Annotated in this window: 102 protein-coding genes and 2 riboswitches (1 of these 104 only partly in view); of the genes, 35 read left to right on the top strand and 67 right to left on the bottom strand. The window is 71.6% G+C overall.

Annotation, left to right across the window (positions count from 1 at the left end):
- From ACZ6CV_RS03315 to ACZ6CV_RS03300, 4 genes are all read right to left on the bottom strand, one after another.
- Positions 1-217 carry the 5' end (the start) of a DUF2567 domain-containing protein gene (locus ACZ6CV_RS03315; protein ID WP_469249220.1) on the bottom strand. The gene continues 467 nt to the left of window position 1, outside the view, so only the first 217 of its 684 coding nucleotides appear in the window; the start codon lies at positions 215-217; its stop codon lies beyond the left edge, outside the window.
- A 97-nt stretch (positions 218-314) separates the two neighbouring features.
- The gene (locus tag ACZ6CV_RS03310) at positions 315-1,136 is read right to left on the bottom strand and encodes an ABC transporter permease (protein WP_469249218.1); all 822 of its coding nucleotides are present in this window, start codon (positions 1,134-1,136) and stop codon (positions 315-317) included.
- 52 nt (positions 1,137-1,188) lie between these two features.
- A complete protein-coding gene (locus ACZ6CV_RS03305) occupies positions 1,189-2,223 on the bottom strand; it encodes an ABC transporter ATP-binding protein (RefSeq protein ID WP_388666247.1) in 1,035 nt (344 codons plus the stop codon).
- Between the two features lie 63 nt (positions 2,224-2,286).
- A complete protein-coding gene (locus ACZ6CV_RS03300) occupies positions 2,287-3,540 on the bottom strand; it encodes an NYN domain-containing protein (protein ID WP_469249216.1) in 1,254 nt (417 codons plus the stop codon).
- A 310-nt stretch (positions 3,541-3,850) separates the two neighbouring features.
- Here ACZ6CV_RS03300 and ACZ6CV_RS03295 point away from each other — a divergent pair, with 310 nt between their 5' ends.
- Positions 3,851-4,030: a hypothetical protein gene (locus ACZ6CV_RS03295; protein ID WP_355813503.1), complete on the top strand. Its 180-nt coding sequence runs from the start codon at positions 3,851-3,853 to the stop codon at positions 4,028-4,030.
- Positions 4,031-4,137: 107 nt separating this feature from the next.
- Here ACZ6CV_RS03295 and ACZ6CV_RS03290 read toward each other — a convergent pair whose 3' ends face one another.
- Both ACZ6CV_RS03290 and dnaE read right to left on the bottom strand, forming a co-directional pair.
- Positions 4,138-4,383, bottom strand: coding sequence for a hypothetical protein (locus ACZ6CV_RS03290; RefSeq protein ID WP_362377042.1), 246 nt, complete (start codon positions 4,381-4,383; stop codon positions 4,138-4,140).
- Positions 4,384-4,502: 119 nt separating this feature from the next.
- Positions 4,503-8,045: a DNA polymerase III subunit alpha gene (dnaE, locus tag ACZ6CV_RS03285; protein WP_469249214.1), complete on the bottom strand. Its 3,543-nt coding sequence runs from the start codon at positions 8,043-8,045 to the stop codon at positions 4,503-4,505.
- 226 nt (positions 8,046-8,271) lie between these two features.
- Between dnaE and ACZ6CV_RS03280 the strand changes: the two genes are divergently transcribed.
- From ACZ6CV_RS03280 to ACZ6CV_RS03265, 4 genes are all read left to right on the top strand, one after another.
- Positions 8,272-9,600 carry a DUF2252 domain-containing protein gene (locus tag ACZ6CV_RS03280; protein WP_362377039.1) on the top strand — a complete coding sequence of 443 codons (1,329 nt, stop codon included), beginning with the start codon at positions 8,272-8,274 and terminating at the stop codon, positions 9,598-9,600.
- 56 nt (positions 9,601-9,656) lie between these two features.
- The gene (locus tag ACZ6CV_RS03275) at positions 9,657-10,340 is read left to right on the top strand and encodes a hypothetical protein (protein ID WP_358705703.1); all 684 of its coding nucleotides are present in this window, start codon (positions 9,657-9,659) and stop codon (positions 10,338-10,340) included.
- A gap of 44 nt (positions 10,341-10,384) precedes the next feature.
- Complete coding sequence (locus ACZ6CV_RS03270; RefSeq protein ID WP_469249213.1) at positions 10,385-11,185, top strand: DsbA family protein; 801 nt, start codon at positions 10,385-10,387, stop codon at positions 11,183-11,185.
- Between the two features lie 83 nt (positions 11,186-11,268).
- Positions 11,269-12,927 (top strand): alkaline phosphatase D family protein, encoded by a 1,659-nt coding sequence (locus ACZ6CV_RS03265; protein WP_469249212.1) that lies wholly within the window; start codon positions 11,269-11,271, stop codon positions 12,925-12,927.
- Between the two features lie 66 nt (positions 12,928-12,993).
- Here the strand turns inward: ACZ6CV_RS03265 and ACZ6CV_RS03260 are convergent, their stop codons facing one another.
- Positions 12,994-13,563 carry a dienelactone hydrolase family protein gene (locus tag ACZ6CV_RS03260; RefSeq protein ID WP_469249211.1) on the bottom strand — a complete coding sequence of 190 codons (570 nt, stop codon included), beginning with the start codon at positions 13,561-13,563 and terminating at the stop codon, positions 12,994-12,996.
- Between the two features lie 43 nt (positions 13,564-13,606).
- Between ACZ6CV_RS03260 and ACZ6CV_RS03255 the strand changes: the two genes are divergently transcribed.
- Positions 13,607-14,707: a mechanosensitive ion channel family protein gene (locus tag ACZ6CV_RS03255; RefSeq protein ID WP_469249210.1), complete on the top strand. Its 1,101-nt coding sequence runs from the start codon at positions 13,607-13,609 to the stop codon at positions 14,705-14,707.
- A gap of 27 nt (positions 14,708-14,734) precedes the next feature.
- Here the strand turns inward: ACZ6CV_RS03255 and ACZ6CV_RS03250 are convergent, their stop codons facing one another.
- From ACZ6CV_RS03250 to ACZ6CV_RS03230, 5 genes are all read right to left on the bottom strand, one after another.
- Positions 14,735-16,321 (bottom strand): Na+/H+ antiporter, encoded by a 1,587-nt coding sequence (locus tag ACZ6CV_RS03250; protein WP_355813523.1) that lies wholly within the window; start codon positions 16,319-16,321, stop codon positions 14,735-14,737.
- Between the two features lie 109 nt (positions 16,322-16,430).
- Complete coding sequence (locus tag ACZ6CV_RS03245; RefSeq protein ID WP_358704482.1) at positions 16,431-16,901, bottom strand: GNAT family N-acetyltransferase; 471 nt, start codon at positions 16,899-16,901, stop codon at positions 16,431-16,433.
- Positions 16,898-17,839 carry an RluA family pseudouridine synthase gene (locus tag ACZ6CV_RS03240; RefSeq protein ID WP_362377031.1) on the bottom strand — a complete coding sequence of 314 codons (942 nt, stop codon included), beginning with the start codon at positions 17,837-17,839 and terminating at the stop codon, positions 16,898-16,900. The genes ACZ6CV_RS03245 and ACZ6CV_RS03240 overlap by 4 nt, the downstream gene beginning before the upstream one ends.
- A 70-nt stretch (positions 17,840-17,909) precedes the next feature.
- A complete protein-coding gene (lspA, locus tag ACZ6CV_RS03235) occupies positions 17,910-18,551 on the bottom strand; it encodes a signal peptidase II (RefSeq protein ID WP_469249209.1) in 642 nt (213 codons plus the stop codon).
- 78 nt (positions 18,552-18,629) lie between these two features.
- On the bottom strand, positions 18,630-19,715 hold the full coding sequence (locus ACZ6CV_RS03230; RefSeq protein WP_469249208.1) for a TraR/DksA family transcriptional regulator: 1,086 nt from the start codon (positions 19,713-19,715) through the stop codon (positions 18,630-18,632).
- Between the two features lie 596 nt (positions 19,716-20,311).
- On the opposite strand from ACZ6CV_RS03230, the gene ileS reads away from it, so the two are divergent.
- Positions 20,312-23,455: an isoleucine--tRNA ligase gene (gene ileS / locus ACZ6CV_RS03225; RefSeq protein WP_469249207.1), complete on the top strand. Its 3,144-nt coding sequence runs from the start codon at positions 20,312-20,314 to the stop codon at positions 23,453-23,455.
- A gap of 145 nt (positions 23,456-23,600) precedes the next feature.
- Here the strand turns inward: ileS and ACZ6CV_RS03220 are convergent, their stop codons facing one another.
- From ACZ6CV_RS03220 to rsmH, 16 genes are all read right to left on the bottom strand, one after another.
- Entirely contained in the window at positions 23,601-24,707 is a 1,107-nt protein-coding gene (locus ACZ6CV_RS03220; protein ID WP_469249205.1) for a DivIVA domain-containing protein, read from the bottom strand.
- A gap of 46 nt (positions 24,708-24,753) precedes the next feature.
- The gene (locus ACZ6CV_RS03215) at positions 24,754-25,038 is read right to left on the bottom strand and encodes a YggT family protein (protein WP_355813542.1); all 285 of its coding nucleotides are present in this window, start codon (positions 25,036-25,038) and stop codon (positions 24,754-24,756) included.
- Between the two features lie 71 nt (positions 25,039-25,109).
- Positions 25,110-25,745, bottom strand: coding sequence for a cell division protein SepF (locus ACZ6CV_RS03210; RefSeq protein WP_361729959.1), 636 nt, complete (start codon positions 25,743-25,745; stop codon positions 25,110-25,112).
- Between the two features lie 125 nt (positions 25,746-25,870).
- Positions 25,871-26,590, bottom strand: a complete 720-nt coding sequence (locus ACZ6CV_RS03205) for a YggS family pyridoxal phosphate-dependent enzyme (protein ID WP_469249203.1) — start codon at positions 26,588-26,590, stop codon at positions 25,871-25,873.
- Between the two features lie 6 nt (positions 26,591-26,596).
- Positions 26,597-27,328 (bottom strand): peptidoglycan editing factor PgeF, encoded by a 732-nt coding sequence (gene pgeF / locus ACZ6CV_RS03200; RefSeq protein ID WP_469249201.1) that lies wholly within the window; start codon positions 27,326-27,328, stop codon positions 26,597-26,599.
- Positions 27,325-28,566, bottom strand: coding sequence for a cell division protein FtsZ (gene ftsZ / locus ACZ6CV_RS03195; RefSeq protein WP_469249200.1), 1,242 nt, complete (start codon positions 28,564-28,566; stop codon positions 27,325-27,327). The genes pgeF and ftsZ overlap by 4 nt, the downstream gene beginning before the upstream one ends.
- 275 nt (positions 28,567-28,841) lie before the next feature.
- Positions 28,842-29,642 carry a cell division protein FtsQ/DivIB gene (locus tag ACZ6CV_RS03190; protein ID WP_469249198.1) on the bottom strand — a complete coding sequence of 267 codons (801 nt, stop codon included), beginning with the start codon at positions 29,640-29,642 and terminating at the stop codon, positions 28,842-28,844.
- 14 nt (positions 29,643-29,656) lie between these two features.
- Complete coding sequence (murG, locus tag ACZ6CV_RS03185) at positions 29,657-30,751, bottom strand: undecaprenyldiphospho-muramoylpentapeptide beta-N-acetylglucosaminyltransferase (protein ID WP_355813558.1); 1,095 nt, start codon at positions 30,749-30,751, stop codon at positions 29,657-29,659.
- A gap of 6 nt (positions 30,752-30,757) precedes the next feature.
- Positions 30,758-32,068, bottom strand: coding sequence for a putative lipid II flippase FtsW (ftsW, locus tag ACZ6CV_RS03180; protein ID WP_469249196.1), 1,311 nt, complete (start codon positions 32,066-32,068; stop codon positions 30,758-30,760).
- A 49-nt stretch (positions 32,069-32,117) separates the two neighbouring features.
- Positions 32,118-33,542: a UDP-N-acetylmuramoyl-L-alanine--D-glutamate ligase gene (gene murD / locus ACZ6CV_RS03175; protein ID WP_469249194.1), complete on the bottom strand. Its 1,425-nt coding sequence runs from the start codon at positions 33,540-33,542 to the stop codon at positions 32,118-32,120.
- Positions 33,539-34,609: a phospho-N-acetylmuramoyl-pentapeptide-transferase gene (gene mraY, locus ACZ6CV_RS03170; protein WP_355813563.1), complete on the bottom strand. Its 1,071-nt coding sequence runs from the start codon at positions 34,607-34,609 to the stop codon at positions 33,539-33,541. The genes murD and mraY overlap by 4 nt, the downstream gene beginning before the upstream one ends.
- The gene (locus ACZ6CV_RS03165; protein ID WP_469249191.1) at positions 34,606-36,021 is read right to left on the bottom strand and encodes a UDP-N-acetylmuramoyl-tripeptide--D-alanyl-D-alanine ligase; all 1,416 of its coding nucleotides are present in this window, start codon (positions 36,019-36,021) and stop codon (positions 34,606-34,608) included. Before ACZ6CV_RS03165 ends, mraY begins: the two co-directional genes overlap by 4 nt.
- Before the next feature lie 4 nt (positions 36,022-36,025).
- Complete coding sequence (locus ACZ6CV_RS03160) at positions 36,026-37,705, bottom strand: UDP-N-acetylmuramoyl-L-alanyl-D-glutamate--2,6-diaminopimelate ligase (RefSeq protein ID WP_469249189.1); 1,680 nt, start codon at positions 37,703-37,705, stop codon at positions 36,026-36,028.
- A 27-nt stretch (positions 37,706-37,732) separates the two neighbouring features.
- Positions 37,733-39,691 (bottom strand): peptidoglycan D,D-transpeptidase FtsI family protein, encoded by a 1,959-nt coding sequence (locus ACZ6CV_RS03155; RefSeq protein WP_469249187.1) that lies wholly within the window; start codon positions 39,689-39,691, stop codon positions 37,733-37,735.
- Positions 39,692-39,696: 5 nt separating this feature from the next.
- Positions 39,697-40,302 (bottom strand): cell division protein FtsL, encoded by a 606-nt coding sequence (gene ftsL / locus ACZ6CV_RS03150; RefSeq protein ID WP_469249185.1) that lies wholly within the window; start codon positions 40,300-40,302, stop codon positions 39,697-39,699.
- A gap of 99 nt (positions 40,303-40,401) precedes the next feature.
- On the bottom strand, positions 40,402-41,361 hold the full coding sequence (gene rsmH, locus ACZ6CV_RS03145; protein ID WP_355813578.1) for a 16S rRNA (cytosine(1402)-N(4))-methyltransferase RsmH: 960 nt from the start codon (positions 41,359-41,361) through the stop codon (positions 40,402-40,404).
- 414 nt (positions 41,362-41,775) lie between these two features.
- Between rsmH and ACZ6CV_RS03140 the strand changes: the two genes are divergently transcribed.
- The 4 genes from ACZ6CV_RS03140 (at position 41,776) to ACZ6CV_RS03125 (ending at position 47,376) form a co-directional block, all read left to right on the top strand.
- On the top strand, positions 41,776-42,339 hold the full coding sequence (locus ACZ6CV_RS03140) for a beta-class carbonic anhydrase (protein ID WP_388666252.1): 564 nt from the start codon (positions 41,776-41,778) through the stop codon (positions 42,337-42,339).
- Between the two features lie 221 nt (positions 42,340-42,560).
- Positions 42,561-43,583: an AAA family ATPase gene (locus ACZ6CV_RS03135; RefSeq protein WP_469249182.1), complete on the top strand. Its 1,023-nt coding sequence runs from the start codon at positions 42,561-42,563 to the stop codon at positions 43,581-43,583.
- Positions 43,583-44,950: a DUF58 domain-containing protein gene (locus ACZ6CV_RS03130; protein WP_469249180.1), complete on the top strand. Its 1,368-nt coding sequence runs from the start codon at positions 43,583-43,585 to the stop codon at positions 44,948-44,950. The genes ACZ6CV_RS03135 and ACZ6CV_RS03130 overlap by 1 nt, the downstream gene beginning before the upstream one ends.
- Positions 44,947-47,376 carry a transglutaminase TgpA family protein gene (locus tag ACZ6CV_RS03125; protein ID WP_469249178.1) on the top strand — a complete coding sequence of 810 codons (2,430 nt, stop codon included), beginning with the start codon at positions 44,947-44,949 and terminating at the stop codon, positions 47,374-47,376. Before ACZ6CV_RS03130 ends, ACZ6CV_RS03125 begins: the two co-directional genes overlap by 4 nt.
- Before the next feature lie 334 nt (positions 47,377-47,710).
- On the opposite strand, the gene ACZ6CV_RS03120 is transcribed toward ACZ6CV_RS03125, so the two are convergent.
- From ACZ6CV_RS03120 to ACZ6CV_RS03110, 3 genes are all read right to left on the bottom strand, one after another.
- Entirely contained in the window at positions 47,711-48,124 is a 414-nt protein-coding gene (locus tag ACZ6CV_RS03120) for a DUF3040 domain-containing protein (protein WP_469249176.1), read from the bottom strand.
- 275 nt (positions 48,125-48,399) lie between these two features.
- The gene (locus ACZ6CV_RS03115; protein ID WP_469249174.1) at positions 48,400-49,236 is read right to left on the bottom strand and encodes a class I SAM-dependent methyltransferase; all 837 of its coding nucleotides are present in this window, start codon (positions 49,234-49,236) and stop codon (positions 48,400-48,402) included.
- 97 nt (positions 49,237-49,333) lie between these two features.
- On the bottom strand, positions 49,334-49,882 hold the full coding sequence (locus ACZ6CV_RS03110) for an SAV_6107 family HEPN domain-containing protein (protein ID WP_469249173.1): 549 nt from the start codon (positions 49,880-49,882) through the stop codon (positions 49,334-49,336).
- Positions 49,883-50,069: 187 nt separating this feature from the next.
- Between ACZ6CV_RS03110 and ACZ6CV_RS03105 the strand changes: the two genes are divergently transcribed.
- The 5 genes from ACZ6CV_RS03105 to ACZ6CV_RS03085 all read left to right on the top strand — a co-directional run bounded on the left by ACZ6CV_RS03105 (position 50,070) and on the right by ACZ6CV_RS03085 (position 56,129).
- A complete protein-coding gene (locus tag ACZ6CV_RS03105; protein ID WP_469249608.1) occupies positions 50,070-50,828 on the top strand; it encodes an ATP-binding cassette domain-containing protein in 759 nt (252 codons plus the stop codon).
- Positions 50,800-52,884 (top strand): YhgE/Pip family protein, encoded by a 2,085-nt coding sequence (locus ACZ6CV_RS03100; protein WP_469249170.1) that lies wholly within the window; start codon positions 50,800-50,802, stop codon positions 52,882-52,884. The genes ACZ6CV_RS03105 and ACZ6CV_RS03100 overlap by 29 nt, the downstream gene beginning before the upstream one ends.
- Before the next feature lie 47 nt (positions 52,885-52,931).
- Positions 52,932-53,552, top strand: a complete 621-nt coding sequence (locus ACZ6CV_RS03095; RefSeq protein ID WP_362377000.1) for a TetR/AcrR family transcriptional regulator — start codon at positions 52,932-52,934, stop codon at positions 53,550-53,552.
- A gap of 385 nt (positions 53,553-53,937) precedes the next feature.
- On the top strand, positions 53,938-54,552 hold the full coding sequence (locus ACZ6CV_RS03090; protein WP_362368235.1) for a DUF4126 domain-containing protein: 615 nt from the start codon (positions 53,938-53,940) through the stop codon (positions 54,550-54,552).
- Positions 54,553-54,629: 77 nt separating this feature from the next.
- Complete coding sequence (locus ACZ6CV_RS03085) at positions 54,630-56,129, top strand: phytoene desaturase family protein (protein ID WP_469249167.1); 1,500 nt, start codon at positions 54,630-54,632, stop codon at positions 56,127-56,129.
- Between the two features lie 30 nt (positions 56,130-56,159).
- Here ACZ6CV_RS03085 and ACZ6CV_RS03080 read toward each other — a convergent pair whose 3' ends face one another.
- From ACZ6CV_RS03080 to ACZ6CV_RS03060, 5 genes are all read right to left on the bottom strand, one after another.
- On the bottom strand, positions 56,160-57,065 hold the full coding sequence (locus ACZ6CV_RS03080) for a hypothetical protein (protein ID WP_469249165.1): 906 nt from the start codon (positions 57,063-57,065) through the stop codon (positions 56,160-56,162).
- A gap of 46 nt (positions 57,066-57,111) precedes the next feature.
- A complete protein-coding gene (gene metF / locus ACZ6CV_RS03075) occupies positions 57,112-58,029 on the bottom strand; it encodes a methylenetetrahydrofolate reductase [NAD(P)H] (RefSeq protein WP_469249163.1) in 918 nt (305 codons plus the stop codon).
- A 102-nt stretch (positions 58,030-58,131) separates the two neighbouring features.
- The gene (gene thiE, locus ACZ6CV_RS03070) at positions 58,132-58,791 is read right to left on the bottom strand and encodes a thiamine phosphate synthase (protein ID WP_362368225.1); all 660 of its coding nucleotides are present in this window, start codon (positions 58,789-58,791) and stop codon (positions 58,132-58,134) included.
- An 84-nt stretch (positions 58,792-58,875) separates the two neighbouring features.
- Complete coding sequence (locus tag ACZ6CV_RS03065; protein ID WP_355813619.1) at positions 58,876-59,241, bottom strand: Rv2175c family DNA-binding protein; 366 nt, start codon at positions 59,239-59,241, stop codon at positions 58,876-58,878.
- A gap of 75 nt (positions 59,242-59,316) precedes the next feature.
- Positions 59,317-60,480: an NAD(P)/FAD-dependent oxidoreductase gene (locus ACZ6CV_RS03060; RefSeq protein WP_362368324.1), complete on the bottom strand. Its 1,164-nt coding sequence runs from the start codon at positions 60,478-60,480 to the stop codon at positions 59,317-59,319.
- A 202-nt stretch (positions 60,481-60,682) separates the two neighbouring features.
- Positions 60,683-60,796: riboswitch (TPP riboswitch) on the top strand.
- On the opposite strand from ACZ6CV_RS03060, the gene thiO reads away from it, so the two are divergent.
- From thiO to ACZ6CV_RS03035, 5 genes are all read left to right on the top strand, one after another.
- Complete coding sequence (thiO, locus tag ACZ6CV_RS03055) at positions 60,794-62,032, top strand: glycine oxidase ThiO (RefSeq protein WP_469249160.1); 1,239 nt, start codon at positions 60,794-60,796, stop codon at positions 62,030-62,032. It overlaps the preceding riboswitch by 3 nt.
- On the top strand, positions 62,029-62,241 hold the full coding sequence (thiS, locus tag ACZ6CV_RS03050) for a sulfur carrier protein ThiS (RefSeq protein ID WP_469249158.1): 213 nt from the start codon (positions 62,029-62,031) through the stop codon (positions 62,239-62,241). The genes thiO and thiS overlap by 4 nt, the downstream gene beginning before the upstream one ends.
- 3 nt (positions 62,242-62,244) lie before the next feature.
- The gene (locus ACZ6CV_RS03045) at positions 62,245-63,039 is read left to right on the top strand and encodes a thiazole synthase (RefSeq protein ID WP_355813626.1); all 795 of its coding nucleotides are present in this window, start codon (positions 62,245-62,247) and stop codon (positions 63,037-63,039) included.
- A gap of 143 nt (positions 63,040-63,182) precedes the next feature.
- Positions 63,183-65,189 carry a Stk1 family PASTA domain-containing Ser/Thr kinase gene (pknB, locus tag ACZ6CV_RS03040; RefSeq protein WP_469249156.1) on the top strand — a complete coding sequence of 669 codons (2,007 nt, stop codon included), beginning with the start codon at positions 63,183-63,185 and terminating at the stop codon, positions 65,187-65,189.
- Between the two features lie 152 nt (positions 65,190-65,341).
- Entirely contained in the window at positions 65,342-66,235 is an 894-nt protein-coding gene (locus tag ACZ6CV_RS03035; protein ID WP_469249154.1) for a deoxyribonuclease IV, read from the top strand.
- Between the two features lie 30 nt (positions 66,236-66,265).
- On the opposite strand, the gene ACZ6CV_RS03030 is transcribed toward ACZ6CV_RS03035, so the two are convergent.
- Complete coding sequence (locus ACZ6CV_RS03030) at positions 66,266-66,898, bottom strand: sulfite oxidase-like oxidoreductase (protein ID WP_469249152.1); 633 nt, start codon at positions 66,896-66,898, stop codon at positions 66,266-66,268.
- Positions 66,899-67,063: 165 nt separating this feature from the next.
- Here ACZ6CV_RS03030 and bfr point away from each other — a divergent pair, with 165 nt between their 5' ends.
- Positions 67,064-67,543, top strand: coding sequence for a bacterioferritin (gene bfr, locus ACZ6CV_RS03025; protein ID WP_355813637.1), 480 nt, complete (start codon positions 67,064-67,066; stop codon positions 67,541-67,543).
- On the opposite strand, the gene ACZ6CV_RS03020 is transcribed toward bfr, so the two are convergent.
- Both ACZ6CV_RS03020 and ACZ6CV_RS03015 read right to left on the bottom strand, forming a co-directional pair.
- Positions 67,540-67,806, bottom strand: a complete 267-nt coding sequence (locus tag ACZ6CV_RS03020; RefSeq protein WP_469249149.1) for a (2Fe-2S)-binding protein — start codon at positions 67,804-67,806, stop codon at positions 67,540-67,542. The two genes, bfr and ACZ6CV_RS03020, sit on opposite strands and share 4 nt — an antisense overlap.
- Before the next feature lie 133 nt (positions 67,807-67,939).
- On the bottom strand, positions 67,940-69,292 hold the full coding sequence (locus ACZ6CV_RS03015; protein WP_355813642.1) for a class II 3-deoxy-7-phosphoheptulonate synthase: 1,353 nt from the start codon (positions 69,290-69,292) through the stop codon (positions 67,940-67,942).
- Between the two features lie 273 nt (positions 69,293-69,565).
- Here ACZ6CV_RS03015 and ACZ6CV_RS03010 point away from each other — a divergent pair, with 273 nt between their 5' ends.
- Positions 69,566-71,455, top strand: a complete 1,890-nt coding sequence (locus ACZ6CV_RS03010; protein ID WP_469249147.1) for an anthranilate synthase family protein — start codon at positions 69,566-69,568, stop codon at positions 71,453-71,455.
- Here ACZ6CV_RS03010 and ACZ6CV_RS03005 read toward each other — a convergent pair.
- The 5 genes from ACZ6CV_RS03005 to ACZ6CV_RS02985 form a co-directional block, all read right to left on the bottom strand.
- Positions 71,398-72,402, bottom strand: a complete 1,005-nt coding sequence (locus ACZ6CV_RS03005) for a 2-hydroxyacid dehydrogenase (protein WP_469249145.1) — start codon at positions 72,400-72,402, stop codon at positions 71,398-71,400. The genes ACZ6CV_RS03010 and ACZ6CV_RS03005 overlap by 58 nt on opposite strands.
- A gap of 91 nt (positions 72,403-72,493) precedes the next feature.
- Positions 72,494-73,531: a 6-phosphofructokinase gene (locus ACZ6CV_RS03000; RefSeq protein WP_469249143.1), complete on the bottom strand. Its 1,038-nt coding sequence runs from the start codon at positions 73,529-73,531 to the stop codon at positions 72,494-72,496.
- A gap of 156 nt (positions 73,532-73,687) precedes the next feature.
- Positions 73,688-74,332 (bottom strand): response regulator, encoded by a 645-nt coding sequence (locus ACZ6CV_RS02995; RefSeq protein WP_469249607.1) that lies wholly within the window; start codon positions 74,330-74,332, stop codon positions 73,688-73,690.
- Between the two features lie 158 nt (positions 74,333-74,490).
- Entirely contained in the window at positions 74,491-75,732 is a 1,242-nt protein-coding gene (macS, locus tag ACZ6CV_RS02990; protein WP_469249141.1) for a MacS family sensor histidine kinase, read from the bottom strand.
- 50 nt (positions 75,733-75,782) lie between these two features.
- Positions 75,783-76,535 (bottom strand): lysophospholipid acyltransferase family protein, encoded by a 753-nt coding sequence (locus tag ACZ6CV_RS02985; protein WP_469249138.1) that lies wholly within the window; start codon positions 76,533-76,535, stop codon positions 75,783-75,785.
- A 144-nt stretch (positions 76,536-76,679) separates the two neighbouring features.
- Here ACZ6CV_RS02985 and ACZ6CV_RS02980 point away from each other — a divergent pair, with 144 nt between their 5' ends.
- The 4 genes from ACZ6CV_RS02980 (at position 76,680) to ACZ6CV_RS02965 (ending at position 79,869) form a co-directional block, all read left to right on the top strand.
- Positions 76,680-77,459, top strand: coding sequence for an alpha/beta hydrolase (locus ACZ6CV_RS02980; protein WP_469249136.1), 780 nt, complete (start codon positions 76,680-76,682; stop codon positions 77,457-77,459).
- Positions 77,452-78,072, top strand: a complete 621-nt coding sequence (locus ACZ6CV_RS02975) for a hypothetical protein (RefSeq protein ID WP_469249134.1) — start codon at positions 77,452-77,454, stop codon at positions 78,070-78,072. Before ACZ6CV_RS02980 ends, ACZ6CV_RS02975 begins: the two co-directional genes overlap by 8 nt.
- A gap of 158 nt (positions 78,073-78,230) precedes the next feature.
- A complete protein-coding gene (locus ACZ6CV_RS02970; protein WP_469249132.1) occupies positions 78,231-78,914 on the top strand; it encodes an RNA polymerase sigma factor in 684 nt (227 codons plus the stop codon).
- The gene (locus ACZ6CV_RS02965) at positions 78,907-79,869 is read left to right on the top strand and encodes a CU044_5270 family protein (protein ID WP_469249130.1); all 963 of its coding nucleotides are present in this window, start codon (positions 78,907-78,909) and stop codon (positions 79,867-79,869) included. Before ACZ6CV_RS02970 ends, ACZ6CV_RS02965 begins: the two co-directional genes overlap by 8 nt.
- A 3-nt stretch (positions 79,870-79,872) precedes the next feature.
- On the opposite strand, the gene ACZ6CV_RS02960 is transcribed toward ACZ6CV_RS02965, so the two are convergent.
- From ACZ6CV_RS02960 to ACZ6CV_RS02935, 6 genes are all read right to left on the bottom strand, one after another.
- A complete protein-coding gene (locus ACZ6CV_RS02960) occupies positions 79,873-80,646 on the bottom strand; it encodes an endonuclease/exonuclease/phosphatase family protein (protein ID WP_469249128.1) in 774 nt (257 codons plus the stop codon).
- A 75-nt stretch (positions 80,647-80,721) separates the two neighbouring features.
- Positions 80,722-81,675 (bottom strand): ROK family glucokinase, encoded by a 954-nt coding sequence (locus ACZ6CV_RS02955; protein WP_355813669.1) that lies wholly within the window; start codon positions 81,673-81,675, stop codon positions 80,722-80,724.
- Between the two features lie 52 nt (positions 81,676-81,727).
- A complete protein-coding gene (locus ACZ6CV_RS02950; protein ID WP_469249125.1) occupies positions 81,728-82,252 on the bottom strand; it encodes a DUF5304 domain-containing protein in 525 nt (174 codons plus the stop codon).
- 109 nt (positions 82,253-82,361) lie between these two features.
- Positions 82,362-83,603 carry an ArsA family ATPase gene (locus ACZ6CV_RS02945; RefSeq protein WP_469249123.1) on the bottom strand — a complete coding sequence of 414 codons (1,242 nt, stop codon included), beginning with the start codon at positions 83,601-83,603 and terminating at the stop codon, positions 82,362-82,364.
- Positions 83,604-83,771: 168 nt separating this feature from the next.
- Positions 83,772-84,212 carry an SRPBCC family protein gene (locus ACZ6CV_RS02940; RefSeq protein ID WP_469249122.1) on the bottom strand — a complete coding sequence of 147 codons (441 nt, stop codon included), beginning with the start codon at positions 84,210-84,212 and terminating at the stop codon, positions 83,772-83,774.
- Between the two features lie 82 nt (positions 84,213-84,294).
- Positions 84,295-85,044 (bottom strand): metallophosphoesterase family protein, encoded by a 750-nt coding sequence (locus ACZ6CV_RS02935; protein ID WP_469249606.1) that lies wholly within the window; start codon positions 85,042-85,044, stop codon positions 84,295-84,297.
- Between the two features lie 333 nt (positions 85,045-85,377).
- Here ACZ6CV_RS02935 and ACZ6CV_RS02930 point away from each other — a divergent pair, with 333 nt between their 5' ends.
- Entirely contained in the window at positions 85,378-87,174 is a 1,797-nt protein-coding gene (locus tag ACZ6CV_RS02930; RefSeq protein WP_362368170.1) for an AMP-dependent synthetase/ligase, read from the top strand.
- 299 nt (positions 87,175-87,473) lie between these two features.
- Here ACZ6CV_RS02930 and ACZ6CV_RS02925 read toward each other — a convergent pair whose 3' ends face one another.
- Positions 87,474-88,616, bottom strand: coding sequence for a glycosyltransferase family 4 protein (locus ACZ6CV_RS02925; RefSeq protein ID WP_469249120.1), 1,143 nt, complete (start codon positions 88,614-88,616; stop codon positions 87,474-87,476).
- A gap of 165 nt (positions 88,617-88,781) precedes the next feature.
- On the opposite strand from ACZ6CV_RS02925, the gene ACZ6CV_RS02920 reads away from it, so the two are divergent.
- Positions 88,782-90,020, top strand: a complete 1,239-nt coding sequence (locus ACZ6CV_RS02920) for a glycosyltransferase 87 family protein (RefSeq protein ID WP_469249118.1) — start codon at positions 88,782-88,784, stop codon at positions 90,018-90,020.
- Here the strand turns inward: ACZ6CV_RS02920 and ACZ6CV_RS02915 are convergent.
- The 5 genes from ACZ6CV_RS02915 to ACZ6CV_RS02895 form a co-directional block, all read right to left on the bottom strand.
- The gene (locus ACZ6CV_RS02915) at positions 89,977-91,179 is read right to left on the bottom strand and encodes a hypothetical protein (RefSeq protein ID WP_469249116.1); all 1,203 of its coding nucleotides are present in this window, start codon (positions 91,177-91,179) and stop codon (positions 89,977-89,979) included. The two genes, ACZ6CV_RS02920 and ACZ6CV_RS02915, sit on opposite strands and share 44 nt — an antisense overlap.
- Positions 91,180-91,217: 38 nt before the next feature.
- Positions 91,218-92,246 (bottom strand): C40 family peptidase, encoded by a 1,029-nt coding sequence (locus ACZ6CV_RS02910; RefSeq protein ID WP_469249114.1) that lies wholly within the window; start codon positions 92,244-92,246, stop codon positions 91,218-91,220.
- 256 nt (positions 92,247-92,502) lie between these two features.
- Positions 92,503-93,534: a C40 family peptidase gene (locus tag ACZ6CV_RS02905; RefSeq protein ID WP_362368155.1), complete on the bottom strand. Its 1,032-nt coding sequence runs from the start codon at positions 93,532-93,534 to the stop codon at positions 92,503-92,505.
- Positions 93,535-93,802: 268 nt separating this feature from the next.
- Positions 93,803-95,152: an NYN domain-containing protein gene (locus tag ACZ6CV_RS02900; RefSeq protein ID WP_469249111.1), complete on the bottom strand. Its 1,350-nt coding sequence runs from the start codon at positions 95,150-95,152 to the stop codon at positions 93,803-93,805.
- Between the two features lie 34 nt (positions 95,153-95,186).
- A complete protein-coding gene (locus tag ACZ6CV_RS02895; RefSeq protein WP_355813701.1) occupies positions 95,187-95,426 on the bottom strand; it encodes a hypothetical protein in 240 nt (79 codons plus the stop codon).
- 180 nt (positions 95,427-95,606) lie between these two features.
- Between ACZ6CV_RS02895 and ACZ6CV_RS02890 the strand changes: the two genes are divergently transcribed.
- Positions 95,607-96,338 (top strand): rhomboid family intramembrane serine protease, encoded by a 732-nt coding sequence (locus ACZ6CV_RS02890; protein ID WP_362368149.1) that lies wholly within the window; start codon positions 95,607-95,609, stop codon positions 96,336-96,338.
- Entirely contained in the window at positions 96,335-96,616 is a 282-nt protein-coding gene (locus ACZ6CV_RS02885) for an Lrp/AsnC family transcriptional regulator (protein ID WP_055566223.1), read from the top strand. Before ACZ6CV_RS02890 ends, ACZ6CV_RS02885 begins: the two co-directional genes overlap by 4 nt.
- A gap of 21 nt (positions 96,617-96,637) precedes the next feature.
- Here the strand turns inward: ACZ6CV_RS02885 and ACZ6CV_RS02880 are convergent, their stop codons facing one another.
- The 6 genes from ACZ6CV_RS02880 to ctaE form a co-directional block, all read right to left on the bottom strand.
- Complete coding sequence (locus ACZ6CV_RS02880) at positions 96,638-98,059, bottom strand: aminotransferase class V-fold PLP-dependent enzyme (protein ID WP_469249109.1); 1,422 nt, start codon at positions 98,057-98,059, stop codon at positions 96,638-96,640.
- A 164-nt stretch (positions 98,060-98,223) separates the two neighbouring features.
- A riboswitch (SAM riboswitch) is annotated at positions 98,224-98,341 on the bottom strand.
- Between the two features lie 84 nt (positions 98,342-98,425).
- Complete coding sequence (trpD, locus tag ACZ6CV_RS02875) at positions 98,426-99,490, bottom strand: anthranilate phosphoribosyltransferase (protein WP_469249105.1); 1,065 nt, start codon at positions 99,488-99,490, stop codon at positions 98,426-98,428.
- Between the two features lie 159 nt (positions 99,491-99,649).
- On the bottom strand, positions 99,650-101,287 hold the full coding sequence (qcrB, locus tag ACZ6CV_RS02870) for a cytochrome bc1 complex cytochrome b subunit (protein WP_358704571.1): 1,638 nt from the start codon (positions 101,285-101,287) through the stop codon (positions 99,650-99,652).
- Complete coding sequence (gene qcrA, locus ACZ6CV_RS02865; RefSeq protein WP_355813715.1) at positions 101,284-102,339, bottom strand: cytochrome bc1 complex Rieske iron-sulfur subunit; 1,056 nt, start codon at positions 102,337-102,339, stop codon at positions 101,284-101,286. The genes qcrB and qcrA overlap by 4 nt, the downstream gene beginning before the upstream one ends.
- Positions 102,336-103,145, bottom strand: coding sequence for a cytochrome bc1 complex diheme cytochrome c subunit (gene qcrC / locus ACZ6CV_RS02860; protein WP_469249103.1), 810 nt, complete (start codon positions 103,143-103,145; stop codon positions 102,336-102,338). The genes qcrA and qcrC overlap by 4 nt, the downstream gene beginning before the upstream one ends.
- 78 nt (positions 103,146-103,223) lie before the next feature.
- Entirely contained in the window at positions 103,224-103,844 is a 621-nt protein-coding gene (ctaE, locus tag ACZ6CV_RS02855) for an aa3-type cytochrome oxidase subunit III (RefSeq protein WP_355813721.1), read from the bottom strand.
- Between the two features lie 212 nt (positions 103,845-104,056).
- On the opposite strand from ctaE, the gene ACZ6CV_RS02850 reads away from it, so the two are divergent.
- Positions 104,057-104,455, top strand: a complete 399-nt coding sequence (locus tag ACZ6CV_RS02850; RefSeq protein WP_355813724.1) for a hypothetical protein — start codon at positions 104,057-104,059, stop codon at positions 104,453-104,455.
- Positions 104,456-104,555: 100 nt separating this feature from the next.
- On the opposite strand, the gene ACZ6CV_RS02845 is transcribed toward ACZ6CV_RS02850, so the two are convergent.
- From ACZ6CV_RS02845 to ctaC, 4 genes are all read right to left on the bottom strand, one after another.
- Complete coding sequence (locus ACZ6CV_RS02845; RefSeq protein WP_362368138.1) at positions 104,556-105,803, bottom strand: L,D-transpeptidase; 1,248 nt, start codon at positions 105,801-105,803, stop codon at positions 104,556-104,558.
- A gap of 131 nt (positions 105,804-105,934) precedes the next feature.
- Complete coding sequence (locus ACZ6CV_RS02840) at positions 105,935-106,333, bottom strand: cytochrome c oxidase subunit 4 (protein ID WP_355813730.1); 399 nt, start codon at positions 106,331-106,333, stop codon at positions 105,935-105,937.
- Positions 106,330-108,069, bottom strand: coding sequence for an aa3-type cytochrome oxidase subunit I (ctaD, locus tag ACZ6CV_RS02835; RefSeq protein WP_355813733.1), 1,740 nt, complete (start codon positions 108,067-108,069; stop codon positions 106,330-106,332). Before ctaD ends, ACZ6CV_RS02840 begins: the two co-directional genes overlap by 4 nt.
- Positions 108,066-109,028 carry an aa3-type cytochrome oxidase subunit II gene (gene ctaC / locus ACZ6CV_RS02830; RefSeq protein WP_359329272.1) on the bottom strand — a complete coding sequence of 321 codons (963 nt, stop codon included), beginning with the start codon at positions 109,026-109,028 and terminating at the stop codon, positions 108,066-108,068. The genes ctaD and ctaC overlap by 4 nt, the downstream gene beginning before the upstream one ends.
- Positions 109,029-109,401: 373 nt before the next feature.
- Between ctaC and ACZ6CV_RS02825 the strand changes: the two genes are divergently transcribed.
- Positions 109,402-110,778 carry an aminotransferase class V-fold PLP-dependent enzyme gene (locus ACZ6CV_RS02825; RefSeq protein WP_469249100.1) on the top strand — a complete coding sequence of 459 codons (1,377 nt, stop codon included), beginning with the start codon at positions 109,402-109,404 and terminating at the stop codon, positions 110,776-110,778.
- A 61-nt stretch (positions 110,779-110,839) separates the two neighbouring features.
- Here the strand turns inward: ACZ6CV_RS02825 and ACZ6CV_RS02820 are convergent, their stop codons facing one another.
- Positions 110,840-111,814, bottom strand: a complete 975-nt coding sequence (locus ACZ6CV_RS02820; protein WP_362368130.1) for a carbohydrate kinase family protein — start codon at positions 111,812-111,814, stop codon at positions 110,840-110,842.
- Positions 111,815-111,947: 133 nt separating this feature from the next.
- On the opposite strand from ACZ6CV_RS02820, the gene ACZ6CV_RS02815 reads away from it, so the two are divergent.
- Together ACZ6CV_RS02815 and ACZ6CV_RS02810 are read left to right on the top strand one after the other, a co-directional pair.
- Positions 111,948-112,175, top strand: coding sequence for a hypothetical protein (locus tag ACZ6CV_RS02815; RefSeq protein ID WP_362368327.1), 228 nt, complete (start codon positions 111,948-111,950; stop codon positions 112,173-112,175).
- A gap of 114 nt (positions 112,176-112,289) precedes the next feature.
- Complete coding sequence (locus ACZ6CV_RS02810; protein WP_469249098.1) at positions 112,290-113,789, top strand: hypothetical protein; 1,500 nt, start codon at positions 112,290-112,292, stop codon at positions 113,787-113,789.
- Positions 113,790-113,942: the final 153 nt, after the last annotated feature.

Below are 113,942 nucleotides of genomic sequence, written 5' to 3'. Positions count from 1 at the left end.
GCGGCGCGAGCCAGACCCACAGGGCCGCGAGCAGCAGGCCGCTGACGGCCAGCACGACCATGATCACCGCGGCCCGCAGTACTTCGGTCTTCATGCCGGGACCGTCCTCCAGGTGTCCGTGCGGAGACGTCGCTCCCGACGGCTGCGCGGCTGCCTGCCACGGGTCGTACGGGGGTTGGTGGTGCGGCGGTTGGGAGGGTGTCAGCGGTGCGGTCACCCCCACATCGTGCCAGGCGTACCTGTGTTCCGGCGGGTGGGCCCGGCGGAAGGGCCGCGCGCCGCCCTGCCCGGCGGTGCGGCGCGTCCCCGCCGCCTCAGCGGACGGCCGCGCGGCGGAACGCCCAGGTGGCGACGGCCAGCGAGACCACGCCGACGCCCGCGCAGACCGCCAGGTCGAGCGCGACCACCGCCCAGTCCGGATCCGGCCCGAACGTACGGGCGAAGGCCTCCACGCCGTACGTCGAGGGCAGCAGGTCACGCGCGTACTGCAGCGGCGCGGGCATCCGGTCGGCCGGCAGCACGCCGAGCAGCAGCGCCGCCGACATGCCCATCTGGCCGAGGAGCGTGGCCAGCTCCGGTCGCGGCGCGAGCAGGCCGAGGGCCGCGCCGAGTCCCGCGAGCGCGGCGCCGGCCAGCGGGATCACCGCGACGAGCACCCACAGATGGGTGAGCGGGAGGCCGAAGAGCGCGCACCCGACGATCGCCGTGACGAAGGTGCCGGGCACGGTGAAGGAGGCGTACGCGGCCGCGGCGCCGAGGACCACCGCGGCGGGCGGCACGGGCAGGGTGGCGTAGTGGTCGAGCCCGCCGTCGGAGCGGAGCTGCCCGAAGTACTGCGCGAGCAGGTTGAGCGCGACGAAGGCGACGACGAGCACGGAGGAGCCGGCCACCACGGCCCGCGCCTCGCCGCCCCCGTCGACGACGCCCCGCATCAGGATCATGATCCCGACGGACTGGAAGGTCGCCACGAACAGCAGCGGTATCCGGGCGACCCGGGCCCGGGACAGCTGGGCCCGGTACACGGCCGAGAGCGCCGGGAACAGCCGGGCCGAAGGCCCGAGGGGCGCGGGGCCCCCGTCCGTCGCCTCGTCACGCCCGTCGACCCGCAGCACGGCTTCGAGGGGAACGGCACTCACCGGGCAACCCTTCCGTCGTCGTCCAAGGTCCCGCCTTCACCTTCGTCCACACTCACGCCTTCACCAGCCCCCGTCCGCTGCCGCCCAGCGCGAGATAGACGTCCTCCAGGCTGGGCGTCGCCAGCGTGAAGTCGTCCAGCGCGGCGAACGCGGCCCCGCCGGTGACCGCCGCCACCGCGGCCCGCGCCTCGTCGGGGGCGAGCCGCAGGGACCACCGCCGCCCCGACTCCACGGCGCTGGAGCGCAGCGCGGCGACCTCGGGCACGTCCAGCGGCGCCCGCTCGCGCCACACCAGCTCCACCCGCACCTCGTCCGCGACCTGCTCCTTGAGTCCGGCGGGCGTGTCGCAGGCGATGACCTTGCCCTGGTCGAGGACCGCGACCCGGTCGAGGACCGTCTCGGCCTCGATGACGTTGTGGGTGACGAGCACGACCGTCGCCCCCTGGTCGGCCCTGCGCCGGTCGATCGCCGCCCAGACGGCCCGCCGCGCGACCGGGTCCATGCCGGTGGTCGGCTCGTCGAGGACGAGCAGCCGCCGCTCCCCCACCAGCGCGGTGGCGAAGCAGGCGAGCCGCCGCTGGCCGCCCGACAGCTTCTTCAGGGGCCGGGAGGCCAGCGCCGTGAGCCCCAGCTCCTCCAGGACCGCGTCGCGCTCGGCGCGGGCCCGCGGGACCTCAAGACCGCGCAGGCGTCCGGTCGTCTCGACGGCGAGCGACACGGTCAGCTCGTCCAGGGCGGTGGACTCCTGCCCGAGGTACGCGAGGATCCGGGCGGCACGCTCGGGGTGGCGCACGATGTCGTGGCCGAGGATCTCGACGCTCCCGCTGTCGGGCCGCATCAGGCCGGTCAGCTGGCGTACGAGGGTGGACTTGCCGGCGCCGTTGGGGCCGAGGAGGCCGAAGATCTCGCCGCGCTCGACCGTCAGGCAGATGCCGTCGGTGGCGCGGATCTCGGGGGTCGCGGGCCTGCCGCGGCGGGCACGGGCGGCGGGGTACGTCCGGACCAGGTCGCGCACCGCGCAGACGGTGTCGGTGCCGTGTTCCTGACGGTGTCCCTGTCGGACTGCCGGTGCCGGGCGCGTACTCACGAAGGACGAGCCTACGGGGTCGGCGGGGGCGAGCGACGCCCGGGGCGCCCCGTACGTCCCGTGTCAGTCTCCGGCTCGGTCCCCCGCGGGCGCGTGCTCGGCAGCGGTGCGCACGTCGACCTCGCGCCAGAAACCGGCCCGGATCGCATAGCGGTCGTGCTCGTCGATCTGGTCGTCCTTGTGGGCGAGCAGGCCGAAACGGGCCGCATAGCGGAGGAGTTCCCCGTCGATGCGGTGCGGGATCCGGGGGTACATCGTCGACAGCTTCTGCAGGTTGTGCTGTTCCGGGAGGCGCGCCATCCAGCGTCGCGCGAACACCTGTCCGACCTCGTAGGGGTCGCCGCCGACGGTGGTGATGTCCTCCTCGCGGTCGGCCCAGCGCTGCTCGGCCGTGGTCAGCTGGGCGAGGGTGGGCAGCGCGGCGACCTCGGGGCCCTCGGCCGCGCCGCCGGGGCGCTCGACCCAGCCCTTGTCGGAGGACCAGCGCAGGGTGGCGTTGGCGGGGTGCTGGGCGGCGGCCTGAGTGCCGGGGCCGCGCAGGGCGGCCAGGTCCTTGGGGGTGGGCACGCCCTTGGCCGCGGCGATGCGGTGCTCGGCGGCGTGCTCGGTGTCCCGGCGGCCGTTGGCGGCGGGGGCGGCGTGCCGGTCGGGTGCCTCCGTCTCGGCGTGCTGCGCGGCGGCGGCGAGCGCGGACTCCGGCAGCGGCGCGGAGAGGATCGCGGCGATCTCCGGGCGGGGCGCGGGGGGCGGCGCGCAGATGCCGGTGAGCTCCTTGGGGCGTACGGCCTTGGTGATCCAGGCCCGGTCGAGCACGCGCCGCTCGTCGGCCTCGGCGACCAGGTCCTCGGACTGGTTGTAGTCGCCGTCGGCGGCCTGCACGGCCCAGAGGTGGACGGCGACGCCGTGCTCCTTGGCGGCCATCATGCCGGGCAGCAGATCGCCGTCGCCGGTGACGAGCACGACGTCGGAGCAGGCGCGGTTGCGGGCCAGTTCGGTCAGTTCGGCGTGCATCGCGGCGTCCACGCCCTTCTGCGCCCACCGGCCGTCGCTGCGGGTCAGGGCGCCGAGCCGGACCGTCACGCGCGGCATGACGCGCAGCCGCCGGTGCTCGGGCTGCGGCACCCGGTCCGGGGCCCCGTCGAACCAGTAGATGCGCAGCAGGGGGCGCTCGGTGTCCGCTTCCGCGCGTTCGCGCAGGCCCTGGATCAGGGCGCTGTGATCGACGGTGATCCGGGACCTGGACGGTTCACCCGCGAGGAGACTCGCGGCGGCGCCCAGCAGATACCCGGCGTCCACCAGGACGATGCAGCGATCCACGCGGTCCACCCTCTTTCCCAGGAGGTTCCAGAACAGTGCCCGGAGGTCTCTGGACGTTCCCTCGAAGGCCCACGAAGACACCCTGTCAGGACAACGAATCAGGGGTGCGGGTCCGCGTCGGGTTTCCTTCGAGTCTGCCCGACCCGGCGAAGGTTAACGGCCGGAACTCGATCTTCGGCGTGGCGCATCGGCGGATCGTCCGCCGACAGGCCTTATTACGCACGGTAATTCTCTGAAATGCACACTTGTGCCCCATATGTGAGTCTGGCCGTGTCATGGCCCCCAGATCCCCTTCAGGAGGAAGATCACCATGGCCAAGAACAAGAATCGCAAGCAGGGCGGCCAGCAGGACCGCGCCTCGCAGGCCGAGCAGGCGCAGGAGCAGGCCAAGTCGACCGCGACGGAGGCCCAGTCCCCCCTGCAGTCGCAGGCCCAGGGCAGCCCCGCGGATGTTGCTCGTAAGCACCAGCGTCGCTTCGGCCACAACTGACGCGTCCTACTCAACTGACGCATGACCAGGCACACATGAGGGGCGCACCCGATGCGGGTGCGCCCCTTGCCGTGCGGTGACGTCAGTCGGTGAAGCAGTGCCGCCCGTCAGTCGGTGAAGCCGTGCCGCTCGTGGGCGACCATGAACGTGCTCGGCCTCTGCAGCTCGGACAGGCCCGGCCGCGCGACCGAGCGGCCGCCCTGGAGGAGCGCGTACGCGGCCCGCACGTGCCGCACCCGGTCGGTGAACTCCATCCGCGGGAAGTAGGACCGCAGCGCCAGGCGCGTGGCCTCCGGGGACTGGTGCGTCTCCCGCATCAGAAATACGGCCTTGTCGACAGCGGCAGCGTTCACGGCTCTCAACCTCACACGCGAGAAGAAGTAGATGCAGTATGCATCTTACTCCTCCCGGTGTCCGTTTTGGATAAGTAAGAGACGGGTCAAGCTAAGAGACGGGTCAAGTAAGGGCCGGGTCAGCCCGCCAGGCAGGACGGGCCGAGCAGCACCTTGAGGTCGCCGAAGAGCGCGGGGTCCGGCTTCACACGGTGCCGGTCGAGCCGCAGCACCGTGGTCTTCTGGGCCCCCTGGAGCTTGATCCGCACCTCACTGTTGCCCCGGTGGTGGCTGAGGACCTCGCCGAGGCGGGTGACCATCGGCGGGCTCACCTTGACCGTGGGGATGGTGATCACCACGGGCGCGTTGGTGCCCGCGTTCGACAGGTCGGGGACCTGCATCTCCATGGCGACGAGGCGGGGTACGTCCTCGCGCTTGTCGAGGCGTCCCTTGACGAACACCACGGCGTCCTCGACGAGTTGGGTGGAGACGAGCTGGTAGGTCGCCGGGAAGAACATGCACTCGATCGAGCCCGCGAGGTCCTCGACCGTGGCGATGGCCCAGGCGTTGCCCTGCTTGGTCATCTTGCGCTGGAGCCCGGAGATGATGCCGCCGATGGTGACGATCGAGCCGTCCGAGTAGTCACCGCCGGTGAGCTGCCCGATGCCCGCGTCCGCCTTGTCGGACAGGACGTGCTCCAGACCGAACAGCGGGTGGTCGGAGACGTACAGACCGAGCATCTCCCGCTCCTGCGCGAGCAGATAGGTCTTCTCCCACTCGTCGGTGGAGAACTCCACGTCGAGCCCGAAGCCGGGCTCGTCGCCGCCCGACTCGTCGCCCATCCCGCCGAAGAGGTCGAACTGGCCCTCGGCCTCCTTGCGCTTGACCGCCACGACGTTGTCGATCATCGGCTCGTACTGCGCGGTGAGGCCCTTGCGGGTGTGCCCCATCGTGTCGAAGGCGCCCGCCTTGATCAGCGACTCCGTGGTGCGCTTGTTGCAGGCGGTCGCCTCGACCTTGTCGAGGTAGTCGGGGAAGGAGGTGAACTTCCCCTTCGCCTTGCGCGAGCGGATGATCGACTCCACCACGTTGGTGCCGACGTTGCGCACCGCCTCCAGGCCGAAGAGGATCACGTCGTCGCCCTGGGCGGCGAAGTTGTGCACCGACTCGTTCACGTTCGGCGGCAGCACCTTGATGCCCATGCGCCGGCACTCGTTGAGGTAGACGGCCGACTTGTCCTTGTCGTCCTTCACCGAGGTGAGCAGCGCGGCCATGTACTCGGCCGGGTAGTTCGCCTTGAGGTACGCGGTCCAGTAGGTGACCAGGCCGTACGCGGAGGAGTGCGCCTTGTTGAACGCGTACCCGGCGAAGGGGACCAGGACGTCCCACAGGGCCTGGATCGCGGCGTCCGAGTAGCCGTTCTTGCGGGCGCCCGCCTGGAAGAGGACGAAGTTCTTCTCCAGCTCCTCGGGCTTCTTCTTGCCCATCACGCGGCGCAGGATGTCGGCTTCGCCGAGCGAGTAGCCGGCGACGATCTGCGCGGCCTTCTGCACCTGCTCCTGGTACACGATGAGGCCGTAGGTGAGGCCCAGCGTCTCCTTCAGGGGCTCTTCGAGCTCCGGGTGGATCGGCGTGATCTCCTGGCGGCCGTTCTTGCGCTCCGCGTAGTTCGTGTGCGAGTTCATGCCCATCGGGCCCGGCCGGTACAGGGCCGAGACGGCGGAAATGTCCTCGAAGTTGTCGGGCTGCATCTGGCGGAGCAGCGAGCGCATCGGGCCGCCGTCGAACTGGAAGACGCCGAGTGTGTCACCGCGGCAGAGCAGTTCGAAGGTCTTCGGGTCGTCGAGCGGGAGGGAGAGCATCTCCAGGTCGATGCCCTTGCCGGCCCGCACCATCTTGACGGCGTCGTCCATGATGGTGAGGTTGCGCAGGCCCAGGAAGTCCATCTTGAGCAGGCCGAGCGACTCGCACTGGGGGTAGTCCCACTGCGTGATGGTCACGCCGTCGGTGTGCCGCACCCAGATCGGCGCGTGGTCCACGATCGGCTCGCTGGACATGATCACGCCGGCCGCGTGCACACCCATCTGCCGGACCAGGCCCTCGACGCCCTTGGCGGTGTCGATGACCTTCTTCACGTCCGGTTCGTTCTCGTACATCCCCCGGATCTCGCCCGCCTCGCTGTAGCGCGGGTGCTTGGGGTCGGTGATGCCGGAGAGGTCGATGCCCTTGCCGAGGACGTCGGCGGGCATGGCCTTGGTGAGGCGGTCGCCCATCGCGTACGGATAGCCGAGCACGCGCGCGGAGTCCTTGATGGCGTTCTTCGCCTTGATCTTGCCGTACGTGCCGATCATGGCGACCTTGTCGGCGCCGTACTTCTCCGTCACGTACCTGATCACCTCGACGCGCCTGCGCTCGTCGAAGTCGATGTCGACATCGGGCATGGAGACGCGCTCGGGGTTGAGGAACCGCTCGAAGATCAGGCCGTGCGTGATCGGGTCGAGGTCGGTGATGCCCATGGCGTACGCGACGATCGAGCCGGCCGCGGAGCCTCGGCCCGGGCCCACCGCGATGCCGTTGTTCTTGGCCCACATGATGAAGTCGGCGACCACCAGGAAGTACCCCGGGAACCCCATCTGGATGATGATGTCCATCTCGTACTCGGCCTGCTTCTGCCGGTCCTCGGGGACACCGCCCGGGTAGCGGCGCTCCATGCCGCGCCGGACCTCCTCCTGGAACCAGGTGACCTCGGTGAAGCCCTCCGGGATGTCGAACTTCGGCATCAGGTCGCGCTTCTCGAACATGCCGGTCGTGTCGATCTGCTCCGCGACCAGCAGCGTGTTGCGGCAGCCCTCCTGCCACGCGTCCGAGGAGTCGATCGCGTACATCTCGTCCGTCGACTTCAGGTAGTAGCCCGTGCCGTCGAAGCGGAAGCGGTCCGGGTCCGAGAGGTTCTTGCCGGTCTGGATGCAGAGCAGGGCGTCGTGCGCGACGGACTCGTGCGCGTACGTGTAGTGCGAGTCGTTCGTCACCAGGGGCGGGATGCCGAGCTTCTTGCCGACCCGGAGCAGGTCGTCGCGGACCCGGCGCTCGATGTCGATGCCGTGGTCCATCAGCTCCAGGAAGTACCGGTCCTTGCCGAAGATGTCCTGGTACTCGGCGGCGGCCTTCACGGCCTCGTCGAACTGGCCGAGGCGCAGCCGGGTCTGGAGCTCTCCGGAGGGGCAGCCGGTGGAGGCGATCAGCCCCTCCGACCACTGGGAGATGGTCTCCTTGTCCATACGCGGCCACTTCTGCAGCCAGCCCTCCGCATACGCGTCCGAGGAGAGCCGGAACAGATTGTGCAGACCCGTCTTGTTCGCCGCCCAGATCGTCTTGTGCGTGTAACCACCCGAACCCGACACGTCGTCGCGCTTCTGGTGCGGCTGGCCCCACTGGATCTTCCGCTTGTTCCGCCGCGACTCCGGCGCCACGTACGCCTCGATGCCGATGATCGGCGTCACGCCCGCCTTCTGCGCCGAGTGGAAGAAGTCGTACGCACCGTGCAGGTTGCCGTGGTCGGACATGGCGATGTGCGTCATGCCCATCTCATTGGCCGCGTTGAACATGTCCTTGAGCCGCGCGGCACCGTCAAGCAGCGAGTACTGGGTGTGCACGTGCAGGTGCGTGAAGGGCGGCTTGGTCACGGTGGAAGGCCTCCGGGAAACGCTGGGCTACAGGCTGCGGGCAGTCTGGGGGGACAGCGTGGAAGTCTAATCCGCGGCAGTGACACCCGGCGGGCACTCGGGGGTACGGTCGAGCGTTGGAAGGGGCGGAACACCTGTCCCGAAGGGGCGGAAGATCCCCTGTCCCCGGGAGCGGAGCGTCCGCCCCCGTGTCACGCACCACCCCCGTACCAGGAGGCACCCAGCGATGTCGGTCCCGCAGCCCAGCGCTGAGCAGCGCGGCGAGCAGATCCTCGCCGTCTTCGACACCGCGTTCGGCGAGCTCCTCGCCGCCGACCCCGCCGCGTTCCGGGTGAAGTTCCGGAAGATGGCGGCCTCCGCCTTCGCGTTCTACCGCGGCACGGCCTGCCTCTTCTACGCCGACCAGGAGCGCGAGCAGCACGGCGGCCCGTACCTGGACGAGCGCACCGGCCGGGTGTGGATCCACGGCGACCTGCACGCGGAGAACTTCGGCACGTACATGGACGCCCAGGGCCGTCTCATCTTCAACGTGAACGACTTCGACGAGGCGTACGTCGGCCCCTTCACCTGGGACCTGAAGCGCTTCGCCGCCTCCGTGGCCCTCATCGGCTACAGCAAGGCGCTGAGCGACGAGCAGATCACCGGCCTGGTGCGGGCGTACGCCACGGCGTACCGCGCGCGGATCCACGACCTGGCGACGGGCGCCAAGAGCGACGAGGTGCCGCCCTTCACGCTGGACACCGCCCAGGGCCCCCTCCTGGACGCGCTGCGCGACGCACGCTCGCTGACCCGGTTCAGCCTGCTGGACTCGATGACGGAGATCCGCGACTTCGAGCGCCGCTTCGCGCCGGGCGGCGGCTCCATCGAACTCGACGCCGCCACCCGCTACAAGGTGCTCGCCGCCTTCGACGGCTATCTGGAGACGCTGCCGGACTCCTCGCTCACCCGCCCCGACTCCTACCGCGTGAAGGACGTCGTCGGGCGCCGCGGCATCGGCATCGGCTCCGCGGGCCTGCCGTCGTACAACATCCTCCTGGAGGGCAACAGCGACGCCCTGGAGAACGACGTCGTGATCTACCTCAAGCAGGCCCAGACCCCCGCGGTCTCGCGCCACATCACCGACCCCGCGGTCCGCGGCTACTTCCAGCACGAGGGCCACCGCACGGTCATCTCGCAGCGCGCCCTGCAGGCGCACGCCGACCCGTGGCTGGGCTGGACCGAGCTGGACGGCGCGGGACAGCTGGTCGCCGAGGTGTCGCCGTACGCCGTGGACCTGGACTGGTCGGACATCGACGACCTGGACGAGATCACCGCGGTCGTCGCCGACCTGGGCCGCGCCACGGCCGCCATGCACGCCGCGGCGGACGACGAGAGCGGCCACTCGGAGCTGGTGCCGTTCTCCACCGAGCGCGCCATCGACGCCGCCATCGCCGCCGACGAGGAGGGCTTCGCGGAGCTGCTCGTGGACTTCGCCCACAGCTACGGGGCACGCGCGCGCGGCGACCACCAGATCTTCGTCGACCTGTTCCGCAACGGCCGGATCCCCGGCCTGTAGTCCTGCGGGGCCCCATCGCGGGGCTCCCACAGGAACACATGGCACACTCCTCGGCGATGGACATATCCGGGACGCAGCTCAGGGCCGTGCGCGCGGCGCTCTTCACGGCACTCGTCGTGACGCTCTCCGCCGCGTCGCACGTGCTGCTGTCCCGCGCTCCCCTGCCGCCGGCCACGGTCGCGGCGATCGCCGCCGCCGTCTTCGCCATCGCCTACGCGACGGCGGGGCACGAGCGGGGCTACGGCCACATCGCCGCCCTCCTGATCCCCCTGGAGCTGGCCGCCGACACGGTGTTCACCGCGGGCCAGCACGTCTGTTACGGCGAGGCCGGCGGCCCCGTCGCGGGCCCGCTGCGCGCCGTCGGCTTCGACGTGCTGTGCGGCGGCGCCCCCGTCGGCACCCCGCTGGCCCGGATGACCGCCGAGGGGCACGGCACCGCCTCGCTCCTCGCCGACATGGACCCGGGCGCCGCCTGGCTGCTGCTCGGCGCGCACATCGGTGTGGGCCTCCTCGCGGCGGCCTGGCTGCGGCGCGGCGAGCGGGCACTGGCCCAGCTGCTGCGCGCGGTCGGCGCGGCGACGTTCCGGCCGCTGCTGCTCGTGGTCGCGTCGGTGACCGCGCCGCGCCCGCCCGTACAGCGCCTGCCGCGCCCCGAGCGCCGGGCGCGGGTCACGCGTACGCGCCTGCTCGTGCACTTCGTGGGGCGGCGTGGACCGCCGTGCTCGGCCGCCTTCGCCTGAGCACCGCAGCCCCCTACGCAGTCACGTACCCGGAGAAGAAGATCATGAGCAAGCGCAACAGCCAGGCCGCCAAGTCCGCCGCCCGCGAGCGGATCCGCGCCCAGCAGGAAGCCGAGCGCAAGCGGGAGAAGCGCAAGCGGACCGTCATCGTCGGCGTCTCCATCGTCGCCGTCCTGGCCATCGCCGGCGGCGTCGGCTATGCCGTCATGCAGTCCAACGCGCCCTCGAAGTGGGAGGAGGCCGCCGACGCGAAGGTGGTCACCCCGGCGAACACCTCCGGCAAGAACGGCACCACGGTCACGATCGGCAAGTCCGCCACGAAGAACACGGTCCACCTGTACGAGGACCCGCGCTGCCCCGGTTGCGCGGCCATGGAGCAGTCCATCGGCTCCGCGATCGACAAGGGCATGAAGGACGGCGACTACAAGCTGACCTTCACCCTCGGAACCTTCCTCGACAACAACCTCTCGGGTGAGGGGTCGAAGAACGCCCTCAGCGCGCTCGGCGCCGCCCTCGACGTCAGCCCCGACGCGTTCCTGGAGTACAAGACCGCGCTGTACTCGACGAAGTACCACCCCGAGGAGACGGCCGACGACTTCGCCGAGGACGACTACCTCATCAAGGTCGCGAACACCGTGGACGCCCTCAAGGGCAACAAGAAGTTCAAGAGCGCCGTCGAGAAGGGGACCTTCGACCCCTGGGCGCTCAAGATGGGCGACTCCTTCCAGTCGGCCAAGGGCGTGGAGTCCACCCCGACCATCAAGATCAACGACAAGGTGGTCGAGACGCCGAAGACCCCCGACGCCTGGAAGGCGGCCCTGAAGAAGGCGGGCGTCACGAAGTAGCGAGCTCATCATCCCGTGCGAGGGGGGCGGACTTACCGGGTTCGCCCCCCTCGTGCGTGGACCGCTCAGTATCGTGATCGCCCGTGACCAGTCGAAACGATCTGCAGTCGTCGCTCAACTCCCCTGCTCCCAGCCGCCGTACGGTGGTCAAGGCCGCGGCCGCCACCGCCGCCCTCGGCGCCCCGCTCGCCGCGATACCCGCGCACGCCGCCGAGGGGCCGGCGTTCCACCACGGCGTGGCCTCCGGGGACCCGCTGCCCGACGGTGTCCTGCTGTGGACCCGGGTGACGCCCGTGCCGGACGCCGTGCCGGGCTCCGGCAAGGGGCCGGACACCGCGGTGAGTTGGGAGGTCGCCGAGGACAAGGGCTTCACCCGGGTCGTCGGCCGGGGCAGCACCACCGCGCGGGCGTCCGCCGACCACACCGTGAAGGCCGACGTAAGGGGCCTGCGCCAGGCGAGCACCTATTACTTCCGGTTCTCCGCGGGCGACGTCCACTCCCCCGTGGGCCGCACCCGCACCACCCCCGCGCCCGACGCCTCCGCGCACAACATCCGCTTCGGCGTGGTGTCCTGCGCCAACTGGGAGGCGGGGTACTTCTCCCCGTACCGCCACCTCGCGGCCCGCACCGAGCTCGACGCGGTGCTGCACGTCGGCGACTACATCTACGAGTACAAGAGCGGCGAGTACCCGGCTGCCGAGTACGTGGTGCGCCCGCACGAGCCCAGACACGAGATCACCACGCTCGCCGACTACCGCGTCCGGCACGGAGCCCACAAGACCGACCCCGACGCGCAGGCGATGCACGCCACGCACCCCGTCATCGCCATCTGGGACGACCACGAGTTCGCCGACAACGCCTGGTCGGGCGGTGCGGTCAACCACACCGACGGGACCGAGGGGAGCTGGGCCGCGCGCATGGCCGCCGCCAAGCAGGCCTACTTCGAGTGGATGCCGGTGCGCCCCTCCACCGAGGGCACCGTCTACCGCCGCGTCCGCTACGGCAAGCTCGCCGATCTGCACCTGCTCGACCTGCGGTCCTTCCGCTCCGAGCAGGCGGGAGTCGGCAGCGGCTCGGTCGACGACCCGGACCGTACGATCACCGGCCGCGCCCAGCTCGACTGGCTGAAGGCGGGCCTCGCCGCGTCGGACGCCGCCTGGAAGCTGGTCGGCACCTCGGTGATGATCTCGCCGGTCGCCTTCGGCTCCCTGCCGGCCCACCTGCTGAAGCCCCTCGCGAAGCTGCTCGGCCTGCCGGAGGAGGGCGTGGCCGTCAACACCGACCAGTGGGACGGCTACACCGACGACCGCAAGGAGCTCATCGCCCACCTGCGCGAGAGGAAGATCCAGAACACCGTCTTCCTGACCGGTGACATCCACATGGCCTGGGCGAACGACGTGCCGGCCACGGCGGCCACGTACCCGCTCTCCGCCTCCGCCGCCACGGAGTTCGTGGTCACGTCGGTGAGCTCCGACAACGTCGACGACCTGCTGCACGTCGCCCCGCACACGCTCTCGCTCGTGGCCGTCGGCGCCATCAAGGCCGCCAACCGCCATGTGAAGTGGCTGGACATGGACTCGCACGGCTACGGGGTCCTCGACGTCACCGCCGAGCGCTCGCAGATGGACTACTACGTGATCTCCGACCGGGCCGACCCCGGGGCGACCTCGTCCTGGGTCCGTTCGTACCGCACGCTCAGCGGCACGCAGAAGGTCGAGCGGGTGGACGCGCCGGTGCGCTGACGCGCGGGGGCGGCCAGCGGGACGACGGCCCGGGGGACGGCCAGAGGGGACGGCTGGGGGGGACGGCTAGAGCGTCTCCAGGAAGCCGAGTGCCGTGCGCCACGTCGCCTCGGCGGCCTGCGCGTCGTAGTCGTCCAGGTCCGGGTCGGTGTAGAGGTGTCCGGCGCCCGCGTAGCGGTAGACCTCCACATCGGCCCCCGTCCGCCCCATCCGCAGGTACCAGGCGCTCAGCCAGTCGTCGGACTCGAACGGGTCGGGCTCGGCGACGTGCAGCTGCACCGGCAGCTCGTCCACGGACGCGTTCTCCGCGATGTCGGAGGTGCCGTGCAGGAGCAGCAGGCCGCGGGCCCGCTCGTCGCCGAGGGCGAGGGTCTGCGCGGTCGCGGCGCCGAGCGCGAAGCCCGCGTAGACCAGGCCGCGCTCCGAGTAGGGCGCGGCGGCGAGGATCGCCCGCTTCAGGAGCTCGTCCTTGCCGAGCTCGTCCTGGAAGGCCCTTCCCTCCTCGACGTCGTCGAAGACGCGGCCCTCGAAGAGGTCCGGGGTCCACACCTCGTGCCCCGCGGCGCGCAGGCGGCCGGCCGCCGCGTGCACCGCGGGCCGCAACCCGTACGTCGAGTGGAAAAGCATGATGTTCATGGGGCCATCGTGCCATTTGGCCCCGCCCACTACGCTCGGCGGCATGGAGAACGTACTGCGTCCGTTGATCGTGATCGGCGGCTCGGTCGTGCTCACGGTGATCGTCGGCTGGCTGGTCGACGTGCTGTTGCGCCGGGCCGACGAGCGGCACCACGAGACCCCGCTGTGGGGTCTGCTCCGCCGTGGCCGCGTCCCCCTGCAGGTCGTCCTGTGCACCGCCCTGCTGAGAGGCTCCTACGACCAGGCCAAGCTCACCAAGGACCACTCGGCGGTGACCGGCCAGATCCTCAACCTGGTCCTCATCGGCTCCACCGCCTGGCTGGTCGTGCGGATCGCGGCGGCGATCGTCGAGTCGTCGTACGCCCGGTACGCGGCCATGCACCGGGACCCGGCCCGGGTCCGCCGGGTCCGCACCCAGGTGACCCTCATCCAGCGGGTGGTCACCGCGATCGTCGGTGTGGTGGCCGTCGCCGCGATGCTGCTCACGTTCCCCGCCATGCAGGCGGCGGGTGCCTCGCTGCTCGCCTCCGCCGGCATCCTGGGCATCGTCGCCGGTGTCGCCGCCCAGTCCACCCTCGGCAACCTCTTCGCCGGACTGCAGATCGCCTTCGGCGACATGGTGCGGCTCGGGGACACGGTGGTGGTGGACGGCGAGTGGGGCACGGTCGACGAGATCACGCTGACCTTCCTGACCGTCCGGACCTGGGACGAGCGCCGGATCACCATGCCCGTGTCGTACTTCACGGCGAAGCCCTTCGAGAACTGGTCGCGGGGCGGCGCGGAGATGACCGGCACCGTCTTCTTCCAGCTGGACCACTCGGCGCCGATCGCGCTGATGCGCGAGCGGCTCCACGACATCCTGCGCGACTGCGCGGCGTGGGACGGCAGGGACTGGGGCCTCGCGGTCACGGACACCACGACGAGCACCATCCAGGTCCGCGCCCTGGTCACCGCGAAGGACGCGGACGACATATGGACGGTGCGGGTCACGGTGCGCGAGCAGATGATCCGCTGGCTCACCGAGCACCACCCCTACGCGCTGCCGCGGGTCACCACCGTCTCGGCCGTCGAGCCGCTGACCAACGGCCACCGGTCGCGGTACGAGCCGCTCTCGCCGCAGGTGCCGCGCACGGGCCGCGGCTGAGGCGCCGACGGCCGGCCCGCCCGGTGCTCAGCGCAGGCTGCGTACGTCGAGGTGGCGCAGGACCCGGTCGACGACCTCCGGGTCGGCGCCGGGTTCGCTGCGCGCCGCGAGCACCTCGTGGCGGGCGGCCGACATCATGTCGCGCTGGATGCGCTGGACGGCCTTGAGGCGGTCGACGCGCTTGGCGTACCGGGCGCGCCGCTCGTCGTCGAGCAGGTCGGGGCTGATCCTGGCGCCGATGTCGAGGGCGCCGCGGTGCAGCCGCTCGGAGAGGTCGTCGGGGAGTTCCTCGACGTCCTCGATCTCCTTGAGGCGCCGCTTGGCTGCCTTGGCCGCGCGGAGCGCGAGCGTCCGCTCCAGCTCGCGCTCCGCGTCGGCGTCCGCGCGTACGTTGAGCTTGCGGACCAGCCAGGGCAGGGTGAGCCCCTGGACGACGAGGGTCGCCATGATCACGCAGAACGCGATGAAGATGATCTCGTCACGGCCGGGGAACGGGCTCCCGTCGTCCGTCTTGAGCGGAATGGCGAGGGCCAGCGCCACAGAGGCCACGCCCCGCATCCCCGACCACCACATGACGACGGTCTCGCGCCAGGTGGTCGGGATCTCCTCGTCGACGTCCCGCCGCTTGTGCAGCCGCTTGGCCAGCCAGGTCGCGGGCAGCAGCCAGAGCAGCCGTACGCCGACCACGACGGCGACGATCGCCGCGCCCCAGCCGTACATCTGCCACTGGTGGCCCTTCGCGATGCCGAAGACGTTGTGCAGTTCGAGGCCGATGAGGCCGAACGCGATGCCGGTGACCAGGGTGTCGACGATCTGCCAGAAGGTCTGCCCGGTGATCCGGCCGAGCACGTCGTCGGCGTCGACGGCGTTCTCCGCGAGGTAGAGCGCCGTGGTGAGGACGGCGAGGACGCCGGAGCCGAGCAGCTCCTCGGCGAGCACATAGCTGACGAACGGCACGAGGAGGGTGAGGCCGGTCTGCAGGGTGGCGTCGCCGAGCAGCCCCATCAGCTTGTTGGTGAGCCAGCCGAGCACCAGGCCGACGAGGACGGCGACCACGCCGGACAGCACGAGCAGGCCCACGGCGGACGGCAGCGAGAAGGTGCCGCTCACCGCGGCCGCGATGGCCACGTGGTAGAGCACGATCGCCGTGACGTCGTTGAAGAGCCCCTCGCCCTCCAGGATCGACACCAGCCTGCGCGGCAGCCCGAGGGACCCGGCGACGGCGGTCGCGGCGACCGGGTCGGGCGGCGCCACCAGCGCACCGAGCGCCACGGCCGCGGCGAGCGGCAGCCCCGGCACTATGGCGTTGGCCATCGCCGCGACCGCCGCCGTCGTCACGAACACCAGCGCCACGGCGAGCAGGAAGATGGGCCGGATGTTGGCCGTGAACTGCCGCCACGAGGTGCGCTGCACGGAGGCGTAGAGCAGCGGCGGCAGGACCAGCGGAAGGATGTAGTCGGGCGGGATCTCGACGTTGGGCACGAACGGCAGCAGCGCCATGCCGATCCCCGCGAGCGTCATCAGGACCGGTGCGGGCAGCCCGAGCCGGTCGCCCAGCGGAACCGTGATCACGGCACCGAGCAGCAAGATGAGCACCAGCGCCAGTTGGTCCACGGTGTGCACTCCGGGTCGAGATTCGAACGATCAAGACCTCAACCCTGCCACGCAATCACCGCGAACCCGGACCAATGCCCTTCGACGCCTTCGCGCGGCGGGGTCGCCGTCAGCGGTCCAGCGGCTTGCGCATCGCCCGGTGCGGGATCCCCGCGTCGGGGAACTCCGGTCCGTACACCTCGTACCCCAGGCGTTCGTAGAAACCCAGGGCATGTGTCTGTGCGTGCAGGTCGACGGCGGTCAGGCCGCGCGCGCGGGCCGCGTCCTCGATGGCGCGGACCAGGGCGGCCCCCACGCCCAGCCCGCGCGCGGCCCGGGTCACCGCGAGCCGGCCGAGGGCGCCCACTGCGGCGTCCCCGCCGTTCTTCGCGGCGGCGGCCGCGCCGGTCAGGAGCCGTCCGGTGCCCAGCGGGACACCGTCCTCGCGCACGGCCAGGACGTGCACCGCCCCGGCGTCGTACGCGTCGTACTCCAGCTCTTCGGGCACCTGCTGCTCGGCCACGAAGACGTCCTTGCGGACCGCGAAGCAGGCCTCCAGGTCGTCGGTGCCCGCCGCGACCCGGACGGTCACCGCGGTCACGAGCTCTCCGCGCGCACCCGGTCCAGCGCCAGCTGCAGGTCGTCGGGGTACTGGCTCTCGAACTCCGCCCACTGGCCGTCGCCCGGGTGCTCGAAGCCGAGCCGGACGGCGTGCAGCCACTGGCGGGTGAGGCCGAGGCGCTTGGCGAGGGTCGGGTCCGCGCCGTACGTCAGGTCGCCGACGCAGGGGTGGCGGTGCGCCGCCATGTGCACGCGGATCTGGTGGGTGCGGCCCGTCTCCAGCTTGATGTCGAGCAGCGAGGCAGCGCGGAACGCCTCGATGAGGTCGTAGTGCGTCACGGAGGGCTTGCCCTCGGCGGTGACCGCCCACTTGTAGTCGTGGTTCGGGTGGCGGCCGATGGGGGCGTCGATGGTGCCGCTCATCGGGTCGGGGTGGCCCTGGACCAGCGCGTTGTAGCGCTTGTCGACCGTGCGCTCCTTGAACTGGCGCTTCAGCGAGGTGTACGCGCGCTCGGACTTGGCGACCACCATCAGACCGGAGGTGCCGACGTCCAGGCGGTGCACGATGCCCTGGCGCTCGGCGGCGCCGGAGGTGGAGATCCGGTAGCCCGCGGCGGCGAGGCCGCCGATCACGGTCGTGCCGGTCCAGCCGGGGCTCGGGTGCGCGGCCACGCCGACCGGCTTGACGATCACGACGATGTCGTCGTCGTCGTGCACGATCTCCATGCCCTCGACGGGCTCGGCGACGATCTGCACGGCAGCGGGCGCCTGTGGCATCTCCACTTCCAGCCAGGCGCCGCCGTGCACCCGCTCGGACTTGCCGACCACCGAGCCGTCGACCGCGACCTTCCCCGCCGCGGCGAGCTCGGCGGCCTTCGTACGGGAGAACCCGAACATGCGCGAGATGGCGGCGTCGACGCGCTCGCCCTCCAGGCCGTCCGGCACGGGCAGGGTTCGGATCTCGGGAATCGTGCTCACCCATTGAGTATGCAGGAGCCCACCGACACTCCCGCACCACAGCCCTTCGTACCGCCCGGGCCCCGGGGTCTCAGTCCTTGTGGACCGTGCCGTCCGGGTCCAGGCCGCGGAAGGAGAGCAGCACGATCAGGATGCCGCCGCAGACGATCGCCGAGTCCGCGAGGTTGAAGACCGCGAAGCCCTTCGGGGCGATGAAGTCGACCACGGCGCCCTCGAAGACGCCGGGCGCGCGGAAGAGGCGGTCGGTGAGGTTGCCCAGGGCGCCGCCGAGCAGCAGGCCGAGCGCGATGGCCCACGGCAGGCTGTACAGCTTGCGGGCGAGCCGCGCGATCACCACGATGACCGCCGCGGCGATGCAGGTGAAGATGATGGTGAAGGCCTCACCGAAGCCGAAGGCCGCGCCCGCGTTGCGGATGGCGGTGAGCCGCAGCCAGTCCCCGACGAGCTCGATCGAGTCGTGGTGCTCCAGCTTCGCGACCACGATCATCTTGCTGACCAGGTCCAGGGCGTACGCGACGACGGCCACCGCGAACAGCACGGCGATCCGGCGCCTGCCCTTGCCCGGGGCCGTGCCCTTGTCCGCCGATCCGGTGTCCGCCGAGCCCTTGTCCGCCGAGCCGTCCTGATCCGCGGCGGCACCGGACTGCTCCGGCTCCGCCCCGGCCTCCTCGGGGATGTCCGGCGTACCGATGATGCGCTCCGCCTCTGCCACGTGAGTCCCTCGACCTAGGTACCTGACTGGGGACGAGGGTACGGCACACGCGTACGGTCCCCGGCGCCCAGGCCGGGCTCAGTAGCGGCGTTCCTGCTTCTGCTTGCACTCCACGCACAGCGTCGCGCGCGGGAAGGCCTGCATCCGCGCCTTGCCGATCGGGTTGCCGCAGTTCTCGCAGAGCCCGTACGTCCCGGCGTCGAGCCGCTCCAGGGCCCGCTCGGTCTGTTCGAGCATCTCGCGCGCGTTGGCCGCGAGCGACATCTCGTGTTCCCGCGTGATGTTCTTCGTGCCGGTGTCCGCCTCGTCGTCGCCCGCCCCGTCGCCGGAGTCCCGCATCAGACCCGCGAGGGCCTCCTCGGAGGCGGCGATCTCGCTGCTGAGCCGCAGCGCCTCGCTCTGCAGGTCCGTGCGCGCCTCCGCGACCTCTTCCGGGGTCCACGGGTCCTCGCCGGGCCGGACCGCGAGCTCGCCGGGCTCCGCCGCGGTCCCGCGCGCCTTGGGCACCGCCGTCGCCGTCTTCGCCGCTGTCGCCGTGCCCGGAGTCTTCTTCGCAACCACCGTCGTGGCTCCCGTCGTCTCCGCGGCCTCAGCCGCGTCCTCGGCCGCGGACGCGGCCGTCTCCTTGACCGTGCTGGTGCTCTTCTTGGCAGCGCTCTTCTTGGTCGCGCTCTGGTGGGCCGCGCTCTTCTTGGTCGCGCTTTTCTTCGCGGCGGTCTTCTTGGTTGGGGCTTCTGCCGGAGGCTCGGCTTCCGCCGGGGCCTTCTTGGCAGCTGGCTTCTTCGCAGCCGCCTTCTTGGCCGCCGTTTTCTTCGGGGTGGCCTTCTTGGCGGCGGTCTTCGACGGCGGAGCCTCGGAGGCGGCCGTCTCCGTGGCCGCGGTCTTCTTGCTCTCGCCGACCTTGGTCACCGCCTTCTTGACCGCGGTCTTCTTGGCCACCGCCTTCTTCGCCTTGGCGACCGCCTTCTTCGCCGCGGCCTTCGGCCCGGCCGGCCCCGCCTCCTGCGACGGGTCCTCACCGCCTGCCCGCGCGGTGTCGGACACCTGCGCCGCCTTGGCCCCGTGCGTGCTCTTCTTGCCGCTCACATCCTTGGACGTCACCGCGGCCGCCCCGGTGGATCTGCCGGACGCCGACTGCTGTACGGCGGTCTTCTTCGCCACCATGGCCGCGGCCCCTTCACATATTGTGATCTTGCTCGCGAATCGTGCTGGGACGATAAATCGACTCCAGGCCCGCGGCAACGGGGCACGCCGCCCGATCCGCCCGCCCCGCGGGTACCGCGCGGCGAGTCTGCATGCGTTGTGCCCAACTCCCTGCCGGGTAATCCGCCGCCCGGCACCCGCCCGGAACCGCCCGACCCGCATGTCGCCATTCGGGTCAGTACGCCCCTGGTTCCCCACCCGCCCCACGGCTCCCAAAAAGCGGTCGGCCGCCCCCGCACCGGCGCCGTACACTGGGCGGCAGCGAGAAGCGTGGATGGGGACGAGTAGCGGCGTACGCAGCCATGAGCGACCCGGGGACGGTGTGAGCCCGGGGGCCAGCGCGACGTGAAGATCACCCCGGAGCCGCCGGAAGAAAGCCGCAGCCCTCGGGCCCGGCCGGTAGACCCGGTTTCGCGACCCCAATGAGGGGGCTCACCGGCACGAAACCCCGTTCCGGAGGGCCAAGGAGGGTGGTACCGCGGGAGCGCGCCGCACCAGGCGCACACAGCTCTCGTCCCTCCGACGGAAGGCAGCACATCCGTTGGAGGAGTTCGTCGATGACGCCGCCGCAGTACCGCCAGGTGCCCGCCCAGGTCGACCTGCCCGCCCTCGAGCACGCCGTGCTCGACTTCTGGCAAGAGCAGAAGATCTTCGCAAAGAGCCTCGCGCAGTCCGAGGGCCGCCCCGAGTGGGTGTTCTACGAGGGCCCGCCGACCGCCAACGGCATGCCGGGCGCCCACCACATCGAGGCCCGCGTCTTCAAGGACGTCTTCCCGCGCTTTCGCACCATGCGCGGCTACCACGTGGCCCGCAAGGCCGGCTGGGACTGCCATGGCCTGCCCGTGGAGCTCGCCGTCGAGAAGGAGCTCGGGTTCAACGGCAAGAAGGACATCGAGGCGTACGGCATCGCCGAGTTCAACGCCAAGTGCCGTGAGTCCGTGACCCGGCACACCGACGCCTTCGCCGACCTCACGACCCGCATGGGGTACTGGGTCGACCTCGACGACGCGTACCGCACGATGAACCCCGAGTACGTGGACTCGGTCTGGTGGTCCCTCAAGGAGATCTTCAACAAGGACCTCCTGGTCCAGGACCACCGCGTCGCCCCCTGGTGCCCCCGCTGCGGCACGGGCCTGAGCGACCACGAACTGGCGCAGGGCTACGAGACGGTCGTCGACCCCTCCGTCTACGTCCGTTTCCCCCTCACCTCCGGTCCCCTCGCGGGCGAGGCCGCCCTCCTGGTCTGGACGACGACCCCGTGGACCCTGGTGTCCAACACCGCCGTCGCCGCGCACCCCGACGTCACGTACGTCGTCGCGACCAACGGCGAGGAGAAGCTCGTCGTCGCCCGGCCGCTCGTCGAGAAGGCCCTCGGCGAAGGGTGGGAGACGACCGGCGAGACCTTCACCGGCGCCGAGATGGAGCGCTGGACCTACCAACGTCCCTTCGAGCTCGTGGAGTTCCCGGCTCCGGCGCACTACGTCGTCAACGCCGACTACGTCACGACCGAGGACGGCACCGGTCTGGTCCACCAGTCCCCCGCCTTCGGTGAGGACGACCTCAAGGTCTGCCGCGCGTACGGCCTTCCGGTCGTGAACCCGGTCCGTCCCGACGGCACCTTCGAGGAGGACGTGGCGCTCGTCGGCGGTGTCTTCTTCAAGAAGGCCGACGAGACCCTCACCAAGGACCTGGAAGAGCGCGGGCTGCTCTTCAAGCACATCGCGTACGAGCACAGTTACCCGCACTGCTGGCGCTGCCACACGGCGCTGCTCTACTACGCGCAGCCGTCCTGGTACATCCGCACCACGGCCATCAAGGACCGGCTCCTCCAGGAGAACGAGAAGACCAACTGGTTCCCGGACTCGGTCAAGCACGGCCGCTTCGGCGACTGGCTGACCAACAACGTCGACTGGGCGCTCTCCCGCAACCGCTACTGGGGCACCCCGCTGCCCATCTGGCGCTGCGAGGAGGAACACCTCACCTGCGTCGGCTCGCGCGCGGAGCTCTCCGACCTGACCGGCGCGGACCAGTCGGAGCTCGACCCGCACCGCCCGTTCATCGACGCGATCACCTTCGCGTGCCCGCAGGAGGGCTGCGGCAGCACCGCCACGCGCGTGCCCGAGGTCATCGACGCCTGGTACGACTCGGGTTCGATGCCGTTCGCGCAGTGGGGCTACCCGTACAAGAACAAGGAGCTCTTCGAGAGCCGCTACCCAGCGCAGTTCATCTCGGAGGCCATCGACCAGACGCGCGGCTGGTTCTACACGCTGATGGCAGTCGGCACCCTCGTCTTCGACAAGTCGAGTTACGAGAACGTGGTCTGCCTCGGTCACATCCTCGCCGAGGACGGCCGCAAGATGTCCAAGCACCTGGGCAACATCCTGCAGCCCATCCCGCTCATGGACCAGCACGGCGCCGACGCGGTGCGCTGGTTCATGGCGGCCGGCGGCTCCCCCTGGGCGGCCCGCCGGGTGGGCCACGGAACCATCCAGGAGGTCGTCCGCAAGACGCTCCTCACGTACTGGAACACGGTCGCCTTCCAGGCGCTGTACGCGCGTACGTCGGCGTGGGCACCCAGCGAGGCCGACCCGGCGCCCGCCGACCGGCCGATCCTGGACCGCTGGCTGCTCAGCGAGCTGCACGCGCTGACCGACCAGGTCACCCAGGCCCTGGAGAGCTACGACACCCAGCGCGCGGGCAAGCTCCTGTCCGTCTTCGTCGACAACCTCTCCAACTGGTACGTGCGCCGCTCCCGCCGCCGCTTCTGGCAGGGCGACAAGGCGGCCCTGCGCACCCTGCACGAGGTCGTCGAGACCGTCACGCGCCTGATGGCCCCGCTGACGCCGTTCATCACCGAGCGTGTCTGGCAGGACCTGGTCGTGCCCGTCACCCCGGACGCCCCGGAGTCGGTGCACCTCTCCTCCTGGCCGGAGGCGGACCTCTCCGCCATCGACCCGGAGCTGTCCCGGCAGATGCTCCTCGTCCGCCGCCTGGTGGAGCTGGGCCGCGCCACGCGCGCGGAGTCGGGCGTCAAGACCCGTCAGCCGCTCTCCCGCGCGCTGATCGCGGCCGCGGGCTTCGAGAAGCTGGGTCCGGAGTTGCGCGCCCAGATCACCGAGGAGCTGAACGTCTCCTCGCTTGCGACCCTCTCCGAGGTGGGCGGCTCCCTGGTGGACACGACCGCCAAGGCGAACTTCCGGGCCCTCGGCAAGCGCTTCGGCAAGGGCGTCCAGGCGGTCGCCAAGGCCGTCGCCGAGGCCGACGCGGCCGCGCTCTCCCTCGCCCTGCGCGAGGGCACGGCCTCGGTCGAGGTCGACGGCGAGACGGTGACGCTGGCCCCGGACGAGGTCATCATCACGGAGACCCCGCGCGAGGGCTGGTCGGTGGCCTCGGAGTCGGGCGCCACGGTCGCCCTCGACCTGGAGATCACCGAGGAGCTGCGCCGGGCCGGCCTGGCCCGTGACGCGATCCGGATGATCCAGGAGGCCCGCAAGAACAGCGGCCTGGACGTCGCGGACCGCATCGCCCTGCGCTGGACCTCCCCGGACGCGGTGGTCGTCACCGCCCTGTCCGACCACGCCGAGCTGATCGCGGACGAGGTCCTCGCCACGGACTTCGCCGAGGGCGAGGCCGACGACACCTTCGGGGAGCCGTTCACGGACGACGCCCTGAAGCTGACGTTCCGCCTCCGCAAGGCGTAAGCGCTCACGCAAAGGCCCGGTCCCGTTGAGGACCGGGCCTTTCGCGTACCCCGCGGCTCCTGAGCACACAAAAGGGCCGGGCCCCCAGATGTCTGGGGGCCCGGCCCTGAACGCTGCCGACGCCGCTACGGCGTGGGATCGCCCGTCAGTTGTCGTCCTCGTCGATGAGGAAGCCACGCATCGGCGACGGGGCCTGCTGCATCGGCTGCTGGCCCTGCGGCCGCACCGGCGCCATCGGCTGGGTCATCGCCGGCGACATCTGCTGCTGGCCGCCGTACGACGGGCCACCGGCGGACTGGTTGCCGCCGCCCATCGACTGGTTGCCGCCGTAGGACGGGGCACCGGCACCGGCCGGAGCCATCGACGGCGCCGGGGACGGCGGCAGCGAGGCGGTGGCCGGAGTACGCGGCGGGGCCAGCGAGTCGTCGGCCTGGGTCTCCAGCTGGCGCAGCTGCGACTCCAGGTAGGACTTCAGACGCGTGCGGTACTCGCGCTCGAAGCCGCGCAGGTCCTCGACCTTGCGCTCCAGCGTGGCGCGGGCGGACTCCAGGGAGCCCATCGCGACACGGTGCTTCTCCTGCGCGTCCCGCTCCAGGGCGTCGGCCTTGGCACGGGCGTCACGCTCGAGGCCCTCGGCACGCGAGCGCGCCTCGCCGACGATCTTGTTGGCCTCGGAACGGGCCTCCGCGATCGCCTGGTCGGCGGTCTGCTGCGCCAGGGAGAGCACACGGGCGGCGCTGTCGCCACCGGGACCCTGACCGGGCTGCGGCATCTGCGGACCGTGGCCGCCCATGGGACCGCCCATCGGGCCACCCATCGGACCCTGGCCCATGGGGCCGCCGGGACCCTGCGGACCGCCCTGCGGGCCGTGCCCACTGGGGCCTGCGGGCAGCTGCGGCGCACCGCCGGGCAGCTGCGGCGGGCCGCCCATGGGGCCGCCCATCTGCTGCTGCTGCGGCGGGACCGGCTGCGGACCCGATATTGCGGCGGGTACGGGGGCGCCGGGACCGCGCTGGTCCTGCGGCCCGTCGGGGCCGGGGCCCTTGCGCATGCCGCCCTGCTGCTGGTTCTGCGCGGCGGCACGGGTGGCCGCCGCGAGCTTGGCGCGCAGGTCCTCGTTCTCACGGAGGAGGCGGGTCAGTTCGGCTTCGACCTCATCGAGGAAGGCATCGACCTCGTCCTCGTCATAGCCTTCTCGGAGGCGGACGGTCGTGAACTGCTTGTTACGCACGTCCTCGGGGGTCAACGGCATCTCTTCACCTCAACGTAGTCGTCGGCATTCGGCAAGACCGTATCGTTCACAGCCAGCTCACTACGGTGATCAGGATGTAGACGATGATCATCAGTACGAAGAAGGACAGGTCGAGCGCCACGCCCCCGAGACGCAGCGGCGGAATGAACCGCCGCAGAAGCTTGAGCGGTGGATCAGTGACAGTGTAGGTGGCCTCCAGAACGACCACCATCGCCTTGCCGGGTTGCCATGAGCGGGCGAACTGGAAGACGTAGTCCATGACCAACCGGAAGATCAGCACGATGAGGAAGCACATCAGCGCGATGTAAAGCACCTGCCCGACCACGCTCATGTCCGCGGTTCCCTCTCCCCTGTTTCCCGTGCTCGTCGTTCCGGTACTGCGTCTACGGCAACTACTGCGTCTCAGCTCTGGTTGAAGAACCCGCCCTCTGCGATGCGAGCCTTGTCCTCCGCCGTTACATCGACGTTAGCAGGCGACAACAGGAACACCTTCTGCGTCACTCGTTCAATGCTGCCATGCAGACCGAAGACCAGACCGGCGGCAAAGTCGACAAGTCGCTTCGCATCCGTGTCGTCCATCTCGGTCAGATTCATGATCACCGGAGTGCCCTCGCGGAAGTGTTCCCCGATGGTACGGGCCTCGTTGTAGGTCCGGGGGTGCAATGTGGTGATGCGGTAGGGCTCCCGCTCGGACACGACCTTGGGCATGATCACCGGTGCGTTCTTCTCCAGGCTCTGGCGTTCAGGTGTGATGGATGCCACGGGGGCGATTCGTGCCGGACGTCCGGATTCCGCGGCCAGCGAAGCGGAATGCGGCGCCGGTTCACGCTGGGCGGGCGGCTGCACCACTCGTACCGATTCGTCCCGTTGTGACTGATGGGACTGGTGCGACTGATGGGACGGTTCGTGCCTTCTGCGGTCGCGCTCGGGCTCCGGCTCGGGTTCGAACTCGTCATCGGGGTCGAACCCCGGACCGTCGTACCCATCGTCCTCCACGAGGCCGAGGTAGACCGCCATCTTGCGCATCGCGCCGGCCATGCTCTGAGTCCTCCGCTCTGTGGTGGATCGGCTGTCGTCACCAACTGCCCGCGATCCACGAGGTATCCCCGCCGGATCAGCGGGAATGACCATATTTTCTGCTGTGGTCCGACTTCTTGGCGACGTTACCCGAGCCCGGGTCGGACTCCGAGTACCGCCGTACCGACGCGCACATGTGTCGCCCCGGCCGAAACGGCCTGCTCGAGGTCCGCACTCATCCCTGCTGACACCATGTTCGCAGCCGGATGGGTCGCGCGCATGAGGGTTGAGAATTCCATCAACCGCTCGAACGCCGCCTGTTGCCGCCCCGCGTACGGCCCGGTGAGCGGGGCGACGGTCATCAGACCGTCGATCCGCAGCCCCGGCGCCGCAGCCACGAGGTCGGCCAACTCCTCGATTCCGCCGGGTCCGACCCCACCCCGCTCGCCCCGCCCGTTCTCCTCGGCGTCGAGCGCGACCTGGATGAGGCACCCGACCTCGCGCTCCGCGCGCACCGCGGCCGCCGACAGAGTTGTGACGAGCTTGGGACGATCGACCGACTGCACCAGATCGGCATAACCGACCACGGAACGGACCTTGTTGGTCTGCAACTGGCCCACGAAGTGCCAGGTGAGGGGGAGATCCGCGCACTCGGCCGCCTTCGGCGCCGCGTCCTGGTCGCGGTTCTCCGCGACGTGCCGCACGCCGAGTTCCGAGAGGAGCCGCACATCGCTCGCCGGGTAGGTCTTCGTGACCACGATGAGGGTCACGTCCTCCCGCTTGCGTCCGGCCGCGGCGCACGCCGCGGCGATGCGCTCCTCGACCGCCGCCAGATTTGCCGCGAGTTGGGACTTGCGTTCCGTCATGCCCTATCAGTCCAGCCAGACATAGCCCGCGAGACGACCGGTGGTCCGGTCGCGGCGGTACGAGAAGTGGTCACCGGATTCCAGGGTGCACACCGGCGACTGCTCCCGGTCCACCACCCCGAGCCGCTCCAGCTGGGCGTGCACCCCGGCGGTCACGTCGACCGCGGGCGTGCCCCAACTGGTTTCGGCGTACGCCGTCGGCTCAACGGCGGCGACATCGGCGCGCATCGCCTCCGGCACTTCGTAGCACCGGCCGCAGACCGCGGGTCCGGTGCGGGCGACGATGCGCCCGGGGTCCGCGCCGAGCTCCACCATGGCCTCGACGGCGGCGGGCACGACGCCCGCCAGCATGCCCGGGCGGCCCGCGTGCGCCGCGGCCGCGACCCGGGCGACCGGGTCGGCGAGCAGTACGGGCGTGCAGTCGGCGGTGAGGACGGCGAGGGCGAGGCCGGCGCGGGCGGTCACCACGGCGTCGACGGCGGGGATTTCGGCGTCGGGGCCCCAGGGACCGTCGACCACCGCGACCTCGCGGCCGTGCACCTGGTGCATCCAGACGACCCGGTCCGGTGTGACGCCGAGGGACTTGGCGGCCAAGGCGCGGTTGGCGCGCACCGCTTCGGCGTCGTCGCCGACCGCGCCGCCGAGGTTGAGCTCTTCGTACGGAACGGCGCTCACCCCGCCCCACCTGTCGGTGAAGGCGAAGTGCGCGCCGCTCACGGTGCTGTGCTTGCTTATCACTTCAAGAAGTCCGGCACGTCCAGCTCTTCGGCCTGGCTGTCCTGGTAGGGACGGGCCGGCGGGACCTGCGGCGGGGTCGACGGCGCGGACGGGGCCTCGTTCGTCGGGGCCGGCTCGGCCGGCTCCGGGGTCGAGGGCTCGTCGCGCGGCGTGACGCTGCCGAGGCCGCCGAAGGCCGGGCGGGACGATTCGGCGGGGCGGGACGGCGTCGAGGCGGCGGACGGGGCCGGCTCCTCGCGCTTGGCCGAGCCGGACGCCGAGCCGAGGACGGTGTCCCGCTTGGACGGCGGCTGCCCGCCGTCGAAGCCCGCCGCGATGACGGTGACCCGGACCTCGTCGCCGAGCGCGTCGTCGATGACCGCGCCGAAGATGATGTTGGCCTCGGGGTGCGCGGCCTCGCTGACCAGCTGGGCCGCTTCGTTGATCTCGAAGAGGCCGAGGTCGGAGCCGCCGGAGATGGAGAGCAGGACTCCCCGCGCTCCGTCGATGGACGCCTCCAGGAGCGGCGAGGAGATCGCCATCTCCGCGGCGGCCACCGCGCGGTCGTCGCCGCGGGCCGAGCCGATGCCCATGAGCGCCGAACCGGCCTCGGACATGACCGACTTGACGTCGGCGAAGTCGAGGTTGATCAGGCCGGGCGTGGTGATGAGGTCGGTGATGCCCTGGACACCGGAGAGCAGGACCTGGTCCGCCGACTTGAACGCGTCGAGGACGGAGACCTGGCGGTCCGAGATGGACAGGAGCCGGTCGTTGGGGATGACGATGAGGGTGTCGACCTCTTCGCGCAGCTCCGCGATGCCGTCCTCGGCCTGGTTGGCGCGGCGCCGGCCCTCGAAGGTGAACGGCCGGGTGACCACGCCGATGGTGAGGGCGCCGAGCGAGCGCGCGATGTTGGCGACGACAGGTGCGCCGCCGGTGCCGGTGCCACCGCCTTCGCCGGCGGTGACGAAGACCATGTCGGCCCCCTTGAGGACCTCCTCGATCTCCTCGCGGTGGTCCTCCGCGGCCTTGCGGCCGACGGCCGGGTTTGCCCCGGCGCCGAGGCCGCGGGTGAGTTCACGGCCGACGTCGAGCTTGACGTCGGCGTCGCTCATCAACAGGGCTTGCGCGTCGGTGTTGATGGCGATGAACTCGACGCCCTTGAGACCGACCTCGATCATCCGGTTGATGGCATTGACACCACCGCCGCCGACACCGATGACTTTGATGACTGCGAGGTAGTTCTGCGGTGCTGCCACGTCGAAGGCCTCTCGCCTCGAGTTACGTGTCGCCGTTTCGCATCGATGCGAGGCGGCGACTGATGCCGAATGGGACGGTCCGAACGCCGACCCGAACCCTAACGCTGAAGTTTAGGGTTACCAGTGTGTCTGTTCCTTGGACTCTTCCGAACAGGACACTAAGTCGACAAGTGGCGCACGTTCAACGAACACGCCGAACCTCCCGTTTTTCTTTTCACCCTATGTGATCAGCCGTAGCGCTGCCGAACCAGGGTGCTGGCCTGCGACGATATGCGTCAACTCCCCGACGACGCAGGGGCGGTGGGGACGCTCACATCGAAGTGGCTTGCCTTCGGAGCTGCTTTCATGAGTGCGATGAGGGTGCCGGCTTTCGTCCGGCCCTTCTCGCCGCTGCCCCATGCGACGGTGCGCCCACCGCTCAACTCCAGCGAGATGGCGTCGAACGAGCGGACCCTGACGGTCCGTGTGGCCCCCGCGACCGTCGGGGGCAGATCGCCCGCGACCCGCACCGCCTCGCGCAGCAGCCGGCCGGTGCCGAACCGGCGCAGGCTCGCCGCCCCGCTCTCCCGGTCTGGCGCCAATTCGAGCCGGGGCACCGCCTTCGGCGCCTGGTCGACCGTGGCGAATCGCACTCCCTTGGCGTCCACTTCGACGAACTTTCCGCCCTTTTCGATGAGAAGAACGGGCTTGCGTTCCGTCACTTTGAGTCCGATTCCGTGCGGCCAGGACCGGACGACGTCAACTGAGTCGATGCGGGGCAATTTTGACCGCAACCGGTCTTCGATGGCGTCGGTGTCGACCGAAATCAGTGGTGCCCCGACGGGGGCGTCGGCCGCCTCGCGCACCTCCTGGGGCGTCAGCACCTCGGTGCCCGACGCCTTCACCTGCTCCAGGCGGAGCAACTGCGAGCCGTAGAGCGCCCAGACGCCGCCGGCGCCGAGCAGTACGACGAGCACCAGAATGACAATCAGGGTGCGCGAGCGCGACAGCCGCGGCAGCGCCGGGCGGCGGACGCGCGGCGGGCGGGGCGGGCCGGACTTCTTCTTCTGCCGTTCGGCGGTGGTCGGTCCGGCCACGGTCCCCTGCCTTCTCACGCGTTGCGGCGTGACGCAATCGCCTCGTACACCATGCCGACGAGGAGGTCGTCGGCGTCCCTGCGGCCGAACTCCGAGGCGGCGCGGGACATCTCGTACAGCCGGTGCGGATCCGCCAGGACGGGCAGGACGTTGCCCTGGACCCACTCCGGGGTCAGTTCCGCGTCGTCGACGAGGAGTCCGCCGCCCGCCTTGACCACCGGCTGGGCGTTGAGCCGCTGTTCGCCGTTGCCGATCGGCAGCGGGACGTACGCGGCGGGCAGCCCGACGGCGGAGAGTTCGGCCACGGTCATCGCGCCCGCGCGGCAGAGCATCATGTCGGCCGCGGCGTACGCGAGGTCCATCCGGTCCACGTACGGTACCGGGATGTACGGGGGCATCCCCGGCATCTGCTGCACCTGCGGCAATTCGTTCTTCGGGCCGACCGCGTGCAGGATCTGGATGCCCGCGCGCTGCAGCACCGGAGCGGCCTGCTGGACGACCTCGTTGAGCCGCCGTGCGCCCTGTGAGCCGCCGGAGACGAGCAGCGTCGGCAGGTTGGGGTCGAGGCCGAAGGCGGCGCGCGCCTCCGGGCGGACCCGGGCCCGGTCCAGCGTCGCGATGGTGTGCCGCAACGGGATGCCGATGTAGCGGGAGTTGCGCAGCTTGCTGTCGGGGGTGGCGACGGCCACCCCGTGCGCGTACCGCGAGCCGATCTTGTTGGCGAGGCCGGGGCGCGCGTTGGCCTCGTGCACCACGATCGGCGTCCCGGTCCGCTTGGCCGCGAGGTAGCCGGGCAGGGCCACGTAGCCGCCGAAGCCGACGACGCAGTCCGCCTTGGTGCGCTCCAGGATCTGCTCGGCCGCCTTGATGGTGCCGCGCAGCCGTCCCGGGACGGTGATCAGCTCAGGGGTGGGCTTGCGCGGCAGGGGTACGGCCGGGATCAGCGCCAGTTCGTAGCCCCGCTCGGGTACGAGTCGGGTTTCGAGTCCACGCTCCGTGCCCAGGGCCGTGATGCCCACGGTCGGGTCCTGCCTCCGCAGGGCGTCCGCGAGGGCGAGCGCGGGCTCGATGTGGCCGGCGGTCCCCCCACCGGCGAGTACGACATGCACCGAAATTCACCGCTCTCCGGACGAACGCGCCGTGACGCGCCGTCTCATCGTGTTCCATCTCACCCGAGGTTGCCGCATGGCCAGGGCCGCCTTCGCCGCCGGGTCCGATCGCGCGAAGGCGATGAGGAGTCCGATGGCGAACATGGTCGGCAGCAGGGCCGAACCCCCGTAGGAGAACAGCGGGAGCGGGACACCGGCGATCGGCAGCAGACCGAGCACCGCACCTACGTTGATCACGGCCTGCGCCGTGATCCAGGTGGTCACGCCTCCCGCGGCATACCTCACGAAGGGGTCCTCCGTGCGTCCGGCCACGCGGATACCCGCATAGCCTAGAGCCGCGAACAGGGCGAGCACCGACAGTGTCCCTGCCAGGCCGAGTTCCTCCCCCGTGATGGCGAAGATGAAGTCGGTGTGTGGTTCGGGCAGTTGACCCCATTTTTCCACACTCGCGCCGAGTCCGGAACCGAAGAATCCGCCGGAGGCGAGGGCGTAGATCCCGTGCACGGCCTGCCAGCACTGGTCGCCGGGGCCCGGATCGGTGGCGCCGATGCAGGCGAGCCTGGCCATCCGGTTGGGGCTGGTCTTGATGAGAATCACACCGAGCAGGGCCGCGATGCTGAGCACACCGGCGAAGAGCCGGGTGGGTGCGCCCGCGAGCCAGAGCAGTCCGAAGAGGATCGCGGTGAGAATGATCGCGGTGCCCATGTCGCCGCCGAGCATGATGAGTCCGAGCAGCATGAAGGCGACCGGGACGAGCGGCACCAGCATGTGTTTCCACTGGGTCAGCAGCCGCTTGTCGTGTTTACGGGCGAGCAGATCGGCGCCCCACAGCACGAGGGCGAGCTTGCCGAACTCACTGGGCTGCAGCTGGAACGGGCCGCCCAGATAGATCCAGTTCTGGTTGCCGTTGACGCTGCGCCCTATCCCCGGGATCTGTACGAGGACCATCAGGAAGACGGTCACCGCGAGGATCGGGTAGGCGAGCGCGCGGTGCAGCTTGATGGGCATCCGCATGGCGACGAGCAGCAGACCCGTGCCGAGCACGGCCGCCACGAACTGCTTGCGGAAGAAGTACGAGGCGGGCAGGTTCAGCTGCAGCGCCTGGATCATCGACGCCGAGTAGACCATCACCAGGCCCAGCACGGTGATGAGCAGGCTACTGCCGAAAATCAGGTAGTACGCGGTGAGCGGCCGGTCCCAGGCCCGCCTGAGCCGGGTGTAGAGCCGCCGGGGCCCGCTCTCGCCCGGCGGGTGGGAGGCTCCTCTGGCGCGCGTCGGAGCCGGTCGTTTGGCGACCCGCACGGAAGACCTGGCCACGTTCCCCTCCCAAGGGTGTGCCCGGCGCCCCGCCGGGCGGTCGGCCCGGTCAGGCGCGCGTGGCGCCGAGTTCGCGGACGGCGTCCGCGAACGCTTCACCACGCTTGTTGTAGTTGGTGAACATGTCCATCGACGCACAGGCCGGGGCCATCAGGACGGTGTCCCCCGGCCGGGCCAGCTCCGCCGCCCGCCGTACCGCCTCGGACATCGCCCCAGTGTCGGTCCGGTCGAGGTCGACGACCGGGACCTCGGGGGCGTGTCGCGCGAGGGCTTCACGGATCAGCGCGCGGTCGGCGCCGATGAGCACGACGCCGCGCAGCCGCTTCGCCGCGGCGCCGACGAGCTCGTCGAAGGTGGCTCCCTTGGCGAGGCCGCCGGCGATCCAGACGATCGGCTCGTACGCCGCCAACGACGCCTGTGCGGCGTGGGTGTTGGTGGCCTTGGAGTCGTCGATGTAGGCGACGCCCGCGACGTCGGCGACGTGCTCGATGCGGTGGGCGTCGGGGCGGAAGGCGCGCAGCCCGTCGCGGACCGCGGTGGCCTCGACGCCGAAGGCGCGGGCGAGGCCCGCAGCGGCCAGCGCGTTGGCGATGTTGTGCGGCGCGGGCGGCTGGACGTCAGAGACCTCGGCGAGCTCCTGGGCCTGCTTCTGGCGGTCCGGCACGAAGGCACGGTCGACCAGGATGCCGTCCACGACACCGAGTTGCGAGGGCGCGGGCGCGTTCAGCGTGAAACCGATGGCGCGGCAGCCCTCTTCGACGTCGGCCTCGCGGACCAGGTCCTCGGTGGCCTTGTCGGCGACGTTGTAGACGCACGCGACCTGGTTGCCCTCGTAGATGCGGCCCTTGTCGGCGGCGTACGCCTCCATGGAGCCGTGCCAGTCGAGGTGGTCGGGCGCGAGGTTGAGGACGGTCGCGGAGTGGGCGCGCAACGAGGGCGCCCAGTGCAGCTGGTACGAGGAGAGCTCGACGGCGAGCACGTCGTACGCGTCATCGCCCTCCAGGATCACGTCCACGATCGGGGTGCCGATGTTGCCGACCGCGGCCGTGCGCAGGCCGCCGGCGTGCAGGATCGAGGCGAGCATCTGCGTGGTCGTGGTCTTGCCGTTGGTGCCCGTGACGGCGAGCCAGGGCGCCGCGCCGGGGCCGCGCAGCCGCCAGGCGAGCTCGACGTCGCCGATGACGTCCACGCCTGCCGTGGCGGCCGCCGCGAAGAGCGGCGAGGACGGCTTCCAGCCCGGCGAGGTGACCACCAGGGCGGTGCCCTCGGGCAGTGTCTCGGCGTCGCCCAGCCGTACGGTGACGCCGTCGGCCCGCAGCGCCGCGGCGCGCTCCTCGTGGGCCGCTCCCGCGCCGCCGTCGACGACGGTGACCGACGCGCCGAGGCCGGCCAGGGCGCGGGCGGCGCTGATGCCGCTCACGCCGAGGCCGGCGACGGTGATGTGCTTGCCCTGCCAGTCGGACCCAGTGGTCACTTTTCCGCTGCCCATCCCGCGTAGAAGAGGCCGAGGCCGACGATCACGCACATGCCCTGGATGATCCAGAAGCGGACCACGACAAGGACCTCGGACCACCCCTTGAGTTCGAAGTGGTGCTGCAGCGGCGCCATCCGGAAGACGCGCTTCCCGGTCAGCTTGAACGAGCCGACCTGGATGACGACCGACATGGTGATCATCACGAAGAGGCCGCCGAGCAGCGCGAGGAGCAGCTCGGTGCGCGAGCAGATCGCGAGGCCGGCGAGCGCGCCGCCGAGGGCCAGCGAGCCGGTGTCACCCATGAAGATCTTGGCGGGCGAGGTGTTCCACCACAGGAAGCCGAAACAGGCGCCCATCAGCGCGGAGGCCACGACGGCGAGGTCGAGCGGGTCCCTGACCTCGAAGCAGGCCTGCGGGTTGGTCAGCGTGACCGCGTTGGCGCACGACTCCTGGTACTGCCACACGCCGATGAAGGTGTAGGCGCCGAAGACCATCACCGAGGCGCCGGTGGCGAGGCCGTCCAGGCCGTCGGTGAGGTTCACGCCGTTCGACATCGCGAGGATCATGAACAGCGCCCAGACCACGAACAGGACCGGGCCGATCGACCAGCCGAAGTCCGTGACGAACGACAGCTTGGTGGAGGCCGGGGTCTGGTTGCGGTTGTCCGGCCAGTTCAGCGCGAGCACGGCGAAGCCGATGCCGACGATCAGCTGGCCCGCCATCTTGGCCTTGGCGCGCAGACCGAGCGAGCGCTGCTTGACGATCTTGATGTAGTCGTCGAGGAAGCCGACGAGGCCCATGCCCGCCATCAGGAAGAGCACCAGGAGGCCGGAGAGCGTGGTCTCCGTGCCGGTGATGATCTTCGTGAGGAAGTACGCGATGAGCGTGGCCAGGATGAAGGCGATGCCACCCATGGTCGGCGTACCGCGCTTGCTGTGGTGCTCGCGCGGGCCGTCGTCCCGGATGAACTGGCCATAGCCCTTGCGGGCCAGGAGCTTGATCAGCAGCGGGGTGCCGACCAGGGTCAGGAAGAGCCCGATCACGCCCGCGAAGAGGATCTGCCTCATCGGCCGGAGACCTGCCCCTCGGAAGACCCTGCGCCGTCGTCGAGCAGCGCCGTGGCGACCTTCTCTAGACCGACCGACCTGGACGCCTTCACCAGCACGACGTCTCCCGGGCGCAGCTCGCTGCGCAACAGGTCGATCGCCGCCTGTGCGTCGGACACGTGCACCGACTCCTCACCCCACGAACCCTCGTTGTATGCGCCCAGTTGGAGCCAGGACGCTTCCCTGCCCCCGACTGCCACGAGCTTGCTCACGTTGAGCCGGACGGCCAGGCGTCCGACCGCGTCGTGTTCGGCGAGACCCTCGTCCCCGAGCTCGGCCATCTGACCGAGCACCGCCCACGTACGGCGCCCCTTGCCCATGGCCGCGAGCGCGCGCAGGGCGGCTCGCATGGACTCGGGGTTCGCGTTGTAGGCGTCGTTGACGACCGTCACGCCGTCCGGGCGCTCGGTGACCTCCATCCGCCAGCGGGACAGCGTGCCCGCCTCGGAGAGCGCGAGGGCGATCTCGTCCACGGACATGCCCAGCTCATGGGCGACGGCGGCCGCGGCAAGCGCGTTCGACACGTGGTGCTCACCGTACAGCCGCAAGGTCACGTCGCTGCACCCGGAGGGTGTGTGCAGCGTAAAAGCGGGCTGTCCGTTCTCTGTGAGCCGGACATTCTCCGCGCGTACGTCGGCGTCGTCGGCCTCTCCGAAGAGGAGCACGCGGGCCTTCGTGCGCGACGCCATCGCGCGGACGAGGGGGTCGTCGGCGTTGAGCACGGCGGCGCCGTCCGCGGGCAGCGACTCGACGAGCTCGCCCTTCGCGATCGCGATCTGCTCGCGACCGCCGAACTCGCCGATGTGGGCGGTGCCGACGTTCAGGACGAGGCCGATCTTCGGCGGTGTCAGCTCGGTGAGGTACCGGATGTGGCCGATTCCGCGCGCTCCCATCTCCAGGACGAGGAACCGCGTCTCGTCCGTGGCGCTGAGCGCGGTCAGCGGCAGGCCGATCTCGTTGTTCAGCGAGCCCGGCGTGAAGACCGTGGGCGCCTTGCGCCGCAGCACCTGCGCGAGCAGGTCCTTGGAGCTGGTCTTGCCGACCGAGCCGGTCAGCGCGACGAGGGTGGCGCCGAGCCGCCGCACGACGTGGCGCGCGAGGGCGCCGATCGCCGCCTGGACGTCGTCGACGACGATCGCGGGCACGCCGACGGGCCGTGCGGCGAGCACGGCGACGGCGCCCGCGGCGACCACGTCGGCCGCGTAGTCGTGGCCGTCGACGCGCTCGCCGACGAAGGCGACGAAGAGGCTTCCGGGCTCCACCTCACGGGAGTCCCGGACGACGGGTCCGGTGACCTGGACGGCCGGATCCGGTATGTCGTACGTCTGCCCGCCGACGACGGTGGCGATCTCGGCGAGGGAGAGGGCGATCACAACTTCATCCCTGGGTTTGCTGGATAGCTTCGCGAAGCACCTGGCGGTCGTCGAAGGGACGCACCACCCCGGCGATGTCCTGTCCCTGCTCGTGGCCCTTGCCGGCGACGAGGACGGTGTCACCCGGCTCCGCGCGGCGGACGGCCGCGCGGATGGCGGCCGCCCGGTCCTCGAACACGGCGACGTCGCCGCGCTCGTGGGCCGGCACCTCGGCGGCGCCGGCGAGCATCGTGGCGAGGATCGCGAGGGGGTCCTCGCCACGGGGGTTGTCGGAGGTCAGTACGGCGGTGTCGGCGAGGCGGGCCGCGGCCGCGCCCATCGGCATCCGCTTGGTCTTGTCGCGGTCGCCGCCGCAGCCGAGCACGATGTGCAGCTTGCCCTCGGTGACCTTGCGCAGCGCGCGCAGCACCGATTCGACGGCGTCCGTCTTGTGCGCGTAGTCGACGACGGCGAGGTAGGGCTGGCCGGCGTCGATGCGCTCCAGGCGGCCGGGGACGCCGGGCACCGCGGCGACACCGTCGGCGGCCTGCTGCGGGTCGATCCCGGCGACGGCCAGCGCGACGATCGCGGCGAGCGTGTTGGCGACGTTGAAGGGGCCCGCGAGCGGCGACTTTGCGGTGATCCGCTCGCCCTTGGGGCCGACCGCGACGAACGTGGAGTCGAACAGCCGGACGTCGACGTCCTCCGCGCGCCAGTCGGCGTCCGGGTGCCCCTCGGCGGAGAAGGTGGTGACGGGCACCTCCGACTCGGTGATGAGCCGACGCCCGTACTCGTCGTCGAAGTTGACCACCCCGAGCCGCGAGCGGCGCCGGGTGAACAGCTGCGCCTTGGCCTGGAAGTAGTCCTCCATGCCGGAGTGGAACTCCATGTGCTCCGGGCTGAGGTTGTTGAAGACGGCGACGTCGAAGACGCAGCCGTCCACCCGCCCGAGCACCAGCGCGTGGCTGGAGACCTCCATGGCGACCGCCTCGACGCCGCGCTCGCGCATCACCGCGAACAGCGCCTGGAGATCGGTGGCTTCGGGGGTCGTGCGCTCCGACTTGATGCGCTCGTCGCCGATGCGCATCTCGACCGTGCCGATCAGCCCGGTCGAACGGACGCCCTTGAGGCCGCCCTCGATCAGATACGCGGTGGTCGTCTTGCCGGAGGTGCCGGTGATGCCGATCTGCAGCAGGTCGCGGCCCGGGTGGCCGTAGACCGTCGCGGCCAGTTCGCCCATGTGGGCGCGCGGGCTGTCGACGACCAGGACCGGCAGGCCGGTCACGGCCGCGCGGTCGGCGCCGGTCGGGTCGGTGAGGATGGCCGCGGCACCGAGGTCGGCGGCCTGCGCGACGAAGTCGGCGCCGTGCATCCGGGCGCCGGGCAGCGCCGCGTAGATGTCGCCGGGGCGCACCGCGCGGGAGTCGTGCGTGATGCCGGTGATCTCCGTGCTGCCGGCGGTGGCCGGGGCTCCCGGGGTTCCCGGTTCGGCGACGCCCAGCTGTGCTGCGAGCTCCGTCAGTGCGGCCGGTGAGACCTGGACGGGCCGCGGCGGTCCCGGATATGTCACGGGAGCGCCCTTCTGGGTGGTTTGGGACTGATCAGCGTGTGGCACGGCGGTGAGCGTACCGGGCGCACCCCCCGTGGGGCGAAGTGAGGGGCGTGGCGCGGGGTGGTTCCCCGGGTCCGGGGTGATCGTTGTCACGGGCGGTTCCTGGTGGGTCCGTCGGTCTCAGGGCTTGAAGGTCACCGGGAGGCGGGCCGGGGCTCCTCCGGTGGGCGGGACTTGGAGCGTCTTGAGGGCGAACTCCATGACTTCCTTGTAGATGGGGCCGCAGATCTGGCCGCCGAAGTAGCTGCCCCTGGTGGCGTTCTGGATCGCGCAGTAGACCGTGACGCGCGGCTTGTCGGCGGGGGCGAAACCGGCGAAGGACGAGGTGTAGCCCTTGTAGCGGCCGGTCGCCGGATCGACCCGGTTGGCCGTACCGGTCTTGCCCGCGACGCGGTAGCCGGGGATGCGGGCCTTGGTGCCGGTGCCCTCTTCGTCGTCGACGACGGACTCCAGCATCTGCGACACGCTCTTCGCGGTCTTCTCGCTGACCACCCGGGTCTTCCTCGGCCGGGGCGCGGGCGTGAAGCGGCCGTCGGGGCCCTTCGTGCCGCGCACCAGGGTGGGTTCGACGCGTACGCCGCCGTTGGCGATGGTCGAGTAGACCGAGGCCGCCTGCATGGCGTTGATCGAGAAGCCCTGGCCGAACGGGATGGTGAACTGCTGCGAGGTGGACCACTTCTTGGCGGGCGCGAAGATGCCGGAGGTCTCGCCGGGGAAGCCGAGCCCGGTCTCCTTGCCGATGCCGAACTTGCGCAGATACGAGTAGAGGACCTGGTTGGCCTCCTTCTGCGTCTTGCCCAGCTCGCCGGTGGCGAGGATCGTGCCGATGTTCGAGGACTTGGCGAGCACGCCGTTGAGCGTCAGCTGCCAGGTCGGGTGGTCGATGTCGTCCTGGAAGAGGCGGTCGCCCCGGTGCAGGCGGTTGGGCACCGTCACATGGGTGCCGGGGGTGGCGGCGTCCTCCTCCAGGACGGCGGCCATCGACATGACCTTCGCGGTGGAGCCGGGCTCGAACGCGTCCTGGAGGGAGGCGTTGCCGAGCGCCGCGCTGTTCGCCTCCGAGAGGTCGTTCGGGTCGAAGCCCGGGGCGTTGGCCATCGCCAGGACCTCACCGGTCCGTGTGTCCTGCACTATCACGTACCCGCGGTCGGCATTGGACTTCCCGACCTGCTCGGTGATGGCGTTCTGCGCGGCCCACTGGATGTCGCGGTCGATGGTGAGCTCGACGTCCGAGCCGGGCACGGCCGGCGTCTCCGTGGAGCCCGCGGTCGGCACCTGGCGGCCGCCGGACTGGGCGTACTTGATCTTGCCGTCCTCGCCCGCGAGCTGCTTGTCGAGCTGCTGCTCCAGGCCGCCCGCGCCCTTGCCGTCGGCGTTGACCCAGCCCAGTATCCCGGCGGCCAGCTCGTCGTTGGGGTAGACCCGCTTGCTGCTGGGATCGGCGAGGACGCCGGCCAGCACGTTCGGGGAGTCCGGGTCGGTGCCCGCCCGTTCGGCGAGCGCGCCGCGCAGGTCCTTGATCTGCTTCCACACCTGGGGGGTCTGGCGGCGGGCCAGCAGGACGTAACGGGTGTCCGGGGTCTTGAGCTTCTTCGTGAGCTCGTCGACGGACTTGCCCAGGATCGGGGCGAGCAGCGCGGCCGCCTGCTCGGGCGCGTCCTCGGTCTTCATCTCCTTGGGCGTGAACAGCGTGGGGTCGGCGGTGATGTCGTACGCGTCCACGCTGGCGGCCAGTTCGACGCCGCCGCGGTCGGTGATGCGGCCGCGCTCGGCGGCCAGGGTGTGCGTGAAGTAGCGGTTCTTCTCGGCCTTGGCCGCGTACGCGCTGGCGTCGACGGCCTGCACCTGGAGCAGTCGTACGACGAACGCCAGCATCACCAGCGTCAGACCGAGGCTGACCATGCGCAGCCGTGGCCGGGGGCTGCCGAGGCGGATGGTGCGCGCCTTGCCTTTGCCCGCGGGCCGGCGCTGCGCGGGACGGCCGCCCGGCGTCGGGCGGCGCGGGGCGCCGGACCGGGCGGAGGGGGCGGGCTTCGCGGGCCTGGGCACCCGGCGTCGCGGGGGTTCCCTGTCGGACACGTGCGTCACCTGCCGGAGGTCGTCGTGGGGGCGGGCGGGGGCGCGGGGGCGGCGGGCGCCTGGCCGGCGGGGCCGGGCGCCGACGCGGTGGGCGGGGCGGGCGGCTGGGCGCCGGACGCCGGGGCGGGCGGGTCGGGGACGGGGCCCTGCGGCGCGCCGGGGGGTGCGGCCGGGACCGAGACGGTGGCCGCCGGGGAGGCCACCTCCTGCGGGCGCGGCGCGGGGTAGCCGAACGAGGAGGGCTCGGCCGTGGCGGCGCCGGGCACGCCCCGGACGGTGCCGTCGGGGTCGAGGAAGGCCGGGTCGCCGCCGGGGACCATGCCGAGCTCGCGGGCGCGGCGCTGCAGGGCCTCGGGAGCGGCGTAGCCGTCCACGTCGCGCTGGAGCTCCTGCTCCTCCTCGGTGAGGTCCTTGGTCTGCTTCTTCAACTCGCTGAGCTGGAACGAGCCCTCGTTGAGCGCGGAGTTCAGGATGAGCAGCGTGATGAGGCCGCTGCCCAGGAGCAGCACGACGAGGAGGACGAAGGGGGTGCGCGCGGCCTGGTTCGGCCCCTGCGGCAGCAGCCGGGCGAGGCGTGCGGCCCTCCCCCGCAACTCGGGCTTCTTGCTCATGGAGCCTCCTCGCGGACTCTGATCAGCGGGTTCTGCTCGGCGGGCGGTGCCCGGGGGCCGGTGGGGGCCACGGCCTGCCCGCCGGACAGGCGCTGGAGGTCACCCGACGTCCTCACGGATGCGCTCCGCGCCGCGCAGCCGCGCCGGGGCCGCCCGGCGGTTCTCGGCGATCTCCTCCTCGGTGGGGAGTTCCGCGCCGCGCGTCAGGAGCTTCAGGCGCGGCTGGTAGCGCTCGGGGACGACCGGAAGGCCGGGCGGCGCGGTCGTCGCGGCGCCCGCCGCCAGCACCTGCTTGACCAGCCGGTCCTCGAGCGACTGGTACGACAGGACGGCGATCCGTCCGCCGACGGCGAGCGCCTGTACGGCCGCGGGGACGGCCCGCTCCAGGACGCTCAGCTCGCCGTTGACCTCGATGCGCAGGGCCTGGAAGGTGCGCTTGGCGGGGTTGCCGCCGGTGCGCTTGGCGGCCTGCGGCAGCGCGTCGCGGATGAGGTCGACGAGCCGCGCGCTGTTGCTGAACGGCTCCTTCTCGCGCTCGCGCACGACGGCGCCGACGATGCGCTTGGCCTGCTTCTCCTCGCCGTACGCCCGCAGGATGCGGACCAGTTCGCCGGGCGCGTAGGTGTTGAGGACCTCGGCCGCGCTGATGCCGGTCGTCTGGTCCATGCGCATGTCCAGGGGCGCGTCCTGGGCGTACGCGAATCCCCGGTCCGCCTCGTCCAGTTGCATGGAGGAGACGCCGAGGTCGAAGAGGACGCCCTGCACGCGCGGGATGTCCAGGCGGTCCAGCACATCGGGGAGTTCGTCGTAGACCGCGTGCACCAGGGTGGCGCGGTCGCCGTAGGGGGCGAGGCGCTCACCGGACAGGCGCAGCGCCTCCTTGTCGCGGTCCAGGGCGACGAGGCGGGCGGCGGGGAAGGTGGCGAGGAGGGCCTCGCTGTGCCCGCCGAGGCCCAGGGTGCAGTCGACGACGACGGCGCCCGGCTCGGCGAGCGCGGGGGCCAACATGTCCAGGCACCGCTGGAGCATCACCGGGACATGTCGGCTGTTGTCGCTCAAGGGGCCCTCTCAGGTCCGGCGCGGGTGCGCACGCACCGCCGGGTCCCCACCCGCTCCGTGAAGGGGAATGGACTGCTGGCGCCGGGGAAGTGGCGTCAGCCGACCGGGAGCGGGAGGAGGCCGAGCCGTACGTACGCGCCGCGCACGTGGGGGGATTCAGGGAATCCCCGGGATGTGCGGTCCAGCGGGGAGCAGGTCACGTCTCCCGCTTCGCGTCACTTTAGTCCACGGTGTCGCCCGGTCAATCAACCGGCCTGCGCGTCGCGGGCCGGTCGTCGACGGGGGTGCGCATCCGGTGGAATCACCCGTTCGGCCGCAGGTCGGCGGCCTCTGTGGGTTAGCTCACAACAAGAGTTTTTGGCGTTCTTTGTCCCTTCTCACAGCGGGCCCGGGAGATCAGCGGCCATTAACGTCATGACTATGTCGACTTCCGCAGCCTCCTCGGATCCCACGCCCGCTGAGCCCACCGGCGGCATAACCGTCGGTACGGTGACCGACCGCCTCGTCGAGGCGAACGAAAAGTACGCCGCGCAGTTCACCGACCCCGGGATGGGCGCCGCCCCCGTCCTCCAGGTCGCCGTCGTCGCCTGCATGGACGCCCGCATCGACCTGCACCGCGCGCTCGGTCTGGAGCTGGGCGACTGCCACACCATCCGCAACGCCGGCGGTGTGGTCACCGATGACGTGATCCGCTCCCTGACCATTAGCCAGCGGGCGCTCGGCACCCGCAGCGTCGTCCTGATCCACCACACCAACTGCGGTCTGGAGTCCCTCACCGAGGACTTCCGGCAGGAGCTGGAGCGTGAGATCGGCCAGCGTCCGTCCTGGGCGGTGGAGTCGTTCTCCGACGTCGAGCAGGACGTGCGGCAGTCGATGGCGCGCGTGCGGACCTCGCCGTTCCTGCCGCACACCGACGACGTCCGCGGATTCGTGTTCGACGTGACCTCGGGTCTGCTGCGGGAGATCGACCCTGCGTGACTGACAAAAAGGCGTAAGACCCGACAAATCGGCGCCAGTTATCCACAGGCAAGTGACACGACCCGGTATGCCCAACAACAATGCGGGGGTGACATCCCGCAGAAGCTTTCACGCGTGATGTCCGTGAATTCGGGGTGTACCGGGTCGCGCGCTGTCGTGGCGGCCCGGAAATGGGGATTCCCTGCTCCTCAAGAGCGTGGGGAAGGGCCGAGGAGGGCCGGGTGACGACCTATGAAGATCGAGCGAGCCTCACAGATCTGACCGCCACTGCGGAGCGTGTGCGCAGGTCGGTGGAGGGTGTGATCGAGGGCAAGCCAGAGGTCGTACGGCTTTCGCTGACCGTGCTCCTGGCGGAGGGGCACCTGCTCATCGAGGATGTGCCGGGCGTGGGCAAGACCATGCTCGCCAAGGCGCTCGCGCGGTCCATCGACTGCTCCGTGCGACGGATCCAGTTCACACCGGATCTGCTGCCCTCGGACATCACCGGGGTGTCCATCTTCGACCAGCAGCGCAGGGACTTCGAGTTCAAGCCGGGGGCGATCTTCGCGCAGATCGTGATCGGCGACGAGATCAACCGCGCCTCGCCGAAGACGCAGTCCGCGCTCCTGGAGTCCATGGAGGAGCGCCAGGTGACCATCGACGGGCAGACCTACGAACTGCCCAGTCCCTTCATGGTGGTGGCCACCCAGAACCCGGTCGAGATGGAGGGGACCTATCCCCTGCCCGAGGCGCAGCGCGACCGCTTCATGGCGCGCGTCTCGATCGGCTATCCGGGCCCGGAGGCCGAGCTGCAGATGCTCGACATCCACGGCGGCGTCTCCCCCCTGGACGACCTCCAGCCGGTGGCGCACGCGCACGAGATCGTGAAGCTCATCGACGCCGTGCGCACGGTCCACGTGGCCGACCCCGTCCGCAGGTACGCGGTGGATCTGGTCGCCGCGACCCGCAGCCACCCCGACCTCAGACTCGGCGCGTCCCCGCGCGCGACCCTGCACCTGCTGCGCGCCGCCAAGGCCTCCGCGGCGCTCAGCGGCCGGGAGTACGCCCTGCCGGACGACGTGCAGGCCCTGGCCGTCGCGGTCCTCGCGCACCGCCTGCTGCCCACCGCGCAGGCCCAGTTGAACCGTCGTACGGCCGAGTCCGTCGTCCTGGAGATCCTGCAGCGCACCCCGGTGCCCGCCGCCCACCAGCCGGGCGCCGGCGCCTACTTCAACCAGCAGCCGCCCGGCGCCCGGAGGCTTTGATGGCGGCCGGGGGGCCGCCGACGAGCCCCGCCGAGGACAACAAGGGCGGGCTGCGCACGGCTCTCGCGGGGCTGACCACCCGCGGGCGCTCCTTCCTCGCGGCCGGTGTCGCCGCGGCCATCTGCGCCTATGTCCTGGGCCAGGGCGACCTGCTGCGCGTCGGCCTGCTGCTCGCCGTGCTGCCGCTGGTGTGCGCCACCGTGCTGTTCCGCACCCGCTACCGGGTCGCGGGCAGCCGCAGGCTCTCCCCCGCGCGCGTGCCCGCCGCTTCGGAGGCCCGCGTCCATCTGCGGATGGACAACATCTCGCGGCTGCCCACCGGGCTGCTCATGCTCCAGGACCGGGTGCCCTACGTCCTCGGGCCGCGCCCCCGCTTCGTGCTCGACCGGGTCGAGGCGGGCGGCCGCCGCGAGGTGTCCTACCGCGTCCGCTCCGACCTGCGGGGGCGCTATCCGCTGGGGCCCCTGCAGCTGCGCCTGACGGACCCGTTCGGCATGTGCGAACTGACGCGCTCCTTCTCGACGTACGACACCCTGACCGTCATCCCGCGCGTGGAGGCGCTGCCCCCGGTGCGGCTCACCGGTGAGGCGAAGGGGTACGGCGACGGGCGCAACCGCTCGCTGGCGCTGGCCGGCGAGGACGACGTGATCCCGCGCGGGTACCGGCACGGCGACGATCTGCGCCGGGTGCACTGGCGCTCCACCGCGCGGTACGGCGAGCTGATGGTGCGCCGCGAGGAGCAGCCGCAGCGGGCCCGCTGCACTGTGCTCCTGGACACCCGGGGCGTGGGCTTCCACGGCGCGGGGCCGGACTCGGCCTTCGAGTGGGCGGTCTCGGGCACCGCGTCCGCCTTGGTCCACATGCTCGAACGCGGCTTCTCGGTCCGTCTGTTGACCGACACCGGCACCTCCGTGCCGGGCGAGGGTTCGGACGGCTTCGCGGGCGCGAGCCAGGAGTCGGCGGACGCCGCCGGACTGATGATGGACACCCTCGCGGTGATCGACCACTCGGACGGCGCCGGTCTCTCCCGTGCCTACGACGTGCTGCGCGGCGGAAACGAAGGCCTCCTCGTCGCCTTCCTCGGCGATCTGGCGGAGGACCAGGCGGCGGTGGTCGCCAAGATGCGCCAGCGCAGCGGCGCCGCGGTCGCCTTCGTGCTGGACGGCGCGGCCTGGGCGCAGGGGCCGGGCACCGGTCCCTCCGACGCCGGGCAGGCGCGGGTGCGGATGCTCCGCGAGGCGGGCTGGACGGCGCTCGCGGTGGCCCCGGGGGCGCGCCTGGAGGAGCTGTGGCAGCAGGCGGACCACGCCCGTACGAGCGCGGGCCCGGCGCCCGCCGCGGGCACGACGACCGGGGGTTGGGCATGAGCGGACGCGCACGGCTCGCGGTGTGTGCCACCGCGGCCACCCTGATGGCGTCGAGCGCGCTGATGCCGCTCGTCGAGCCGGCGACGTGGTTCGTGCAGGCCGCGATCCTGCTGATGCTGCAGAGCGGGGTGGGCGCGCTGGCCCGGCGGGTGCCGCTGGCCCGGCCGCTCACCGTGGCGGTGCAGGCCCTGGTGACGCTGCTCCTGCTGACCCTGGTGTTCGCCCGTGAGCAGGCCTTCGGCGGGATCGTGCCGGGGCCCGAGGCCTTCCAGCGGTTCGGCGTGCTCCTGGAGGCGGGCGGCGAGGACGTCAGCCGCTACATGATCCCGGCGCCGCTGAGCGACGGCATCCGGCTGATGCTGGTCGGCGGCGTCCTGCTGGTCGGCCTCGCCGTGGACGCGCTCGCGGTGACGTTCCGTACGGCGGCCCCGGCCGGACTTCCGCTGCTCGCCCTGTACTCGGTCGCGGCGGGGCTCTCCGGGAGCGGCGCCGCCGACTGGCTGTGGTTCCTGCTGGCCGCGGCCGGCTATCTGCTGCTGCTCCTGGCGGAGGGCCGGGACCGGCTCTCCCAGTGGGGCCGGGTGTTCGGCGGCGCGGCGCGCGCGCCGGGGAGGGTCTCCGCGGGCCTGGAGAGCAACGGCGGGGCGCTCGCCCCGGTCCGTACGGGACGGCGCATCGGAGCGCTCGCGCTGGGCATCGCCCTGGTGGTGCCGCTGGCGCTGCCCGCCCTGGACGGCGGCCTCCTGGACGGCAACGGCGGTCCCGGCGGCGACGGCTCGGGGGGCGGCGGCACGATCTCCGCGGTGAACCCGCTGGTCGCGCTGCAGGACAGCCTGAACCAGCCGGAGGACCGCGAGGTCCTCTCGTACCGTACGAACGCCGAGACGACCGACGACCTGTACTTGCGGATCGTCTCGCTCGACCAGTTCGACGGCACGACGTGGAAGACCACCGTCCGGCGCATCGAGGACGTGCGGACGCCGCTGCCGGACCCGCGGGGCCTGAGTCCCGATGTCCGCAGGACCGAGATCCAGACCAACCTCACGGCCGCGGACAACTATGTGCAGAACTGGCTGCCCATGCCGTTCCCGGCCAGCCAGGTGAAGATCGACGGACGGTGGCGGTACGAGCCGGTGGGCCGCTCCCTGGTCGGCGACCGGGGCCAGACCACGCGGGGCGCGCGCTACCAGGTGAAGAGTTTGGTCGTGGCGCCCACGGCCCAGCAGCTCGCCGCCGCCCCCGCCCCGCCGGACGGCCTGCGGCGCGAGTTCACCAAGGTGCCGGACTCGCTCCCCCGGATGGTCGAGGACACCGCCCGCCAGGTCACCAAGGGCGCCGCGAACCCGTACGAGCAGGCGGTCAAGCTCCAGGACTACTTCGCCTCGGACGGCGGGTTCTCGTACAACACGCAGGTCCGCGCGGGCAGCGGTCCCTCCGCGATCGAGCGGTTCCTCAAGCAGAAGGAGGGCTTCTGCGTCCACTTCTCCTTCGCGATGGCCTCCATGGCCCGGACGCTGGGGATACCGGCCCGGGTCGCGGTGGGCTTCACGCCGGGGACCGCGCAGAGCGACGGCTCGATGTCGGTCGGGCTGCGCGACGCGCACGCCTGGCCCGAGCTCTACTTCGAGGGCGTGGGCTGGACCCGCTTCGAGCCGACGCCGCGCCGCGGCACGGTCCCCGAGTACGCGCGCCCGGACACGCCGTCCGGGGGCACGAGCGACCCGGACACCCCGGAGCCGGCCACCTCCTCCGAGCCGTCCGCGGCGCCCTCCGCGTCGGACACCTGCCCGCGGGACATGCGGAGGCAGGGTGGCTGTGAGAGCGCCGCCCCGCAGATCGCGGCCGGTTCGGGCGGTGACGGCCCGCCCGTCGGGACGATCGTGGGCATCACCCTGACGGCGCTGCTCCTGATCGTGCTGCCGCTGCTGCCGCTGCTGTGGCGGACCCGGGCACGGGCGGTCCGGCTCGGCGCCCGCGGCCGCACCGGGGCGGACGCGGCGGCGCGAACCCTGGCCGCGTGGCTGGAGGTGACGGACACGGCCTGGGACCACGGCATTGCGCCGGACGAGTCACAGACCCCGCGCAAGGCGGCGGAGCGGATCGTCCGCGTCGGGCAGCTGGCCGCCGGGCCCGCGGCGGCCGTCCACCGGCTGGCGGCCGCGGTCGAGCAGGTGCTCTACGCTCCGCGGCCGCAGTTGGCGACCGGTCTCGCCGAGGACGTGCAGCGGGTCAGGGAGGGCCTGAACGCCTCGGTGGGCCGGGGCACGCGGCTACGGGTGCTGCTCGCGCCGCGTTCGGCCGCGCGGGTGGTGTGGGCGGTCTCGGACCGCTGGGCGGCGCTCGGCACACGCCGACGCGAGCGAACCGCCCGCCAGTGGGCAGCCCTCACCCGCAGGCTGCCGAGAAGGGCCGGTCAGGGCGGCTGAGCCCCCGCCGAACGGAGGCCGGCTCGGGTCGGTCGGCGGGGGCCTGGACGGCTCCGGCGAACCCTGGCGGGGGCCTAGGACGGCTCTCCGGGGGCCCGGCCGGGGAGCCTAGTACGGCTCCGGCCAACGGCGAGCTGCCGCACCACCAGGCGCCGCCCGGGCAAGCTGCTGCACCACAGGCCGCCGCCCCCGGCGAACGCGCCGCCGGTCCACCGGCGCTCCACCACCCCGCGACCCGCCTTCCGGCCCCACGCACGCGTGAGGGGTGGCCGCCCGGTGGCGGTCACCCCTCATGGATGCGTATGTCTGTTCGGTCAGTCGAGAGCCGCTGGGCTCACTGACCGCCCTGTTGCTCGTCGCGGCGGCGCTGCCACCGCTCCTCGATGCGGTTCATGACGGACCGGCGCTGCCTCGCCTGCCGGCGGGTCGGCGCCCCGCCTGGCCCGGTGGCCGCGCCCGAAGGCTGTTCGCCCGGCTTCGGCGCCTTGCGCCAACCGGTGACGGCGAGCACCGCGCAGCCCAGCATGACGAGGAACCCCACCACGCTGATCCAGATCTGCTGGGCGACCATTCCGGCCATGAGAAGGGCGATACCCACCAGGAAGCCCGCGACCGCTTGGTAGACCCGCTTCCGGGTGTACGTACGCAGCCCGCTTCCCTCAAGCGCTGTCGCGAACTTGGGATCTTCGGCGTACAGCGCTCGCTCCATCTGCTCGAGCATGCGCTGCTCGTGCTCCGAGAGCGGCACGGAGTCCTCCTCATCGTGCAGTCGCCGGGGCGACCGGGGGTCCCCTTCAGGATAGGCAGGGAATCGCCCCCGTGAAACCCGCCCCTCTACGCCAACTTCGCCAAACCGGACCTTCACGCCGCCCCGGCTCGCTGAAGCGTGCATTCCCCAGCGGCCGAACCGTCATGCAGAACGGTGTCCCTCGATCATACGGCGCCCGTAGCCCGTTCGGGGGGCCTGTGGCGTACTCCATGTGCGGCTGCGCCCCTGATCAGCCGGGCGGCCGCGGGAGCACCTCAAGCCTCTGCGGCACCCCGCGCCTCGCCCAGCACATGCAGCTGGGTGGCCACGGAGTGGAACGCGGGCAGTTCCGCGGCGGCCGCCTCCAGCTTGAGGAGGGCCTCCAGGGCGCCCGGTTCGGTGTCCACCAGGACGCCGGGGACCAGGTCTGCGAAGACCCGGACGCCGTGCACCGCGTCGACGCGGGCGCCCGCGGCCTCGACGAGCCCGGTGAGCTGCTCGGCGGTGAAGCGCCGGGGCACCGGGTCGCCCTCGCCCCAGCGGCCCGCCGGGTCGGTGAGCGCCGTCTGCGCCTCGGAGAAGTGCCCGGCGAGCGCCCGCGCGAGCACCGCGCCGCCGAGGCCGGCGCCGAGCAGGCTGAGGATGCCGGAGGGGCGCAGCGCGTCGACGGCGAGGCGCACGCCCTCGGCGGGGTCGTCCACGTACTCCAGGACGCCGTGGCACAGGACGGCGTCGAAGCCGCCGCGCTCGACCACGTCGAAGAGGCCGAGCACGTCGCCCTGGACGCCGCGCACCCGCTCGGCGACCCCGGCCTCCGCGGCCCGGCGCTCCAGCGCGAAGAGGGCGTTCGGGCTGGGGTCGACGACGGTGACGCGGTGGCCGAGGCGGGCGACGGGCACCGCGAAGTTGCCGCTGCCGCCTCCGGTGTCGAGGACGTCGAGTCCGGCGTCGGACTCCCTGCCGGTGGCCTTGACCCGGCGGTCGAGGGCGTCCTTCAGGACGTCCCAGACCACGGCGGTACGGAGGGAGGCGCGCGGACGAGGGGGGTCGGAGCGCAACGACGCCGCGGGGGACGGGTGAGGGGAGGCGGGCGGGCGCATCGGGTCCGACACGGCAGTTGTCTCCTCGGCGCGTGGGGTGCTGTTTCCTCCACCCTATTGCCTGCCGCACCGTGCCCCGGCCACCCGCCTCGGGGTGCGGACACGCCGGTCAGCCCGCGTCCGGGGGCTGTCGGCCGGCGTCCTGCGACTCCTGCCGGGGCTGGGGCAGCACGGGCTGCAGGACGAGCATCCGCTCGACGATGCGCAGGAACATGGCGACGTCGCGGAGGAGGTCGTCGGCGTCACGGGTGGTGGCGGCGTCCCTGATGCCCGCCTCGGCGCGGGCCCGGCGGGCGGCACCGGAGGCGAACAGGGCGCTCCACTCGGTCAGTTCGGGGGCGATCTCGGGGAGGACTTCCCAGGCGCTGCGGATGCGCTGCCTGCGGCGCGGGGTCGTCTCGGGGCGGCCGCGCGCGGCGAGGACGGCGGCGGCGGTGCGCAGGGCGGCGAGGTGGGCGGTGGCATACCGCTCGTTCGGCGCGTCCAGGTGGGCGGCCTCGTCGACTCCGGCGCGGGCCTGGGCGAGCAGTTCGAGGGCGGCCGGCGGGGCCGAGGCGCGGCGCAGGACGGGGTGGACATCGCTCGCCGGGCCGCTCGGTGCGGAGGCAGGGCCGGCGGCGCGGTGCCGTCGGGCGGCTGCTGCTGACGTGCTGGCCATGACGAACCTCCTGTCGTCGTGTGACGGCGCAGTGGCCGTATGTGCCCATCGTGGAGTACGCCACTGACAATCGGCTCTGACCTGGGCCTTTGCCACGATGCATGGTTCCGGCCTATTTTTGTACTGACCAGTCAGTTCAAAAGGAGGGGCAGGGGGGACTGTGAACGGTCCGACCGACGGCGTGCCCATGGCCGCCGTCACCGCCGAGGAGTTCGGGCTCAAGGGGCCGCGGGGCTGGGCGTTCCGCGGCGTCACGTTCGCCGCGGAGCCCGGGTCCCTGACCGCGATCGAGGGCCCGTCGGGGACGGGCCGCACCTGTCTACTGCTCGCGCTGACGGGACGTATGCGCGCCACCGAGGGCGAAGCCTCCGTGGGCCGCTTCAGGCTGCCCGAGCAGCTGGCGGCGGTGCGCCGGATCAGCGGGCTCGGTCCTGTGCCGGGCGTGACCGACCTCGACCCCGCCCTGACCGTGGCCGAGCATCTGCGGGAACGGGCGCTCCTGGAGCGGCGGTTCGGCGGACCGCTGCGCGGACTCCTCAGGCCGCGCGCCGAGCGGCGGCAGGAGCTGCGGCTGCGCGTGGACGCCGCGCTGGCGGCCGCCGGACTCGACCTGGAGACGCTGCCCAAGGGCCGGCGGACCTCCGTGCGCGACCTGGAGCGGCTCGAAGTCCTGCGGCTCTCGGTGGCCCTGGCCCTGATCGGCCGCCCGCGCGTGCTGGGCGTCGACGACGCCGACCTGAAGCTCTCGGACGCCGAACGGACCGAGGCCTGGGCCATGTTGACGTCCCTCACCCGGTCGGGGACGACCGTGCTCGCGGTGTGCAGCGAGGCACCCGAGGGCGCCGTCGTGGTCCGCACCGGCCCCGCCAAGACCTCGGACGCCGCCTCGGCCTCCCACGACGACAAGGAGACGGCGGATGCGCTCGCCGAAGCTCGCCGCGCTTGAGCTCAGGCGCTTCGGCAGGGGGAAGCTGCCGCGTGCCGCGCTCGTCGCGCTCCTGCTGCTGCCCCTGCTGTACGGCGCCCTGTACCTGTGGTCCTTCTGGGACCCGTACGGCCATCTGAACCGGATACCCGTGGCGCTGGTCAACGACGACAAGGGGGCCACCGCGCAGGGCAAGAAGCTCGCGGCGGGCGACGACATCGTCGAGGGGCTGCGCGACAGCAAGTCCTTCGAGTGGCACGAGGTGAGCTCCGCCGAGGCGCGCAAGGGCGTCGAGGACGGCACGTACTACCTGTCGCTGACGATGCCCGAGGACTTCAGCAAGCGCATCGCGTCGAGTTCCGGCTCCTCTCCGGAGACGGGCGCCCTCCGGGTGAAGACGAACGACGCCAACAACTACATCGTCGGGCAGATCTCGCGCACGGTCTTCTCCGAGGTGCGCTCGGCCGCGTCCACGAAGGCGTCGCGCTCCTTCCTCGACAAGATCTTCATCTCGTTCTCCGACATCCACGGCGAGACCAAGAAGGCCGCCGACGGCGCCGACAAGCTGGACGACGGCATCGGCAAGGCGAAGAAGGGCTCCAAGGACCTCGCGGACGGCCTGACGAAGGCCAAGAAGGGCAGCGGCGACCTCGCCGGGGGCATCAAGAAGCTGCACACCGGCGCGGGCGACCTGGAGGACGGCTCCAAGCGGGTCGCGGACGGCACCCAGAAGCTGGCCGACAAGGTCGACGGCGCGGCCGGCCAGGTACGGCCGTTCCTCAAGGACAACGGCAAGACCATCGGGGACACCGCTCAGCTCGTCGCCGACTCCGCCAAGGCCCTGCACCGCAACCTGGACGACTGGGTGAGGCTCGCGCCCGGCGCGGCCAAGGGCGCGAAGGACGGCTCCCGGGCGATCGGCAGGTTCTACACGGACCGCTGCGTGAAGGCCCCGGTGCCCGACCCGTTCTGCCCGCGGATCAAGGACGCCAAGGAGGCCGCGGAGAACGTGTCGACCATCGCGGACGACATGAACACCGTGATCAAGGACCACGACAGCGACGTCAAGCAGCTCGACAAGAACCTGACCGCGCTGCAGAAGAAGTCGCAGGCCCTCGCCGACCGCGCCCCGCACCTCGACGAGGACCTGGAGAAGGCCGTCTCCCAGATCGACCGGCTCAACAAGGGCGCCGGCAAGGTGGCCGACGGCGCCAAGAAGCTGCACACGGGCCTCGGCACGGCCAAGACCGGCGCCGTCGACCTCGACACGGGCCTCGGCAAGCTGGAGACGGGCGCCGGCGACCTCAAGGGCGGCCTGTTCAAGCTGGCCGACGGGTCGGCGAAGCTGTCCGGCGGGCTGCACGACGGCGTCAAGAAGATCCCGGACTACGACAAGAAGGACCGCGACGAGCGCACCGATGTCATGTCCGACCCCGTGCAGCTCGCCTCCCAGTCGCTGCACAAGGCGCCCAACTACGGCACCGGCTTCGCCCCGTACTTCATCCCGCTCTCTTTGTGGGTCGGCGCGATGGTGGCGTACATGCTGATCCAGCCGCTCAACCGGCGCGCGCTCGCCGCGGGCGCCTCCGCGTGGCGGATCGCGTTCGCGGGCTGGCTCCCGGTGGCCGCCCTGGGGGTGCTCCAGACGGCGGCGCTGCTTTCGGTCCTGCACTGGGGGCTCGGCCTGGAGATGGCCAGGGCGGCCGGGACGGTGGGCTTCCTGTGCCTGGTGACGGCGTGCTTCGCGGCGATCGTGCAGTGGCTCAACGCCCGCTTCGGGGCGGCCGGGCGGATCCTCGTCCTGGCCGCGCTGATGCTGCAGCTGACGTCGGCGGGCGGCACGTACCCCGTCCAGACCAGTCCCGGCTTCTTCAGCGCGATCCACCCGTTCCTGCCGATGAGTTACGTCGTCGAGGCGCTTCGCAGACTCATCACGGGCGGCGGCCTCGGCCCCGTCTGGCAGGGCTGCGCGGTCCTGACGGCCTTCACCGTGGGCGCCCTCGCGCTCACCGCGCTCTCCGCCCGCCGCAAGCAGGTGTGGACGCTGGACCGGCTGCACCCGGAGCTGACCCTGTGAGGCCGGCGGCGCCCGGCCGGCCCGCTGGACCTGTGAGAATCGGGGCCATGGACAGCAGTGCAGGCAGCACCCGTCGCGAGGCCACCCGGCAGAAGCTCTACGAGGCCGCGGTCACGCTCATCGCCGAGCAGGGCTTCTCGGCCACGACGGTCGACGAGATCGCCGAGCGGGCCGGGGTCGCGAAGGGCACCGTCTACTACAACTTCGCCAGCAAGTCGGTCCTCTTCGAAGAGCTGCTGCGGCACGGTGTGGGCCTGCTCGCCGCCTCCCTGAGGGAGGCCGCCGAGGAGGCGGACCGCGGCGGCGGCAGCAAGGTCGACGCCCTGGACGCGATGATCAGGGCCGGACTGGTCTTCATCAACCGCTATCCGGCCTTCACCCAGCTGTACGTGGCCGAGCTGTGGCGGACCAACCGGGCCTGGCAGTCCACCCTGCTCGTGGTCAGGCAGCAGGCCGTCGCGGTGGTCGAGGACGTGCTGCGGGCGGGCGTGGAGGGCGGCGAGCTCAGCGAGGAGATCGACATCCCGCTGACGGCCGCCGCGCTCGTCGGCATGGTCCTGGTGGCCGCGCTGGACTGGCAGGCCTTCCAGCCGGAGCGCTCGCTGGACGACGTGCACGCGGCGCTCTCGCGGCTGCTGCAGGGCCGGGTGAGCGGCACGCGCGCGTAGCCGACGTCTTCCGGAGCGGCCGACGGCCGTGACTCGCGTGAGAAAAGGCGCCGGGCCGGTGCCGCCCGTTCCCTGGCGGCACCGGCCCGGCGCTTCTCCCGTCCCCCGCGACCCCCCGTTCGCCCCCGTGCGGTCGCCCCCGAGTCACCCCCGTGTCTCGCTCCCGCCGACGTGCGACGGGAGGAGCGGTCAAGGGCGCGGCACGGTTCCGCCGCCCCGTGTCGGCGGTACCGGTGCCGCGCCCTTCTCCGTGCCCCACACTCTTCCGTCTGCGCAGGTGAAACCCCATCCGCGCGCGTACTCATCTCACCCCCTAGGTACGGATACTCAGACGTGGGCGCTCAACCCCGGCCCGGGCCGTCCTGGACTGGTTACGATCACGTCCGTGTCCGTACTCCCCCTGGTCTTCACCAGCGGCTGGGCGAGCGGGATCAACGCGTACGCCGTTGTCCTGCTGCTCGGCGTCTTCGGAGCGACCGGTGTCAGCGACGAGGTCCCCGAGGCGCTCCAGCGGCCCGACGTCCTCATCGCCGCCGGCGTGCTCTTCCTGTGCGAGGCGGTGGCCGACAAGATCCCGTACGTCGACTCGGTCTGGGACGCGGTGCACACCGTGATCCGTCCGGTCTCCGGCGCCGTGGTGGGGGCGCTCCTCGCGGGGCAGAGCGGATCCCTCCCGGATCTGGCCGCGGGCGCGGTCGGCGGCTCGACCGCGCTGGCCAGCCATGCGGTGAAGGCCGGCACGCGGATGGCGGTCAACAGCTCGCCCGAGCCGTTCAGCAACATCGTGCTGAGCACCGCCGAGGACCTCGGGGTCGGCGGCATCATCAGCTTCGCGATGTTCTATCCGGAGGCCGCCGCGATCATCGCGGCCGTCCTCCTGCTCCTCGGCCTGTTCCTGCTGTTCTTCCTCGTCTCACGGATCCGGCGCTTCCTGCGGCGCCGGGCGCAGCGGCGCGAGGAGAGGCGGCTCGCGGGCCGCACCGGACCACCGCCGTTCTGAGGCCCAGCCCTTACGAAGACCCCGCCCGGGTGGGGCTCCGGGAGGGACTGTCGGTGGCGGCCGATAAAGTCCCTGGCATGGCACGGATTGTGGTGATCGGCGCCGGGATGGGCGCGATGACGGCGGCCGCCCGGCTGGCCGTCGCGGGCCACCGGGTGGTGGTGTACGAACGGGGCGGGACGTACGGCGGCGCGCTCGGCCGCGTCGAGCGCGACGGCTTCGCCTTCGACACCGGACCCGCGCTGCTCCAGCTCCCCGCGGTCTACCGCGACCTGTTCGTCAAGACGGGCAAGGAGCCGCTGGAGAAGTGCGTCGAGCTCTCCCAGGTGGAGCCCGCCGTGCGGCACGTCTTCGCGGACGGCACGACGGCGGACCTGCCGAACGCCTCACGCGCGGGCGTGGGCGAGGCGCTTGACGCGGCCCTCGGGGACGGCGCGGGCGCCCGCTGGGCGGCGTTCATGGACCGCGCGCGAGAGGCCTGGGACCGCACCCGCCGCCCCCTCCTGGAGGAGCCCCTCTGGCCGAACTGGGAGGTGCTCGCCGAGCGCGAGCCGTACCCGTCGGTGCCGCACAAGCGGCTGCTGCGCCGGGAGCGCCGCGCGAGCACCCTGGCCGAGGTCGGCGAGCTCGAACTGGGCGGCGATCCGCGTCTGGTGGCGCTCCTGGAGCAGTTCGCGCTCGCCCAGGGCCTCGATCCCCGTACGACACCGGCGAGCGCCGCCGTCCTGCCGTATCTGGAGCAGACGTTCGGCGTCTGGTCGGTGCGCGGCGGGATGCGTGGGCTGGCCAGCGCGGTGTACGAGCGGTGTCTGGCCCGGCGGGTCGAGTTCGTGTTCGAGGCGGCGGTGACGCGGATCGTCGAGAAGGACGGCCGCGCGGCGGGCGTCGAGCTCGCCGACGGCACCACCGCGGAGGCGGACTTCGTCGTCGCCGGTGTCGCGCCGGCCGCCCTGGAGTCCCTGCTGTCCGGCGCCGAGGTGCGGGCGCCGGGCGGGGTTCCCGCGCGGACCGGCCTGCCGAGCCGGCTGACGGTGCTGCTCGCCCTCTCCGGCGGCCGCCCCGAAGGCACCCCGTACCGCACGGTGTTGCACTCCACCGACCGTCAGGACGAGCTCGACCGCCTCTTCGGCGAGCGCCCCGGGCTGCCCGACTCCCCCACCCTCGCGGTGCTCCGCCCCGGCGACCCCGATATGACGCCGGACGCGGCCCACGAGGCCGTGACGCTCACGGCGACGGTGCCCGCGCATCTGGAGGTCACCGAGGACGACGTGCGGCGCGTGATCGCCCGCGCGGAGGCCGTGCTCCCTCAGCTGCGCGACCGCCTCCTGTGGCACGAGGTCCGCACCCCGGCCGACGTCGCGGAGTCCACCGGCGCCGCCGGCGGCGCGGTCCCGCCCCCGGCGCTCGCCGCGGCCGGCGGCAGGCTGCTGCACCCGTCCAACACCACCGGCCTCGCGGGCCTGTTCACGGTCGGCGGCTGGTCCCACCCGGGCGGCGGCCTCCCCCACGCGGGCATGTCCGGCACGCTGGTCGCGGGGCTGATCGTGGAGGGACCGGAGTTCCGCGGCTCACAGTGAGCTGAGCGACGGGGGCGCGAAGACAGGCGCTCAGTACCGGTACTGCTGCTCGTTGTGGCCCGAGCCGTCGTATCCCCCGGCGTTGCCTTCCTGGTAGGGATACGGCTGCTCCGGCGGGAGTTCGCCGCCGTGGGACGCGTCGGTGCTGCGCTGCTGCGGCACCCAGACGCCGCCGGGCGGGGTGTCGTCGTACGTCTCGCCGAGCCCGCCGTAGGTGTCGCCGCCGTACGGGGCGTACTGCTGCTGGTCGCCGTAGCCCTCGTAACCCTGCGCGCCGTAGGTCTGGGTGCCGATGTAGGGGTCGGAGTAGGCGGCGTACTGCTGTCCGCCCTGCTCCTCGTAGCCGTAGCCCTGCTGTTGCTGGTCGTAGCCCGCGAAGGCCGCGGGGTCGTAGCCGAAGGCGTCGCTCTGGTGGGTGCCTGCGGCGTCCTGCGGGGCGTACGGCGCGTCGCTGTACACGCCGTACTGCCCGGTGTCGTCCGGCATCGGCTCGGGGGCGTAGACACCCTCCCCGGGGACGTCGGGACCGTGGACGGGCACGTCAGGGCCGTGTGGAGGGACGTCCGGGCCGTGCGCGGGCGGCGGTGGGACCTCGTACTCCAGGTCGGAGACCTGCAGCGTCGGCTCCGGGGCTGGGCCGCCCCGCTTCGCCGGCGCCTTGCGCCGCCTGCTCAGGCCCGGCTGCCCGCCGAGGGCCCAGCCGGTGGAGAAGCCCCGGCGGAACGACAGCGTCACGTACGTCTGCCCGGTGGCGAAGGCGATGGCGCCGAGGCCGATGATCCACACCGAGGGGATCACCACCCCGATGACGACCCCGAGGAAGCCCCCGAAGGCCAGCAGGCGCCAGCGCAGCCTGGCCTTGTACTGCAGCAGCACCTCGCCCAGCAGCCACAGCGCGACGAATCCGAACGCGATGTAGAGGACCGTCCAGCCCATGTACGCCCCTCTCCCCTACGGCCGCGGCCCCAGGGGTACGACCGTTTCAGGCCTGCCGGTGCAGGCCCAGATTCTCGTAGATCTCCAGCGTCGCCGTGGAGTTGTTCAGCGTGATGAAGTGCAGTCCCGGCACACCTTCGGCCAGCAACCGCGCGCAGAACTCCGTCGCGAACTCGATGCCAATGGAGCGTACAGCGGCGGGATCGTCTTTGGCCGCGAGCATCCGCTCTTTCAGCCCGGCCGGGAACACGGCGTTGCTGAGCTGGGGCAGTCGGTCGAGCTGGCGGACGTTGGTGACCGGCATCATCTCGGGGATGATCGGGGTGTCGCAGCCGGCCGCCTCGACGCGGTCGCGCAGCCGCAGGTACTCCTCGGGGTCGAAGAACATCTGCGTGATCGCGTAGTCCGCGCCGGCCCGGCACTTGTCGATGAAGTACCGGGTGTCGGACTCCCAGTCGGCCGAGCGCGGGTGCATCGCGGGGAAGGCCGCGACCCCCACGCAGAAGTCCCCGGACTCCTTGATGAGCTCGACCAGTTCGGCGGCGTAGGTGAGGCCCTCGGGGTGCGCGATCCAGTCGCCCAGCGGGTCGCCGGGCGGGTCGCCGCGGACCGCGAGCATGTTCCTGATGCCCGCGTCCGCGTACTGCCCGATGATGTTGCGCAGTTCGGCCACCGAGTGGTCGACCGCGGTCAGGTGGGCGACGGGCGTGAGCGTGGTGTCGGCGACGATCTGCTGGGTCTCGCGGACCGTGCCGGTGCGGGTCGAGCCGCCCGCGCCGTAGGTCACGGAGATGAAGTCCGGGGCAACCGCCTCGACCCGCCGCAGCGCGTTCCAGAGGTTCCGCTCGCCCTTCGGGGTTTTCGGGGCGGAGAACTCGAACGAGAACGTCGTTTTCCCGGTCGCGAGCATGTCGCGAACCGTGCGCGCACGGTCAGTCCTGGTCGAAGCTGTGCCTGAGGCCATATGGGCAGGTTAGCCAGGCTGCGGCGGTCCCCCAACCGGGCCGGGGGAATTTGGCCGGTTTGCCGGTTTGTTGTCCACGGATCGGACACCCCGGGAGGCCGCTCAGTCGGACGTACGCAGCCGCTTGGCGAAGTCGGCGGCCGCGGCGCCCGGGTCGTCGGCCTCGGTGATCGCCCGGACGACGACGACGCGGCGGGCACCGGCGTCCAGCACCTCGTCCAGGTTGCCCGCGTCGATGCCGCCGATGGCGAACCAGGGGCGGTCCGTGCCGAGCGAGGCGGTGTACCGGACCAGGTCGAGGCCGGGGGCGTGGCGGCCCGGCTTGGTGGGGGTGGGCCAGCAGGGGCCGGTGCAGAAGTAGTCCACGCCGGCCTGGACGGCGGCCGCGGCGGCCTCCTCGTCGGCGTGCGTGGAGCGGCCGATGAGGACGTCGTCGCCGAGGACCGCGCGGGCCGCGGGGACGGGCAGGTCGCCCTGGCCGAGGTGCAGCACGTCGGCGCCGATCGCGTGGGCGACGTCCGCGCGGTCGTTCACCGCGAGGAGCTTGCCGTGCCGCCGGGCGGCGTCGGCGAAGACCTGGAGGTGCTCCAGCTCCTCGGCGGCCTCCATGCCCTTGTCGCGCAGCTGCACGATGTCGACGCCGCCCGCGAGGACGGCGTCGAGGAACTCCGGGAGGTCACCCTGGCGCTTGCGGGCGTCCGTGCACAGGTACAGCCGGGCGTCGGCGAGCTGAGCGCGGTGATCGGCGGCAGCGGCAGCCATGGAAAGTCCCCCCGTTGTCGGTGGCGTCCGTGGGTGCGGGGCGCGTGAGGTCACGCGCCCCGCACTCCGGACGGTGTGTTCAGGTCAGACGGCGAGCGCCTGGGCGCGGCGCTTCACCTCCGTGCCGCGATTCTCGCTCAGCGCCTGCGCGGGGGTGCCGGGCAGGGTCGGGTCGGGGGTGAAGAGCCACTCGATCATCTCTTCGTCGGAGAAACCGTCGTCCCTCAGGAGCGTCAGGGTCCCGGCGAGGCCCTTGACGACCTTGTCGCCGTCGATGAAGGCCGCCGGCACCTGCAGCGCGCGGTTCTCACCACGGCGTACGGCGATCAGCGTGCCCTCCTTGACCAGCTGGCGCACACGGGTCACCTCGACATCGAGCATTTCCGCGATGTCGGGGAGGTACAGCCAGGCGGGGACGAGCGCGTCGGTCTTCGTGTCAATCTCGGTCACAGGCCCAGGGTATCTCCGGCCGGGGTCCTCGGGCGGATGGCGGGGGCCGGGGACCGCCTTCTTCAGGCGTCCACCTCAGAGCGCCGCCTTCTTCAGCGGCACCGACGCGTCCACCACCAGGGCCGGGTCCAGCGGGGTCGACGACTCGATGAGCCGGCGGCCCTGGGCCAGGTCCCTCGGGCGGCCCACCGCGAGGACCGCGACCAGGGCGCCGTCCCGCAGCCAGCACACCGACCAGGCCATGCTCGCCGGGTCGCCCCGCCACACCAGCTCGTCGGCGCCCTCGTGGTGGCCCGCGTACTGCACGAAACGGCCGAACTGCTCCGACCAGAAGTACGGCACCGGGTCGTACGGGGCAGGCGTCTCGCCGATGATGTTCGCCGCCACCGTGCGCGGGCCCTGCAGGGCGTTGTCCCAGTGGTGCACGAGGAGGCGTTCGCCGTACCGCGCGGAGGGGAAGGACGCGCAGTCGCCGACCGCGTACACGTCGGGCGCCGACGTGCGGAGGCGGTCGTCGGTCACGACCTCACGGTGTGCCCCGAGCTCGATCCCCGAGCCGGTCAGCCAGCCGGTGGCGGGGCGGGCGCCGATGCCGACGACCACGGCGCCCGCGGGCAGCCGGGTGCCGTCGGCCAGGACGACAGCGCCCGGCTCGACGCGGGCCACGCGCGCGCGGGTGCGCAGCACCGCTCCGGAGTCCGCGTACCAGCCCGCCATGGGGGCCGCGACCGCCTCGGGCAGCGCCCCGGCGAGGGGCCGTGCCGCGGCCTCGACGACGGTGACCGCGCAGCCCGCCTCACGCGCGGCCGTCGCGAACTCGGCGCCGATCCAGCCCGCCCCGACCACCACGACGTCGTGCTGCTCGGCGAGGACCGGGCGCAGCCGCGCGGCGTCGTCCAGGGTGCGCAGCAGATGGACGCCGGGCACGCCCTCGGTGCCGGGCAGCGTGATGGGCTCGGCGCCGGTCGCGAGGACCAGGACGTCGTAGCCGAGGGGGCCGTCCGCGGTGTCCAGGGCGTGGTCGGCGGGGCGGACCCCGGTGACCGTGCGGCCCAGGCTCAGCTCGATGCCGAGCGCCTCGAAGTCGATGTCGAAGGCGGAGCCCTCCGCCTTGCCGAGCAGCACCGCCTTGGACAGCGGCGGCCGGTCGTACGGCTGGTGCGGCTCGGCCCCGACGACGGTGACCGCGCCGGTGAACCCCTGCTCGCGCAGTGCCACCGCGGTCTGTACGCCGGCCATCCCCGCGCCGACGATGACGACGCGCCGCTCGCTCTGCCCCTGATTCGCGCTCTGCCTCTGCTGGTCGCTCACCCGATCACTGTAGGGCGGCGGGCAAGAGGGCCCGCAGGCGCGGGGCAGGAGATCTCTGACACACCGTCACCGCCCGTACCCGGACGGCTCCCCTACTGCCGCGCGGGGCGACGGGCTAGGGTGGCCGGTGCAGAGCACTCGCGGGAGCCCGGACGCACCGGGCTGAGAGGGAGGCTGGGACGGCCTCCGACCGTACGAACCTGATCCGGGTCATGCCGGCGAAGGGAGGGGCTGGACGCCCATGCATCCACCACAGACGACACATCCCCGTACGACCGCGTCGTCCGCGACCTCTGACGTCCTCGTCGTCGGGGGCGGTGTCATCGGCCTGGTCACGGCCTGGCGCACCGCACAGCGCGGGCTCTCCGTCGCGGTCGTCGACCCCGAGCCCGGCGGCGGCGCGGCGCGGGTCGCGGCGGGCATGCTGGCCGCCGTCACCGAGCTGCACTACGGCGAGGAGACGCTGCTCGCCCTCAATCTGGCCTCCGCGCGCCGCTATCCGGCCTTCGCCGCGGAGCTGGCCGAGGCGAGCGGGCGCGACCTCGGCTACCGCGCGTGCGGCACGCTCGCCGTCGCGCTCGACTCCGACGACCGCGCCCACCTGCGCGAACTGCTCGCCCTTCAGCACCGTTCGGGTCTTGAGTCGCAGTGGCTGAGCGGCCGCGAGTGCCGCCGCCTGGAGCCGATGCTGGCGCCGGGGGTGCGCGGCGGGCTGCGCGTCGACGGCGATCACCAGGTCGACCCGCGCCGGCTCACCGCGGCGCTCATGGTGGCCTGCGAGCGTGCCGGTGTGGTCTTCCACCGCGTCCGGGCCGAGCGCCTGTCCGTCGTACGCGACCGGGCGGCCGGGGTGGTCCTCGCGGACGGCACCGAGCTCGCCGCGGCGCAGACCGTGCTCGCGGCGGGCAGCCTCAGCGGGCGCCTCGCCGGCGTCCCGGACGACGTCCTGCCGCCGGTCCGCCCGGTCAAGGGGCAGGTGCTGCGGCTGACGGTGCCGAAGGCGTACGCGCCGTTCCTGAGCCGCACCGTGCGGGCCGTGGTGCGCGGCAGCCACCTCTACCTCGTACCGCGCGAGAGCGGCGAGCTCGTCGTCGGCGCCACCACCGAGGAGCTCGGCTGGGACACCACGGTCACCGCGGGCGGCGTGTACGAGTTGCTGCGCGACGCCCACGAACTGGTGCCCGGCATCACGGAGCTGCCGCTCACCGAGACCCTCGCGGGGCTGCGTCCCGGCTCGCCCGACAACGCCCCGCTGCTCGGTCCCACGCGGCTGCCCGGCCTCCACCTGGCCACCGGCCACTACCGCAACGGCGTCCTGCTGACGCCGCTCACGGGGGACGTCATGGCGCACGCGCTGACCACCGGTGAACTGCCCGAGGAGGCCCGCCCGTTCACCCCGCGCCGCTTCGACGGCGCCGCCGCCGAGAGCCCCGCACCCCTTCCGCCCCGCCCGCAGTCCTTCACGGAGCAGCCCGTATGAGCACGCCGTTCGCCGTTTCCGTCAACGGAGAAGCACGGGAGGTGGCCTCGGGCACCACGCTCGACGCCCTCGTCGCCACGCTCTCCACGGCGCACTCCGGTGTCGCCGCCGCCGTCAACGAAACCGTCGTCCCGCGCGCGCAGTGGCCCCGCACGTCGCTCGCCGACGGCGACCGCGTCGAAGTACTCACCGCCGTCCAGGGAGGCTGAACCATGGCAGACGACCCCTTCGTCATCGGCGGACTCACCTTCTCCTCGCGCCTGATCATGGGCACGGGCGGCGCGCCGAGCCTCGACGTCCTCGAACGCTCCCTCGTCGCGTCCGGCACCGAGCTGACCACCGTCGCGATGCGCCGCCTCGACCCGGGCGTACAGGGTTCGGTGCTCTCCGTCCTCGACCGGCTCGGCATCCGCGTCCTGCCCAACACGGCGGGCTGTTTCACCGCGGGCGAGGCCGTCCTCACCGCCCGGCTCGCGCGTGAGGCGCTCGGCACGGACCTGGTGAAGCTGGAGGTGATCGCCGACGAGCGCACCCTGCTCCCCGACCCCGTCGAGCTCCTGGACGCCGCCGAGATCCTGGTGGACGACGGCTTCACCGTTCTGCCGTACACCAATGACGACCCGGTGCTCGCGCGGAAGCTGCAGGACGTGGGGTGCGCGGCGATCATGCCGCTCGGCTCGCCCATCGGCTCCGGGCTCGGCATCCGCAACCCGCACAACTTCCAGCTGATCGTGGAGCACGCGCGCGTGCCGGTCATCCTCGACGCGGGCGCGGGCACGGCGTCCGACGCGACCATCGCGATGGAGCTGGGGTGCGCGGGCGTGATGCTCGCCTCCGCGGTGACCCGGGCGCAGGAGCCGGTGCTGATGGCGGAGGCGATGCGGCACGGCGTGGAGGCGGGGCGGCTCGCGCACCGGGCCGGGCGGATCCCGCGGCGGCACTTCGCGGAGGCGTCCTCGCCCGTGGCGGGCATGGCCCGGCTCGATCCGGAGCGGCCGGCCTTCTGACCTCGGTCCGGAGCGGCCGCCCTGCCGACCTCGGTGGGAGCGGCCCGTGCGGTGCGGGTGGGAGCGTCACAGCTCGGCTGCAGTCCCGCCCACAAGCGCCCGGGCCGCTGGAGGTGTCGGCGGCGCCTCGTAGACTCCCCTGCGTGGACACGACCCTTCAGGACCCGCTCGTCGGGCAGCTGCTCGACAGCCGTTACCGCATCGACGGACGCGTCGCGGTCGGCGGGATGGCCACGGTCTACCGGGCCGTGGACACCCGCCTCGACCGCGTGCTCGCGCTCAAGGTGATGCACCCGACGCTGGCGGCCGACGCCTCCTTCGTCGACCGCTTCATCCGCGAGGCGAAGTCGGTGGCCCGCCTCTCGCATCCGAACGTGGTCGGCGTCTTCGACCAGGGCACGGACGGGTCGTACGTCTACCTCGCGATGGAGTACGTCGCGGGCTGCACCCTGCGCGACGTGCTGCGCGAGCGCGGGGCCCTGCAGCCGCGTGCGGCGCTCGACATCCTGGAGCCGGTCCTCGCCGCGCTCGGCGCCGCGCACCGCGCGGGGTTCGTGCACCGCGACATGAAGCCGGAGAACGTCCTCATAGGGGACGACGGCCGGGTCAAGGTCGCCGACTTCGGCCTCGTGCGCGCGGTCGACACCGTCACCAACACCACCGGCACGATCCTCGGCACCGTCTCCTACCTCGCCCCCGAGCAGATCGAGCACGGCACGTCGGACACCCGCGTGGACGTGTACGCCTGCGGGGTCGTGCTCTACGAGATGCTGACCGGCGCCAAGCCGCACTCCGGGGACTCCCCCGCCCAGGTCCTCTACCAGCACCTCAACGAGGACGTGCCGCCCCCGTCGGCGGCCGTCCCCGGGCTCGCGTTCCCGCTCGACGAGCTGGTCGCCTCCGCCACGGCGCGCACCCCGGACGTCCGTCCGTACGACGCGGTGGCGCTCCTCGCCCAGCTTAGGGAGGCGCGGGCGGCCCTGACCGAGGAGCAGCTCGACGCGGTGCCGCCGCAGGCGCACGCGACGGCGCCCGACGGCGCCGAGGACCGCACGACGGTGATCCCGCGCGCGGCCCGCTCCGTCCAGCTCCCGCTGCCCGCGGAGGACGGACGGGACGGCCAGGTCGGTCAGGGCGCCCAAGGCGGCCACGCCGGACAAGGCGGTCAGGACGAGCTGAACCGCACCAGCATCCTCGCGACCCCGCCCTCCGCACCGCCCGCGCCGCCCGTCGCGGGCCGGACCTCCCGGCGCCGGTTCGACCCGCGCCGCCGCATGATCGCCGTGATAGCCGGCGTCCTGCTCGTCCTCGGGCTCGGCACCGGCATCTGGTACATCAATTCCGGCCAGTTCACGAAAGTCCCGCCGGTCCTCTCGAAGACCGAGGCCCAGGCGAAGCAGCGGCTGGACGAGGCCGGGCTCGAAGTGGGCGACATCAAGCGCAAGTACAGCGACACGGACAAGCGCGGCACCGTCATGGCCAGCGACCCCGCCGCGGGCGACCGCATCCGGCAGAACGACAAGGTGACGCTGACCGTCTCCATGGGCCCGGACACCGTCAAGGTCCCCGACGTGAAGAACATCCCGCTGGCCACGGCGAAGAAGGAGCTCAAGAACGCGGGGCTCGCGCCGGGCATGGTCACCAAGGGCTTCAGCGACGACGTCGAGAAGGGCTCCGTGATCAGCACGGACCCGCGCACCGGCTTCACCCGCAAGGCGGGCTCGGCCGTCGCGCTCGTCGTCAGCAAGGGCCGCGAGGTCGAGGTCCCCGGGGTGGTCGGAGAGTCCCGGGCCGACGCCACGGCCGACCTGGAGGACGCCGGGCTCAAGGTCGAGATCGCCGAGAAGTGGGTCACCTCCGAGGAGGAGGACAAGGGCGACGTGGCCAAGCAGTCGCCCGCCGAGGGCCGCTCGCTGGCCGAGGGCGACACGGTCACCCTGACCATCTCCAAGGGCCCGCCGATGATCGAGGTCCCGGACGTCACCGGCATGAACGTGGACGACGCCACCGACAAGCTGGAGGCCGCCGGCTTCGAGGTCGACGAGGACCGCGGACTGCTGGGCATCTTCGGCGACACCGTGAAGAAGCAGTCGGTGGACGGCGGCGACCAGGCGCCCAAGAACTCGACGATCACGATCACCATCCGCTGAGACGCGCGCCGGGTGCCCTGGGGCCGGGAGACGCGGGCCGGGGCCGGGCGCCCCGGCCCGCTGTCAGTACAGGTCTCCGTCAGAACGGGTCTCCCGCACCACACCCCGAACCGCTGACCGAGCACTCCCGCGCCCGTGCCACCCTGGACGGCGTGAGCAGCGAAAAGTCCCCCAGCGTTTCCCCCGTGCCGTCCCGCAATCCCGTCGGCGGCCATGTCCCCGTGGCCGGCGGCCTCGCCACGGTCGGCCTCTCGTACGCCCGTGACCTCGGCGCCGAAGCCGTGCAGGTCTTCGTCGCCAACCCGCGCGGCTGGGCCACCCCGCCCGGCAACCCCCGGCAGGACGAGGCGTTCCGCGCCGCCTGCGCCGCCGAGCGGATCCCCGCGTACGTGCACGCGCCGTACCTCATCAACTTCGGCTCGCACACCGAGGCGACCGTCGAGAAGTCCGTGGAGTCCCTGCGCCACTCGCTGCGCCGGGCCCGCGAGATCGGCGCGCTCGGCGTCGTCGTGCACACCGGTTCGGCGACCGGCGGCCGGGAGCGCGCCGTCGCCCTGCGGCAGGTGCGCGAGCGGATGCTGCCGCTGCTGGACGAGCTGACGCACGACGACGACCCCTTCCTGCTCCTGGAGTCGACCGCGGGCCAGGGCGCCTCGCTCTGCTCCCGCACCTGGGACTTCGGGCCGTACTTCGAGGCGCTGGACGCCCACCCCAAGCTGGGCGTCTGTCTGGACACCTGCCACATCTTCGCCGCGGGCCACGACCTGACCGGCCCGAGCGGCATGAAGCAGACCCTCGACCTCCTGGTGGACACGGTCGGCGAGGGCCGCCTGAAGCTCGTGCACGCCAACGACTCCAAGGACGTCGCCGGGGCGCACAAGGACCGTCACGAGAACATCGGCACCGGCCACATCGGCGAGGAGCCCTTCCGCGAACTGATGCTCCACCCCGCCACGGAGGGCGTACCGCTGGTGATCGAGACGCCGGGCGGCAAGGAGGGGCACGCCGCCGACGTGGCGCGCCTGAAGGAACTCAGGAGCCTCTAGAACTCAAAAGCCCGCAGAACTCAGGAGCCTCTAGAGCTCGGGGCCGTCCCCGGGCTCCTCCTGGTACGAGTAGCGCTGCTCCTGCCAGGGGTCGCCGAGGTTGTGATAGCCGCGCTCCTCCCAGAAGCCGCGGCGGTCGGCGGTCATGTACTCGATGCCGCGGACCCACTTGGGGCCCTTCCACGCGTACAGGTGGGGCACCACGAGCCGGAGCGGGAAACCGTGCTCCGCGGTGAGGAGTTCGCCGCCCTTGTGGGTGGCGAAGATCGTGCGGTCGGAGTCGAAGTCCGCCATCCGCAGATTGGAGCTGAAGCCGTACTCGGCCCAGACCATCACATGCGTCGCGTTCGGCGCGGGCGGCGCGATCTCCAGGAGGGTGCGCGCGCAGACCCCGCCCCACTCGGCGCCCAGCATGCTGAACTTGGTCACGCAGTGCAGATCGGCGACCACCGTGTCGTACGGCAGTGCGGAGAACTCCTCGTGCGTCCAGCAGTGCTTCTCGTGGTCGGCGGTGGCGCCGAAGACCCTGAACTCCCAGCGCTCGGGGCGGAACTTCGGGACCGGGCCGTAGTGCGTGACCGGCCAGCCGCGCTGCAGCCGCTGACCCGGCGGAAGCTCCGGCTCCGCTGCCTGTCGAGATGCGCGTTCCGCCGGCTGACCCATGGCTCCATCCTGACAGACCCGGGGCGGTGGACGTGACCAGCCGCGGCCCCGGGGTCACCGATCGGGGCAACTCCTACTAAGCGTGCACTTACTGGACGGCTTCCGAACGCCGGTGCAAGGATGCGCGCTACCTGCCCAGTAACCCGTGTGGAAGGAGCCTCTGCGATGCAGGGCGACCCCGAGGTCATCGAATTTCTCAACGAGCAGCTGACCGCCGAACTCACGGCGATCAACCAGTACTTTCTCCACGCCAAGATGCAGGAAAACTTCGGCTGGACGAAGCTCGCGAAGTACACCCGGTCCGAGTCCTTCGACGAGATGAAGCACGCGGAGGTGCTGACCGACCGGATTCTGTTCCTCGACGGTCTGCCCAACTACCAGCGGCTCTTCCATGTCCGGGTGGGCCAGACGGTCACCGAGATGTTCCAGGCCGACCGGCAGGTCGAGGTGGAGGCGATCGACCGCCTCCGGCGCGGCATCGAGGTGATGCGGACCAAGGGCGACATCACGTCCGCGAACATCTTCGAGTCGATCCTCGAGGACGAGGAGCACCACATCGACTATCTGGACACCCAGCTGGAGCTCGTCGAGAAGCTGGGTGAGGCGCTCTACATCGCGCAGCTCATCGAGCAGCCGGAGAGCTAGGCGGCCTCGGGAAGCCGGGTGTCGGACAGCGGCTCCATCGCGGGCTCTCCCTGGTCCACCAGCTCACGGCGGGGGCAGCCGCCCCGGCCGAGCAGGGCCTGGATGCGCCGCACGCACGAACCACAGTCCGTGCCGGCCTTGCAGGCCGACGCTATCTGGCGGGGGGTGCAGGCACCGTCCTCCGCGTGCTTCTTCACCTGCGCTTCGGTGACCCCGAAACAGTTGCAGACGTACACGCGGTTCACCTCCCGGAGTGGACTCATCGGCAGCGCCGTCCCGATTGATCGGTGAGGCTAACCTAACCTTACCCATGCCCCCGAGTCCACAAAAGCCCTGATACGCCGGTGGGGCGCGGATCACATGGATCCGCGCCCCACTCGTGCGTACGGCGGAGAACTACTGGTCGCGGTACATCTCGGCGACCAGGAACGCCAGGTCGAGCGACTGGCTGCGGTTGAGCCGCGGGTCGCAGGCCGTCTCGTAGCGCTGGTGCAGGTCGTCGACGAAGATCTCGTCGCCGCCGCCCACGCACTCGGTGACGTCGTCACCGGTGAGCTCGACGTGGATGCCGCCGGGGTGCGTGCCGAGCGCCTTGTGGACCTCGAAGAAGCCCTTGACCTCGTCGAGCACGTCGTCGAAGCGGCGGGTCTTGTGACCGGAGGCCGCCTCGTAGGTGTTGCCGTGCATCGGGTCGGTGATCCAGGCGACGGTCGCGCCGGAGGCGGTGACCTTCTCGACGAGCTCGGGCAGCTTGTCGCGGACCTTGTCGGCGCCCATCCGGACGATGAAGGTCAGCCGGCCGGGCTCACGGTCGGGGTCGAGGCGCTCGATGTACTGCAGCGCCTCCTCGGCCGTGGTGGTCGGGCCGAGCTTGACGCCGATGGGGTTGCGCACCTGGGAGGCGAACTCGATGTGCGCGTGGTCCAGCTGCCGGGTGCGCTCGCCGATCCAGACCATGTGGCCCGAGGTGTCGTACAGCCGCCCGGTGCGCGAGTCGACGCGGGTCAGCGCCGTCTCGTAGTCGAGCAGCAGCGCCTCGTGGGAGGCGTAGAACTCGACGGTCTTGAACTCCTCCGGGTCGGTGCCGCAGGCCTTCATGAAGTTGAGCGCGTTGTCGATCTCGCGGGCCAGCTGCTCGTACCGCTGGCCGGACGGGGACGACTTCACGAAGTCCTGGTTCCAGGCGTGCACCTGGTGCAGGTCGGCGTAGCCGCCGGTGGTGAAGGCGCGCACCAGGTTGAGCGTGGAGGCGGACGCGTTGTACATCCGCTTCAGGCGCTCGGGGTCCGGGATGCGGGCCTTCTCGTTGAAGTCGAAGCCGTTGACGGAGTCGCCGCGGTACGTCGGCAGGGTCACGCCGTCGCGGGTCTCGGTGCCCTTGGAGCGCGGCTTGGAGTACTGCCCCGCGATGCGGCCCACCTTCACGACGGGCACGGACGCCGCGTACGTGAGGACGGCGCCCATCTGGAGCAGGGTCTTCAGCTTGTTCCGGATGTGGTCGGCGGACACCGCGTCGAAGGCCTCGGCGCAGTCGCCGCCCTGGAGCAGGAACGCCTCTCCCTTGGCGACGGACGCCAGTCGGGCGCGCAGCTGGTCGCACTCGCCCGCGAAGACGAGCGGCGGATACGACTCGAGGTCCGCGATCACATCGCGCAGAGCCTCGGCATCGGGGTACTCGGGCTGCTGCGCCGCGGGCAGGTTTCGCCAGGTGTTGCCACCGGTGGTGGTGGTCTTAGCGTTCACGGTCACCTCGTCAACATTACGGGGTGCGGAGCCCCGTCCATTCACCCGCTCACCAAGTGAGACGGAGCCGACAGCCTCCGCGCGGCCGGGCGGGTGATGGGTTAGGGTGCCGCTCATGCGTACGCAGACGACGAACCAGAACTGGTGGTGGCCCGCTCTCCCGGCGGCCCACTGACTCTGCGCACCCAGACTCGCGAAGGCCGCCCGAGGGGCGGCCTTCAGTGTTTCCGGGACTCCCCGGGCGGGCCGTTCCTCTCCGAGTGAGAAGGAACCCCATCGATGCACCTCACCGACCTGCTGTCCGACGACCGGCCGTTCGCCCTGCTGCGCCGCCGCACCCCGGGCCACGACCACGACACGGTCGAGGTCCTGATCGGCCCGACGGGCACGTACGAGCGGCTCGCGGACATCCCCGAAGGGCTCGCGCTCGTGCCCTTCCGGCAGATCAGGGAGCGCGGCTTCGACGTCCGCGACGACGGCACGCCGCTCACCGTCCTGACCCCGCAGGTGCGCCGCGAGATGCCGCTCGCCGAGGCGCTCGCCGCGCTGCCCGCGCACGACGTGCGGGTCGAGGGCGGCGCCTTCGACGTGGACGACACCGCGTACGCGGACATCGTGGAGCGGGTGCTGCGCGAGGAGATCGGCCGGGGCGAGGGCGCCAACTTCGTCATCCGGCGTACGTACGAGGGGCACATCCCGGACTTCGGCAGGGCCGACGCCCTCGCGCTCTTCCGGCGGCTGCTCGTCGGCGAGCGGGGCGCCTACTGGACGTACGTCGTGCACACCGGGGAGCGGACGCTGGTCGGGGCGAGCCCGGAGGTCCACGTCCGGATGTCCGGCGGGACCGTCGTCATGAACCCGATCAGCGGGACCTACCGCTACCCGGCCGCCGGGCCCACCGCCGACGACCTGCTGTCCTTCCTCTCCGACGGCAAGGAGATCGAGGAGCTGTCGATGGTCGTCGACGAGGAGCTCAAGATGATGTGCACCGTCGGCGACATGGGCGGTGTGGTGGTCGGGCCGCGCCTGAAGGAGATGGCCCATCTCGCGCACACCGAGTACGAGCTGCGCGGCAGGTCGTCGCTGGACGTGCGGGAGGTCCTGAAGGAGACGATGTTCGCGGCGACCGTCACCGGCTCGCCCGTGCAGAACGCCTGCCGGGTGATCGAGCGGCACGAGGCCGGCGGCCGGGGCTACTACGCGGGCGCCCTCGCCCTCATCGGCCGCGACGCGGGCGGCGCGCAGACCCTGGACTCCCCCATCCTGATCCGTACCGCCGACATCAGTGCGGCCGGGCGGCTGCGGGTCCCGGTGGGCGCCACGCTGGTACGCGGCTCCGACCCGATGGGCGAGGTTGCCGAGACCCACGCGAAGGCGGCCGGGGTCCTCGCCGCGCTCGGCGTCCGGCCGGGCCGCCCGCGCGCGGAGGGCGCAGGCCCCGCCCTCGCCGACGATCCGCGGGTGCGGGCGGCGCTCGACGGGCGGCGGGCCTCCCTCGCGCCGTTCTGGCTGCGCATGCAGGAGCCGCGGGACGAGCTGGCCGGGCACGCGCTCGTGGTGGACGGCGAGGACACGTTCACCGCGATGCTCGCGCACGTGCTGCGCTCCCTGGGCCTTCGGGTGTCGGTGCGGCGCTACGACGAGGCGGGGCTGCGGGAGACGGTGCTCGCGCACCGGGGCCCTGTCGTGCTCGGCCCCGGCCCCGGCGACCCGTCCGACCTCACCGACCCGAAGATGCGCTTTCTGCGGTCGCTGACGGCCGAGGTGATCCGCACCCACCCGTACGGCGTGCTCGGCGTCTGTCTCGGGCACGAGCTGATCGCGGCGGAGCTGGGCCTGGAGATCGTGCGCAAGGACGTGCCGTACCAGGGGGCGCAGACCCGCGTCGAGCTGTTCGGGCGGCCGGAGACCGTCGGCTTCTACAACAGCTTCGTGGCGCGGTGCGACGCGGAGACGCGGGCGGAGCTGGCCGCGCACGACGTGGAGGTCGCCGTGGACGGCGTCGGCGGCGAGGTGCACGCCGTGCGCGGCCCCTCCTTCGCGGGCGTGCAGTTCCACCCGGAGTCGGTGCTGACGCTGCGCGGCACCGGCATCGTGCGGGACCTGCTCGGTCAGCTGCTCGCCTCGGCGGGCACGAGGACGTTCTCGGAGCGGCGGCCCGCGCTGTAGTCGAGGACGTTGCGCACCGTGGTGTCGATGATCTGGCCGACCGCGTCCGTCGTGTAGTACGCCTGGTGCGAGGTGACGACGACGTTGGGGAACGTGACGAGGCGGGCCAGGGTGTCGTCCTCGACGACCTCCAGGGACTTGTCGAGGAAGAACAGCCCGGCCTCCGCCTCGTACACGTCGAGGCCCACGCCCGTGAAGCGGCCCGCCCGCAACTCCCCGACCAGGGCGTGGGTGTCGATCAGGCCGCCCCGGCTGGAGTTCACCAGGATCGCGTCGTCCTTCATCGTGCGCAGCTCGTCGGCGCCGATGAGGTGCCGGGTGGCGGGGAGCAGCGGCACGTGCAGGCTGACCAGGTCCGCCTCGGCGAGGAGCCGGTCCTTGTCCACGTACGTCATGCCGAGGGCGGCGCAGGCGGGGTTCTCGGCGACGTCCCAGCCGAGCAGCCGCATGCCGAAGCCGTGCGCGATGCGGGTGAAGGCCTCGCCGATCTTGCCCGTGCCGAGCACGCCGACGGTGCGGCCGCGCAGGTCGCGGCCCATCAGCCCGTCGAGGCGGAAGTCGAAGTCGCGGGTGCGGTTGCTGGCGCGGACGATGCGGCGGTTGACGGCCATCGCCAGGGTCCAGGCGAACTCGGCCACGGAGTAGGGCGAGTAGGACGAGACGCGGGCGACGGTCAGGCCGAGCCGCTCGGCGACCCGCAGGTCGATGTTGTTGAACCCGGTGGAGCGCTGGGCGATCATCTGCGTCCCGCCGGCGGCGAGGGTCTGCAGGACGTGGTTGTTCAGGGTCGCGTTGACGCTGGAGGAGATGATCTCGTAGCCGGCGGCGATGGGGGCGGTGTCCTCGTTCAGGAACACGTCGAGGCAGCGCACGTCGTGGTGTCCCGCGAAGGCCTTCTCGATCAGCGGCTTCTCGTCCGCCTGCACGCCGAACGCGAGGATCTCCATGGGCGCGAGTCTAGGTACCGCGCGCAGGGACGGCACCCGGAGCACACAGGGACGGCGCCCGGGGCCGGGGCCGTCCCTGCATGCGGTGGCGTCAGCCGAAGAAGACGCCGACCTCCTTGTACAGCGCCGGGTCGACCGTCTTCAGCTTCGCCGTGGCCTGCGCGATCGGGACGCGGACGACGTCCGTGCCCTGCAGCGCGACCATCTTGCCGAAGTCGCCGTCCCGTACCGCGTCGATGGCGTGCAGGCCGAAGCGGGTGGCGAGCCAGCGGTCGAAGGCGCTCGGGGTGCCGCCGCGCTGGACGTGCCCGAGGACCGTGGTGCGCGCCTCCTTGCCGGTGCGCCCCTCGATCTCCTTGGCCAGCCACTCGCCGACCCCGGAGAGCCTGACGTGCCCGAAGGAGTCCTGCGACCCGTCCTTGAGGACCATCTCGCCGTCCTTGGGCATGGCGCCCTCGGCGACGACGACGATCGGGGCGTACGACGCCTTGAAGCGCGAGGTCACCCAGGCGCAGACCTGGTCGACGTCGAAGCGCTGCTCGGGGATGAGGATGACGTTGGCGCCGCCCGCGAGGCCCGAGTGGAGCGCGATCCAGCCCGCGTGGCGGCCCATGACCTCGACGACGAGGACGCGCATGTGCGACTCGGCGGTGGTGTGCAGGCGGTCGATCGCCTCGGTGGCGATGCCGACCGCGGTGTCGAAGCCGAAGGTGTAGTCGGTGGCGGAGAGGTCGTTGTCGATGGTCTTCGGGACGCCGACGACCGGGATTCCGTACTCGTCGGTGAGCCGGGCGGCGACGCCGAGGGTGTCCTCGCCGCCGATCGCGATGAGGGAGTCGACCTCGTGCTTGGCGAGGTTCTCCTTGATGCGCCGCACGCCGTTCTCCGCCTTGAACGGGTTGGTGCGCGAGGAGCCGAGGATGGTGCCGCCGCGCGGCAGGATGCCGCGGACCGCGGGGATGTCGAGCGGGACGGTGTCGCCCTCCAGCGGACCGCGCCAGCCGTCCCGGAAGCCGACGAAGTCGTAGCCGTACTCCTGCACGCCCTTGCGGACGATGCCCCGGATGACGGCGTTGAGCCCGGGGCAGTCGCCGCCTCCGGTCAGTACGCCAATTTTCTTGGCCCCCATAGGAAAAGTCCCTTCGCCTCAGTGACCTGATGCGAGTCACGCTAATGGTGACCCAGGTCACTCCGGGACGGTACGAACGGTCAATTCCTGTACTGCGCAGGCAAGTTGATCACGCGCTTTCACTCGTACGAGGGTCACGCGACGGCTGCCTCGGGGTCAGGCGTCGTCCAGGCCCCGCTCGATCGCGTACCGCACGAGCTCGACCCTGTTGTGCAGCTGGAGCTTGCCGAGGGTGTTCTGGACGTGGTTCTGCACGGTGCGGTGCGAGATGACCAGGCGCTCGGCGATCTGCTTGTAGCTCAGGCCCTTGGCGACCAGGCGCAGCACCTCCGTCTCGCGGTCGGTGAGCCGCGGGGCCTCCGGGTCGTCCGGGGTGCCGGCGGCGGGCTCGGTGGCCAGGCGGCGGTACTCGCCGAGGACCAGGCCCGCGAGGCCCGGCGTGAAGACCGCGTCGCCGACGGCCGTGCGGCGCACCGCGTCGATCAGCTCCTCGGTGGACGCCGACTTCAGGAGGTAGCCGGTCGCGCCGGACTTGACCGCTTCCAGGACGTCGGCGTGCTCGCCGCTCGCGGAGAGGACCAGGACGCGCAGCGCCGGGTTGGCGCCGACGAGCTCCTTGCAGACCTGCACGCCCGGCTTCAGCGGGAGGTTCAGGTCGAGGACCAGGACGTCGGGGGTGACCGCCTGGGCGCGGCGGACCGCCTGCTCGCCGTCGCCCGCCGTGGCGACCACGTCGAGGCCGGCCTCCGCGAGGTCGCGGGCGACCGCGTCGCGCCACATGGGGTGGTCGTCGACGACCATGACCCTGGTGGGGGCGGCCGCGGCGGGCCCTGCCGTGCCCGTGGCCGCTGCCGTCCCGGTGGCCCCCGTGGCCTCGGCCGTCACGGTGGCCCCTGCCGTCCCGACGGCCTCGGCCGTCTCGGCGGCCTCCGTGGCCGGATTCTGCCTCTGGTGCTCGTTCATCTCGCCTTTCCCGCCTTCCCCCGTGCCTCCCGCGCCTCCGCGCGCGGCACCTTCAGTTCCACTTCCGTCCCCTGGCCCGGCACCGAGATCAGCTCGGCCGTGCCCCCGATGTCCCGCAGCCGCCCCCGGATCGACAGCGCGACCCCGAGCCGGCCCTCCCCCTCGGCCTCCGCGAGCCGCCCCTCCGGGATGCCGGGGCCGTCGTCCCTGACCGTCACGATCACGTCGTCCGGCTCGTCCTCGACCAGGATCCAGGCGCGGGCGTCGGCGCCCGCGTGTCGGCGGACGTTGTCCAGGGCGGCGCCGACGGCGGCCGCCAGCTCCCGCGCGGCCCGCGGCGCGAGGAGGACCGGCGCGCCCGGCTCGGAGAGCGTCACCTTCGACCCGGCGTGCGGGGCGAGGAGCGAGCGCAGATCGCACGGCGCCGTGTCGTCCGGCTCGTCGTCCGGCACCTCGACCTCGCGTACGACCGCGCCCTGCGAGACGTCCTCCGACGCGTGCGAGGCGGGGACCAGGCCCCCGGCGACCAGGGTGCGCAGCGCGACCTCCTGCTCGCCCGCGAGCCGGCCGAGCTCCGCGGCCTCGCCGCCGATGGCCGTGCCGCGGCGCTGCACCATGGCGAGGACCTGAAGCACGCTGTCGTGGATGTCGCGGGCGAGCCGTTCGCGCTCGCGGGTCGCGGCCTCTATCTCCAGGGCGCGGGCCAGGGTGCGCTCGGAGGCGCGGGCCAGCTCCACGACGTATCCGATGGCGATGGAGGCGATGCAGACCAGCAGGACGTTGTGCAGGGTGTCGCGGCTGAACGCGCCGCGCTGCACCACGTTGGCGACGCCGACCAGGAGGGACGCCGAGGCCGCCCAGCGCCAGCCGCCCTTGATCGCGAACGCGAGCACGGAGCCCGCGGTCCATATGGAGGGAAGCGTCGGGCCGCCGTCGACGATCCGCTGCTGGGAGTCGGCGAGCGGCGTGAGCAGGATGCCCACGATCGCGACGGTCAGGTCGGCGAAGAGGAAGCGCCGGGTGCAGCTCGCCGCGTTCGCGACGCGGGGCAGGGTGGCCAGCGTCCAGGGGGCGAGCACCGCGTAGTAGGCGACGGCGAGCCAGGGGCGGTCCAGCTTCTCGTGCGCCGCGACGAAGAGGCCGATCGCGTACAGCATCGTCAGGACGCGGTAGGCGGTGAGCGCGCGCCACAGCGGCTGCTCGACCGACATCCTCATGACTTTCTCGCGCTTGGCCATGTCCCCCACCGCCGTCTTCCCACCCGTTCCCCGCCCCTGAACGGACGCGGCTAAGCGCCGGAACGTTCCTTGTCGCCCGCGCCCTTCTCCGCGCTCTTCTCGGCGCTCTTCTCCAGGGCCTTGGCGGCCTTGGCCTCCTCGGCGATCTGGCGCTTCGCGGCTGTCGCGTACATGTCGACGTACTCCTGGCCGGAGAGCTTCATGATCTCGTACATGACCTCGTCGGTCAGCGCGCGGAGCACGAAGCGGTCCTGCTCCATGCCCTGGTAGCGGCGGAAGTCGAGCGGCTTGCCGATGCGGATGCCGGGCCGCATCAGCTTGGGCAGCACCTTGCCGGGCGGCTGGATCTTCTCCGTGTCGATCATCGCGACGGGGAGCACGGGGGCGCCGGTGGCGAGCGCCACGCGGGCGAGGCCGCCGGGCTTGCCGCGGTAGAGGCGTCCGTCGGGCGAGCGGGTGCCCTCGGGGTAGATGCCGAAGAGCTCGCCGCGCTCCAGGACGTCGATGCCGCTCTTGATCGCCGCCTCGCCCGCGCCGCGCCCGCCGGAGCGGTCCACCGGGAGCTGGCCCACGCCCTTGAAGAAGGCCGCGGTCAACTTGCCCTTCACGCCCGGCGAGGTGAAGTACTCCGCCTTGGCGATGAAGGTGACCTTCCGGTCGAGGACCGCGGGCAGGAAGAAGGAGTCCGAGAACGAGAGGTGGTTGCTGGCCAGAATCGCGGGGCCTTCGGCGGGGACGTTCTCAAGGCCCTCCACCCAGGGCCTGAAGCCGAGCTTCAGCGGCCCTCCGATGGCAACCTTCATTGCGCCGTAGATCAAACCGAGTGCCTCCTGTGTCTGTGGATCAGACCTTAACCCGGGGTACCGCCAATGGGCCCGACGACCCTGGTCGGTGTCAGTCCGGTCGCGTACGGTGAAGTACTCCCACCTCTCACGAAGGAGACCGACGTGCCGGTCCTCCCCGGAGCCGAGCCGTACCGCCACGAAGGCGGCGAGGTCGGCGTCCTCCTCTGCCACGGCTTCACCGGATCCCCGCAGTCGCTGCGCCCCTGGGCCGAGCATCTGGCGGAGCGCGGCCTGACCGTCTCGCTGCCGCTGCTGCCCGGTCACGGCACCCGCTGGGAGGACATGCAGATCACCGGCTGGCAGGACTGGTACGCGGAGGTGGAGCGCGAGCTGCGCGGCCTCGTCGACCGGTGCGAGCGGGTCTTCGTCTTCGGGCTCTCGATGGGCGGTGCGCTCGCGCTGCGGCTCGCCGCGAAGCACGGCGACGCGATCAGCGGCCTCGTCCTGGTCAACCCGGGGAACAAGGTGCACGGCGCGGCGGCGCACACCCTGCCGGTCGCCCGGCACCTGGTGCCGAGCACCAAGGGCATCGTCAGCGACATCGCCAAGCCCGGCTCCGAGGAGATCGGCTACCACCGCATCCCGCTGCACGCCGCCCACTCGCTGCGCCGCTTCTTCCGCCTGGTCGACGCCGAACTGCCGCAGGTGACGCAGCCGTTGATGGTGCTGCACAGCCCGCACGACCACGTGGTGCCGCCCGCCGACTCGGCGCGGATCCTCAGCCGCGTCTCCTCCCGGGACGTCACGGAGATCCTGCTGGAACAGAGCTACCACGTCGCGACGTTGGATTACGACGCGGACCGGATCTTCGAGGAGAGCCACACGTTCATCGACCGGCTCGCCCCCAGCTTCGGCAAGGAAGGGACGGCAACCGGTGGCTGAGCACGAGGCGGACCGCGAGGAGAGCCGCGAGCCCGAGAAGGTTCCCGGCAAGGGCGAGGAGCCGCCCGAGGGCCTGCCCCTGGACGAGGACGCCGCCTGGCAGGCGATCGTCGCGGGGTACGGCGAGGAGCCCGCGGACCCGCCGGGCGCCAAGCCCTTCAAGTCGGTCGACGGCCTGGCGCTCCTGGAGGCGGAGTCGAACGGGCCAGCGGGCGGCCCGGGGGCGGGCCCGGTCAAGGACGCCGAGGACAAGCCGGGCGGCGGCAAGCCGCTCGGCAGCTCCGTCTCGTTCGCGCCCGGCGTCGGCGGCCCCCGCGACTACACCACCCCTGAGCCCTCCGAGGACGACTTCGACGCCGACGACGAGGGTCACTTCGTGCCGCCGGAGCCGCCGCCGCTCCCCGAGGCGGACGTGACCGCCAGGTTCGCCTGGCTCGCCGTGCTCGGCGGGCCGCTGCTCATCCTGCTCGCGGTGCTCTTCGGCTGGCAGATGACGTGGTGGCTGACCACGCTCGGCATCGGCGGCTTCCTCGGCGGCTTCGCCACGCTCGTGATGCGGATGGGCGGCGACGACGAGGAGGACGACGACCCGGGGCGCGGCGCGGTCGTCTGACCCCGGCACCAGCGAGAGGGCCCGTCCGGACAGCTCCGGGCGGGCCTTTCGTATGCCCGCACCCGGATGGAACCCGATCCCGGTCAGCGGCGAAGAAGGGGTGAACCACCGAACGAGCCCAAGCCTTCGAGGCGTTCAGACGAACGAAAGGAGCCCCGATGACCGTCGATCCCGGCGTCCCCCTCGGTGCGCACCACCCCGAGGCCCGCGCCGGTCGGCCCGTGCTCCACCGGGGAGAGCACGAGCCGCCGCCCGGGCAGCCCGAGCCGAGTGACGCCCGGTCCATCGAACGGTCCCGGGACGAGCCCGAGCAGTTCGCCGTCCTCTACGACCGGCACGCCGACTCCGTATACCGGTACGCGGCACGTCGGCTCGGCCCCGAGGCGGCGGAGGATCTGATGGCCGACACCTTCATCACCGCCTTCAGGCAGCGCCACCGCTACGACCCGGCGCGGGCCGACGCCCGCGCCTGGCTGTTCGGCATCGCGACCAACCTCATCGGCCGGCACCGCAGGGCCGAGGCCCGCCGCTTCAAGGCGCTGGCGCGGGTGCCCTCGCCGGTGCCGCACGAGGAGCCGGTCGCCGACCGCGCGGTGGCCCGAGCGGGCGCCGCGGGGCTCCGCACGGACCTGGCGGCGGCGCTGGCCGGGCTCTCCGCCCGCCACCGCGACGTGGTCCTCCTCGTGGCGTGGGCCGACCTCAGCTACGAGGAGGCGGCGCAGGCGTTGGGGGTGCCCGTCGGCACCGTCAGATCACGGCTGCACCGGGCTCGCAGCGCGTTGCGCGAAGCACTGGGCGGGTCCGATCCGACAGCTTTCCAGGAGGCACACGTCCATGAATGAGCTCGATGAACTGCGCGGCTGGGAGGCGGGGACTCCCCCGCTGGACGACGACACCCGCCATCGGGGGCGGGTGCGGCTGTTCGCCGCGATGAACGAACGTCCCGCCACGGTACGGCCGTTGCGGCGCCGCCCCGTGCTGCGCATCGCCCTCACCGGCCTGGTGACGGCCGCGGTGGCGGCGACCCTTCTGGTCACCGGCGACGGTACGGATGAGCGGCAGCAGGCGAAGCCGCCCGCCGTCGGCTCACCGAACGCGGCCACCGTCGCCGCCGCGAAGGTGCTCAGCGGCGCGGCGGCCCGGGAGCGCAGGCACGAGAAGCGGACCGTGGTGCCCCGCGACGACCAGTTCCTCTACTCCAAGCGGGTCATCAAGGAAACGGAGCAGAAGACCGGCGAGGTCAGGACCTACACCGATGAGATGTGGGACTCGGTGGACGGCTCCCGGCGCTCCTTGTCCATGGAGCTCGGCAAGGTCATGTGGGAGGAGCCCATGGGCAAGGGCGAGGGGGTGTGGCCGCCCCGCCGGTGGGCCGAGCTGAAGAAGCTGCCCACCGACCCCGAGAAGCTCGTCCCGGCCATCGTGTCCATGGGCAGCGGCGACACCCCGATCAGCGCACTCACCGAGGACGACCGGTGGCAGGCCTACTTCCTGCTCGGCGAGCTCCTGAAGGCTCCGACGCTGCCCGAAGGGCTGCGCGCCGCGGCCTACGAAGGACTGGCGCTCGTGCCCGGCGTCAAGACGGTCGAAGGGGTCGAGGACTCCGCCGGGCGGCCCGGTGTGGGGATCGCCTACCCCTCCCAATTCAAGGGCAGGTACCTCATCTTCGACCCGAAGTCCTATGCGTTCCTGGGCTTTCGTGATGAGCGGGTCTCGCGCGACGGGAAGAAGACGTACACGCAGCTGTCACACACCGTCGAGTGGGCGGTCGTCGACAAGGTGAGGCAGCGACCGTAGACCTCACCGCGCCTCGTCACCCCGACGGGACGCGGGAACCCTCAGGGCGGCCAGGACCGGCAGGTGGTCCGTGGCCGCCCTCAGGTCTTCCTCGCTCACCCCGGGCAGCCCCAACGGCACGCCGCAGCCCAGGACTTCAATGCCGGGGGTGGTGAAGAGCGCGTCGATGCGCTGGTGCGGGTCGGCCGGCGTCGACGTGTGCTCGCTCCCCCACGGCTTCGCCGCCCAGCAGTCCGTCAGCGCGCCGGCGAGCCTGCGGAACGTCCGCCCGTCGGGCCGCTCGTTGAGGTCGCCGCCCGCCACCGCGTGCTCCACGCCCATCCCCGCGAGCCGGTCGAGGAGCATGCCGCCCTGCTCGTACCGCTCGTCGCTGCTCAGGCTCAGGTGACAGCTCAGGACGCCGAGCCGGGCGCCGCCGAGGCGGACGACGGCGGTGGCGAAGCCGCGCCGGTGCAGGCCAGGGGTGAGCGGCAGCAGCACGTCCTCGGTGCGCTCGACGGTGGCGCGCAGCGAGCAGAGCAGCGCAGGTCCTGCCGCGCTGCCGCCGCCGGAGAGGATCACCAGGTCGGCGGCGCGCGCCAGGCGGGCCAGCTTCTTGCGCCAGCGGAAGAACCGCGGCGCCTCCTGGATCAGGACGAGGTCGGGGGCGCAGGCGGAGATGACCCGGGCGAGCGCGGCGGTGTCGTCGCGCATCGAGCGGATGTTGTAGCTGAGCACCCGGATGACGGCCGAACCGTCCGGTTCGGTGCGGGAGTTGGGGAGCGGTTCGCTGGCCATGGCGATCAAGATACGACAGTGCCCGCCGCTCCCGGAGGGGACGCGACGGGCACCGGTGCGCCGTACGGGCCGATGTCACATGACCGGGTCGGGTTCCCGCGCCAGGTCGGCCGCTCCGACGAGCCCCGCGTCGTTGCCCAGCTGGGCGGCGATCACCTGGGCCTCGGGGCGCCAGGCGGCGCCGACGAGCCAGCGCTTGAAGGACTTGCGGATCGGGTCGAGGACCAGCTCGCCCTCGTCCGAGAGGCCGCCGCCGACGATGAACGCGGACGGGTCGAAGAGCGACGCCAGGTCGGCGAGGCCCGCGCCCGCCCAGCGGGCCAGCTCGCGGTAGGAGTCGATCGCGACGGCGTCGCCCTGCCGGGCGGCCATCGAGATGTGCTTGCCCTCGATGCCCTCGGGGGTGCCGTCGCCCAGCGAGAGCAGGTACTCGGCGTTCTCGGGGGTGGCGTTGGCGCGCTGCATCGCGTACCGCACGAGGGCACGGCCCGAGGCGTACTGCTCCCAGCAGCCCTGGCTGCCGCAGCCGCAGAGCAGGCCGTCGGGCACCATGCGGATGTGGCCGAACTCGGCGGCCACGCCGAAGTGGCCGCGGCGCAGCTTGTTGCCGATGATGATGCCGCCGCCGAGGCCGGTGCCGAGCGTGATGCAGATGACGTTGCGGTGGCCCTTGCCGCCGCCGAAGCGGTACTCGCCCCAGGCCGCGGCGTTGGCGTCGTTCTCCACGACGACCGGCAGGCCGACGCGCTTCTCGACCTCTTCCTTGAGCGGCTCCTGGCGCCAGTCGATGTTCGGCGCGAAGTAGACCGTGGAGCGCTGGCGGTTGACGTATCCGGCGGCGCCGATGCCGACGCCGACGATCTCGTGCCCGGCCCGTGCGCCCGCGACGGCGGAGGCGATCGCGTCGACGATGGCCTCGGAAGTACCAGGGGTCGGCACCTTGAAGGTCGAGAGGATGTTGCCGTCCTCGTCGACCACTCCGGCCGCGATCTTGGTGCCGCCGATGTCGACGCCGATGGTGAGTCCCATGAATCCCTCAGTTCGATCGAGCCCCGCTACGGCCCACCGTACCCGAGGGGGGTCAGTCCAGATCGATGTGTTCCCCTGCCGCGGGACCCTCGTCCCGGCGGTCCTGGCCCCGCGCCCCGCCCTGCGCGCCACCCTCGGCGCCGCGCTTCGGCCCGTCGTCCGGCCCGTCCTTCGCGCCGCCGGCCCGCCCGTCGCCGCGGGTCCACCGGCCCTCCTGGCCCCGGGCCGCGGAGCGGTAGGCGGCGAGCAGCTCGGAGCCGGCCGCCGCGAGGTGGTCGAAGACGTCCGGATTGCGCTCGATGACCGGCTCGACGGCGGCCTTCGCCTCCCGGACGACCTGCCTGACCGTCTGCTCGACGGCGCCCTGCGCGACCGCGCCGAGCAGCGGTGACTGCAGCCCGGAGAGCTTCTCCGAGACGGCGTCGACGAGCTTGCGCAGCTCCTCGGCGGCCGACCCGGTCGGGGCCCCGTACCGGTCGCGGCGGCGGGCCCGCTCGGCCGCGAGATCCTCGGCGCAGGCCTTCTCCCAGGCGTCTGCGTCGACTTCGGGGGCTTCGCGCTCGGTGGCATCGCTCATACCACTCGACGTTACCCGAATGGCGGTCACGCGTTCACCGTCCGTGCGGGGGCGAGGGCGATGACGAGGGCGGGGGCGATGGCGAGGGCGGGGGTGCGAAGGCAGGCTCTCAGTTCCCGCGCGGCCAGAGGCCGGGGTCGGGCGCGAACCGTACCCGCAGCTCGCCCTCGCGCAGCCCCGCCCCGGCGACCGTGCAGCGGCGCAGCGCGGACGGCAGGGTGACGATGCGGCGGAAGGGTCCGGCCGTGACGACGAGTTCGTCGCCGCGCCGGATCAGGCCGAGCTCGTCGCGGGCGACGCCGGGGAGCGGGATGTGCCACACGTACCGGTGGTCCGCCTCCTCGGCGGGGGCCTCGGTGACGGGCCAGGCGACGGGGGCGGGAGCGGTGGCGGGGGCCGGCAGGCCGAGGGCGGCGAGGTCGTCGGGGCCCCGCGGGTCGCGGCCGAGGTGCGGGACCCTGCCGACGCGGCCGTACGCGGACTCCCAGGTGTCGAGCGTCTTGTGCTGCTGGGTGGCGAACCCGGCGAGCCAGGTGTCGGCGCTCGCGTCCGGCAGTACGCGGTTGGCGATCAGGGCCTCGGTGCGCAGGCCGTGCAGGGCCAGGCCGGTGGCGGTGGTGCGGACGGCGTCGGCGCCCGCGGGGCCGGGCTCGGCGACCAGCTGGACGGTGGTGCCGGGGGCCTCGATCACGCGCTGGACGGCGGCGAGCTCGTCCTCCAGGCGGGCCGCGCTCTCGTACAGCCAGGCGGCGGGCAACGGGACGCCGGCGAGCCGGCCGAGCATGGGGCGCAGGGCGCGGGCGGCCTGCCGCTCGGGCGGCAGGAGCCGGCGCAGATAGCGGCGGAGCTGTTCGGGGAGCGCGAGGATCGCGAGCGCGCGGGGTGCGGCGGGCAGGTCGACGACCACGGTGTCGTGGCCGCCGTCCCGGCCGGACTCGTGGGCCGCGTCGCGCAGGGCGCGGAGCAGGGCCAGTTCCTCGGCCCCGGGCAGCGGGGTGAGCTCCTCGCCGTCGAGCCGCTCGGCGCCGAGCAGGTCGAGGGCGGAGGCGGCACGTTCCTGCACGGCGAGCAGGTCGTCCCGGAAGCGGGCGTCGGGGACGAGCCGTCGGACGGTGAGTCCGGGGTGCGCGTCGGCGCCGGGGGCGCCGGGACTGCCGGGACTGCCGGGACTGCCGTGGCTGCCGTGGCTGCCGTGGCTTCCGGCGCCGCCGAGCACCGTGCCGAGGGTGTCGGCGCGGTCGGCGGAGAGCACCAGGGTCCGTTGGCCCGCGCGCGCGGCGGCGAGTGCGGTGGCCGCGGCGAGCGTGGTCCGGCCGGAGCCGCCGGGGCCGGTGACTAGGAGGGTGCGCATGTGGGTGAACGGTACGGGAGGCTGCGCGGGCTTGGCGGGGGCGCCCACTCGCCGCGGGGGGCCGCTTCGTTTGCGGCTTTCGGCTGGGTGTGGTTGCTCGCGCCGTTCCCCGCGCCCCTGGGGAGCGGGGGCTGCGCCCCGCTTCCCCCTCAAGCCCCCCTGGCCCGCTCAGGCTTCCTTCGACTCGACTCGCTTCTTCAAGCCCGCCAGGGCTCGGTCGATGATGACCTTTTCCGCCTTGCGCTTGATCATGCCGAGCATGGGGATCTTGACGTCCACCGTCAGCTTGTACGTGACCTCGGTGCCGGTCCCCGCCGGGCGCAGCAGGTAGGAGCCGTCCAGGGAGCGCAGCATCTGCGACTTCACCAGGGTCCAGCTCACCTCGTCGTCCCCGGTCCAGGTGTAGCCGAGCGTCTGGTCGTCCTTGATCGCGCCCGCGTCCATGACGAGGCGGACCTCCTTGGCGCGGCCCCGCTCGTCGGTGGCGAGGACCTCGGCCTCCTTCACCTCACCCGTCCAGTCGGGGTAGCGCTCGAAGTCGGCGATCACCCCCATGACCTCGGCCGGTGCCGCCTCGATCGTGATGCTCGAGCTGGTGTGTTCGGCCATGGCCGTGGCTCCTCCAGATGCGGTCCGGTACGGGGGTGTCCGAGGTGGTCCTACCGCGTGAAGGCTACCGCGCGGTTCGCCCTCACCACTCCAGGGCCCAGGGCCGCGACGACCCCGCGAAGTGCCCGACGTTCACGCACTCCGTCGCGCCGATGCGCATGCGCCGGACCAGCGGCTGGTGGACGTGGCCGAAGAGCGCGTACCTGGGGCGGGTCCGGTGGATCGCGTCGAGCAGTGCGCGGCTGCCGCGCTCGAAGCGGCGCGCCACCGTGTCGTAGAGGAGCTCGGGAACGTCCGGCGGGATGTGCGTGCACAGCACGTCGACCTCGCCGACCGCCTCGATCTTGGCCGCGTACTCCTCGTCGCTGATCTCGTACGGCGTCCGCATCGGCGTGCGCAGGCCGCCGCCGACGAAGCCGAAGACGCGGCCGCCGATCTCCACCCGCTCGCCGTCCAGGACGGTGGTGCCGGGTCCCGCGTACTCGGGCCACAGGGCGGGGATGTCGACGTTGCCGTAGGTGGCGTAGGTCGGGGTGGGGAAGGCCGCGAACATTTCGGCGTACTGCTTGCGGACCGCGCTCTCGATCGCGGCCGCCCGGTCGACCTCCCCCCAGAGCCGCCCCCCGAACTCCCTGGCCTCGTCGAAGCGGCGGGCGGTGCGCAGCTCCACGAGGCGTGAGGCGTTCTCCGCGCCGAAGAGGGCCGGGAAGATGCCGCGCGAGTGGTCGGCGTAGTCGAGGAAGAGCACGAGGTCGCCCAGGCAGACGAGCGCGTCCGCGCCCTCCCCCGCGCGGGCGAGCCCCTCGGCGTTGCCGTGCACGTCACTGACCACATTGACCCGGAAAGCTGGCATGCCGATCACCCTAGGACGGCGGCCCCGCGGAGGGTAGGGGCCACGGCCCGGCGCCCGTCCACCGGCCGGACCTGCGGTTACTTCCGAGTCGGGAAGACGGTGGCGTACTGTGCGATTCAGACCACAGCGACGTGTGACGCACCGAACATCTGGGCCTGCCCCCCTACCGAACAAGCCATACCGGTGGGTAACGTCCGGGCAGTCCAGTAGTGCTCAGCCCCCCATCTCGACTGAGCACCTGCCCGATCTTGGACCGCACCGTCGCAGCACACAACGTCGTGGCGCCGGCGCCCTTATGTAGGAGCAGCAGTCTTGCGCGAGTTCAGCCTTCCGGCCCTGTACGAGGTCCCTGCGGACGGCAATCTGACCGACATCGTCCGCAGAAATGCCGCGCAGCACCCGGAGGTCGCCGTCATCGGCCGCAAGGTCGACGGCCGCTGGCAGGACGTCACCGCCAAGGCCTTCCTCGCCGACGTGCGCGCCACCGCCAAGGGTCTGATCGCCGCGGGCGTGGGCCCCGGCGACCGGGTCGGCCTGATGTCCCGCACCCGGTACGAGTGGACGCTCCTCGACTTCGCCATCTGGAGCGCCGGCGCCGTCACCGTCCCGGTGTACGAGACGAGTTCGGCCGAGCAGATCCAGTGGATCCTCGGCGACTCCGGCGCCGTCGCCTGCGTCGTGGAGCTCGACGCGCACGCCGCCGCGGTCGAGTCCGTGCGCGACCGGCTGCCCGGCCTCGCGCACGTCTGGCAGATCGACAAGGGCGGCGTCGAGGAGCTGCACGCCGCCGGCGCGGAGGTCGCCGACGAGACCGTCGACGAGCGCAGCGCGGTCGCGGGCGCCGACGACCCGGCCACCATCGTCTACACCTCGGGCACCACCGGACGCCCCAAGGGCTGCGTGCTCACCCACCGCAGCTTCTTCGCGGAGTGCGGCAACGTGGTGGAGCGCCTCAAGCCGCTGTTCCGTACCGGCGAGTGCTCGGTGCTGCTCTTCCTGCCCGTCGCGCACGTCTTCGGACGGCTCGTTGAGGTCGCCGCGCTGATGGCGCCGATCAAGCTCGGCCACGCGCCCGACGTCAAGAACCTCACGGACGAACTCGCCTCCTTCCGGCCGACCATGGTCCTGGGCGTCCCGCGCGTCTTCGAGAAGGTGTACAACTCGGCGCGCGCCAAGGCGCAGGCCGACGGCAAGGGCAAGATCTTCGACAAGGCCGCGGACACGGCGATCGCGTACAGCCGCGCGCTCGACACCACCGCGGGGCCCTCGCTCGGCCTGAAGGTCAAGTACAAGGTCTTCGACAAGCTGGTCTACAGCAAGCTGCGCGCGGTCCTCGGCGGCCGCGGCGAGTACGCGATCTCCGGCGGCGCGCCGCTCGGCGAGCGCCTCGGCCACTTCTTCCGCGGCATCGGCTTCACGGTCCTGGAGGGGTACGGCCTGACGGAGTCCTGTGCGGCCACCGCCTTCAACCCGTGGGACCGCCAGAAGATCGGCACGGTCGGCCAGCCGCTGCCGGGCTCGGTGGTCCGCATCGCCGACGACGGCGAGGTGCTGCTCCACGGCGAGCATCTGTTCAAGGAGTACTGGAACAACGAGGGCGCCACCGAAGAGGCGCTGGCGGACGGCTGGTTCCACACCGGTGACATCGGCACGCTCGACGAGGACGGCTATCTGCGCATCACCGGCCGCAAGAAGGAGATCATCGTCACCGCGGGCGGCAAGAACGTGGCCCCCGCCGTGATCGAGGACCGCATCCGCGCGCACGCGCTGGTCGCCGAGTGCATGGTCGTCGGCGACGGCCGCCCGTTCGTGGGCGCGCTCGTCACGGTCGACGACGAGTTCCTCGGCCGCTGGGCCGCGGAGCACGGCAAGCCCGCGGGGTCGACGGCGACGTCGCTGCGGGACGACGCGGATCTGCTCGCGGCGATCCAGAGCGCGGTGGACGACGGCAACGCGGCGGTCTCCAAGGCGGAGTCCGTACGGAAGTTCCGGGTGCTCGGCTCCCAGTTCACGGAGGAGTCGGGGCATCTGACGCCGTCGCTGAAGCTGAAGCGGAATGTCGTGGCGAAGGATTACGCGGACGAGATCGAGTCGATCTACCGGGGCTAGCCTCGGGCTGCGTGAACGGGGGCGCCCACGCGCCGTGGGGGGGGGCTTGTTCCGTCGCGAGTGCGGCTGATTCGTGGCCGCTTGCGCAGTTCCCCGCGCCCCTGAATGCCGGGGCTGCGCCCCGCTTTCCCCGCATCCCGGGAGGCGGCGGAGCCGCCTTTCAGGGGCGCGGGGAACTGCGCGGGTATGGACCACCGGCCGTCAGCCGCACCGCAACCAGCCGCGGCAGAACCGTAGGCGGCCTTTAGGGGCGCGGGGAACTGCGCGATCAGCCACGGCGGCGTGGCAGACGGTCCGCGTTACAGGAGGGCACGGAGGCGCTCCGCCAGGAGATCCCAGCGCCACTTCTCCTCCACCCACGCCCGGCCCCGCTCCCCCATCCGCGCGCGAAGCGCCCCGTCGCCGAGCAGGGCGACGATCCGGTCGGCCGCCTCCTCGGGCGAGCCGCCCGGGACGACCCACCCCGTCTCCCCGTCGAGCACCGCGTCCGGCGCCCCGCCGGAGTCGCCGGCGACGACCGGGAGGCCCGTCGCGGACGCCTCCAGGTAGACGATGCCGAGGCCCTCGACGTCCAGGCCCCCGCGCCGCGTCCGGCACGGCATGGCGAAGACGTCCCCCGCGCCGTAGTGCGCGGGAAGCTCCCCCCACGGCACCGCCCCGGTGAACCGCACGGAATCGGCCACTCCCGTCTCGGCGGCGAGCCGGCGCAGGTCCTTCTCGTACGGGCCGCCCCCCACGATGAGCAGCACCGCGTCCGGCTCCGCGGCGAGAATCCTCGGCAGGGCGCGGATCAGCGTGTCCTGCCCCTTGCGCGGCACCAGACGCGAGACGCAGACCACGACGGGCCGGTCGGTGAGGCCGAGCCGGGCCCGTACCTCCGCGCCGCCGGAGCCGGGGTGGAAGGTCTTCTCGTCGACGCCGGGCGGCAGTTGGACCATGCGGCCCGCCGCCGCCGGGGTCAGCGCCCCGGCGATCCGGGAGCGGGTGTACTCGCCGAGATAGGTGATCGTGTCCGTCGACTCGCCGATCCGCCGCAGCAGCCCGCGCGCGGCGGGCAGTTGGGCCCAGCCCGCCTCGTGGCCGTGGGTGGTGGCGACGATCCGGCGCGCGCCCGCCCTGCGCAGCGCGGGCGCCATGAGCCCGAGCGGCGCGGCCGCCCCGAACCACACCGACGTACAGCCGTGTTCGCGCAGCAGCTCGACCGTGCGACGGGTGACGCGCGGGGTCGGCAGCAGCATCGTCGTACGGTCGCGTACGACCTGGAAGGGCTGTTCGGCGTCGAAGGCGGCGGTGGCCTCGGCGCCCTCGCGGCCGCGCTTCCAGGTGGAGGCGTGCACGACGATCTGCTCGGGGTCCAGGCGCAGCGCCATGTTGTGCAGGAACGCCTGGATGCCACCGGGCCTGGGCGGGAAGTCGTTCGTGACGATCAGGGTCTTGTGCATCGCGCACGACAGTACCGAAAGGCCCGCCGCGGCACGGAGTGCCCTCCGGGCCACCGACCCGCTCCGCGGCGCCGCACGGCCCAGCCTCTTCGCCCTGGCCCGGACCCGCCCGGCATCATGGCTCCCCGAATCGCAATGAAATAGCAGGAAAGGGGTGAAGTGCACATGATGCGCATCCTGACCGTCTGGGTCCTGACCAGAACCGTCCTGCTGCTGTGTGTCCTCCATGTGCTCGCCGGTCCGGGCCCGGACGTGACCAGCGACGTCTCCGTCATCTACCAGGGCTGGTACGAGGTTCTGCGCACCGGCACCTTCCCGCTCGACGACGTCACCTGGCAGTACCCGCCCGCCGCCGCCCTCACGGTCCTCTCCCCCGCCCTGCTGCCCTTCCTCGGCTACGCCACGGCCTTCTTCGTCCTCGCCCTGCTCTGCGACGCCGCGGTCTGCGGACTGCTCCTGTACGCGGGCCGGCGCCCCGGCAAGTCGCCGCGCGGCGCCTGGACGTGGGTCGTGGGCGTGGCCCTGCTGGGGCCCACCGTGTACGCCCGTTACGACGTGATGGTGGTCGCCGTCGCCGTCGCCGCGCTGCTCGCCGGGGCGCGGCACCCGCGCACCATGGGGGTGCTCGCCGGGTTCGGGGCGCTGCTCAAGGTGTGGCCGGTGCTGCTGCTCGTCGGCGCGCCGCGCGGGCGGGCGACCCGGCGGTCCTGGGCCGCGGCGGCGGGCACGGCCTGCGCCCTCACCCTGGCCTTCGTCGTGCCGATGCCGGGCGCCCTCGCCTTCCTCACCTTCCAGCGCGACCGCGGCACCGAGGTGGAGTCCCTCGGCGCCCTCGTCCTGCACGTCGGGCGCCATCTCGGCTGGCGGGGCGAAGTGCGGCTCAACTACGGCTCGGTGGAGTTCCTCGGCCCGTACGTGTCGCTGGTGAGCACCGCGGCGCAGGCGCTGACGGTCGCCGCGTTCTGCTGGCTCCTGGTGTGGCGGCTGCGGGCCGCGACCCGGGTCGCGAGCACGCCCGCCGATGCGGCCTTCGTGGCCGTGCTGCTCTTCACCACCACGAGCCGGGTGATCAGCCCGCAGTACATGCTCTGGCTGATCGGCGTCGGCGCGGTCTGCCTGGTGTTCCGCGGCGGCCGCATGGAGGTCCCGGTGCGGCTGGTGCTCGCGGCCACGTTCGTCACGTTCCTGGAGTTCCCGGTGTGGTTCTCGCACGTGGTGGCGAGCGATCCGCTGGGCGTGGCGCTGCTCCTCGTACGCAACGGCCTGCTGGTCGCCGCGACCGTGCTGGCCTGCCGGAACCTGTGGCGGCAGACGGTGTCCGAACCGTACCGGGCACAGCGGTACCCGGTGCCGGACCAGCTCAGCCAAGCTCCGCACGCAGATACGTACGCCAGCGCGCCGTGAAGTCCCCGGGCGTGGTGTCCAGGACGTCCCGCAGCGCGTCCCGGACCGCGCCGGCCCGCTTGTCGTGGGCGCCCACCGCCCGGTAGAAGTCCGTCAGCTTCCGCTCGCCCCACTGCTCGGCGATCATCCGGCAGGCCAGCCAGGCGCCCTCGTAGGCCCCCGAGAGCCGCGCCGCGTCCCCCGCGAAGCCGAAGTCGTCGTCCTCGGGAAGCGCGTCCGGCGCCTCCCCCCGCTGCACCGCACGCCGCAGTTCGGGCGCGGCCTGCGCCGCGGTGCGCCCCGTGCCGCGGTAGCCCACCCAGTCCGCGAAGCCCTCGGAGAGCCAGAGCGGGGTGGCCGCGGAGGTCTGCGCGCGGGTCGCCACGTGGGTCGCCTCGTGGGTGAGGACGACCTGCCTGCCGAAGTCGCCGAGAACGCCGTACGCCTCGGGGTTGACGATGATCCGGTCGGCGGGCGCCCGGCCGGACCCGCCCGCCTCACCCGTGGTGACCGCCGCGATCCCCCGGTACCCGGACGCGGACGCCCCGAGCAGCCCCGCCATGTCGTCCAGGGAGCGCGGCACGAGGACGACGACCTTCCCCGGCCAGCCGCCCGGCCAGGCGTCCCGCACGTGCGGCACCGCCCGGTCGGCGAGTTCACGGTGGGCGCGCAGCTCCGCGGCGCTCTGCCCGACGCCGAGGACGAGGCTGTGCGCGCCCCGCTCGACGCGCACGCGCCCCTGGTCCCAGAGCTGCTGGCCGGACTTCTTCGCGGGGCGCTCGGAGGTGACGTACCACCGGCCGTCGCCGCAGCGCAGCGAGAGCGTGCGCTCCGCGGTGACCGGGGCGCGGTCCTGGCCCTTGATGCGGTAGAGGAGTTCGGCGCTCGCGGTGGCCTCGGCGCCGGTGCGCTCCAGCCCGGTCAGCCGGTACTCCCAGGAGTCCAGCGGCACGTCGTCGACGCGCTCGAAGAGGTCCGGGGCGCCCTTCTCGGGCCGCTCGGTCCGCTCGTACGCCGTGGCGTCGTCGGCGAGGACGGCCCGCGCGCGCCGCTCCAGGAGTCTGCGTACGTCGTCGGCGGCGGCGTCCGGGACCGGGTCGCCGCCGCAGCCGGAGAGCAGGGCGAGGCAGAGCGCGCCGCACAGCGCCACCACCCACGACCCGCGTCCGCGACCAGCCACCTTCCCGATCGTACGGGGCGGGTCCGGCCGCCCGCCGGTCAGACCCGCGTCACGGAGGAGACCGGCATCATGCCGACGGGGTCGTAGCGGACCGCGGCCCCGGGGTACGGGGCGTGCAGCACCTGGCCGTTGCCCATGTACATCCCGATGTGGCTGGCGTCGTCGCGGTAGGCGACCAGGTCGCCGGGCCTGGCCTCGGACAGGGACACCTGGCGCCCGGCGTACCGCTGGGCCTGCGAGGTGCGCGGCAGGGCGACGCCGGCCTGGGCGTACGACCACTGCATGAGGCCGGAACAGTCGAATCCGGAGGGTCCGCTGGCGCCCCACACGTACGGGCGGCCGACCGCTGAGCGGGCGGCCGCGATGGCGGCGGCGGCCCGCGAGGAGGCGGGGGCGCCGCCGAGCTCGGGCAGTGCGGCGCGCTCGCCGGAGCGCGAGGATCTCCCGTACGCGCCGCGCTCCCCGCTCGGCAGGAAGTTGAGCAGCTTCCTGGCCTTGGCCAGCTTGTGCTCGACGGTGCGCTTGTGGCGGGCGACGGCGGTGCGGCTCTTCTCCAGCTCGGCGAGTTTGCGGCCCGCCTCCGTGCGCTCCTGCGCGAGCGTGCGCTGGGCCCGCTGCAGATCGGCGAGTTCGCCCGCCTGACGGGCGCCGACGCGGTCGAGGACCGAGGCCCGGTCGAGGTAGCCGTCCGGGTCGGAGGAGAGCAGCAGGGCCAGTGAGGGGTCGATGCCGCCGGACCGGTACTGCGCGCCGGCCAGCGCGCCGAGCGCCCCGCGCATCCGGTTGATGCGCTCCTGGCCGCGCGCGACGCTGTCCTTGGCCCGGCCGACCTGCGCACGGAGCTTGTCGGCGCGCTCATCGGCCTTGTTGTACAGCTCGGTTGCCTGCTCGGCCTGCTCGTACAGCCGGTCCACGGTGGCCCGGGTGTCGGACGGCTTGTCCTGCGGCGCGGCGCCCGCCGGCGCGGCGCCGAGGGCCGCCGCCGCGGTGGCGGCGGCCGCTGAAAGGACGGTCACGCGCGTGCTCCGGTCGAGACCGGGCTGTGCGGGACGGCGATGGGACCCCACGGGAAGCCGCTCTCCCTTCCGCTGACGAACCCCCGGCTGTCCGGGGGAATGCGCGCCGACAGTAGCCGTGCGGACACGCGGCGGCCAAAGACCTCGCGGGGTGCGCGACGGGCCCGGACAGCCCGACGCCCCGTCTCGGACCAGGTCACCAACGGGGCGTGGGGTCAGCGGGAGTTGCCGGAATTCGCCCGTTTGGGCGGTGTCGGCACGGCGTTGACGTCAGGGGTGCGGGAGCGGCGGGGCGCCGCTCCCCGCGTCAGATGCGGACGCCGAACTGGAAGGAGCCGAGGTAGGACATCGACTCGTAGCGCACCGACGCGCCGGGGTGCGGGGCGTGCAGCACCTGGCCGTTGCCCGCGTAGAAGCCGACGTGCGCGAGGTTGTTGAAGAACACCAGGTCGCCGGGCTTGAGCTCGCCCCGGCCGATCTTCGTGCCGTCGTTCTGCTGGGTGTACGTGGTCCGGGTGATGTGCACGCCGGCCTGCGCGAACGCCCACTGGGTCAGGCCCGAGCAGTCGTAGGAGTTGGGGCCGGTGCCGCCGGAGACGTAGGGCTTGCCTATCTGGGTGGCGGCGGCGCTGAGGGCGGCGGCGCCGCGGCCGGATGCGGGCTTCTCGTCGCCGAGGTCGGCACGGTCGCCGGCGGCGCGGCTCGCGCGCTTCTGCTCCTTGGCGGCCAGGGCGGCCTTCTCCTTGGCGGTCAGCGAGTTGAGGAGCCGCTGCGCCTCGCCGAGCTTGCCCTGGACTTCCTTCTTCTTCTTGCCGAGCTCCTCGCGCGTGTCGGCGAGGTCGTCCAGCTTGCCCGAGGCCTCCTTGCGCTGCTGCGCGAGGTCCCGCTGCTTCTTCTGGATCTTCTTGAGCGCGTCGACCTGCTGGCTGCTCAACTGGTCGAGGGTGGACGCCTTGTCGAGGTAGTCGTCCGGGTCGGAGGAGAGGAAGAGCTGCAGGGAGGGGTCGATGCCGCCGGAGCGGTACTGGGCGCTGGCCATCGAACCGAGGCCGTCGCGCAGGTCGTTGAGGTCCTCCTGGCCGCGGGCGACCTTGTCCTGGAGGTCGCCGATCTGCTTCTCCAGCTTCTCCTGCTTCTCCTTGGCCCCGTTGTACTTGTCGGTGGCCCGCTCCGCGTCTTCGTAGAGCTTGTCGACCTTGGACTTGACCTCGTCCTTGCTCGGCTTCGGGGCGGCCTGGGCGGCACCCTGCGAGGTGAGGGCCACGGCAGCGGCGGCGGTCGCGGTGAGCACGGTCACGCGGGTGCGGCTCGGCTGCTTGGGTCGACGGTGGGACGCCACGCGGGCGGCTCCTTCTTCCTCCGGCCGCCTACCGGGACGCGGCGGGCGGGTACCACCGCCGCCACCCCGGATGGGTGATCAACCGAGCGGGGGTTCGAGGCGAGACCTTAGTGACCTTCTTGTGATCAGTACAAATCTCATCAGTAAAAAATCGGTCGCGAAGCGCATTCTTTACCGATAACGCACAGCCAGTAATGATCTTCTGACGCTACGTCGCCCACCGCGTCCCCCAATTCGGGCATAGGGCCCAGGAGTTACGGGACATCACTTAGCTCCGCGAAAGCCGCTTGAGCAGCACCGCCGAAGCCACCGGCCGCGCCCCCGCCTTGGCGATCCCGTCGGCCACCTCGCGGTCGGTCGAGACGACGACCACGGGACGGCCCGGCGGCTCCGCGCGCACCAGCTGACGGATCAACTCATCAGCGGTGACACCGGGCTTGGAGAACAGCACCCGCACCCCGCGCGGCGGCGCGAGCAGCACCGGCGCGACCAGCTCCGCGCCGTCGAAGACACAGGTGACCTCGGCACCGGACTGCAGGGCGAGCTGCGAGAGCGAGCCGAGCAGCCGCAGCCGCTGCTTCTCCAGCGGCATCGTGGGATAGCCGGTCTTGGTGACGTTGTACCCGTCGACCACCATATGGGCCTGCGGCAGGGCGAGCAGCTGATCCAGAATGGCCGGATCGTTCTCCGAGAGCGCGCGGGCGGCGATGTCCTTGGGCGACATCCGGCCCGGCTCGACGGCGTCCACGGTCTCGGCGGGCCGCGCCGAGACCGGCGGCAGGGCCAGCTCGCGCCGCAGCCCCTGCGCGGCGTCCAGGACCGTGTCGAGCAGCAGCCGCAGCCGCATGTCCTCGACGCTGCGGCCCTCGCGGGCGGCGCGGCGGCTGGCCTCAAGGGCGGCCTCCGTCTCGCCGAGCCGCGCCTTGAGCCGCCGGCTCTCGCTCTCGGCGGCGGACAGCTGGGTCTGGCCCTCGGCGCGCACCGCCTCGATCTCGGCGGCGGCCTTGCGCAGCGCGGCCTCGCCGCGCTTGACGTCGCTGAGCGCGCCGCGCAGCTTGCGGTGGGTCGACTCGGCCTCCCTGCGCACCGTCTCCAGCTCGGTGCGCAGCCGCTCGGTCTCCGCCTTGGTCTGGCCGCGGGCCGCGGCGAGCTCCTCGCGCAGCCGCTCCAGCTCGGCCCTGGTCTCGTCGTCGGCGCGCTCGGCGTCGGCCCGCTGGGCCTCCTCGCCCGCCGCCGTGACCAGCTTCACCCAGCCGGTGGGCCGCAGCACATAGGCCGCGGCCGCCACGTCCAGCGGATCGGCGGCCGGCGGCGGTGAGCCCGCGTCCAGGGCGGCGGCGAGCTCGGGCTGCGCCTCCCTGAGGCGTTCGCCGATGCGCTGGCGGAAGAGCGTGTCGTGCTCCAGCGCCGCCGCCATGGCGTTGCCCGCGAACTTCGCGCGCCGGGTCGGCGTGAAGCGGGCGTACTGGCGCAGCTGGGCGGGCAGTTCCGCCAGGGTCAGCCCGCCGAAGCCGTCCGAGACGATGTGGACGACCCGCCGCCGCACCCCGTCGGGCAGCGGACGGTCGAGCACCTCAGCGGTGCCGTCGTCCGGCTCCCCGCCTGAGCTCTCCACCATCCGTCACCCCACTAGCTGTGCGGGCCCCGCTCCCTCAGGAGTCGGTGCCCGGCCTGTCCACGAGTTCGACCTGATCCACGGCGTTGCACCAGCGGCAGCGCACGGACTCGATGGTCTCACTGACCACCTCGCGTTCCTCGACGTTCGACTCTCCGGCCAGGTCGAGATGGACATACTCGACGACCTTCGAGCTGCGGGTCACATCGAAACGCGTGAGATTGCCGCAGAGCGTGCAGCGCCACCGGGTGGTGGCGGTCGGCAGGGGAACCGTCATCGTGGCTGTTCGCTTTCTTCGGTGACTTGTCCGGCGACGTCTTCGGCGACCGAGGGGTCTACGCAGGTTTCCTCGTGCGTATTGCCCGTAACCCTAAGGCCTGTAAGGGGCGCGACGCTGCGGGCCGCGGAGCGGCATGGCGGCCTGGGCAGGTAGCGCCCGTTACGTCATGCTTTGCCCATGATCCGAACATGGAGTGCGAAGGCGGGCCGGCTGCTGGGGGCACGGACCGCCCCGGTGACGTACGGACTGATCGCCGTCTGCTGCGTGGTCTTCCTGATCTCACCGGTGTCCGGGTTCAACCCCTCCTACGGCCGGGGCGACGAGCTGATCGGCGCCCAGCAGGCCTACTTCGAGCAGTGGGGGGTGGTACCCGTCGAACTGTTCAGCGGTGCCCCGCGCGCCGCGCTCGGCCCGTTCACCGCCCTCTTCGTGCACGGAAGCTGGCTTCATCTGCTCGGGAACATGCTCTTCCTGTACGTGTTCGGCGTCATGGTCGAGGAACGCATGGGCCACCTCCTGTACGCGTGCTTCTACCTCTGCTGCGGTTACCTCGCCCTGCTCGCCTACGCCGCCGCGCACGCGGGCTCCGACCAGACGCTCGTGGGAGCCTCCGGCGCGATCTCCGCCGTCCTCGGTGCCTGCCTGTATCTCTTCCCCAGGGCGCGCGTCACCAGCCTCTTCCCGTTCCTCTTCTTTCTGCCGCTGCGCTTCCCGGCGTGGGTGGTGCTGCCGTTCTGGGTGACGCTGCAGTGGCTGGCCGCCGGGCAGGACGGCAAGGGGACGGGGGTCGCTTATCTGGCGCACCTGGTGGGCTTCTCGCTGGGCTTCGTCTGCGCGTGGGGGTGGCGGGTGTGGACGACTAGAGTGAGGGCCACCGCACCGGCCACCGAGGGAGACTGCAAGCCGTGATCACCGCGATCGTGCTCATCAAGACCAGCGTGGACCGGATCCCGGAGATCGCCGAGTCGATCGCCGCCCTCGACTCCGTGAGCGAGGTCTTCTCCGTCACCGGCACCTACGACCTCATCGCGATGGTGCGGGTGCCGCGCCACGACGACCTCGCCGACGTCATCCCCGGCCGGATCAGCAAGATCCCCGGTGTCGAGGGGACCGACACGCACGTGGCGTTCCGCACGTACTCCCAGCACGACCTGGAGGCCGCGTTCGCGATCGGCCTCGACTCCTAGGCGCCGTCCAGGCCCGTCCGGTCAGGCGGCCGCGCCGGTGTCCGGCACGCAACGCCCGTCCTCGGTGCGGTAGTTCCACCGGGCGCCGTCCGCCACCAGCTCCTTGACCGCGCGCACGAACCGCTCGACGTGCTCGTCGGGGGTGCCCGCGCCGAAGCTCACCCGGATGGCGTTCAGCGACTTCTCGCCGGGCGCGGCCTCGGGGGCGCCGCACTCGCCGGGCTCGTCGGGCGCGCCGCCGAGCAGGGTGCGCACCAGCGGGTGGGCGCAGAACAGGCCGTCCCGTACGCCGATCCCGTACTCCGCGGAGAGCGCGGCGGCGAAGTGCGAGCTGTTCCAGCCGTCCACGACGAAGGAGATGACGCCCACACGCGGCGCGTCGTCCCCGAAGAGCGAGAGCACCCGCACCTGCGGCACCTCGGCGAGGCCCTCGCGCACCTTCGCGATCAGGTACTGCTCACGGGCGACCAGCTCGTCGAAGCCCGCCTCGGTGAGCGCCTTGCAGGCGGAGGCGATCGAGTAGACGCCGATGACGTTGGGCGAGCCGGCCTCGTGCCGGGCCGCGCTGTCGTGCCACTCCACGTCCACGCCGCCGCCCGCCTCCTTGGGGCGTCGCGCCACCTTCCGCGAGGCGCCGCCGCCCGCGAGGTAGGGCTCGGCGGCGCGCAGCCAGTCGGAGCGGCCCGCGAGGACGCCCGAGCCGAACGGCGCGTACAGCTTGTGACCGGAGAAGGCGACCCAGTCCACGTCCAACTCGTCGATGGAGACCGGGTGGTGCGGCGCGAGCTGCGCGGCATCGAGGACGATGCGGGCGCCGTGCGCGTGGGCCGCGGCGGCCAGCTCGCGCACCGGCCAGATCTCGCCGGTGACGTTGGAGGCGCCGGTCACACAGACCAGGGCGGGGCCATTGGGGCCTCCCCTGCTCGAACGGAGCTGAGAGCTTGGGGAAGGATCGCGGTCGGCGAGGGCGCGCTCCAGGGTGTGCACGGCCTCGTCGGGGGTGCGCGGCGCGTCGAGGTAGGTGACGCGGGCGTCCCGCCACGGCAGCAGCGAGGCGTGGTGCTCGGTCTCGAAGACGAAGACCTCGCAGCCGGCGGGCAGGGCGGCGGCCAGCAGGTTCAGCGAGTCGGTGGTGGAGCGGGTGAAGACGACCTGGTCCCCCTCGCGGCAGCCGAGGAAGTCGGCGACGGTCGCACGGGAGTTCTCGAAGAGGTCGGTGGAGAGCTGCGAGAGGTAGCCGGCGCCGCGGTGCACGCTTCCGTAGTACGGCGCGTACGCGGCCACGTCGTCCCAGACCCGCTGCAGGGCCGGCGCGCTCGCCGCGTAGTCGAGCGCGGCGTACGTCACCTCGCCGCCGGTGACCAGCGGAACGGTGACGTCCCGGCCGAGCACGGCCAGCGGGGCACAGACGGAGGCGTCGACGGCAACGGCGGAAACAGACATGGCGAACTCCCGTGAGAGGCAGGCGAATTCACCGCGCCGGAGCGATGTCGACGGCGCGGGAGAAGGGTGAAAAAGGGTGTGCGGAGGCGGGGCGTGAAAGCCCTGTCACATTCGCTTGCTCACGAGACTGCTCCCTTGAGGACCAGGACCCCAGGGTTTGCAGGGGTCCGCGCTTGCCATACGCCTTGCTGCGTACGACCTGGTCTTCACCCGGGGCACCCCGCCACGGACGGAGGGTTGCCGGACAGCGGGCCGGGGCCGTAGTCGCTGTCACTCATGACCTGTGCAGCATCCTGCCATACGATCTTCGGCGCGCAAGGCGCAGTCCAAAATCCGGACTGCGCCTTGCGTCACACAGGGGGCCGCTCAGCGGTTGCTGGCCGCCACCCAGCGCTCAAGGACCCGCTGGGCGGCGCCGGAGTCGATCGCCTGCGCCGCCTTGGCCATCCCGGCGCGGATCTGCTCCACCAGCGGCTCGTCGGTCGGCGTGAGGGCCACCAGGGCCGCCGCGGAGTTCAGCAGCACCGCGTCCCGCACCGGCCCGCTCTCGCCGTCCAGGAGGCGCCGGGCGACCTCGGCGTTGTACGAGGCGTCGGCGCCCCGCAGCGCCTCGACGGGCACCAGGTCGATCCCGGCGTCCCGCGGGTCGAAGGCCTCCTCGCGCACGGCGCCGTCCCGCACGATCCAGACCCGGGACGTCGACGTCGTCGTCAGCTCGTCGAGGCCGTCGTCGCCGCGGAAGACGAGCGAGGAGTGCCCGCGCTCGGCGAAGACCCCGGCGACGACAGGCGCCATCCGCGGGTCGGCGACCCCGACCGCCTGGGCCCGCACCCGCGCCGGGTTGGTGAGCGGGCCGAGGAGGTTGAAGACCGTCCTGATGCCCAGCTGGCTGCGGGCGGCGCCGGCGTAGCGCAGCGCGGGGTGGAACTTCACGGCGAAGCAGAAGGTGATGCCGGCCTCCTCGGCGACCTCGACGACCCGCCGGGGCGTGAGGTCCAGGTTGACGCCGAGCTTGCCCAGGACGTCGGAGGCGCCGGACGCGCTGGAGGCGGCGCGGTTGCCGTGCTTGACGACCTTGGCGCCGGCTCCCGCGACGACGATCGCGGACATGGTGGAGATGTTGACGGTCTTGGCGCCGTCGCCGCCGGTGCCCACGATGTCCACGCTCGGGCCCGGCACCTCGACGACGTTGGCGTGCGCGTACATCGCCCGTACCAGACCGGAGATCTCCGCGACGGTCTCGCCCTTGGCGCGCAGCGCGACCACGAAGCCCGCGATCTGCGCGTCGGTGGCCTCGCCGCGCATGATGCGGTCCATCGCCCACGCGGTGTCGTCGGCGCTCTGGTCCCGCCCGTCGAGCAGACCGTTCAGCACGTCGGGCCAGGAACGGGCCGCCGCGGTGTCGCCTCCTGCGGGGGTCACAGCGTTCATGGCTGCTCCTGGTCTTGTCCGGTGGGTGGGGAAACGCCCCGGCACGCCGGGGTGTCACCACCCTATCCAGCCCCGGGACGGCGAAGAGCCCCGTCCATGCACTGGACGGGGCTCTTGCCGTGGCGACCTCGAGGGTCGGAGCTTCGGAGCTCGGGTGGATCAGTGGTGGCCGTGGCCGCTCGTGATCTCCTTGTACTCCTCGGCGGTGGGCTTGGGGATCTGGTTGTTCTCCCCGTAGTAGCCCTTGGAGAGCTTCGCCCGGAGCTTCTGCGAACCGGACAGCTTGCGCTCGACGCCGTTCTCGTCGACCGACGGGCCGATCTCGACCGGCTTGTACTGCTCGTGCGCGGTGAGCGTGTGCAGCTGGTCCTGGCTGAGCGGCTCGTGGATCTCGATGAACTCACCGTGCGGCAGCCGCTTGATGATGCCCGACTCGCGGCCGTGCAGCACCTTGTCCTTGTCGCGCCGCTGCAGACCCAGGCAGATCCGCTTGGTGACGATGAAGGCGACGACCGGCCCGACGAAGAAGGCGATCCGGACGAACCAGGTGATCGCGTTCAGCGACAGGTGGAAGTGGGTGGCCCACAGGTCGTTGCCACCGCCGACGAGCATGACCATGTACGCGGTGAGCCAGGCGACACCGAAGGCCGTACGGGTCGGGGCGTTGCGCGGGCGGTCCAGGATGTGGTGCTCGCGCTTGTCGCCGGTGACCCAGGACTCGATGAACGGGTAGACCGCGATGGCCACGAGGACCAGCGGGAAGACCACGACCAGCGGGATGAACACGCCGAGGACCAGCGTGTGGCCCCAGAGGTTGATCTCCCAGCCCGGCATCACACGGATCAGACCCTCGGCGAAGCCCATGTACCAGTCGGGCTGGGCGCCGGTGGACACCTGGTCCGGACGGTAGGGGCCGATGGCCCAGATCGGGTTGATCGAGGCGATCGCCGCGATGACCGCGATGACACCGAAGACCAGGAAGAAGAAGCCTCCGGCCTTGGCCATGTAGACCGGCAGCAGCGGCATGCCGACGACGTTCTTGTTGCTCTTGCCGGCGCCCGCGTACTGCGTGTGCTTGTGGTAGAAGACCAGGATCAGGTGGGCCACCACGAGGCCGAGCATGATGCCCGGCAGCAGCAGGATGTGCACCGAGTAGAACCGGGCCACGAAGTCGCCGCCGGGGAACTCCCCGCCGAACAGGAACATCGACAGGTACGTGCCGACGATCGGCACCCCGAGGATGGCGCCCTGCATGAAGCGGACACCGGTGCCGGAGAGCAGGTCGTCCGGGAGCGAGTAACCGGTGAAGCCGGTGAACATGCCGAGGACGAACAGCAGGAAGCCGAACAGCCAGTTGACCTCACGCGGCTTGCGGAACGCACCCGTGAAGAAGACGCGCATCATGTGCACGAACATGCCGGCGAGGAAGATCAGCGCCGCCCAGTGGTGGATCTGCCGGATCAGCAGACCACCGCGCACATCGAAGGAGATGTGCATGGTCGAGTTGAACGCCTCCGACATCAGCTGACCCTGCATCGGGATGTAGCTGCCGGAGTACTCCACCTCGTTCATCGACGGGTGGAAGAACAGCGTCAGGTACACACCCGTGAGGATGATGATGAGGAAGCTGTACAGGCAGATCTCGCCGAGCATGAAGGACCAGTGGTCCGGAAAGATCTTGCGCATGTTGGCCTTGGCGAGGGAGTAGATCCCCAGCCGGCCGTCCGCCCAGTCCGCGACCCGCTCACCGGCGGGCGCCTTCTGGCGGTTGTCGTTCGAAGAATTGGTGGTGCTCATCCGCGCTCCCAGAAGGCCGGACCGACGGGCTCTTCGAAGTCGCCGAGCGCCTCGAGGTAGCCCTTTTCGTTCACGCCGATGCGCAGCTGCGGCAGGGCGTGACCAGCCGGGCCGAAGATCACTCGGGCACCGTCGGAGAGATCGAAGGTGGACTGGTGGCACGGGCAGAGGACGTGGTGCGTCTGCTGCTCGTACAGGGAGATCGGGCAGCCCACGTGGGTGCAGATCTTGGAGTAGGCCACGATGCCTTCGTGCGACCACTCCAGCTCGCGCTTGTCCTTGATGTTCTCCGGCTGGATCCGGACGATCATCAGGGCGGCCTTGGCGATCTGCGTCTGGAAGTCGTGGTCGTGCTCCGACATGCCCTCGGGCATCGCGAAGGTCAGCGAACCGACCTGGACGTCCGCGGGACGCAGCGGCTCGTGGGTGTTCATGTTCACGAGCATCTTGCCCCGGCCCCACTTGGTGTGGCGGAGCTTGTCCTCGGGCAGCGGACCGAGGTCACGCAGGAGGACGACGCCGGAGAGCGGGACCAGGGCCAGCGCGCCGAACATGGTGTTGCGGATGAGCTTGCGCCGGCCGAAGCCGGACTCCGCCGCACCCTGCTTGAAGTCGGCCATGACCTTGGCGCGGACCTCGGGCTCGGCGGCGATCTCGTGCCGCTCGTCGGTCATCTCCACGTCGGACATCAGGGTGCGGGCCCAGTGGACCGCGCCCGCGCCGATGCAGAACAGGGCCACGCCGAGGGTCAGACCCAGGGCGAAGTTCAGGCCGCTGAGGTGACCGATCGGGAAGACGTAGATGCTCTTGTCGGCCGGGATCGCCACGTACGAGGCGATGAAGCCCACAGTCGCGATCATCGACAGCGTGAACAGGAACGCCACGGCACGCTCGGACCGCTTGGCGGCCCGCTCGTCGATGTCCTGGACGCGGTGCTCGTGGGGCGGCAGCCCCGGGTCCGCGAACGGGTTCTCCTCCGTCACGGCCACCGAGCCGTGCTCGGTCTCCTGCTTGCTGGGCAGGTTCTCTTCTGGAATCTCTTGGCTACTCATGACTTCTTGGCCTTTGCGGTCCGAGCGGCGACCCACACGGCGACCGCGATCAGCGAGCCGAGACCGAAGATCCAGCCGAAGAGGCCTTCACTGACCGGACCCAGACCACCCAGCTTGAGACCGCCAGGGCTCTCGGTCTTGTCGCCGTTGACCGCGTCGAGGTACGCGATGATGTCCTTCTTGTTCTTCTCCGGCATCGTGGTGTCGGGGAAGGACGGCATGTTCTGCGGGCCGGTCTGCATGGCCTCGTAGATGTGCTTCGGCGCGACACCCTCCAGCGACGGCGCGAACTTGCCGTGCGTCAGCGCACCACCTTCACCGGTGAAGTTGTGGCACTGGGCGCAGTTGGTGCGGAACAGCTCGCCACCCTTGGCGATGTCCGCCCCGTCCGGGCTGTACTGCTTCTCGGTCGGGACCGAGGGACCGGCACCCAGCGACGAGATGTACGCCGCCAGCTGGTCGATCTGGGCCTGGTTGTAGATGACCTTCTTCTTGGGCGCCTGGGCGCCCGGCTGCTGGAGCGGCATGCGCCCGGTGCCGACCTGGAAGTCGACAGCGGCGGCGCCCACGCCGACCAGGCTCGGACCGTCGGAGGAGCCCTGACCGCCGGTTCCGTGGCAGCTGGAGCAGCCCACGGCGTAGAGCTTCTTGCCCTCGTCGATGGCGAGGGACTGGGCGGTGTCATCGGCCTGCGCCTTGTCCGCCGGCGCGAACGCGGCGTACAGCCCCCCGGTGGCCGCCAGCGCGAGGAGTAGGACGACGACCGCCGCCAGCGGATGGCGTCGTCGTGCGGAGAGCTTTTTCACGGATTACCCCGGTGTCAGGATCTTCTGCGTCGATGCTTCTGGAAGATGTCGGATGCGTCGCGGGAGCGACCCCGCCGATTACTTGATCATGTAGATCGTGGCGAAGAGGCCGATCCAGACCACATCGACGAAGTGCCAGTAGTAGGACACGACGATGGCTGCGGTCGCCTGTTCGTGGGTGAACCTCCTGGCCGCATAGGTGCGTCCGAGGACCAGCAGGAAGGCGATGAGGCCGCCTGTCACATGCAGTCCGTGGAAGCCGGTGGTCAGGTAGAAGACCGAGCCGTAGGGGTCGGAGGAGAGCGAGAGCCCATCCTTCTTGACCAGCTCGGTGTACTCGAACACCTGACCACCAATGAAGATCGCACCCATGATGAAGGTGACGATGAACCACATCCGGAGCTTCTTCACATCCCCGCGTTCAGCTGCGAACACGCCCAGCTGACACGTGAGGGAGGAGAGCACCAGGATCGTGGTGTTCGTCGCCGAGAACGGGAAGTTAAGGGCCGAGGCCATTTCCTTCCAGTGATCAGGACCTGTCACCGATCGCAGGGTGAAGTACATCGCGAAGAGGGCCGCGAAGAACATCAGCTCGGAACTCAACCAGATGATGGTTCCGACGCTGGTGAGGTTCGGTCGATTGACCGGCGGGTGCGCGTGCCCGGTATCTACTGTCGTTGCTGTCGCCACGACCGACATTATGTCGGTCGCTTATCCCGCCCTCACCCCGGGGGGTGCCGTTCGGAGTGTCTACGGGGTGTGTCCTGCCCGGATGGCCCATCGGAGGCCGCTGCGAACCGGTGTTGACGGGGTGTCGGGAGGAGTAGCATCCGCGCATCGGTTCCCGACCCATGACGGCACAGCCCAGCTCAGCTCAGCACTGCTCGACGCACTGACGTACTGGAGGAACAATGCAGCCGACCGCCACGGTGCTGGTCTACAGCGACAACGCCGGCACCCGCGAGCAAGTCCGGTTGGCCACCGGTCGCAGGCCGGCGACGGACGTTCCCGAGGTCCGGTTCGTGGAGTGCGCGACCCCGCACGCGGTCCTCAAGGAGCTCGACCACGGCGGCATCGACGTCTGTGTGCTCGACGGCGAGTCGGCGCCCGGCGGGATGGGCGTCTGCCGGCAGATCAAGGACGAGGTCTTCCAGGCGCCGCCCGTCCTGCTGCTCATCGGGCGCCCGCAGGACGCCTGGCTGGCCACCTGGAGCCGCGCGGAGGCCGCGGTGACGCTGCCGGTGGAGCCGGTGGAGTTCGCCGGGGCCCTGGCCGCGCTGCTGCGCGACAAGGCGGCCGTGGAGGCCTGACGGCCCGCGGGCCCGCCGCCGGGCCCCGTAGATCCACGAAGGGGCCCACACCGCGGTGTGGGCCCCTTCGTGCGTCCCTGACGGCCTCTCTGCGGCTCCGTCAGACCGCGGGCCGCAGCCTGGCCGCCTCGGCCGCCGAGGGGCCTTCCTTGGCCCCGGAGAGCAGCGCGCTGCCCTTGCGCCACTTCTTCCAGCCCATGTTCCAGTCGCCGAGGCCGTTGCCGAACGTCGGCATGTCCTCGCCCGCGCTGTTGATGACCTTCACCAGGTCGCCCTGGCGGACGGTCTCGTAGAACCAGGCGGCGTCCGAGGTGCTCATGCCGGTGCAGCCGTGGCTGGTGTTGGCGTACCCCTGCGAACCCACCGACCAGGGCGCGGCGTGCACGTACTCGCCGGAGTCGGTGACGCGCGTCGCGTAGTAGACCTGCTTGTCGTAGAAGTCCGACGACCCGATGCTGGCGCTGGTCATGCGTACGGAGTACTCCTTGCCCAGCACCACCTTGACGCCGTTGCGCGTGGAGTAGCCGGGCTTGCCGGTGGTCACCGGCATGGAGTTGATCTCCTCGCCGTTGCGGTAGACCGTCATCTGGTGCGAGCCCGCGTCCGTCACGGCCTCGACGCGGTCGCCGATGGTGAGTTCGAGCGGCTTGGTCTCGGCGCCCCACAGCTTGTCGTCGACCTTGAGGCCCTTGAGGTTGCTGGAGACGCTGACGCTCGCTCCCGCGGGCCAGTACTCCTTGGGGCGGTAGTGCATGGTCTTGCTGTCCACCCAGTACCAGGAGCCCTCCGTGGCGGGGGTCGAGCGGACCTTGAGCGCGCGCTCGACGACCGCCCTGGCCTTCTTGTCCTTCACCGCGCGGCTGAGCGTGGCCGTGACGGGCTGGCCGACGCCGTACTTGCCCGCCTCGGGACCGAAGGTGACCTTCAGCCGCTTCTTGTCGTCGGGGGTGGTGGTGTCGAAGGCCAGCACCTTGCGCCCCGGCGCGCCGTCCTCGTCCTCGGTGCTCACCCGCACCGTGTAGTGGGCGTCCGCCGCCAGCGGGGTGGTGCTGTGCCACCGGGCGCCGTCGGCCGAGAGTTCACCCGCCACGTACCGGCCCGTCGCGTCGGTGGCCGTCACGTCGGTGATGCGTCCGTCGTCACCCTGGGCGGTGACTTCCAGGGGCTTGTCCGGGTCCGCCTTCTGGGTGCCCGTGGGGCCGTTGAAGGCGATCTGGCCGGCCGCGTCGTACGGCTTCGCCGAGAGCGGGTGGCCGTCGGAGCTGCCGCACGCCGTGGCCCCCGCACCGAGTGCGGCCACCAGCATCGTGCAGCTCAGTACCGTGCGAATTCGCGGTGAGTGGCTCATAGACACACGGTATGGAGATTCAGTGGGTTCGGCGCGCCGAAGTCACCCGTCCGGGGTACCGACACGCCGAGGGGCCCGGACACTCCCTCAGGAATGTCCGGGCCCCTCGGCGTTGTACGGGAACTACCGGCTCACTGCGTCTGGTTCTCGCCCCGGTAGTACTCGAAGACCCAGCCCCACAGGCCGATCAGGAGGATCGGGGCCGAGAAGTACAGCAGCCACCAGCCGAAGACGACGCCCAGGAAGGCGAGCGCGCCACCGATGGCCAGGGAGAGCGGCTGCCAGCTGTGCGGGCTGAAGAAGCCGACCTCGCCGGCCTCGTCCGCGACGTCCGCCTCCTTGTTGTCCTGTGCGGAGGCGTCGACCCGCCGGGCCGTGAAGGCCAGGTAGTAGCCGATCATGATGCACAGGCCGAAGGCCAGGAAGAGCGCCGTGGTACCGGCGGGCTCCTTCGACCACACGCCATAGACGATCGCCATGGCGAGGACGAAGACGCTCAGCCAGATGAACATCTTGCCCTGGATCTTCACTTCGCGGTCTCCTTGTCGCCGCCGAACAGAGCGGTGTCCTTCTGTCCGTCGTTCTCGATGTGCCCGATCGCGGCGATCTCAGGGTGGTGCAGGTCGAACGCCGGCGATTCGGAGCGGATGCGCGGCAGGGTGAGGAAGTTGTGCCGCGGCGGCGGGCAGGACGTCGCCCACTCGAGCGAACGGCCGTAGCCCCACGGGTCGTCGACCTCGACCTTCTTGCCGTACTTCGCCGTCTTCCAGACGTTGTAGAAGAACGGCAGGATCGACAGACCGAGCAGGAACGAGCAGATCGTGGAGATCGTGTTCAGCGCGGTGAATCCGTCGGCGGCGAGGTAGTCCGCGTAACGACGCGGCATGCCCTCGGCACCCAGCCAGTGCTGGACGAGGAAGGTGCCGTGGAAGCCGACGAACAGCGTCCAGAAGGTGATCTTGCCCAGGCGCTCGTCGAGCATCTTGCCGGTCATCTTCGGCCACCAGAAGTGGAAGCCGGAGAACATCGCGAAGACGACGGTGCCGAACACCACGTAGTGGAAGTGCGCCACCACGAAGTACGAGTCCGAGACGTGGAAGTCCATCGGCGGCGAGGCCAGGATGACACCCGTCAGACCACCGAAGGTGAAGGTGATCAGGAAGCCGACCGCCCAGAGCATCGGGGTCTCGAAACTCAGTGACCCCTTCCACATCGTGCCGATCCAGTTGAAGAACTTCACACCCGTCGGCACGGCGATGAGGAACGTCATGAAGGAGAAGAACGGCAACAACACGCCGCCGGTGACGTACATGTGGTGCGCCCACACCGTCACGGACAGACCCGCGATCGCGATGGTCGCGCCGATCAGGCCCATGTAGCCGAACATCGGCTTGCGGGAGAAGACCGGAATGACCTCGGAAATGATGCCGAAGAATGGTAGCGCGATGATGTACACCTCTGGATGGCCGAAGAACCAGAAGAGGTGTTGCCAGAGCAATGCGCCGCCATTGGCCGCGTCGAATACATGCGCACCGAATTTCCGGTCCGCCTCCAGGGCGAACAGCGCGGCGGCCAGGACCGGGAAGGCCAGCAGGACCAGCACCGCGGTCAGCAGCACGTTCCACACGAAGATCGGCATACGGAACATCGTCATGCCCGGAGCGCGCATGCAGATGATCGTGGTGATGAAGTTGACCGAGCCGAGGATCGTGCCGAAGCCGGAGAAGGCCAGACCCATGATCCACATGTCCGCGCCGATGCCCGGCGAGCGGACCGCGTCGGAGAGCGGGCTGTAGGCGAACCAGCCGAAGTCAGCCGCGCCCTGCGGCGTGAGGAAGCCGCCCACCGCGATGAGCGAGCCGAAGAGGTACAGCCAGTAGGCGAACATGTTCAGCCGCGGGAACGCCACGTCGGGCGCACCGATCTGCAGCGGCATGATCCAGTTCGCGAATCCGGCGAACAACGGCGTCGCGAACATCAGCAGCATGATCGTGCCGTGCATCGTGAACGCCTGGTTGAACTGCTCGTTCGACATGATCTGCGTACCCGGACGGGCGAGCTCGGCGCGCATGAAGAGCGCCATCACACCGCCGATGCAGAAGAACGCGAACGACGTGACCAGATACAACGTGCCGATCGTCTTGTGGTCAGTGGTGGTCAGCCACTTGATGACGACGTTGCCCGGCTGCTTGCGCCTGACCGGCAGCTCGTTCTCGTACGAGTCTTCTGCTGCCGCGGCACCCTGGGGTTCGTTGAGGATGCTCACAGGTTGTTCGTCTCCCGGTTCTTCTCGTGGGGCGTCTGCTCGATGCCGGCCGGGATGTAACCGGTCTGGTTCTTCTTCACCAGGTCCTCGAGGTGCTGCTTGTAGCGCTCGGGAGAGACGACCTTGACGTTGAAGAGCATCCGGGAGTGGTCGACGCCGCAGAGCTCGGCGCACTTGCCCATGAAGGTGCCCTCCTTGTTCGGAGTGACCTCGAAGGCGTTGGTGTGGCCCGGGATGACGTCCTGCTTCATGAGGAACGGCACCACCCAGAAGGAGTGGATGACGTCACGCGAGGTGAGCACGAAGCGGACCTTCTCGCCCTTGGGGAGCCAGAGGGTCGGGCCGGGGTTGCCGTTCTGGGGGTTCCGCTGGCCGGGCGTGCCGACGTCGTAGACGCCGTTGGCCTTGGCGGGGAAGTCATCGCGGAACTTGTTGGGGATCGCCGAGAGGTCCTTGGACGTCTTGGCGTTGTCCTTGCCGCCGCCCGGAACGTTCTCGACGTAGTTGAAGCCCCAGCTCCACTGGAAGCCGACCACGTTGACCGTGTGGGCCGGCTTGGCGTCGAGCTTGAGGAGCTTGGACTCGTCACGTGCCGTGAAGTAGAAGAGCACCGACACGATGATGAGGGGCACCACCGTGTACAGCGCCTCGATGGGCATGTTGTAACGCGTCTGCGCCGGTACTTCCACCTTGGTGCGGCTGCGCCGGTGGAAGACCACGCTCCACAGGATCAGACCCCACACCAGGACGCCCGTGGCGAGCGCTGCCGCCCACGAGCCCTGCCAGAGGGAGAGAATCCGCGGAGCCTCTTCCGTTACCGGCGTTGGCATTCCAAGGCGGGGGAAATCCTTGTATGTGCAACCGGTGGCGGTCGCCAGGATCAGGCCCGCAGTCAGCACCTGCGGCAGCTTCCGCCGCATCGGGCGCCGCGACGAGCGGTCGGAGCCGTTGGGACTCACGTAGCGCCTTCCCGAGAGTCTCGCCCGCGCGGTCGGCTGCGGCCTCCACGCTGGTCGGTCGCCGCCCTGCGTCGGGCAGGGGTTTGGATGTTTATGCGGACCAAACCCTACTGGACGCTATTTGGGGTCGCGCGGGGAGGGTGCCTAACGCGCCGCGGGTCACTCCGAAGGGTGGGACGGGGCCCCGTCGGGCGCTTTCTGACGGAGGGTCGGAGCGCCTCCGAGCTCGGCGGAATCGCCCGGTCCGCGGGTGCGGGTCGCTTGGGGGCTGAGCGCGCAGTTCCCCGCGCCCCTGGAGGGGCGCCCCTGCGGGGCGGCCCCTTGGAGGCGGCCCCTCGGGGACGGTGGTGGGGGGACGTCTTAGCGTTGGCTCGTGTCCTACTTCGATGTTGCCTCGTCCGCTCCGCTGCATCCCGTTGCCCGGCAGGCCCTGGTGGCCTCGCTCGACGAGGGGTGGGCCGATCCCGCGCGGCTGTACCGGGAGGGGCGGCGGGCCCGGATGCTGCTGGATGCCGCGCGTGAGGCGGCCGCGGACGCCGTGGGGTGCCGGCCGGACGAGCTCGTCTTCACCTCCTCCGGCACCCGTGCCGTGCACTCCGGGATCGCGGGCGCGCTCGCCGCGCGTCGGCGCGTCGGAGACCACCTGATCGTGTCGGCCGTCGAACATTCGTCGGTGCTCCATTCGGCGGAGGCGCACGAGCAGGGCGGCGGGGCGGTGACCCGGGTGCCGGTGGACCGGGGCGGGGCGGTGGCCCCGGACGGGTACGCCGCCGCGCTGCGCGAGGACACCGCGCTCGCCTGTCTGCAGTCCGCCAACCACGAGGTCGGCACCGAGCAGCCGGTCGCCGAGGTCGCCGAGGTCTGCCGTGCCGCCGGGGTGCCGCTCCTGGTGGACGCCGCGCAGTCGCTGGCCTGGGGGCCGGTCGACGGGGCCTGGTCGCTGCTCACCGGCAGCGCCCACAAGTGGGGCGGGCCCGCAGGGATCGGCATCCTCGCCGTACGCAAGGGGGTGCGGTTCGCGCCGCAGGGTCCGGCCGACGAACGGGAGTCGGGGCGGGCCGCCGGGTTCGAGAACATTCCGGCGGTCGTGGCGGCGGCGGCCTCGCTGCGGGCGGTGCGGGCCGAGGCCGCGGCGGAGGGGGCACGGCTGCGGGAGCTGACGGAGCGAATCCGGGCGCGGGTGCCCTCTCTGGTGCCGGACGTGGAGGTGGTGGGCGATCCGGTGCGGCGTCTTCCGCACCTCGTCACCTTCTCCTGTCTCTATGTCGACGGGGAGACACTGCTGCACGAGCTGGACCGGGCGGGCTTCTCCGTGTCGTCCGGCTCCTCGTGCACCAGCTCGACGCTGACGCCGAGCCATGTGCTCAGGGCGATGGGCGTGCTGAGCGAGGGCAACGTACGGATCTCGCTGCCCCTCGGCACCGAGGCGGCGGAGGTGGAGCGGTTCCTCGACGTGCTGCCGGGGGTGGTGCGGGGCGTGCGGGAGACGCTGGGGGCTCCGGTGGCGGGCGGGAGCGGGGACGCCGACGCGGTGACCGTCGACGCGCTCGGGATGAGCTGCCCGCAGCCGGTCATCGAACTGGCGCGGGCGATCGGCCGGGTGCGGGTGGGCGGCACCGTCACCGTGCTGGCCGACGACGAGGTCGCGGCGGTGGACATCCCGGCGTGGTGCTGGACGCGGCAGCAGGAGTACGTGGGCGAGCGGCCGGCGGACCAGGGCGTGGCCTATGTGGTCCGCCGGAGCTCGTGACCGGGCTGTTCGCGACCGGTTGTTCGCGACCGGTTGTACGTGACGGGCTGTTCGCGGCCGGCTAGCCCAGGTGCGGCTTGACCTCCGCGGCGGCCTCGTGGCCGTACGCCTTGGTGAAGCGGTCCATGAAGTTGCTGCGGCGCAGCTCGTACTCCTGGGTGCCGACGGTCTCGATGACCAGGGTGGCGAGCATGCAGCCGACCTGCGCGGCGCGCTCGTGCGAGACGCCCCAGGCGAGGCCGGAGAGGAAGCCCGCGCGGAAGGCGTCGCCGACGCCGGTCGGCTCGACCTTCGCCTCCTCCTCCGGGACGCCGACCTCGATCGGGTCCTGGCCCGCGGTCTCGATGCGCACGCCGTTGGCGCCGAGGGTGGTCACGCGGTGGCCGACCTTGGCGAGGATCTCGGCGTCGCTCCAGCCGGTCTTGGACTCGATGAGCCCCTTCTCGTACTCGTTGGAGAAGAGGTACGTGGCGCCGTCGAGGAGCGTGCGGATCTCGTCGCCCTGCATGCGCGCGATCTGCTGCGAGAAGTCGGCGGCGAAGGGGATCCCGCGGCTGCGGCACTCCTCGGTGTGGCGGAGCATCGCCTCGGGGTCGTCGGCGCCGATCGAGACGAGGTCGAGACCGCCGACGCGGTCGGCCACCGTCTTCAGCTCGATGAGGCGGGCCTCGCTCATCGCGCCCGTGTAGAAGGAGCCGATCTGGTTGTGGTCGGCGTCCGTGGTGCAGACGAAGCGCGCGGTGTGCAGGGTCTCGGAGATCCGGACCGACGCGGTGTCCACGCCGTGCCGGTCGAGCCAGGCGCGGTACTCGTCGAAGTCCGAGCCGGCGGCGCCGACCAGGATCGGGCGGGTGCCGAGCTGTCCCATGCCGAACGTGATGTTGGCGGCGACGCCTCCCCTGCGCACGTCGAGGGCGTCGACGAGGAAGGAGAGGGAGACCGTGTGCAGCTGATCGGCGACCAGCTGGTCGGCGAAGCGGCCGGGGAAGGTCATCAGGTGGTCGGTGGCGATGGAGCCGGTGACTGCGATACGCACGGCTGGATGCTCCTGTGGAGGAGAGGCGGGATTGACAGTTCACGCTACCGGGTCGACGCACCGTCGCTGAAGTGCCAAAACTACCCAATAGTAGGGCTTTTTTCCGACGCCCGGTGATGCATACGGTGCCGTTATGACCGTTATCCCGAAGGATGTCGTCCTGCGGCGCCGTGCCGCGCTGCCCACCGAGGCTCCGGAGACCATGGAGACGCTGCGCGGGGACGGTGCCCGTATGGCGCCGCACTGGGCGGTGCCCGCCGCGGCCGCCGCCGCTCCCGTGCCGCCCTCGCACATCCACGGGATCACCGTCCCGCCGGCCTCGGCGCGGGTGATCGCCGGGATGTCGGAGTACGGGGACTGACGCCGGAGGTACGGGTTCCGAGGAAGGCTCCTTCCGGGGCACCGGCGCGCGTGGGGAACCGTGCGCTCCCCCGCTGCGTCCCATCGCCGTCCCCCGAGTCGAAGGAGCGATGCGGTGAGCACCGAGCGATCCGATCATGAGGCAGCCGAGCCCCGGCGGCGGCGTTCCCGTCTGGCCGTGGTCTCGGTCGCGGCCACCGTGCTGCTGGTCGGCGGCGGTGGCGCGTACGTCGCGGCGACCGCGTCCGGCGGTGGCGGCAACGGCGGCGACGGGGCCCCGGCGGGGGACGGCGGTACGCCTCCCCCGCTCGCCCTGGACGGCTATCCGGGCGACGACCGGCAGGACGGCGGCACCAACGGCATCGCGCCGGGTGAGCCGGACCCGCACGGCGTGACGTACCGGGCGACCGGCGACCTGCCCGACGGCCCGAAGTCGGCGGCCGTCTACCACGCGCGGGGCCAGGTCACCCGGGGCGAGGTCACCGAGCTGGCCGACGCGCTCGGCGTGAGCGGCACGCCGACCTCGCGGGACGGCGCCTGGCGGGTGGGTCCGAACAACGACGGGTCCGGCCCCTCCCTCCAGGTCGACAAACAGGCACCGGGCACCTGGACCTACACCGCGCACGCCACCGGCGGCACCGACAACTGCCCCAAGGGAAAGGCCTGTTCCGCCACCTCGACCGCGCCCGACGGCGAGCTGGGCGACGCGGTGAGCGAGAAGGCGGCGAAGGCGGCCGCCGCGCCCGTCCTGAAGGCGCTCGGCCAGGACGACGCCAAGCTGGACGCGGGCCAACTGATGGGCGCCGTACGGGTGGTGAACGCCGACCCGAAGGTCGACGGTCTGCCGACGTACGGCTGGTCGACCGGCATCCAGGTCGGCGCCGGCGGTGAAGTAGTCGGCGGCAGCGGCCAGTTGAAGGCGCCGGTCAAGGGCGCCACGTATCCGGTGATCAGCGCCGAGGAGACGCTCGACCTGCTGAACAAGTCGGGCGGCGGTCACGGCCGGGTCGGCGTCGGCGTCGGCGTCGGCGGCTGCGCGAAGCCGGTGCCGCACGCCGACGACAGCACGAAGACCGAGGGTGGCAGCGGGCCCGAGCAGCAGCCCTGCGCGCCCTCGTCCGCGCCGCAGAAGCCCCGGCCGGTCGCCGTCAGCGGGGCCACGTTCGGGCTCGCGACGCACTTCGTGGCGGGGAAGCGGACCCTCGTGCCGTCCTGGCTGTTCGACGTGAGGCCGGAGGGCGCCAAGGAGACCTTCACGGTCACGCATCCGGCCGTCGCCCCCGAGTATCTGGCCTCGCCCCGCACCCCGGGGACGGCCACGCCCAGCGAGAAGCCCGGCGGCGGGGACGAGCAGCGCACGGCCCGCGTCGAGTCCTACAGCGCCGACGGGCGGTCGTTGACCGTGCACTTCTGGGGCGGCGTCTGCGGCACGTACGCCGCGTCCGCGCAGGAGGGCGGCGACCAGGTGCGGGTCAAGGTCACCGAGACGCCCGCGCAGGACGGCAAGATGTGCGTCAAGGTCGCCAAGAAGCTCTCGAAGACGGTGCACCTCGACAAGCCGCTCGGTGACCGCAGGGTCGTGGACACGACGGGCGAGACGGTCCGCCAGAAGTAGCGGGCGGCCACGGCCGGTTCACCCGCGCCGGGACATACGAAGGCGGGGGGCCCCCCCACCGTCCGGGGGGGGCCGACTTTTTCCTTTTTCTTTTTCGTTCGGCCCCTGGTCCGACGGGGGAGGCGACACAGGAGCAGGGAGCGGTGGAGGTTG

Source organism: Streptomyces sp. NPDC041713 (assembly GCF_055591085.1).
Note: the sequence above shows the minus strand (reverse complement) of the source record. Positions and strands in the feature narration are given on the sequence as shown.

Excerpts from the sequence above, each read along its gene's own strand:
- ileS (WP_469249207.1), top strand. The coding sequence starts at position 20,312 with ATGACGCCGCCGCAGTACCGCCAGGTGCCCGCCCAGGTCGACCTGCCC.
- ACZ6CV_RS03280 (WP_362377039.1), top strand. The coding sequence starts at position 8,272 with ATGTCGGTCCCGCAGCCCAGCGCTGAGCAGCGCGGCGAGCAGATCCTC.
- ACZ6CV_RS02945 (WP_469249123.1), bottom strand. The coding sequence starts at position 83,603 with ATGCGCACCCTCCTAGTCACCGGCCCCGGCGGCTCCGGCCGGACCACG.
- ACZ6CV_RS03110 (WP_469249173.1), bottom strand. The coding sequence starts at position 49,882 with ATGGCCAGCACGTCAGCAGCAGCCGCCCGACGGCACCGCGCCGCCGGC.
- ACZ6CV_RS02890 (WP_362368149.1), top strand. The coding sequence starts at position 95,607 with ATGATCCGAACATGGAGTGCGAAGGCGGGCCGGCTGCTGGGGGCACGG.
- ACZ6CV_RS03255 (WP_469249210.1), top strand. The coding sequence starts at position 13,607 with ATGGAGAACGTACTGCGTCCGTTGATCGTGATCGGCGGCTCGGTCGTG.
- ACZ6CV_RS02925 (WP_469249120.1), bottom strand. The coding sequence starts at position 88,616 with ATGCACAAGACCCTGATCGTCACGAACGACTTCCCGCCCAGGCCCGGT.
- ACZ6CV_RS02920 (WP_469249118.1), top strand. The coding sequence starts at position 88,782 with ATGATGCGCATCCTGACCGTCTGGGTCCTGACCAGAACCGTCCTGCTG.
- mraY (WP_355813563.1), bottom strand. The coding sequence starts at position 34,609 with ATGAGGCAGATCCTCTTCGCGGGCGTGATCGGGCTCTTCCTGACCCTG.
- ACZ6CV_RS02900 (WP_469249111.1), bottom strand. The coding sequence starts at position 95,152 with ATGGTGGAGAGCTCAGGCGGGGAGCCGGACGACGGCACCGCTGAGGTG.
- ACZ6CV_RS03130 (WP_469249180.1), top strand. The coding sequence starts at position 43,583 with ATGGCGGCCGGGGGGCCGCCGACGAGCCCCGCCGAGGACAACAAGGGC.
- ACZ6CV_RS02940 (WP_469249122.1), bottom strand. The coding sequence starts at position 84,212 with ATGGCCGAACACACCAGCTCGAGCATCACGATCGAGGCGGCACCGGCC.
- ACZ6CV_RS03260 (WP_469249211.1), bottom strand. The coding sequence starts at position 13,563 with ATGAACATCATGCTTTTCCACTCGACGTACGGGTTGCGGCCCGCGGTG.
- ACZ6CV_RS03085 (WP_469249167.1), top strand. The coding sequence starts at position 54,630 with ATGGCACGGATTGTGGTGATCGGCGCCGGGATGGGCGCGATGACGGCG.
- ACZ6CV_RS03020 (WP_469249149.1), bottom strand. The coding sequence starts at position 67,806 with ATGAGTCCACTCCGGGAGGTGAACCGCGTGTACGTCTGCAACTGTTTC.
- bfr (WP_355813637.1), top strand. The coding sequence starts at position 67,064 with ATGCAGGGCGACCCCGAGGTCATCGAATTTCTCAACGAGCAGCTGACC.
- macS (WP_469249141.1), bottom strand. The coding sequence starts at position 75,732 with ATGGCCAAGCGCGAGAAAGTCATGAGGATGTCGGTCGAGCAGCCGCTG.
- ACZ6CV_RS03275 (WP_358705703.1), top strand. The coding sequence starts at position 9,657 with ATGGACATATCCGGGACGCAGCTCAGGGCCGTGCGCGCGGCGCTCTTC.
- ACZ6CV_RS02850 (WP_355813724.1), top strand. The coding sequence starts at position 104,057 with ATGCAGCCGACCGCCACGGTGCTGGTCTACAGCGACAACGCCGGCACC.
- ACZ6CV_RS02960 (WP_469249128.1), bottom strand. The coding sequence starts at position 80,646 with ATGGCCAGCGAACCGCTCCCCAACTCCCGCACCGAACCGGACGGTTCG.
- ACZ6CV_RS03030 (WP_469249152.1), bottom strand. The coding sequence starts at position 66,898 with ATGGGTCAGCCGGCGGAACGCGCATCTCGACAGGCAGCGGAGCCGGAG.
- ACZ6CV_RS03105 (WP_469249608.1), top strand. The coding sequence starts at position 50,070 with ATGGCCGCCGTCACCGCCGAGGAGTTCGGGCTCAAGGGGCCGCGGGGC.
- ACZ6CV_RS02965 (WP_469249130.1), top strand. The coding sequence starts at position 78,907 with ATGAATGAGCTCGATGAACTGCGCGGCTGGGAGGCGGGGACTCCCCCG.
- ACZ6CV_RS03005 (WP_469249145.1), bottom strand. The coding sequence starts at position 72,402 with ATGGAGATCCTCGCGTTCGGCGTGCAGGCGGACGAGAAGCCGCTGATC.
- ACZ6CV_RS03205 (WP_469249203.1), bottom strand. The coding sequence starts at position 26,590 with ATGACGGAACGCAAGTCCCAACTCGCGGCAAATCTGGCGGCGGTCGAG.
- ACZ6CV_RS03140 (WP_388666252.1), top strand. The coding sequence starts at position 41,776 with ATGACTATGTCGACTTCCGCAGCCTCCTCGGATCCCACGCCCGCTGAG.
- ACZ6CV_RS02815 (WP_362368327.1), top strand. The coding sequence starts at position 111,948 with ATGACCGTTATCCCGAAGGATGTCGTCCTGCGGCGCCGTGCCGCGCTG.
- ACZ6CV_RS02950 (WP_469249125.1), bottom strand. The coding sequence starts at position 82,252 with ATGAGCGATGCCACCGAGCGCGAAGCCCCCGAAGTCGACGCAGACGCC.
- ACZ6CV_RS03100 (WP_469249170.1), top strand. The coding sequence starts at position 50,800 with ATGCGCTCGCCGAAGCTCGCCGCGCTTGAGCTCAGGCGCTTCGGCAGG.
- ACZ6CV_RS03220 (WP_469249205.1), bottom strand. The coding sequence starts at position 24,707 with ATGCCGTTGACCCCCGAGGACGTGCGTAACAAGCAGTTCACGACCGTC.
- ACZ6CV_RS02955 (WP_355813669.1), bottom strand. The coding sequence starts at position 81,675 with ATGGGACTCACCATCGGCGTCGACATCGGCGGCACCAAGATCGCGGCC.
- ACZ6CV_RS03210 (WP_361729959.1), bottom strand. The coding sequence starts at position 25,745 with ATGGCCGGCGCGATGCGCAAGATGGCGGTCTACCTCGGCCTCGTGGAG.
- ACZ6CV_RS02985 (WP_469249138.1), bottom strand. The coding sequence starts at position 76,535 with ATGAAGGTTGCCATCGGAGGGCCGCTGAAGCTCGGCTTCAGGCCCTGG.
- thiE (WP_362368225.1), bottom strand. The coding sequence starts at position 58,791 with ATGGCTGCCGCTGCCGCCGATCACCGCGCTCAGCTCGCCGACGCCCGG.
- ACZ6CV_RS02995 (WP_469249607.1), bottom strand. The coding sequence starts at position 74,332 with ATGGTCGTCGACGACCACCCCATGTGGCGCGACGCGGTCGCCCGCGAC.
- ACZ6CV_RS02880 (WP_469249109.1), bottom strand. The coding sequence starts at position 98,059 with ATGTCTGTTTCCGCCGTTGCCGTCGACGCCTCCGTCTGTGCCCCGCTG.
- ACZ6CV_RS03095 (WP_362377000.1), top strand. The coding sequence starts at position 52,932 with ATGGACAGCAGTGCAGGCAGCACCCGTCGCGAGGCCACCCGGCAGAAG.
- ACZ6CV_RS02895 (WP_355813701.1), bottom strand. The coding sequence starts at position 95,426 with ATGACGGTTCCCCTGCCGACCGCCACCACCCGGTGGCGCTGCACGCTC.
- thiO (WP_469249160.1), top strand. The coding sequence starts at position 60,794 with ATGCATCCACCACAGACGACACATCCCCGTACGACCGCGTCGTCCGCG.
- ACZ6CV_RS03045 (WP_355813626.1), top strand. The coding sequence starts at position 62,245 with ATGGCAGACGACCCCTTCGTCATCGGCGGACTCACCTTCTCCTCGCGC.
- ctaE (WP_355813721.1), bottom strand. The coding sequence starts at position 103,844 with ATGTCGGTCGTGGCGACAGCAACGACAGTAGATACCGGGCACGCGCAC.
- ACZ6CV_RS03125 (WP_469249178.1), top strand. The coding sequence starts at position 44,947 with ATGAGCGGACGCGCACGGCTCGCGGTGTGTGCCACCGCGGCCACCCTG.
- ftsL (WP_469249185.1), bottom strand. The coding sequence starts at position 40,302 with ATGAGCAAGAAGCCCGAGTTGCGGGGGAGGGCCGCACGCCTCGCCCGG.
- ACZ6CV_RS03215 (WP_355813542.1), bottom strand. The coding sequence starts at position 25,038 with ATGAGCGTGGTCGGGCAGGTGCTTTACATCGCGCTGATGTGCTTCCTC.
- ACZ6CV_RS03000 (WP_469249143.1), bottom strand. The coding sequence starts at position 73,531 with ATGGGGGCCAAGAAAATTGGCGTACTGACCGGAGGCGGCGACTGCCCC.
- ACZ6CV_RS03010 (WP_469249147.1), top strand. The coding sequence starts at position 69,566 with ATGCACCTCACCGACCTGCTGTCCGACGACCGGCCGTTCGCCCTGCTG.
- ACZ6CV_RS03230 (WP_469249208.1), bottom strand. The coding sequence starts at position 19,715 with ATGGTGGCGAAGAAGACCGCCGTACAGCAGTCGGCGTCCGGCAGATCC.
- qcrB (WP_358704571.1), bottom strand. The coding sequence starts at position 101,287 with ATGAGCACCACCAATTCTTCGAACGACAACCGCCAGAAGGCGCCCGCC.
- trpD (WP_469249105.1), bottom strand. The coding sequence starts at position 99,490 with ATGAACGCTGTGACCCCCGCAGGAGGCGACACCGCGGCGGCCCGTTCC.
- metF (WP_469249163.1), bottom strand. The coding sequence starts at position 58,029 with ATGGCCTCAGGCACAGCTTCGACCAGGACTGACCGTGCGCGCACGGTT.
- qcrA (WP_355813715.1), bottom strand. The coding sequence starts at position 102,339 with ATGAGTAGCCAAGAGATTCCAGAAGAGAACCTGCCCAGCAAGCAGGAG.
- ACZ6CV_RS02970 (WP_469249132.1), top strand. The coding sequence starts at position 78,231 with ATGACCGTCGATCCCGGCGTCCCCCTCGGTGCGCACCACCCCGAGGCC.
- ACZ6CV_RS03080 (WP_469249165.1), bottom strand. The coding sequence starts at position 57,065 with ATGGGCTGGACGGTCCTCTACATCGCGTTCGGATTCGTCGCGCTGTGG.
- ACZ6CV_RS03060 (WP_362368324.1), bottom strand. The coding sequence starts at position 60,480 with ATGGCCGGCGTACAGACCGCGGTGGCACTGCGCGAGCAGGGGTTCACC.
- thiS (WP_469249158.1), top strand. The coding sequence starts at position 62,029 with ATGAGCACGCCGTTCGCCGTTTCCGTCAACGGAGAAGCACGGGAGGTG.
- ACZ6CV_RS03295 (WP_355813503.1), top strand. The coding sequence starts at position 3,851 with ATGGCCAAGAACAAGAATCGCAAGCAGGGCGGCCAGCAGGACCGCGCC.
- ACZ6CV_RS02845 (WP_362368138.1), bottom strand. The coding sequence starts at position 105,803 with ATGAGCCACTCACCGCGAATTCGCACGGTACTGAGCTGCACGATGCTG.
- ACZ6CV_RS03270 (WP_469249213.1), top strand. The coding sequence starts at position 10,385 with ATGAGCAAGCGCAACAGCCAGGCCGCCAAGTCCGCCGCCCGCGAGCGG.